This window comes from Frankia sp. ACN1ag, assembly GCF_001414035.1.
Taxonomy (GTDB): Bacteria; Actinomycetota; Actinomycetes; order Frankiales; family Frankiaceae; genus Frankia; species Frankia torreyi.
This window is the reverse complement of the sequence record NZ_LJPA01000001.1, coordinates 115,344-230,686: the sequence shown is the minus strand read 5'-3', so window position 1 is coordinate 230,686 and position 115,343 is coordinate 115,344. Positions and strand designations below refer to the sequence as shown.

Annotated in this window: 88 protein-coding genes, 2 tRNA genes and 27 pseudogenes (2 of these 117 cut by a window edge); 57 read left to right on the top strand and 60 right to left on the bottom strand. The window is 71.8% G+C overall.

What is annotated here, in order from left to right; translation table 11 throughout:
• On the top strand, window positions 1–1,081 hold the 3' portion of the coding sequence (locus UK82_RS00980) for a conjugal transfer protein TraC (protein WP_044885484.1). Its footprint begins 911 nt before the window's first position; the window shows 1,081 of its 1,992 coding nt (coding positions 912–1,992); the start codon falls outside the window, past its left edge; the stop codon is at window positions 1,079–1,081.
• Here UK82_RS00980 and UK82_RS00975 read toward each other — a convergent pair.
• Complete coding sequence (locus tag UK82_RS00975; RefSeq protein ID WP_128423307.1) at window positions 1,048–2,028, bottom strand: SCO6745 family protein; 981 nt, start codon at window positions 2,026–2,028, stop codon at window positions 1,048–1,050. The genes UK82_RS00980 and UK82_RS00975 overlap by 34 nt on opposite strands.
• Window positions 2,029–2,278: 250 nt before the next feature.
• Window positions 2,279–2,821 (bottom strand): YbhB/YbcL family Raf kinase inhibitor-like protein, encoded by a 543-nt coding sequence (locus tag UK82_RS00970; protein ID WP_044885410.1) that lies wholly within the window; start codon window positions 2,819–2,821, stop codon window positions 2,279–2,281.
• 133 nt (window positions 2,822–2,954) lie between these two features.
• On the opposite strand from UK82_RS00970, the gene UK82_RS00965 reads away from it, so the two are divergent.
• Window positions 2,955–3,293 (top strand): P-II family nitrogen regulator, encoded by a 339-nt coding sequence (locus UK82_RS00965; protein ID WP_044885409.1) that lies wholly within the window; start codon window positions 2,955–2,957, stop codon window positions 3,291–3,293.
• A gap of 566 nt (window positions 3,294–3,859) precedes the next feature.
• Here the strand turns inward: UK82_RS00965 and UK82_RS00960 are convergent.
• Both UK82_RS00960 and UK82_RS34820 read right to left on the bottom strand, forming a co-directional pair.
• Window positions 3,860–4,438: pseudogene (locus tag UK82_RS00960) on the bottom strand (DedA family protein); the annotation flags it as partial.
• Window position 4,439: 1 nt separating this feature from the next.
• Window positions 4,440–4,729: DedA family protein (locus UK82_RS34820; RefSeq protein ID WP_396230428.1), on the bottom strand; the 290-nt coding region annotated here is incomplete at its 3' end.
• Between the two features lie 554 nt (window positions 4,730–5,283).
• Here UK82_RS34820 and UK82_RS00955 point away from each other — a divergent pair.
• Entirely contained in the window at window positions 5,284–6,504 is a 1,221-nt protein-coding gene (locus UK82_RS00955; RefSeq protein ID WP_313949775.1) for a lipase family protein, read from the top strand.
• Window positions 6,505–9,234: 2,730 nt separating this feature from the next.
• Here UK82_RS00955 and UK82_RS00950 read toward each other — a convergent pair.
• Window positions 9,235–9,873 (bottom strand): TetR/AcrR family transcriptional regulator, encoded by a 639-nt coding sequence (locus tag UK82_RS00950; protein ID WP_044888657.1) that lies wholly within the window; start codon window positions 9,871–9,873, stop codon window positions 9,235–9,237.
• Between the two features lie 155 nt (window positions 9,874–10,028).
• Here UK82_RS00950 and UK82_RS34815 point away from each other — a divergent pair.
• The 7 genes and pseudogenes from UK82_RS34815 to UK82_RS00930 form a co-directional block, all read left to right on the top strand.
• Window positions 10,029–10,232, top strand: a pseudogene (locus UK82_RS34815) (osmotically inducible protein C); the annotation flags it as partial.
• A 1-nt stretch (window position 10,233) separates the two neighbouring features.
• Window positions 10,234–10,457: OsmC family protein (locus tag UK82_RS34810; RefSeq protein ID WP_236705322.1), on the top strand; the 224-nt coding region annotated here is incomplete at its 5' end.
• A gap of 256 nt (window positions 10,458–10,713) precedes the next feature.
• Window positions 10,714–11,391 (top strand): annotated as a pseudogene (locus UK82_RS34805) (glycosyltransferase family 4 protein); the annotation flags it as partial.
• A 1-nt stretch (window position 11,392) separates the two neighbouring features.
• On the top strand, window positions 11,393–12,141 hold a 749-nt coding region (locus UK82_RS34800), incomplete at its 5' end, for a glycosyltransferase family 4 protein (RefSeq protein WP_236705321.1).
• A gap of 11 nt (window positions 12,142–12,152) precedes the next feature.
• A pseudogene (locus UK82_RS34795) lies at window positions 12,153–12,618 on the top strand (class I SAM-dependent methyltransferase); the annotation flags it as partial.
• A gap of 1 nt (window position 12,619) precedes the next feature.
• Window positions 12,620–12,884 (top strand): annotated as a pseudogene (locus tag UK82_RS34790) (SAM-dependent methyltransferase); the annotation flags it as partial.
• Window positions 12,871–14,046 carry a hypothetical protein gene (locus UK82_RS00930; protein WP_044888660.1) on the top strand — a complete coding sequence of 392 codons (1,176 nt, stop codon included), beginning with the start codon at window positions 12,871–12,873 and terminating at the stop codon, window positions 14,044–14,046. The pseudogene UK82_RS34790 and the gene UK82_RS00930, both read left to right, overlap by 14 nt.
• Here the strand turns inward: UK82_RS00930 and UK82_RS00925 are convergent.
• From UK82_RS00925 to UK82_RS00910, 6 genes and pseudogenes are all read right to left on the bottom strand, one after another.
• The gene (locus UK82_RS00925; RefSeq protein ID WP_055406019.1) at window positions 14,029–14,646 is read right to left on the bottom strand and encodes a class I SAM-dependent methyltransferase; all 618 of its coding nucleotides are present in this window, start codon (window positions 14,644–14,646) and stop codon (window positions 14,029–14,031) included. The genes UK82_RS00930 and UK82_RS00925 overlap by 18 nt on opposite strands.
• Before the next feature lie 138 nt (window positions 14,647–14,784).
• The gene (def, locus tag UK82_RS00920) at window positions 14,785–15,459 is read right to left on the bottom strand and encodes a peptide deformylase (protein ID WP_044888669.1); all 675 of its coding nucleotides are present in this window, start codon (window positions 15,457–15,459) and stop codon (window positions 14,785–14,787) included.
• A gap of 262 nt (window positions 15,460–15,721) precedes the next feature.
• Entirely contained in the window at window positions 15,722–15,958 is a 237-nt protein-coding gene (locus UK82_RS32345; protein ID WP_152989776.1) for a hypothetical protein, read from the bottom strand.
• Between the two features lie 223 nt (window positions 15,959–16,181).
• A pseudogene (locus UK82_RS00915) lies at window positions 16,182–16,429 on the bottom strand (roadblock/LC7 domain-containing protein); the annotation flags it as partial.
• Between the two features lies 1 nt (window position 16,430).
• Window positions 16,431–16,559, bottom strand: a pseudogene (locus tag UK82_RS34785) (dynein regulation protein LC7); the annotation flags it as partial.
• A 74-nt stretch (window positions 16,560–16,633) separates the two neighbouring features.
• Window positions 16,634–16,999, bottom strand: coding sequence for a hypothetical protein (locus tag UK82_RS00910; protein WP_044888664.1), 366 nt, complete (start codon window positions 16,997–16,999; stop codon window positions 16,634–16,636).
• A 1,534-nt stretch (window positions 17,000–18,533) separates the two neighbouring features.
• Here UK82_RS00910 and UK82_RS00900 point away from each other — a divergent pair.
• On the top strand, window positions 18,534–19,103 hold the full coding sequence (locus UK82_RS00900; RefSeq protein WP_044888666.1) for an RDD family protein: 570 nt from the start codon (window positions 18,534–18,536) through the stop codon (window positions 19,101–19,103).
• 434 nt (window positions 19,104–19,537) lie between these two features.
• Here UK82_RS00900 and UK82_RS00895 read toward each other — a convergent pair whose 3' ends face one another.
• From UK82_RS00895 to UK82_RS00885, 3 genes are all read right to left on the bottom strand, one after another.
• A complete protein-coding gene (locus tag UK82_RS00895) occupies window positions 19,538–19,906 on the bottom strand; it encodes a hypothetical protein (RefSeq protein WP_055406016.1) in 369 nt (122 codons plus the stop codon).
• The gene (locus UK82_RS00890; protein WP_055406015.1) at window positions 19,906–20,103 is read right to left on the bottom strand and encodes a hypothetical protein; all 198 of its coding nucleotides are present in this window, start codon (window positions 20,101–20,103) and stop codon (window positions 19,906–19,908) included. Before UK82_RS00890 ends, UK82_RS00895 begins: the two co-directional genes overlap by 1 nt.
• 223 nt (window positions 20,104–20,326) lie before the next feature.
• Window positions 20,327–21,571: a helix-turn-helix domain-containing protein gene (locus UK82_RS00885; RefSeq protein WP_055406075.1), complete on the bottom strand. Its 1,245-nt coding sequence runs from the start codon at window positions 21,569–21,571 to the stop codon at window positions 20,327–20,329.
• Between the two features lie 1,232 nt (window positions 21,572–22,803).
• Here UK82_RS00885 and UK82_RS00880 point away from each other — a divergent pair.
• Complete coding sequence (locus UK82_RS00880) at window positions 22,804–24,360, top strand: recombinase family protein (RefSeq protein ID WP_161849081.1); 1,557 nt, start codon at window positions 22,804–22,806, stop codon at window positions 24,358–24,360.
• A 239-nt stretch (window positions 24,361–24,599) separates the two neighbouring features.
• Here UK82_RS00880 and UK82_RS00875 read toward each other — a convergent pair.
• Both UK82_RS00875 and UK82_RS00870 read right to left on the bottom strand, forming a co-directional pair.
• Window positions 24,600–24,673: transfer RNA gene (locus UK82_RS00875), tRNA-Ile, on the bottom strand.
• Between the two features lie 64 nt (window positions 24,674–24,737).
• Entirely contained in the window at window positions 24,738–25,412 is a 675-nt protein-coding gene (locus UK82_RS00870) for a DUF3566 domain-containing protein (protein WP_055406074.1), read from the bottom strand.
• A gap of 157 nt (window positions 25,413–25,569) precedes the next feature.
• Between UK82_RS00870 and UK82_RS00865 the strand changes: the two genes are divergently transcribed.
• Window positions 25,570–26,403, top strand: coding sequence for a hypothetical protein (locus UK82_RS00865; RefSeq protein WP_152989775.1), 834 nt, complete (start codon window positions 25,570–25,572; stop codon window positions 26,401–26,403).
• Between the two features lie 155 nt (window positions 26,404–26,558).
• Here the strand turns inward: UK82_RS00865 and gyrA are convergent, their stop codons facing one another.
• From gyrA to dnaA, 7 genes and pseudogenes are all read right to left on the bottom strand, one after another.
• Entirely contained in the window at window positions 26,559–29,063 is a 2,505-nt protein-coding gene (gyrA, locus tag UK82_RS00860; protein WP_044885665.1) for a DNA gyrase subunit A, read from the bottom strand.
• A gap of 169 nt (window positions 29,064–29,232) precedes the next feature.
• A pseudogene (locus tag UK82_RS34780) lies at window positions 29,233–29,433 on the bottom strand (DNA topoisomerase IV subunit B); the annotation flags it as partial.
• A 1-nt stretch (window position 29,434) separates the two neighbouring features.
• The coding region (locus tag UK82_RS00855; protein WP_304438026.1) for a DNA gyrase subunit B at window positions 29,435–31,167 on the bottom strand (1,733 nt) is incomplete at its 3' end.
• Between the two features lie 415 nt (window positions 31,168–31,582).
• Entirely contained in the window at window positions 31,583–32,182 is a 600-nt protein-coding gene (locus UK82_RS00850) for a DUF721 domain-containing protein (RefSeq protein WP_055406073.1), read from the bottom strand.
• Window positions 32,183–32,252: 70 nt separating this feature from the next.
• Window positions 32,253–33,389 carry a DNA replication/repair protein RecF gene (gene recF, locus UK82_RS00845; RefSeq protein WP_044885662.1) on the bottom strand — a complete coding sequence of 379 codons (1,137 nt, stop codon included), beginning with the start codon at window positions 33,387–33,389 and terminating at the stop codon, window positions 32,253–32,255.
• A 1-nt stretch (window position 33,390) separates the two neighbouring features.
• A complete protein-coding gene (gene dnaN / locus UK82_RS00840; RefSeq protein ID WP_044885661.1) occupies window positions 33,391–34,569 on the bottom strand; it encodes a DNA polymerase III subunit beta in 1,179 nt (392 codons plus the stop codon).
• A 952-nt stretch (window positions 34,570–35,521) separates the two neighbouring features.
• Window positions 35,522–37,129: a chromosomal replication initiator protein DnaA gene (gene dnaA / locus UK82_RS00835; protein WP_044885660.1), complete on the bottom strand. Its 1,608-nt coding sequence runs from the start codon at window positions 37,127–37,129 to the stop codon at window positions 35,522–35,524.
• A gap of 791 nt (window positions 37,130–37,920) precedes the next feature.
• On the opposite strand from dnaA, the gene rpmH reads away from it, so the two are divergent.
• The 10 genes and pseudogenes from rpmH (at window position 37,921) to UK82_RS00795 (ending at window position 46,816) form a co-directional block, all read left to right on the top strand.
• The gene (rpmH, locus tag UK82_RS30850) at window positions 37,921–38,058 is read left to right on the top strand and encodes a 50S ribosomal protein L34 (RefSeq protein WP_009741462.1); all 138 of its coding nucleotides are present in this window, start codon (window positions 37,921–37,923) and stop codon (window positions 38,056–38,058) included.
• Between the two features lie 50 nt (window positions 38,059–38,108).
• Window positions 38,109–38,507 (top strand): ribonuclease P protein component, encoded by a 399-nt coding sequence (rnpA, locus tag UK82_RS00830; protein WP_236705319.1) that lies wholly within the window; start codon window positions 38,109–38,111, stop codon window positions 38,505–38,507.
• Window positions 38,504–39,127 (top strand): membrane protein insertion efficiency factor YidD, encoded by a 624-nt coding sequence (yidD, locus tag UK82_RS00825; RefSeq protein WP_082121921.1) that lies wholly within the window; start codon window positions 38,504–38,506, stop codon window positions 39,125–39,127. Before rnpA ends, yidD begins: the two co-directional genes overlap by 4 nt.
• On the top strand, window positions 39,121–40,557 hold the full coding sequence (gene yidC / locus UK82_RS00820; protein ID WP_044885658.1) for a membrane protein insertase YidC: 1,437 nt from the start codon (window positions 39,121–39,123) through the stop codon (window positions 40,555–40,557). Before yidD ends, yidC begins: the two co-directional genes overlap by 7 nt.
• Before the next feature lie 118 nt (window positions 40,558–40,675).
• Window positions 40,676–40,850 (top strand): annotated as a pseudogene (locus UK82_RS34775) (single-stranded DNA-binding protein); the annotation flags it as partial.
• Window position 40,851: 1 nt separating this feature from the next.
• Window positions 40,852–41,233 (top strand): R3H domain-containing nucleic acid-binding protein (locus UK82_RS00815; RefSeq protein WP_236705318.1); only part of this gene is annotated, 382 nt, incomplete at its 5' end.
• 195 nt (window positions 41,234–41,428) lie between these two features.
• Window positions 41,429–43,636, top strand: a complete 2,208-nt coding sequence (locus tag UK82_RS00810; protein ID WP_055406012.1) for a hypothetical protein — start codon at window positions 41,429–41,431, stop codon at window positions 43,634–43,636.
• A gap of 399 nt (window positions 43,637–44,035) precedes the next feature.
• A complete protein-coding gene (gene rsmG / locus UK82_RS00805) occupies window positions 44,036–44,860 on the top strand; it encodes a 16S rRNA (guanine(527)-N(7))-methyltransferase RsmG (protein ID WP_055406011.1) in 825 nt (274 codons plus the stop codon).
• Entirely contained in the window at window positions 44,823–45,818 is a 996-nt protein-coding gene (locus UK82_RS00800) for an AAA family ATPase (protein ID WP_110431451.1), read from the top strand. Before rsmG ends, UK82_RS00800 begins: the two co-directional genes overlap by 38 nt.
• Window positions 45,815–46,816: a ParB/RepB/Spo0J family partition protein gene (locus UK82_RS00795; protein WP_055406010.1), complete on the top strand. Its 1,002-nt coding sequence runs from the start codon at window positions 45,815–45,817 to the stop codon at window positions 46,814–46,816. Before UK82_RS00800 ends, UK82_RS00795 begins: the two co-directional genes overlap by 4 nt.
• 279 nt (window positions 46,817–47,095) lie before the next feature.
• On the opposite strand, the gene UK82_RS00790 is transcribed toward UK82_RS00795, so the two are convergent.
• From UK82_RS00790 to UK82_RS00750, 11 genes and pseudogenes are all read right to left on the bottom strand, one after another.
• Window positions 47,096–47,734 (bottom strand): GNAT family N-acetyltransferase, encoded by a 639-nt coding sequence (locus tag UK82_RS00790; RefSeq protein WP_055406072.1) that lies wholly within the window; start codon window positions 47,732–47,734, stop codon window positions 47,096–47,098.
• Between the two features lie 221 nt (window positions 47,735–47,955).
• Window positions 47,956–49,236: an N-acetylmuramoyl-L-alanine amidase gene (locus tag UK82_RS00785; RefSeq protein WP_044885653.1), complete on the bottom strand. Its 1,281-nt coding sequence runs from the start codon at window positions 49,234–49,236 to the stop codon at window positions 47,956–47,958.
• Between the two features lie 375 nt (window positions 49,237–49,611).
• Window positions 49,612–49,935 (bottom strand): thioredoxin, encoded by a 324-nt coding sequence (gene trxA, locus UK82_RS00780; protein ID WP_044885652.1) that lies wholly within the window; start codon window positions 49,933–49,935, stop codon window positions 49,612–49,614.
• Window positions 49,936–50,010: 75 nt separating this feature from the next.
• Window positions 50,011–51,051 carry a thioredoxin-disulfide reductase gene (gene trxB / locus UK82_RS00775; protein WP_055406009.1) on the bottom strand — a complete coding sequence of 347 codons (1,041 nt, stop codon included), beginning with the start codon at window positions 51,049–51,051 and terminating at the stop codon, window positions 50,011–50,013.
• A 209-nt stretch (window positions 51,052–51,260) separates the two neighbouring features.
• A complete protein-coding gene (locus tag UK82_RS00770) occupies window positions 51,261–52,244 on the bottom strand; it encodes a hypothetical protein (RefSeq protein ID WP_236705358.1) in 984 nt (327 codons plus the stop codon).
• Window positions 52,232–52,819, bottom strand: coding sequence for a sigma factor-like helix-turn-helix DNA-binding protein (locus UK82_RS30845; RefSeq protein WP_082121919.1), 588 nt, complete (start codon window positions 52,817–52,819; stop codon window positions 52,232–52,234). Before UK82_RS30845 ends, UK82_RS00770 begins: the two co-directional genes overlap by 13 nt.
• A 152-nt stretch (window positions 52,820–52,971) precedes the next feature.
• Entirely contained in the window at window positions 52,972–54,975 is a 2,004-nt protein-coding gene (locus tag UK82_RS00765; protein ID WP_044885649.1) for a serine/threonine protein kinase, read from the bottom strand.
• A 685-nt stretch (window positions 54,976–55,660) separates the two neighbouring features.
• Complete coding sequence (gene murJ, locus UK82_RS00760; RefSeq protein ID WP_236705317.1) at window positions 55,661–57,448, bottom strand: murein biosynthesis integral membrane protein MurJ; 1,788 nt, start codon at window positions 57,446–57,448, stop codon at window positions 55,661–55,663.
• A gap of 93 nt (window positions 57,449–57,541) precedes the next feature.
• A pseudogene (locus UK82_RS34770) lies at window positions 57,542–58,051 on the bottom strand (murein biosynthesis integral membrane protein MurJ); the annotation flags it as partial.
• Between the two features lie 1,073 nt (window positions 58,052–59,124).
• Window positions 59,125–61,941, bottom strand: coding sequence for a DUF6049 family protein (locus UK82_RS00755; protein WP_055406008.1), 2,817 nt, complete (start codon window positions 61,939–61,941; stop codon window positions 59,125–59,127).
• Window positions 61,938–62,408, bottom strand: coding sequence for an NUDIX hydrolase (locus UK82_RS00750; protein WP_044885647.1), 471 nt, complete (start codon window positions 62,406–62,408; stop codon window positions 61,938–61,940). Before UK82_RS00750 ends, UK82_RS00755 begins: the two co-directional genes overlap by 4 nt.
• A 174-nt stretch (window positions 62,409–62,582) precedes the next feature.
• On the opposite strand from UK82_RS00750, the gene UK82_RS00745 reads away from it, so the two are divergent.
• Window positions 62,583–64,052, top strand: a complete 1,470-nt coding sequence (locus UK82_RS00745) for a CCA tRNA nucleotidyltransferase (protein ID WP_044885646.1) — start codon at window positions 62,583–62,585, stop codon at window positions 64,050–64,052.
• A gap of 45 nt (window positions 64,053–64,097) precedes the next feature.
• On the opposite strand, the pseudogene UK82_RS00740 reads toward UK82_RS00745, so the two are convergent.
• From UK82_RS00740 to UK82_RS00730, 4 genes and pseudogenes are all read right to left on the bottom strand, one after another.
• A pseudogene (locus UK82_RS00740) lies at window positions 64,098–65,300 on the bottom strand (MFS transporter); the annotation flags it as partial.
• A 1-nt stretch (window position 65,301) separates the two neighbouring features.
• Window positions 65,302–65,516, bottom strand: a pseudogene (locus UK82_RS34765) (MFS transporter); the annotation flags it as partial.
• Between the two features lie 206 nt (window positions 65,517–65,722).
• Window positions 65,723–66,796 (bottom strand): inositol-3-phosphate synthase, encoded by a 1,074-nt coding sequence (locus tag UK82_RS00735; RefSeq protein WP_044885644.1) that lies wholly within the window; start codon window positions 66,794–66,796, stop codon window positions 65,723–65,725.
• 380 nt (window positions 66,797–67,176) lie between these two features.
• Window positions 67,177–67,691, bottom strand: a 515-nt coding sequence (locus UK82_RS00730) for a PadR family transcriptional regulator (protein WP_236705316.1), incomplete at its 3' end; no start/stop codon positions are given.
• 584 nt (window positions 67,692–68,275) lie between these two features.
• On the opposite strand from UK82_RS00730, the gene UK82_RS00725 reads away from it, so the two are divergent.
• The 16 genes and pseudogenes from UK82_RS00725 to ilvD form a co-directional block, all read left to right on the top strand.
• Window positions 68,276–68,680: a DUF5318 family protein gene (locus tag UK82_RS00725; protein ID WP_011607893.1), complete on the top strand. Its 405-nt coding sequence runs from the start codon at window positions 68,276–68,278 to the stop codon at window positions 68,678–68,680.
• 380 nt (window positions 68,681–69,060) lie between these two features.
• Window positions 69,061–71,352, top strand: a pseudogene (locus tag UK82_RS34755) (transglycosylase domain-containing protein); the annotation flags it as partial.
• A 126-nt stretch (window positions 71,353–71,478) separates the two neighbouring features.
• Window positions 71,479–72,109: pseudogene (locus UK82_RS34750) on the top strand (penicillin-binding transpeptidase domain-containing protein); the annotation flags it as partial.
• Between the two features lies 1 nt (window position 72,110).
• A partial coding sequence (locus tag UK82_RS34745; RefSeq protein WP_255354223.1) for a penicillin-binding transpeptidase domain-containing protein occupies window positions 72,111–72,768 on the top strand: 658 nt, incomplete at its 5' end.
• 171 nt (window positions 72,769–72,939) lie between these two features.
• On the top strand, window positions 72,940–74,949 hold the full coding sequence (locus tag UK82_RS00715; protein ID WP_044885641.1) for a glycosyltransferase 87 family protein: 2,010 nt from the start codon (window positions 72,940–72,942) through the stop codon (window positions 74,947–74,949).
• A 151-nt stretch (window positions 74,950–75,100) separates the two neighbouring features.
• A complete protein-coding gene (locus UK82_RS00710) occupies window positions 75,101–76,270 on the top strand; it encodes a hypothetical protein (RefSeq protein ID WP_044885640.1) in 1,170 nt (389 codons plus the stop codon).
• 173 nt (window positions 76,271–76,443) lie between these two features.
• Entirely contained in the window at window positions 76,444–76,749 is a 306-nt protein-coding gene (locus UK82_RS00705; RefSeq protein WP_236705315.1) for a hypothetical protein, read from the top strand.
• A gap of 243 nt (window positions 76,750–76,992) precedes the next feature.
• Complete coding sequence (gene rpsF, locus UK82_RS00700) at window positions 76,993–77,319, top strand: 30S ribosomal protein S6 (RefSeq protein ID WP_255354222.1); 327 nt, start codon at window positions 76,993–76,995, stop codon at window positions 77,317–77,319.
• 63 nt (window positions 77,320–77,382) lie between these two features.
• Complete coding sequence (locus UK82_RS00695; protein WP_055406006.1) at window positions 77,383–77,916, top strand: single-stranded DNA-binding protein; 534 nt, start codon at window positions 77,383–77,385, stop codon at window positions 77,914–77,916.
• Between the two features lie 50 nt (window positions 77,917–77,966).
• On the top strand, window positions 77,967–78,203 hold the full coding sequence (rpsR, locus tag UK82_RS00690) for a 30S ribosomal protein S18 (protein WP_009741495.1): 237 nt from the start codon (window positions 77,967–77,969) through the stop codon (window positions 78,201–78,203).
• A gap of 11 nt (window positions 78,204–78,214) precedes the next feature.
• A complete protein-coding gene (rplI, locus tag UK82_RS00685; protein WP_044885636.1) occupies window positions 78,215–78,661 on the top strand; it encodes a 50S ribosomal protein L9 in 447 nt (148 codons plus the stop codon).
• Window positions 78,662–79,372: 711 nt separating this feature from the next.
• Window positions 79,373–81,967, top strand: a complete 2,595-nt coding sequence (gene dnaB / locus UK82_RS00680) for a replicative DNA helicase (protein WP_173667221.1) — start codon at window positions 79,373–79,375, stop codon at window positions 81,965–81,967.
• Window positions 81,968–82,110: 143 nt separating this feature from the next.
• Window positions 82,111–82,455: an antibiotic biosynthesis monooxygenase gene (locus UK82_RS00675; RefSeq protein WP_044885635.1), complete on the top strand. Its 345-nt coding sequence runs from the start codon at window positions 82,111–82,113 to the stop codon at window positions 82,453–82,455.
• A 30-nt stretch (window positions 82,456–82,485) separates the two neighbouring features.
• Window positions 82,486–83,661, top strand: coding sequence for a collagen-like protein (locus tag UK82_RS00670; protein WP_044885634.1), 1,176 nt, complete (start codon window positions 82,486–82,488; stop codon window positions 83,659–83,661).
• Between the two features lie 111 nt (window positions 83,662–83,772).
• Window positions 83,773–84,201 (top strand): annotated as a pseudogene (locus UK82_RS34740) (dihydroxy-acid dehydratase); the annotation flags it as partial.
• A 1-nt stretch (window position 84,202) separates the two neighbouring features.
• Window positions 84,203–85,626, top strand: a 1,424-nt coding sequence (ilvD, locus tag UK82_RS00665; RefSeq protein ID WP_236705314.1) for a dihydroxy-acid dehydratase, incomplete at its 5' end; no start/stop codon positions are given.
• Window positions 85,627–85,686: 60 nt separating this feature from the next.
• On the opposite strand, the pseudogene egtD reads toward ilvD, so the two are convergent.
• From egtD to egtA, 4 genes and pseudogenes are all read right to left on the bottom strand, one after another.
• A pseudogene (egtD, locus tag UK82_RS00660) lies at window positions 85,687–86,739 on the bottom strand (L-histidine N(alpha)-methyltransferase); the annotation flags it as partial.
• A 129-nt stretch (window positions 86,740–86,868) separates the two neighbouring features.
• Window positions 86,869–87,661: ergothioneine biosynthesis protein EgtC (gene egtC / locus UK82_RS00655; RefSeq protein WP_236705313.1), on the bottom strand; the 793-nt coding region annotated here is incomplete at its 3' end.
• Window positions 87,662–87,665: 4 nt separating this feature from the next.
• A complete protein-coding gene (locus tag UK82_RS00650) occupies window positions 87,666–89,102 on the bottom strand; it encodes an ergothioneine biosynthesis protein EgtB (RefSeq protein WP_044885631.1) in 1,437 nt (478 codons plus the stop codon).
• Entirely contained in the window at window positions 89,084–90,628 is a 1,545-nt protein-coding gene (gene egtA, locus UK82_RS00645; RefSeq protein ID WP_055406004.1) for an ergothioneine biosynthesis glutamate--cysteine ligase EgtA, read from the bottom strand. Before egtA ends, UK82_RS00650 begins: the two co-directional genes overlap by 19 nt.
• A 379-nt stretch (window positions 90,629–91,007) precedes the next feature.
• On the opposite strand from egtA, the gene UK82_RS00640 reads away from it, so the two are divergent.
• From UK82_RS00640 to arfB, 3 genes are all read left to right on the top strand, one after another.
• Window positions 91,008–91,799, top strand: coding sequence for a nuclease-related domain-containing protein (locus tag UK82_RS00640; protein ID WP_044885629.1), 792 nt, complete (start codon window positions 91,008–91,010; stop codon window positions 91,797–91,799).
• A gap of 85 nt (window positions 91,800–91,884) precedes the next feature.
• Window positions 91,885–92,031 (top strand): DLW-39 family protein, encoded by a 147-nt coding sequence (locus UK82_RS00635; RefSeq protein ID WP_009741505.1) that lies wholly within the window; start codon window positions 91,885–91,887, stop codon window positions 92,029–92,031.
• Between the two features lie 88 nt (window positions 92,032–92,119).
• Window positions 92,120–92,554, top strand: a complete 435-nt coding sequence (gene arfB / locus UK82_RS00630; RefSeq protein ID WP_055406003.1) for an alternative ribosome rescue aminoacyl-tRNA hydrolase ArfB — start codon at window positions 92,120–92,122, stop codon at window positions 92,552–92,554.
• Between the two features lie 19 nt (window positions 92,555–92,573).
• Here arfB and UK82_RS00625 read toward each other — a convergent pair whose 3' ends face one another.
• The 9 genes and pseudogenes from UK82_RS00625 to UK82_RS34710 all read right to left on the bottom strand — a co-directional run.
• Complete coding sequence (locus tag UK82_RS00625; protein WP_044885628.1) at window positions 92,574–92,921, bottom strand: hypothetical protein; 348 nt, start codon at window positions 92,919–92,921, stop codon at window positions 92,574–92,576.
• Window positions 92,922–93,046: 125 nt separating this feature from the next.
• Window positions 93,047–93,415: pseudogene (locus tag UK82_RS34735) on the bottom strand (ABC transporter permease); the annotation flags it as partial.
• Between the two features lies 1 nt (window position 93,416).
• A partial coding sequence (locus tag UK82_RS42180; protein WP_396230427.1) for an ABC transporter permease occupies window positions 93,417–93,901 on the bottom strand: 485 nt, incomplete at its 3' end.
• Window positions 93,898–94,657, bottom strand: a pseudogene (locus UK82_RS00615) (ABC transporter permease); the annotation flags it as partial. The pseudogene UK82_RS00615 and the gene UK82_RS42180, both read right to left, overlap by 4 nt.
• 1 nt (window position 94,658) lies before the next feature.
• A pseudogene (locus tag UK82_RS42175) lies at window positions 94,659–94,758 on the bottom strand (ABC transporter permease); the annotation flags it as partial.
• A gap of 28 nt (window positions 94,759–94,786) precedes the next feature.
• Window positions 94,787–95,265: pseudogene (locus UK82_RS34725) on the bottom strand (extracellular solute-binding protein); the annotation flags it as partial.
• A gap of 1 nt (window position 95,266) precedes the next feature.
• On the bottom strand, window positions 95,267–96,058 hold a 792-nt coding region (locus UK82_RS34720), incomplete at its 3' end, for a PotD/PotF family extracellular solute-binding protein (RefSeq protein WP_236705312.1).
• 71 nt (window positions 96,059–96,129) lie between these two features.
• Window positions 96,130–96,584, bottom strand: a pseudogene (locus UK82_RS34715) (TOBE domain-containing protein); the annotation flags it as partial.
• 1 nt (window position 96,585) lies between these two features.
• Window positions 96,586–97,314, bottom strand: a pseudogene (locus UK82_RS34710) (ABC transporter ATP-binding protein); the annotation flags it as partial.
• Window positions 97,315–97,753: 439 nt separating this feature from the next.
• Between UK82_RS34710 and UK82_RS00600 the strand changes: the two are divergent.
• The 4 genes and pseudogenes from UK82_RS00600 (at window position 97,754) to UK82_RS00590 (ending at window position 100,396) form a co-directional block, all read left to right on the top strand.
• The gene (locus UK82_RS00600; RefSeq protein WP_052681129.1) at window positions 97,754–98,656 is read left to right on the top strand and encodes a maleylpyruvate isomerase family mycothiol-dependent enzyme; all 903 of its coding nucleotides are present in this window, start codon (window positions 97,754–97,756) and stop codon (window positions 98,654–98,656) included.
• Between the two features lie 167 nt (window positions 98,657–98,823).
• Window positions 98,824–99,756, top strand: a pseudogene (locus UK82_RS00595) (ParA family protein); the annotation flags it as partial.
• Window position 99,757: 1 nt separating this feature from the next.
• A pseudogene (locus tag UK82_RS42170) lies at window positions 99,758–99,867 on the top strand (ParA family protein); the annotation flags it as partial.
• Window positions 99,868–100,323: 456 nt separating this feature from the next.
• A tRNA-Ala gene (locus UK82_RS00590) sits at window positions 100,324–100,396 on the top strand.
• 339 nt (window positions 100,397–100,735) lie between these two features.
• Here UK82_RS00590 and acpP read toward each other — a convergent pair.
• From acpP to UK82_RS00575, 3 genes are all read right to left on the bottom strand, one after another.
• Window positions 100,736–100,972 carry an acyl carrier protein gene (gene acpP, locus UK82_RS00585; RefSeq protein ID WP_009738523.1) on the bottom strand — a complete coding sequence of 79 codons (237 nt, stop codon included), beginning with the start codon at window positions 100,970–100,972 and terminating at the stop codon, window positions 100,736–100,738.
• 685 nt (window positions 100,973–101,657) lie between these two features.
• The gene (locus UK82_RS30840) at window positions 101,658–102,068 is read right to left on the bottom strand and encodes a DUF5615 family PIN-like protein (protein WP_082121917.1); all 411 of its coding nucleotides are present in this window, start codon (window positions 102,066–102,068) and stop codon (window positions 101,658–101,660) included.
• Window positions 102,065–102,304: a DUF433 domain-containing protein gene (locus UK82_RS00575; RefSeq protein WP_044885621.1), complete on the bottom strand. Its 240-nt coding sequence runs from the start codon at window positions 102,302–102,304 to the stop codon at window positions 102,065–102,067. Before UK82_RS00575 ends, UK82_RS30840 begins: the two co-directional genes overlap by 4 nt.
• A 44-nt stretch (window positions 102,305–102,348) precedes the next feature.
• Between UK82_RS00575 and UK82_RS42165 the strand changes: the two genes are divergently transcribed.
• Entirely contained in the window at window positions 102,349–102,831 is a 483-nt protein-coding gene (locus tag UK82_RS42165) for an HIT family protein (RefSeq protein ID WP_396230426.1), read from the top strand.
• Window positions 102,832–102,888: 57 nt separating this feature from the next.
• On the opposite strand, the gene UK82_RS00565 is transcribed toward UK82_RS42165, so the two are convergent.
• The gene (locus UK82_RS00565) at window positions 102,889–104,232 is read right to left on the bottom strand and encodes a Dyp-type peroxidase (protein ID WP_055406067.1); all 1,344 of its coding nucleotides are present in this window, start codon (window positions 104,230–104,232) and stop codon (window positions 102,889–102,891) included.
• Window positions 104,233–105,069: 837 nt separating this feature from the next.
• On the opposite strand from UK82_RS00565, the gene UK82_RS00560 reads away from it, so the two are divergent.
• From UK82_RS00560 to UK82_RS00550, 4 genes and pseudogenes are all read left to right on the top strand, one after another.
• Window positions 105,070–105,303, top strand: a complete 234-nt coding sequence (locus tag UK82_RS00560) for a hypothetical protein (protein ID WP_044885620.1) — start codon at window positions 105,070–105,072, stop codon at window positions 105,301–105,303.
• Window positions 105,300–105,389 (top strand): annotated as a pseudogene (locus UK82_RS42160) (DNA-binding protein); the annotation flags it as partial. The gene UK82_RS00560 and the pseudogene UK82_RS42160, both read left to right, overlap by 4 nt.
• Window position 105,390: 1 nt before the next feature.
• The coding region (locus UK82_RS42155) for a DNA-binding protein (RefSeq protein ID WP_396230425.1) at window positions 105,391–105,713 on the top strand (323 nt) is incomplete at its 5' end.
• 449 nt (window positions 105,714–106,162) lie between these two features.
• Window positions 106,163–106,567, top strand: a complete 405-nt coding sequence (locus tag UK82_RS00550; protein ID WP_044885618.1) for a MerR family transcriptional regulator — start codon at window positions 106,163–106,165, stop codon at window positions 106,565–106,567.
• Here the strand turns inward: UK82_RS00550 and UK82_RS00545 are convergent.
• Complete coding sequence (locus UK82_RS00545; RefSeq protein WP_236705311.1) at window positions 106,529–107,497, bottom strand: MFS transporter; 969 nt, start codon at window positions 107,495–107,497, stop codon at window positions 106,529–106,531. The genes UK82_RS00550 and UK82_RS00545 overlap by 39 nt on opposite strands.
• Window positions 107,498–107,927: 430 nt before the next feature.
• On the opposite strand from UK82_RS00545, the gene UK82_RS00540 reads away from it, so the two are divergent.
• Window positions 107,928–108,641, top strand: coding sequence for a uridine kinase (locus UK82_RS00540; protein ID WP_083506992.1), 714 nt, complete (start codon window positions 107,928–107,930; stop codon window positions 108,639–108,641).
• Window positions 108,642–108,737: 96 nt separating this feature from the next.
• On the opposite strand, the gene UK82_RS00535 is transcribed toward UK82_RS00540, so the two are convergent.
• From UK82_RS00535 to UK82_RS00520, 4 genes are all read right to left on the bottom strand, one after another.
• Entirely contained in the window at window positions 108,738–109,325 is a 588-nt protein-coding gene (locus UK82_RS00535; protein ID WP_055405997.1) for a trans-aconitate 2-methyltransferase, read from the bottom strand.
• Window positions 109,326–109,463: 138 nt separating this feature from the next.
• The gene (locus UK82_RS00530) at window positions 109,464–110,015 is read right to left on the bottom strand and encodes a TetR/AcrR family transcriptional regulator (protein ID WP_236705310.1); all 552 of its coding nucleotides are present in this window, start codon (window positions 110,013–110,015) and stop codon (window positions 109,464–109,466) included.
• A gap of 59 nt (window positions 110,016–110,074) precedes the next feature.
• Entirely contained in the window at window positions 110,075–110,869 is a 795-nt protein-coding gene (locus UK82_RS00525) for an alpha/beta fold hydrolase (protein WP_044885668.1), read from the bottom strand.
• Window positions 110,870–111,356: 487 nt separating this feature from the next.
• On the bottom strand, window positions 111,357–111,794 hold the full coding sequence (locus tag UK82_RS00520; RefSeq protein WP_044885615.1) for a hypothetical protein: 438 nt from the start codon (window positions 111,792–111,794) through the stop codon (window positions 111,357–111,359).
• Window positions 111,795–112,549: 755 nt separating this feature from the next.
• On the opposite strand from UK82_RS00520, the gene nifV reads away from it, so the two are divergent.
• From nifV to UK82_RS34700, 4 genes and pseudogenes are all read left to right on the top strand, one after another.
• Complete coding sequence (gene nifV, locus UK82_RS00515) at window positions 112,550–113,767, top strand: homocitrate synthase (protein WP_044885614.1); 1,218 nt, start codon at window positions 112,550–112,552, stop codon at window positions 113,765–113,767.
• A 179-nt stretch (window positions 113,768–113,946) separates the two neighbouring features.
• Window positions 113,947–114,195: pseudogene (locus UK82_RS34705) on the top strand (AAA family ATPase); the annotation flags it as partial.
• 1 nt (window position 114,196) lies between these two features.
• The coding region (nifH, locus tag UK82_RS00510; RefSeq protein WP_236705309.1) for a nitrogenase reductase at window positions 114,197–114,810 on the top strand (614 nt) is incomplete at its 5' end.
• Window positions 114,811–114,859: 49 nt separating this feature from the next.
• Window positions 114,860–115,343, top strand: a pseudogene (locus UK82_RS34700) (nitrogenase component 1); its annotated part runs 66 nt beyond the window's last position; the annotation flags it as partial.

Here is a 115,343-nt window from a genome sequence, read left to right as displayed (position 1 = left end):
CATCGCCGACGCGGACTGGGCCCGGGAGGTCAAGCGGGCCAGGTCGTCGCTGCTGTCGTCGCTGATCGAGACGGCGAAGGGCGTGCCGCTCACCCCGGCCGAGCACACCGCCGTGGACCTCGCTCTCGACGTCGTCACCCGGCAGATCAGCGGGGCGTCGCCGGAACGCTGGGCGACCCCGCTGCTCCCGCACGTCCTGGAGGCGATGACCGATCCCGCCGAGGAGGACTGCGTCAACCTTCCGATGACGGCCACCGAGCTGCGCGACGCCTCCCGGGACGCCACCCTGACGCTGCGCCGGCTCACCCACGGCGCGCTCGGCGGACTGTTCGACGGGCCGACGACCTCCCCGCTGGACTTCGACCGGCCGATCGCGGTACTCAACCTGGAGCGGGTCCAGGGCAGCGACGAGATGATCGCGCTGATCATGACCTGTGCGCAGGCGTGGATGGAAGCGGCCCTGATGCGCCAGGACGGCGTCCAGCGCTATGTCGTCTACGACGAGTGCTGGCGGCTGATGCGCTTCGCCGGGCTCGTCCGCCGGCTCTCGGCGCAGCAGAAGCTCGCCCGCCAGTGGGGCTGTGCCAACGCGATCGTCGCCCATCGCATCTCCGACCTGCTGTCCGCCTCCCCGGACTCGGTGGAGATCGCCAAGGGGCTGCTCGCGGAGACGGCGATCCGCATCCTGTACAAGCAGGCGTCCGACCAGATCGCCGACACCCAGGAGGCGCTCGGGCTCACCGACGTCGCCGCCGACCTGCTGCCGCGGCTCGATCCGGGCTTCGCGCTGTGGCTCATCGGCGCCCGCGCCTTCTACGTCGAGCACGTGGTCGGCGACCTGGAGATCCCGGTGGTCCTGAACGGGTCGAAGATGCACGGCGAGGTCGACGACACCAACCTGACCCCGGACGACCTCGATCCGGCGGAGCTGGACCCGCCGGATCTCGGTCCGGCTCGGCCGCGCCGCAGCGGCGCCGAAGGCGTCGCCGACGACGCAGGGTTCGACGGCGACGCGTTCGGCGAGGAGCCGTTCACCGGAGGCTACGGCTACCCCTCGGTCGAGCCCAGCTCCACCGGCTGACGCAGCTCCACCGGCGGACGCAGGTCCGCCATCGCCCGCTCGGAGGACGGCGGCCAGTCCAACCCGATGGGGTTGGGCCAGGTGAACCCGCCACCCAGCGCCACCCGCTCGGCGAGCCCGTACAGCGTTGCGTACAGGTCACCGAGCTCCGCCGCGCTCAGGGCCAGGTAGGGAGTTGAGGCCAACTGGTCGGTGGCGTCCTCGATCCCGGCCCGGGCCTGGGCGCCGAGCTCGGTCAGCGCGCCGTCGGCGGTGAGCCAGCCCCGCGCGGCAAGGTTGTGGACCGCGTCCGCCCACTCCCGCTCGCTCCAGCCGCGCGAGATCCGTAGCTGCTCACCGGGGCTGCGCCCGGTGGCCGCGGCGAGGACCAGCGCCTCGCAGGGGCCGACCTCGGCGTGCACGAGGGCGGCGATGTGCCCGTCGCCGCGATGCTCCCGCAGCGTCGTCAGCGCCTGCCAGAGCGCCAGGTGCGGCTCGGCGGGCAGGGGCAGGGCGGCGTTGGCGGCGGCGAGCGGCCGCCCCGCGGTGACCGCGGCCGCCGCCGCCCGGGCGGCGAGCGCCGCGGCGCGCCGCACCGCCACGCCCGTCGTGTCCAACCCCCACAGCTCGCGCAGGACGGCGTCGATCGCCGCGAGGCGGGCGTCGAGCAGCCGGGCCGGCGAGGAGTAGGCCCAGACGTCGGGCACCGAGCGCGCGATCCGGCGCGGCGCGAAGTTGTAGAAGGCCGAAGTAATCATCGCCGCGGACGCGGCCCCGAGCGGGGCGGCCCGCATGCCGATGTACCCCATCCAGAAGCCGTGGGAGCCGGCCTCCTCCCCGAAGCGGCGGACCGCGGGGTGGAAGTAGATGATCGCGTGGATCGGCTCCCCCACCTCCCAGATCCGGCGGGCGTCATAGGCGCCGGCCGCGCCGACACCGCTCACATCCGTCTGTCTACCGTCGCCCATGCAGTTCCTCCCGAGCGTGAGTCGGTTCCAGACTCCCCCCGTGCGGGGGCGGTATGCCAGGAAAAGACGTCATGACCGACCGTCGGCCGGGGCCGACACCCCGGCCAACGGTCCGCTTCCAGCGGGAACGCGGTGGAAACGCGACGGAAATGACGGTGCTTCGGTTCCCACCGTGGTGCCGGGGGGGTCGCCCGCCACCGCCTGCCGCCGCCCGCCGCAACGGCGGGGGGNGCGGCCGGCCGGCTGATACTCAGTGCTGGTAGGTCACCCGCAGCACGGCCCGGGCGAGGGTGTGGAAGGCGAGGTTGAAGCCGACGACCGCCGGCGAGACCTCGTCGTTGATCTCCAGCTTGGGCACGTCGACCGCGTGCACGGTGAACACGTAGCGGTGCGGCACGTCGCCCTGCGGGGGCGCGGCGCCGCCGTACTCCTTGGTACCCCAGTCGTTGCGGACGTGATACGCCCCGGGCGGCAGGCCGGCGGACGCACCCCCGCCGGCGCCGCGCGGCAGCTCCGTCGCCGAGCCGGGAAGGTCGACCAGCACCCAGTGCCAGAAACCGCTGCCGGTCGGCGCGTCCGGGTCATAGGCGGTGACGACGAAGCTCTCCGTCCCGGCGGGATGACCGGACCACGACAACTGCGGGGAGAGGTTCGCGCCGCCGGCGTCCTTGTACACCTGGTCAAGCGGCATGACTCCGCCGTCGACGAGATCCGTGCTGGTCACGTCGAATGACGGGCGCACGGGGAGCACGTCATACGGGTCGGGGGGAGTTCCGCGGTCGAGCAGGGACATCTACTATTCCTTTCGTTGCACCATCCGATGACGTTCCCGATCCGATGACGTTCCCGAGACGAAACCGTCACCTGTCGGCTCTACGCTTCCCCGCGATGAAACCTCACCCTGGAAGCGAGGACGAGAAAACGCCGTGAAACTGGTCACCGCGATCCTGCGCCCCCATCGCGTCGACGACGTCCGGGCCGCCCTCGGCACCTACAGCATCCATGGTATGACCCTCAGTCAGGTGACCGGATTCGGCACCGAGCTGTGGCGCACCGAGACATACCGTGGACGGACGTTCCATGACGAGTCGGTGAGCGCCGCGCGGATCGAGTGTGTCGTCGCCGATTCCGACGTCGAGGACGTGGTGAGCGTGATCCTGCGCTCGGCCGGGTCGACGGCGAGCGGGGCCGGGAAGATCTGGGTGCTGCCCGTCGAGACGTTGACGCGGGTGCGCACGGGCGAGCGCGGGCTCGACGCGTTGTGATCAGGACCGCGGCCTGCTTCGGGGCCCGGTCTGAACGGCGCGGCGGGGCGCCACGGGACGCACCGGGACAGGCCTGGTGCCGTGCGCCGCAGACCGATCGGCCACCCGCTTCGAGTGAGATGATCGTCACATTTTTCTGACATTGCTCACGCTACCTGCATTTCCGTACTTCGGCGAGCGATCAGCGGGGCGACAATGCCCCGTTGACCCGATACGGTTGAGAGGTCCCGGCGGGCGTCCCGTCGACTCCCCCCGTATCGGCGCGGAGCCCGTCGGGACCCATCTGGCCAGGCCGTTTCCCCTTGAACTGGCGGCTTCCTCGCAGCCTGGCGGCCTCCTCGCGGACGGACCGGCGTCGCCGCGGCGTCGCACTCCGCGGGGTGCGGCGCCGGCCGCCAGAAACCGCCCGGCGCGACCTTCCCGCCAAGCCGACGGCATCGCCGCCCACGCCGAGTCGCCACACCGGCCACTCCGGAAGCGCCGGTCCGGCGCACTGTGACCCGCGCCGGATCCCTCAGAAGCACCGCGATCTTCCGGTGAAGGCGCCGCGTCGGCCGCTGCCGGGCTCAGTCCCGGGCGGTCTCGCGGCGATGGGCCGCCGAGTGACGACCACCGCCACCACCACCGCCGCCGCCACGGCGCAGGCGCATGGTGACGGACGGGTCTGCGCCCTGGTCCTCGCCCTGGCGCCAGCCGTCCTCGTCGCCGCCGTCGGCCGGCAGACCGTCGTAGCGGTCCTGACCCCCCGCCGGAGCCTCGGTCGTCGGACCGGCCGCGGCGGTCGCCCGCGCACGCTTCCGCCGGTTCCGGAGGTATTCGACCATGATCGGTACCACCGAGACCAGGACGACCAGGACGAGCATGGCCTCGATGTTGTTGCGGATGAAATCTATCTTTCCGAGATAGAAGCCGAGCAGGGTCACTCCACAGCCCCAGAGCAACCCGCCGATGATGTTATAGATGGTGAACATCCGGTAGTTCATCCGACTCGCCCCGGCGATGACCGGGGTGAAGGTCCGCACGATCGGAACGAACCGGGCGAGCACGATGGAGCGCGGACCGTTCTTCGCGAAGAACGCCTCCGCCTGCTCGACGTACTCCTGTTTGAACAACCGGGAATCAGGGCGCCGGAACAGCGCGGGGCCNGCCTTTCGGCCGATCAGATACCCCACCTGGTCACCCGCGACCGCCGCCAACCCGATCAGGATCATCGCGACCGGCAACGGCGTGGAGACCTCGTCCCTGGCGATCAGCATCCCCATGGTGAACAGCAGGGAGTCACCGGGCAGGAAGAACCCGATCAACAGCCCCGATTCCGCGAAGACGATCAGCAGGACGACGGCCAGCCCCGCCTTGATGAGGCTGTCAGCGCTGATCGCGCTGGGGCCTAGGGCGAGCGTGCTCGACGCGAACGTGCTCGACGCGAACGTGGTCACAATCGCGGGCCTCCGACGGCTTCGGGCGACGGGTCGGACGCGTCCGTTGAGATGACGGTGACGTCCNCCCCACCGCACCGGCCCCGCCTGCGGACACCGTAAGGGTATCGAGCGCCCGGGCAGCCACGACCGGCACCTGCGGGTATCTGCCCCGATCCACAGAAGGTCCACAGTTCCGGTCCACATCGGGCGCACGGATCGGCCTCGCGCGGGAACCCGTCGGAAGGAGCCGTCGGAAGGAGTCGTATGGCGCCGGCCGGACCGTCCACGGCTGATCCAGCCGTGCGGCTCCTCCGATCCGGCAGGGCAGGGAACGAGCCCGCATCGACCGTCAAGCCGAGGACGACACGGACCGTTACTTGTACGACGGAACAGAACCATAGTCTTCATTCGTGCTTTTCTCGTGGCTCGGTCCGGACGATGATTCACCGACTTCCACCGGTCCGCGCCCGATCCCATCGGACGTCCGGGAGCATTGCTGCCGTTCCCCGGCCGCANCCGGCGCCGCCGGCCGGCCCGCACGGCGGGGGTCCGAGCGCCGGCCCGGTCCCAGAGTGGTCCGCGTGCCGCTCCTCGTGCTGCTTGTCGTGCTGGGGCTGATCCCGCTGGCCGGCTGCGGCCGGCGGGGCGACATCGACGGCGGGCAGGGCATCGCGAGCAGCGACGACGCACCCGCGGCCGCTCAACCGACCCGGCCGCAGGGTGCCGCCGGGGAGCTGCTCTCCCGGGAGGTCGTCACGCCGGCCCCGGCCGGCATCCGCGCCTGGCGGGTCATCTACTCGTCCCGGCCGACCGGCAAGGGCGCAGGCGCGGTCTCCGGCATCGTTCTTGCTCCGGGCACAGATGTTCCAGTGCCCGCCGGCGGCCGCAAGGTCGTGTCGTTCGGACACGGCACGACCGGCATCCAGGATTCCTGTGCGCCCTCGCGCGCCCGGCCGCCGCTGGCCGCGGCCGCCTGGACGTTCCCGCTGGTCCGGGCCGGATACGTCGTCACGTTGACCGACTACGCCGGGTTGGGTGTCCCCGGCGAGCATGCGATCTACGTCGCCGCCCCCGAGGGGCGGGCGGTGCTCGATGCCGCCCGCGCCGCCCGCTCTCTCACCGAGACGGGGGCCGGCCGCGATGTCGTCCTCTGGGGTTATTCACAGGGCGGGCAGGCGGTCCTGGCCGCCGGCGCGCTGGCCGCCGGCTATGCCCCGGAGCTACGCATCCGCGGCGTGGTCGCGACCGCGCCGCTGGCGGACCTGCCCGCCTCGCTCGCCACGCTGCAGCGCGGCGCCGACGGCGTCGGATACCTGCTGCTGGCGATGATCGGGTTGTCCGTCGACGATCCGCGGATCGACCTGGACCGCTACCTGACCCCGACCGGCCGGCGGCTGCTGGCGGTCGCGCGCACACGGTGCGCCGACGAGGTCACCAGGGCGAGCGTCGGCTCGACGATCCGTACGGCCTTCACCGCGGATCCGCTCACGCACCCGCCGTTCGCCGCCGGATTCGCGCGGCAGCGGGACGAAATCATGCGACGAATGGCTCCCACGCTCATCCTTCAGGGTGACCGCGACAAGATCATTCGCCAGCCGGTCACCGACGACGTGGTCAGCCGGCTGTGCGGCGAGGGCACGACGGTGGACTACCGGCGCTACCCGCTGGCCGACCATGGCTCGATCCTCGGCGCGTCGATGAACGACCTGATGAGCTGGGTCGCGCAACGCTTCGCCGCACGTCCGCCGGTGGTCGCCGACAGCTGCCCACTCGGCGCGGCCGCCCGCAGGTAGGCCCTGTGGAAAACCTCGGGGTGCCCCACTGACGGTCACGGTTGAATCGGTGCACGGTCCCCACGCGGGATCGGCGTCCGCCCGGTGGCCACGGTGCCCACCCTCGCTGACCACGGCCACGCCGAACCCGACGAGTGCCCCGCCGCACGGTGACCACCCCGGCTGCAGGGCAGGACAGACGATGCCCACCACGGAGCTGGGGACAAGCCAGCAGGGGGCTCGGGGGTGCCGAGCCCGGCAGCGCCTGTGGGCACCGTCCAGGCAAGGCGGCGGCGACCCGGCAGGCGGCCGTCGCCGCCGCACCGTTCCAGTCCACGGTGCCCACGGATGGCCTGTGGATTTCCGAGCCGCCGGGTTTCGGGCTCCAACCCGGGTAACCGTTCGACACAACAACCATGACCGGTCGGGGCGACGGCAGGTTCCGTGACCGCACTGCTGTGGACAGGTACCCGACGGATCGCGAACGCGACGTCCGCCCGGGCACGCGACCCCGTCGGGGTCAGCGTCCGGCCCCAGCACGATGCCCGGCGCCGAGCCCCGTAGGAGCAGGACGGGAGCCCGGGAAGGCGACCGTGGCGCGCCCTTCGCCACGAGTTTGCTCGACCCTGTGGATAACGTCCGACCGTTACCCACGCTGCTCATCCGTGGGCATGGTGCCCAGCACAGTGCCCCTCCTCGAGGCTGGTCGGTAGGGGGCGGGAAGTTATCCACAGGACGCGTGGCGTGCGGCGCCGAAGGTGGATCCCGGGGCCCCGGCTGGCGACCGGCGACGGCCGCCGACCTCCCTGTGCATAACCGAGATAGCCCCTGGTCAGCCGGGCTGTGCGTGACTTGATGCGCGGTTCCGGCCGTGGGCATGGCCGGTCCGCACGGGTGCCCTCCCCGCGCACCGATGAGCCGGGCCGCTGCCCATCGCCGGTCATGCGGACGCCCGCGGACCCGCCGCCGCTTGTGCACCGAACGCGCGGGGCTCCCGCCGGGCGCCGGGCCGCCGGTGGAGCGCGGGCCCCGGAGGCAGGCGACGCCGACGGTCACCGTCACCCCTGTGGACAGCTCGGTCCCCCGCGCCGGTTCGGCGTGCTCACGCGATCATCCGTCGCTGCCGGCGGTGAAAACACGATGCCCGCGGACGGGGGCCGGTCGGCAGCAACGCTCTCCTTGCGGGGGGAGCCTGTGGAAGGCGCGATGCCCATGGACGGTGTGCTGGCGCCGGTGCGGGTCGTCCGCGGGCAGGCACCGAGGGCCCGCTGTGGATGGTGTACGTCCGGCCGCGCCCTCCTCGACGTCGTCCCCAGGCGCCGGGGACGACGATGCCCACCGGAGAGCTGGGGACAACCGCCACGCGGCCCACCCCGGGTTCCCGGACGACAGCCGCGCCCCCGCGCACTCGCCAGAGGTTGGGACACTGCGCCCGCGCCCGCGGATTTCCGGCAGGCGCACCCGGGGTGGTCATGGGCGGGCCTCGGTCTGACCCGGCATTGCGCCGCACGGTGCCCGCGGGAGATCCGCGGTCGCCGCGCCCCGGCCGCACCCGTGGACACCGTCGCCGGCCCGGCGGTGACGACGGAGTCGGATCCGCGCGACGGCGCTGATCCGCGCACGGTGCCCACGGATGACATGTGGACTTCCCGGCTGGCGGATATCGGGCATCAACGCGGGTAACCGTCCGAGGAAACGACCATGACCGCCCGGGGTGCCGGCCGGATCGGCGCTCGCCTGCTGTGGACGGGTGCCCTGCGGATGGCGCCCGCGACGCCCGGTCGGCACAACGCAGGTCATGGATGGTCAGCGGCCGCATCTGGCACGGTGCCCGCGCCATGGCCCCGTCGAGCTGGACCGGAACCTCGGGGGACGACCGTCGAGCACCGTTCGCCGCGCGGACCCGTGCCCCTGTGGACAGCGACGAACCGTCGGCCACGGTGACCATAGATGGTCACCGTGTGCGGCACGGTGCTCCTCATCGAGGAGGGTGGCGGACGCGCCGAGCGTTATCCACAGGCGACGCGGAAGGCGGGCGGCGGTGACCGCAGAGGAACGTCCCCAGCGGCCGTGAAGGCCGGCACCTCTCCTGTGGAGAACCCGGAAAACTCCTGGTCAGGGAGCTGATCGTGGCTGCGCTCGCGGACCTGGCCGTGGGCACCGAGCAGTCCGGACGGGCGCCCTCCCCGCGCACCGGTGGTCGAGGACGCTGCTCATGGGCGACCATCCCGGCTCCGGGCATCCACCGCCTCACGGGTGGAATGCACGGGGCCCCTCGTGGACTCCGGCAGCGCCTGTGGACAGCGCATGCTCTGGGCGGCGATCAGCGCCGATGGTCACCGTTCCCTCTGTGGATGGCCCACCGAGCGGCATTGACGTCGGCGTGCTTGCGCGACGCCTGGGCGTGTCGAGCTGTGGACAGCACGATGCCCGCCCGTGGGTGCCAGTCGGTGGCGACGCTGTCCCCCAAGGGAGACGGCTGTGGACAACGCGGCACGGGCCGGCACGGTGACCACCGTCCCCCGCGATCCACCGTGCCTCGGCCGTGGGGGGAGCACCCGACAGACCGACGGGCCTCGCGGACGGACGACGCTCAGTCGACGCCGCGCTCGCGAACGGGGCGCGAACCGTGCCCAGCGGACAGGGGTTCGGCGAACGGTGCTCAGCGGAGAGGGCCTCGGCGAGCGGGGGTTCGGCGGACGGGGGTTCGGCGGACGGGGGTTCGGCGGACGGGGGTTCGGCGGACGGGGCTCAGTCGGAAGGGCCGGAGCGCGTCACGGTGACCGGCTGGACGGCCGCGACGCAGAAGTCGACGAGACGGCCGTGGAAGGCGGGATCGTCGATGGGCTGGCGGGCGCCGCCGAAGGCGTGCCGGGCCAGCAGGGCGCCCAGGAAGGCCCCCGCGGCGAGGTCGGTGTCGAGGTCGGCACGGGCCTCGCCCCGGGAGATGGCGTCGTGCAGGGCGTCCTCGATGGCGGCCGCGCAGCGGTCGACCGACTCGCGCCGGAACGCCGCGTACATCGCGGGGAAGCGGCGCAGTTCGGCCATGCACCGGGCGAGGATCGACAGCCGGGGCTCGGTGAACACCGCGTCGACGTAGGGCGCGAGGTGCAGCAGGTCCGTGCGCAGCGACCCGGTGCGCGGGGGCACGAGCCCGGCCGCCAAGGTCCCGAGCGCGTGCAGGACGAGATCGTCGCGGGCCGGCCAGCGCACGTAGATGCCACGCTTGGCGACGCCGGCGCGGGCCGCGACCCGGTTCACGCTGAACCCGCCGACGCCGTGCTCGGCCAGTTCGTCCACGGCGGCGGAGAGCACGCGGGTGTCGATCGTCGCGTCACGGGGGCGTCCCCGCCGCGGCCGGTCGAGCTGCTCCGTCTCCTCCTGCACCATCCGCTCAGGCTAAGCGGGAAACGTAGGTGTGGACCGCGAATATTTAGGGCACCAGCGTGGTTGCGTAAATCTGACAGGCTCCACGGAGCTCCGACAGCCCGCGTCGCGATCGGAAGGTATCCGTCCGGCGACGCACAGCATCACACGGAGGCGACATGGCGACCACGATCTACTCGGCGACCTCGACCGCATGGGGCGGCCGCGAGGGGCGGGTGGCATCCAGCGACAACCGGGTGGACCTCCAGCTCTCCATCCCGAAGGGAGTGGGCGGGGACGACGGCCCGGGCACGAACCCGGAGCAGCTCTTCGCCACCGGCTACGCGGCGTGCTTCCACAGCGCGCTCAAGGCCGTCGCTCGGNGCAAGAAGGCCGACGTCACCGACTCGGCGGTGTCGGTGACCATCGAGCTGCTCCGGGACGACGATGGCGCCGTCGGCCTGGGCGCGAGGATCGAGGCGCAGATCCCGGGGCTCGAGCGGGCCACCGCCCAGGAACTGCTTGAGGCGGCGCACGCGATGTGCCCGTACTCCCGCGCCACGAAGGGCAACATCCCCTCCGAGGTCGTCCTTGTGGACAACGACTGACCGAACCGTCCGGTAGTCCACAGCCGGCCCGCGGTCCCGCGGTCCGTCGGGTCCGCGCGTCCCTGTGACGTGTGGCCCGGCGGATCCGCAGGTCGACGCGCACGTGTGGCCGGCCGGTCCGCGACCCGGCCGGCCGCTGGCGTCGCACGCGAACACAGTGAAGATCGGACCTCAATGTCCTAATGTGCGAATGAAGCGGCGCCACCCTCGACGTCGAGGGACCAGGACTGGCCCGAAACGGACGGAGGGCGCACAGTTGCGGATTGCGTTGTTGTCGTACCGGAGCCTGCCCACCTGCGGTGGCCAGGGCGTGTACGTCCGACATCTGTCCCGCGAACTGGTCGCCCTGGGGCACCACGTGCAGGTGCTGAGCGGGCCGCCGTATCCCGACCTCGACGACGGGGTCGATCTCACCGAGCTGCCCAGCCTGGACCTCTACCGCGACTCGGACCCGTTCCGCTGGCCGGGCCTGGCGGAGCTGCGCGCGCTGCCCGACGTCGTCGAGTTCGGGATGATGCGGACCGGGCAGTTCTCCGAACCGCTGTCGTTCAGCCTGCGCGCCTACCAGGCGCTGCGGCCCCGGGCGGCCGGTGGGCGGCCGCCGTTCGACATCGTCCATGACAACCAGGGGCTCGGCTACGGGCTGCTGGCGCTGCGGGCGGCGCTGCGTCCCTACCGGATCCCGGTGGTGAGCACCGTGCACCACCCGATCACCGTCGACCGCCGGCTGAGTCTGGCCGCGGCGTCGAGCTTCACCGCCCGGGTGGGGCTGCGGCGGTGGTACTCCTTCCTGCCGATGCAGGCCCGGGTGGCGCAGCGGCTGGACGGCATCGTCATCCCCTCCGAGAGTTCGCGGCGCGAGATCATCGCCGACATGGACCTGCCGTCGGAGGTCATGCACACGGTGCCCCTCGGGGTCGACGCCGACGTCTTCNCCCCCGCGCCCGCCGGCACGATCCCCGTCCCCGGCCGCATCGTGGTCGTGACCAGCGCGGACGTGCCGCTCAAGGGCCTGGGAGTGCTGCTGGAGGCGCTGGCCAAGCTGCGCTCCGAGCGCGCCGCGCACCTGGTCTGCATCGGCAAGGTCCGCGAGGGCGGGCAGGCCCAGCGCCGGGTGACCGAACTGGGCCTGGGCGATGCGGTGACGTTCCGTTCCAACGTGCCGGAGCAGGAGCTGATCGGGCTGCTGCGCTCCGCCGAGGTCGCGGTCGTCCCCTCCCTCTACGAGGGGTTCAGCCTGCCCGCGGTGGAGGAGATGGCCTGCGGCATTCCGCTGATCGCGACGACCGCCGGGGCGCTGCCCGAGGTCGCCGGCGCCGACGGCGAGGCGGCCCTGTTGGTCCCCCCGGGAGATCCGGACGCGCTGGCCGGGGCCATCCGCACGCTGCTCGACGACCCGGCGCGTCGCGCCCGGATGGGGGCGGCCGGGCGGCGCCGGGTGGAGGAGCGGTTCTCCTGGCGGGCGGCGAGCGCCGCGACCGCGGCCTGGTACGCCGAGCGGATCGCGGCGGTGGGCGGGACGCCGACCTCGCCCTACCCGGGCTCGTCCTGGTCATGGGCGCCGCCGACACCCGCCTCCTGGCCGGCCCCGGCCGGCCTGGCCTCCACCGTCCCGCCCGCCCCGGCGTCGGCGTCGGCGCCGGGCGCTGCGAGCGCGTCGGCGTCGCCGACGCTCGCCGGCTGAGCCCGCGCCGCATGCTCACCGTCGACTTCGATCGTTTTCCTGTACCCGCCGGCTGCCGGCTGCTCGACCTGGGCTGCGGAGCCGGGCGCCATTCCTTCGAGGCGTTCCGGCGCGGCGCCGACGTCGTCGCGCTGGACTATTCCCTCGGCGAGGTCAGCGGCGTGAACGCGATGCTCGCCGCGATGGCCCTGGAGGGGCAGGCGCCGGCCACGGCGCGGGCGGCCGGGGTGCGCGGCGACGCGCTCGCCCTGCCGTTCGCGGACGCCACCTTCGACCGGGTCATCATCGCCGAGGTCCTCGAGCACCTGCCCGCCGACACGGCGGCGATGGCGGAGATCGCCCGCGTGCTGCGGCCCGGCGGCTGGGTGGCGGTCACCGTCCCGAACCGCCTGCCCGAGCAGGTGTGCTGGAGCCTGTCGACGGCCTACCACACCGTCGAGGGCGGTCACATCCGCATCTACCGGCAGTCCGAGCTGCNCGAGCGGCTGACCGCCGTCGGGTTGGAGCCGATCGGCACCCACTTCGCCCACGCCCTGCACGCACCGTACTGGTGGCTGCGGTGTCTTGTCGGTGTCCATGACGACGACCATCCGGCGACGCGGCTTTACCACCGGCTGCTGGTGTGGGACATGATGCGCCGTCCCCAGGTGACGCGGCTCGCCGAACGGATCCTCAATCCGGTCATCGGCAAGAGCATCGTCCTGTACCTACGAAAACCGGAGGTAGCGCGTGCGGTCGGTTGAGTCTGCACCGGTGTTGACCCCCGAGGCGCTCACCGCGACCGCGACCGCGATCGCCGCCGCCCAGGAACCGGACGGCGCCATCCCCTGGTATCCCGGCGGCCACACCGACCCCTGGGACCATCTCGAATGCGCCATGGCGCTCGACCTCGGCGGCCTCGTCGACGCGGCCGACGCCGCCTGGGCCTGGCTGCGCCGCAACCAGCGGGCCGACGGCTCCTGGGCAACCAGCCACGTGGCCGGGGCGGTCAGGGAGGACTTCGCCGACAGCAACCAGTGCGCCTACGTGGCGACGGCCGCCTGGCACCGCTGGCTGCTCACCGGGGACCGCGCCTTCGCCGCCGGGATCTGGCCGGTCGTCCGCCGGGCGCTCGACTTCGTCGTGGACATGCAGGCCCCCAGCGGCCAGATCTGGTGGGCGCGGGGGTCGGACGGCGTCGACTATCCCGAGTCGCTGCTCACCGGCTGCTCCAGCACCCTGCACAGCCTGCGGTGCGGGATGGCGCTCGCCGCGCTCGTCGGCGAGGTGCCGCCGGCCTGGGAGCGGGCGACCGGCGCGCTGCATCACGCGCTGGTCGCGCATCCCGAGTACTTCGCGCCGCGGGACCGCTGGTCGATGGACTGGTACTACCCGGTGATCGGCGGGGCGCTGCGCCGCTCCGCCGGCCGGGCCCGGCTCGCCGCTCGCTGGGACGACTTCGTCGTCGACGGCCTGGGGATCCGCTGCGTGGCCGACGAGCCCTGGGTGACCGGCGCGGAGACCTGCGAACTCGCGATCGCCCTGCACCTGGTCGGCGAGACGGACGCCGCGGCCAAGCTGGTCGCGGACATGCAGCATCTGCGGCACGACGACGGCGGCTACTGGACGGGCTGGCAGTTCGCCAACCGCACGTTCTGGCCGGTCGAACAGTCGACGTGGACCGCCGCGGCGGTGATCCTCGCGGCGGACACGCTGGCCGGCGGGGTCACCGAGACGCTGTTCCGCGGGGACGACCTGCCGGTCGGGCTGCACCCACCGCTCGACGGCCGGGCCGACACCGACGCGGGCCGCTCCCGCAGGGAGCCGCGCCCGCCCGACCAGCGTCCGGCGCCCGACGGCGACCCGCTGGCAGCACCGGACTCCGCACCACCGGCGTGCGGCTGCCGGTCATTCGACGCGGCGTAGCACCCGCAGCGACCCGGTCTGCGACTGCTCGCGGAAGCCCTCGTCGAGCGCGCGCAGCAGGACGTGGTACGGCGCCTGGCCGCCATCGGCGGGGTCGGGGAACACGTCATGGATGGCCAACAGGCCGCCGGGGGCCACGTGGCGCCCCCACGCGGAGTAGTCGGCCTGGGCCTGCTCCTCGGTGTGCCCGCCGTCGAGGAAGAGCAGCGCGACCGGGGTCGACCACCACCGCCCCACCTGTTCGGACCGCCCGACGATCGCCGTCACCACGTCCTCGACCTGGGCCTGTTCCAGCGTCCGACGCAGGAACGGCAGCGTGTCGAGGCGGCCCGTGCGCGGATCGACCAGGGTCGTGTCGTGGTACTCCCAGCCGGCCTGGTTCTCCTCCGAACCGCGGTGATGGTCCACGGTGACCACCGTGGCGCCCGCTGCCCGGGCCGCCGCGGCCAGGTAGAGGGTGGACTTGCCGCAGTACGTGCCGACCTCGCAGATCAGTCCACCGGCCGGGATCGTCGTGGCCGCCGTGTACAGCGCCAGCCCCTCCTGCGGGGGCATGAAGCCCGTCGCCCCCTCGGCCACCTGCCGCAATGCCGCGTCCACCGCCGGCTCCCTTCCCTGGGTCGTCGTGCCGCCGTCCCGTTTCCCGCCGGCTGGCGGGTACCGCCCGATCCGGCCGGTACCGAACTTAGTGCCCCGGGTTCGCCGACCGGCCGTCGTCCGGCGCCGGTTCGCCGGCGGCTACCTGCCGAGGGTCTCGGCCACCTCGGTGCGGCGGGCGAAGACCTCCTCGGCCCGCTCCGCCATCTCCTTCAGCGCCTTCTTGCGTCCCCGGCTGGACAGCCGGTCGAGGTAGAGACCGCCGTACAGATGATCGGTCTCGTGCTGCAGGCACCGGGCGAAGTAGCCGGTGCCCTCCAGCCGCACGGGAGCACCGGTGGAGTCCTGGCCGTGGACGGCGGCGCGTTCGAGCCGGGCGACCTCCATGTAGGCGCCCGGCACGGACAGGCAGCCCTCCTCGCCCTTGACCAGCCGGCGCTCGGCGGGATCGGACTCCTCCAGCTCCGGATTGACGAGGTGCCCCACGTGCCGGACACCGTCCTCGTCCGTGCAGTCGTAGACGAACAGGGCGGCGTCGACGTCCATCTGGTTCGCGGCGAGCCCGACCCCCTCTGCGCCGTACATCGTGGCGAACATGTCGTCGATGAGGGCGGCGAGTTCCGGGGTGCCGAACTCGGTGATCTTCCGGCAGGGTCGGTGGAGGATGGGCTCCCCGACGACCGTGATGCGCCGGATGGTGCCCCGCGCCACCTCGGGCGGGACCTCGGGATAGGCGTCGACCGGCTCTCCCAGGACCCGGACCCGCAGATCCCGTTTCTCGTTCGTCTCATCCGATCGCGCGGTACGCGAGGCCATGGCGGGCTTCTCCTTCCATCCGACCGTCGGCGCGCCCGCACGGACGGCGGCGCAGTGCCGGCCGGGCCCCACCCGCCACCCGCCGTCCGCCATGCCGAACCGGGCCGCCGCCGATCCTCGACATGCTGTGCCTACGAGCTTGGCAGAACGCTCCCGCCGTCCGTGCGACGGATCGACGCTCCCCAGCCGAATATTTCACCGTCGGGCCGGTGGAGCGGTTCACGCGACGACGCCCGGCATGTCGGTCGCTGGCCGCGGACCGTCAGCGGGAGGGACGGCGGCCGGCCCGACGGCTGCGGCCGAGTTGCTCCCACCAGGCGGCGAACTCCTCCTCCGCGCGGCGCTGCCGCTCCTCCCGGCACGGACGGCACTGGGTGTCCTCGGCGGGACGCTGCCCACAGGTGACGCACGTTGGCCCGGAGGCGCCGCCCATCTCGTGGTGGGCCTCCTCGACGGTTCGCCGGCAGAAGCAGCTCACCGAGCCGGACGTACAGGTCACCCATGGGGATAAATGTCCAGAGCCGTGGTGATACGACCACTCGTGGCCACATAATGAACACGGCTGCACGGGGGCATTCGAACACACGGACCGCCCCGAGCGCATTGGCCCGTGCGTGCCAATCCCCGGTTATCCACAGGCTGGCGCGGTGACCGGAAGCAGGAAGAAGGCGAGCCTGTCGCGGGGTACCGGCCCACCGCGGGAGCCGGTACCCCGGACGGACTCAGGCGGCGAGAAGCCCGGCGAGGCGGGTCACGGCGGGCCGCGACTGCAGGTGCAGGCGTTCGAGGTCGAGACCCTCGTCGCCCAGGACGACGAGCAGCCTGGTCTCCCCGATCGCGTAGACGATGATGTGCCCGCCCTGACAACGGGTGATCACCTCGCGCAGCGGCCCCATCCCGGCCTCCTGGCTGGTGGAGCGGCCGAGGCCGAGGGCGGCGGCGGCCATGGCCGCGAGCACCTCGGGTCGGANACCGTCGGCGTCGGCGGCGACCAGCAGGCCGTCGGCGGAGGCGACGGCGCTGCTGGTGACGCCCGGAACCTGCTCCCGCAGGGTGTGGAGCTCGGCGAGTACCCCACCGGTGATCGTGCTTGTGCTCATCGATGCCTCATTTCTCTCGCCACGGAAGTCCGCGCGGACCGACAGGGCTCACCACTCGGCGTCTGCCGGGGCCGTCAGAGGTCGAGGTTGCGGGCGATGGCGCGCAGGCTGTGCCGGGCGAGCGCGAGGTTCGCCCGGGGCCGGTCCAGGGCCAGGTAGAAGAACAGCGGGCTGCCACCGCGATGGAGCAGCCGGATCAGGTGGTACTGCTGATCGAGGGTGATGAGGATGTCCTCGATCCCCTCCTTGATCCCCAAGGCGTCGAGGGTGCGGGCCTTGGCGCGCACGACGTCGGTGTTGCCGGCCGAGGCCGCCTCGAGATCGAGTGTCCGGCCGCCACCGGCGGAACCGAGCATCATTCCGCTCTCGTAATCGACGAGCGAAACACCGATCGCACCGTCGATTGTCATTGCTTCCTTGAGCGCGGTCTCGATGTCCATGAGGTACCCTTCAACCCGTTGACAGCATGACGAAGTTACGTCGGCAGGCCTTTTGGTATTCGTGTGCACGTCGGCGGGCATATCGTGTAGACGAGGCGAACGTACCCGTGCGCGAACGGATTGTCACATCGAGGACCCCACGATGCCGGATGAGATAAAGAACACGCGGAGTCCCGTTTCTTCTACCGACGGCCCACCCCACAAGGAGGAGACGGGTACACAGCCGGCGGAAGAAATGCCGGCCGGCGTCGACATCCTGCTGGCTGCACTCCGGCGGCAGGCCCGGGAGGAATTCTCGGGTGCGGTTGTGGTGCTGGGCGAGGCGAGCGGGAAGGTTGTCCTTCGGGAGGGTCTGCTCACGACCGCCACCACCTCGGCGGCGCCCGGGCTCGAATCGCTGCTGCTGCGGTCCGGGCGCATCTCCGACGAGGAGTGGACCGAGGTGTTCGCCGCGGCCGCGCCGAGCGGCCGGCTGCCGACGGCGCTGGTCGAACGCCGGCTGCTGGGCAGCGCGGGCGTGCAGGTGGTGACCCGGATGGCCACGATGGACGCCCTGTTCGCCCTGGCCCTGACCCAGATCGCGAGTGTGGCCACGGAGCCCGCCGGCCCCGGTTTCCTACCCCCGGTGCTGCCCGTGGAGCCGGGAATCGAGGTCGAGCGGGCCATCCGGGAGACGAGCCGACGGCTGACGAGCGCCTCCCGCTGGCGTGCCGACCTGGGTCTGGAGCCCCAGGGCCGCCCTCGGTTGGCGACGGCATCGGCACGACACCGGACGACGGGCGGGACGCAGGCCGACCTGCTGGCCCGGATCGACNGCCGCCGGACCTGCCGGGACATCGCGTTCACCGTGGGCCGCGGCCTGTTCCCGGTGATGACGGACCTGGCGTCGCTCGCGGGGGATGGCCGGATCGTTTTTCCACCCCCGCAGGGGCGATCCCCGGTCAGGTCCGACGCTGAGCGCGGCGGCGCGTCCGGCCTGCCTGACTATGGCGACCGGGTGCACCGGGCGCGCGAGAAAATCCCGCACCTCGCGGGTAAAGACGATTCTGGAGAAGGCCGGGAAATGGTGGAGAACACCCCCCTTCCCCGACGTTCTCCTCCCCACCGCGACGGCGTCCGCCCGCCCGACCACAGTCTTCCTGTCCGCCGCCGGACACGCTGACTGACTACCGCGTCGGCTTCGATCGACGCCGGTCGCACCGGCCCATCAATACATTCCCGAGCATGGTCCCACGGGACGGTCTGGCTGGTGCCGCTGCCCCTGTTTGTACACGCTGCCGAGTTGTCAGCTGGTAAACGTCTGGCCAGAAACGCAGGGTGGAAGCATCGCCTTCGCCGTTCGCCTGCGGAACCGCGGGCTCCCACGGCGCCCGACACGCTCGTAGCCGGTACCGAATCATCGGAAGCGTATCGGCGCCACTCATCCCACTTCAAGCAGGGTGTCAAACATACGACTATAGCCTGTTGTCCGCGCGGGGAGTTCGGCACATCTATACCGTTCACACCGGCAGCCTCGACGAGAGCAGGAGCACTCATGACGACCAACGGTCCCTACGGCGACGAGTACAACCAGGGCGCGGGACCGGCCTACGGCCAGGGGCCGGCCGCCTACGGGCAGGGACCGGCCTATGGCCAGGCGCCCGGCTATCCCCCGTATCCCCAGGCACCCGGCTATGGGGCAGGACAACCCCAGGGTGCGGCACTTCCCGGACTGGGCGTCCGGTTCGGCGCCCGTATTCTGGACAACCTGATCCTCACCGTCGTCAACATCACGACTTTCTTCATCCTCGGTTACGGGCTCGGATGGACAGCCCTCACCGCCGTCGTGACCTATGCCTACTTCGTCGGCTTCGACGTCGCTCTCGGCACGACGCCGGGCAAGAAGGCGCTCGGTCTGCGGGTCGTCGGGCCGAGCGGCGGGCGGCCCGGGCCCAACAACGCCGCGGTCCGTGAGCTGTTTCTACTGTTCAACATCATTCCGATCCTCGGGCCATTCCTGCTCCTGGCGGCCAACGTCGTCATCGCCGTCACGATCAACGCGGACCCGCGGGATCAGGGCATCCACGACCGCCTCGCCGGCGGCACCCAGGTACTGCGCGGATAAGCGAGCATGCCGGTCGGGCAGCGGCGAATCGACTGACGCCTCGCCGAGCCGACCCGGCATCTGCGGCCGAAACGGGTGGGAAGCGCCGCTGTGGTCCCACCCGTTCCAGGCGACGACGCTCCGCGGACCTGCTCGCGCCCGCCCCGCGACCGACGGAGTGGCGGGAAAGGGGGTAATGCCTGCTGGCCAAGGGTGGAGCTCCGAGGGTGGACCTTGAACCCCGATCTTGACCGCTACCTGCGGGAACGCCGCAAGCCCTCCAGCCGGACGGGGATGATGTAGCCGAACGATCGCCGAGCGTATAGAGGGGCTCCCCGGGGAAACCGGGGAGCCCCTCTTCGTGCTCGCGATCTCGAAGCGACCCGAGCCGATGCCGAAAGGGAAGGGCGCTAACTTTTGCAAGCAGTCTGCTAGCACTCGTCTCAGGTGATGAGTTACGATCCTTCGTCGGGTTCGTCGGTGATCTCGGGTCGGCCGGGTCGGCCGATGTGCCGTCGGTGTTCCCGCGCGGCGAGTCGTCGGGGCGCCCATGCCTCGCCGATCGCGATATGCATCCGGTCGATCATGGCCGCGCCACCGAGCCGGTATGCCTCGGCTTCCCCGTCACTGACCGGGCCGGTTCTCGTGCGTTCAAGCTGCGGTGCGAGAGCGAGGACAGCGTAGAGGGCACGCCGGTAGTCCGAGGCGAGTAGCGGCGGGTCGCCTGAGGGGTCGCCGTCGAATTCACTGTCGCGGTCAAGCAGGATCTCGGCGTATTCCCGGAACTCTTCCGCGACGCTCTTGCCGTTGTTTCCGGCGCTCATCACGTGGTCGTTCTCTGTGGTTCGCTGGCGCGCGGCCTACCGGCGTCGAACTCCATGGGGGCGATCGAGAAATGTACGATTTCGTTGTCTCGCGCGTACTGCCGTGCCGCCGCGCGGGACTCGAACCAGACGATCACCTTTCTCGGGCCGACCGGCCCTAGCCTGATCAGCGCGTAAATAGTGACGTCCTCGTCCATCCCGCCTCCGCTCCGCCCTGTGGGCCGATCGACACATGGTCTTTTTCGCGGGCGGCGACCCGAGTCCGGGAGTCAGAAGGGAGCGTAAGGGCCTTCTGCTGCGACCGGACCCGGGTGCCTGCGGAAGAATCTAGGGTTCAGCGAGATCGATCACGAGCGGTGATCCATGGTAGTTTGCGTCCCGCTCTAGCACGACTACCACGTAACGTGTTAGCCGTGCTTTCTACGTGGAAGTGTCCAAGAAGTCGGCTAGGCTGCGAAGCTCCTGACTCAGCGATCGCTTGCGGGTCCGCAGAATAGTGAGCAGGACGTCCCTCCCCTTACGCTGATGCCGCAGCCATTCAGGAGAGTTCTTCCGCAGGTGAACAAGAATGTCGGCGGCGTCGCCGTAGTCGCGTAGCGCGGTGTGGGCTGACGCTACGTCGAGAAGGTGACGACTCAGGTTGTCTGACCGATATCGGCTAGTACGTGGCTGTGGGATTGTCTCCGCGAGCCTCAGCACGCCCCGCGCGTCACCCGCGATCATGACTGCTTCGGCGCGTTTCATCGTCACGACCGGCGGACCGAAGGTTGTCAGGTACTGGTGATAGCGACCGGGCGAGCGGATGACGGACACACGCGACGCGGCAACCTCGGCGAGCGACAGAAATTCGTCGGAGGAGTCACGCCGATTGTTGCGTATCGCGGCGGCCGACCCGCGAAGCAGGAGCCACCCCCATGCCGAGAGTTCCGCATCGCTGGCCGTGGACATCCGCGGTTCGATCGTCGAGGCGGTGTCTCGGGCGAGCGATTCCGCATCGGTGAACCGACCCTGCCTGATGAACAACCACGCCTGCGATATGGCGCCAGATGCTGCGGTAAGAGGGTCGCCCGCGCCTGTCGCGTCCTGTATCGCGTCCCGAATAGCGGCATAGGCGAGATCATATTGTCGCACTTGCGTGAGGAACCATCCGGCAAGTTGATAGATCTCGGCGCGTAGCCGCAACAGTGGGGGCCGTTCCTCGGACGCGGCGTGATCGATCAGCCAATGGCTTTCGCGGACCATGCGAGGGAGCATTGCGGCGACAGCCTCGAAGTCGTCAGCGTGGTAAAGGCGGACGGCTTCCGACAGTGCCGCGCGTAGATCTGCCTCCCGCACCTCGCCGGACGGCTGTTCAGTGAAGGATGCGGCGCCCCCGATGCCGACAACGGGAGTGAGTACCCGACGCAAAGGAAGAAGATTCAGCTTATTGTCTTCCTCGCGGTCGGGGGTGGGTGCGGGGGAAGCCGACCCGAAGAGAGTCGATGTCTCGACGTCGAGTGCACGGGCGAGGATGTGAAGTGTTTCGATTCGGGCGCTTCCGCCCTGTTCGATCTTACGGATCGTGGAAACGCTTAGTCCAGCCGCGTCCGCAAGTGCTTCCTGAGTCAGGCCACGTCGGTGGCGCAGGTTCTGGAGATGGGTTCCCGGTGCCGACTCGTCTACCATCACGCCCTCTTCTCGCCCGCGTGCGCAAGTCATCCTCAGGATACGGCGCCGTGGCTGCCGTGCCGACCACCCGCGATCGTTCGGTCGGACACTTCCGAGGCGAATATTCGTGTGCCTGGCGATCGCTTGTGTCGGGGCGATGGTTCGGCGCGTCCTGGGCGTCGGTGATCGTCGGGTCGGTCGCCGTGCACGCCGGGGGCGGCCGGACGCCCAACGCGCGCAGACGCGCGCACGCGCGTTGGGGCCGTGCATGCACACCCTCGTGCACACCGGTGCACGGCGCGTTGCACGATCCGTGCACACCCTCGTGCACACCGGTCCGGCCGGCCGATCGAGAGCCGTCACGCGCCCGGTCGGAGCACTGCCGCACATCTTGATCGTGGACTCGGCTTTCCGTGTTCAAACCATGCCTTTCGTCCCGGCTCTCGGCTCTGTTATCCGATTCTCCGTAGTGGGATAATTAGGTTCGTATCGGTGTGCCCTGCCGTGCGCCGCTTCGAATGATCGTCAGTCCGGCTCCTGTGAAGTGGGTGGGTATGACATCGTTGTGGATCTTCGTTGGCCGTTCGGTGCGTCGGGCGGGCGCGGCAGGTCGTGGCACGCGCCTCTCCTCGGCGACCGGCGTGCGTCGTCTTCTCGTGGTCGTGTCCGTCCCTGGAGAATCCACGAGGGTCGGGCGGAAACCCGGGTACACATGGCGCGGTGGATCACCTTAGCCGGCGGGCTATTCACTCTGTGTGACGGTAGCGGGATGTCCGCTACGGGGTAGCGGCGTCGCTGACGGGTGCGACGGCCTGTCCGCCGGTCTGAGCTGGGCGGACGGGTCGGGGTAGCCGTAGCGGCCGTGGGGTCGCTGTCGGGCGCGTGCCCGCGTGGAGCGGGGGCGACGTGCCGTGGCGCGGCTACCGCTGCCCGTGCGGACATCGGCATTCCTCGGATGATCCGGATCACGCGAGAGAAACGGGTATCGGCTCGTTGGAAGCGGCACGCCGTGACAAGGTTCAGATCCTCGCCGAATATCAGCCGGAAATCAACTGCGATGACTTTGCCGCCGCGATAGTCGCCTGGGCGGACATCCTTGTCCGCGAAGGGTCGGAGAACGGTGCCGGGGGAATTCCATCGGCCCGTACAGGAGAATCCGAGAGGCTTGGTAACGACTCGGAGAGCCGGTTTTCGTAGGGTCACGTCGTGCTATCATGCCCGCGACGATCACCACGAGAAAGGGTGTGCCCATGCCCCCGAAACTCATCCCGGAATCCAATGTGCCGCTGTCCGCATCGTCTTCCCGACGACTGCGGGCGATCTTTTATCTTCGGGTGTCGACGAAGTCGCAGGTTCGCACCGACTACGATCCGGAAGGCATCTCGATTCCGGCGCAACGCGTCGCCTGCGGGGCGAAAGCCGAGACGTTGAATGCCGACATGGTGGGCGAATATGTCGAGCCGGGCGCCTCGGCGCACAAGAATCTCGAACGACGCGAAGCGTTCCGCGACATGATCGCCCGGATCGAGCGGGACCGAGACGTCGATATCGTGATCGTCTACCAGCTCAGCCGGTTTGCGCGGGACCGGTACGAGGATGCCGCTTTCACGCTGCGGCTGCGGAATCTCGGGGTTGTTCTCGTGTCCGCGACGGAGAACATCGACGAGACACCGGCCGGTGAACTCCTCCACGGCATGCTCGCCGTGATCAACCAGTATCAGTCTGCCGCCAGCGGAAAAGACATCAGCTACAAGATGCGGCAGAAAGCCGCGAACGGGGGCACCCCCGGACTCGCCCCGATCGGCTACCTCAACGTGCGGATCCGCAGCGAGGGACGGAACATCGCCGATGTCATCCTGGACGACGACCGGTGGCGACTCGTGCAATGGGCCTTCGAGCAGTTCGCCACGGGCGCATGGACGGTGGACAGCCTGACCGAGGAACTCAACCATCGTGGTCTGACCAACCGCGCCGCAGGGAAACGCCCGGAACGGCCGCTACATTCCTCCCACGTTCACAAGATCCTGACGAACCGGTACTACGTCGGCGTTGTCACCTTCGACGGGGTCGAATATCCGAACGGCCGGCATCCCACCTTCGTCGCCGAAAGAACGTTCATCAGAGTGCAGGGGCTCCTGAAATCCCGTGCGACTGCTGGCGACAAGCCACAGAAGCACTTTCATCCATTGAAGGGAAGCCTGTTCTGTGGCTACTGCGGGTCGAAGTTCGGGATCACGAACGCGACCGGCCGGCACGGCGGAACCTACCCGTACTTCTACTGCCTCGGCCGGAAACCCGGAAAGTGCCGACAGCCCTACGTGATGATCGATGTGGTGGAACAGCTCGTGGCGGACTGGTGGCGCCGCGTCGAGATCACGTCACGGCAGAAGGCGCGGATTCGTGACATCGTGCTCGACGGTGCGCAATCCCTCGTGACGAACGGCAGCGAACAGGCCGATCGGCAGAAACGCCGCATCGGCGAACTCGAAGACGAACGGCGCTCATGCATGCGCGCCTACTACAACGGCGCCATCGGCGAGGAACTCCTGAAGGAGGAGCAGCAGCGGATCGACCGCGACCTTGGTAAGGCGCGCCATGCTCCGCGCCTGCGAAAGCGAATGGCAGTCGATCGGCGCGGTTCTCGACCGACTGTTGAGTCTGTGCGAGGACAGCCACGCCCTTTACACCACTGCCCCGGCACTCGTGAAACGCCAACTCAACCAAGCGGTTTTCAAACGCTTCTGGATCATCGACAAGGGAATCCACGGGGCGGACCTGTTCCCGCCGCTGGCCCAACTCCTCGGTGATGATCTTGCCGCACTGCTGAGTCAGGAGATCCAAGATCTGATCAAGGCTCAGAACGCCACAGACCAGCCGGAAAGCCCAGACCTACATATCCCCACCAAGGGCGCACCTACGGTTGTCCACGATGACACCAGACCCCGTAGCGGGCATGCGAAAGCGCCGCTCGGCATCTATCCGAACGGCGCAACGCCCTATCAGCTCAAGAGAGGGGAAGATCATGTTTCGAACTTCACCACTCTTGTGGACCTAGGTGGACTTGAACCACCGGCCTCTTCCTTATCAGGGAAGCGCTCTAACCGACTGAGCTATAGGTCCCGGCAACGACTGCAACCNTACAGGACGGCGGGGCCGGGGTGGCGGCCGCCGCCGTCCGTTGGCGCTACTGGTCGCTGAGGGTGAGTTCGATGCCGCCGATCATCTCGGCGCAGAGGTTGTAGAGCAGGGCGCCGAGAGTGGTCAGCGCGGTCATCAGGATGACGTTGATCGCGCCGATGAGCAGGCTGATCTCCATCGCGCGGCCGAACGACAGCCAGCCCTTGACGTTGCTGGCGCTGCTGTCGGTCAGGGTGTCCGCAGCGTCCGTGACGCTGTTGAACACCCCGATCGAGTTGAGCACGAACCACAGCACGGCGACCGCGACGAGCAACACGACGAAGACGCACAGGGAGAACGCGAAGCTGAGCCGGGTCACGGTCAGCGGGTTGACCTTGGACAGCCGCAGCTTGGCGCGCCGGCCGGCGCCGGGCGGGCGGATGGGACCCACGCCCGGACCGGAGCGACCGGGGCCGCGAGGGGCACTGGCCCGGTCGGCCGGTACGGCCTCGAGCTGGTCGTCGAGGGCGCCAGGAGAGGTCGTGGTCGCCGCGTGCGGGGACGCGGCGGCGGCGGTGGCGGTGCCCGCGGACGCCGACGCGGCGATCGGCCGCTCGTAGGCCGCGGTCGCGTTGGCACCGCGGCCCGCGGCGGGCGCGGCCGGCCGCACCGCGTCGGGAGCGGGCACCCGCTCCGGCGCGGCACGGTTGCTGTCGGGCTTCGTGGTACCGCTCCTCGTCATGCTGGGCGGACGGACCAGGGAGATCGTGTCGGTCTCACCGGGCCGCTCGACCGGGTGTTCGGGGCGGGCACTGGGCAGGCCCGTCGTGCTTCGGCGGGCGCCGGGCGGCGTCGTACCGAGGGACTTCGCGGGCGACGATACGGCGGGGGAGCCGAGTTTGCGGGTAGCCGAGCCCGCATCGCCGCCGTGGGTCCCGGCGTTCCCGGGACGAGCCGACCCGGATGGGGGCACCGCCGACCCCGTGATACCGGCCGGGGCCCCGCCCGCTCCGTTGCGGGTCGGCGCCACCCGCGACCGGCCGGACCGTTCGTCCGCCGATGCCGCGGGCCGGGACGCCGCCGCAGAGCCGGCGGGAAGCGAGGACGACGGCGGCACCGAGGACGACGCTGACGGGGCCGATCCCGACTTGGACGGTGGCACGGACTTCGGTGACGCGGACTTCGGTGGCGCGGACCTGGCCGGCGCCGCGGACGACCGCGCCGGCTCCGCGGCCGCCGCCCGGTCGCCGCCCGCGCTGCCGGACGCCTTACCCCCCAGGACGGTCGAGGACGACGAGGCCGACGATCCCGGCTTCGACGAGATGGGCGGGGAGGCGGACGACGAGGCGGACGGGGAGGACCCGGCCGCGCCGGCCCCCGGGGTGCCCTCACGGCCGTCGTCGGCGTGTGGGGACTGCCCCCGGCCGGAACGCTGGAAGAAGGGGTTGCCTGCCGACGGGTCCAGCGAGCCGGCGCCGCCGGAACGGGCCCCGCCCGAGGCCGCCGGGCGGTCGCCGGCGGCCGGGGTGCCAGCGCCGCCGGCGGCCGCCCCGGCGGGGGAAGCTCCGCCGCCGGAAACGCCGGCGGCGGGCATCTTCAGCGTTTCGCCGCCCGGCTCCCCGTCGCCGCCGTCGCCGGGGGGGCGGGAACGGTCGCCGTCACGCGCTCCCCCCGGCCCGGCGGCCGGGGAGGAGCCGCGGTGGACCGCCGACCGGGCGGGCCGGTCTTCCTGACTGTCGCTCACGGTCTACTCCCGGTTCGCTCCTGGCGGCGTACGCGGGCCATGCGCACGCCGGATCCCCGCTTCGGCGTCACCGCGGCACCGGGGGACGGCGCCGACGTCGAGGACCGCCATCGCCCCGGACCTGGACCGTTGCCGGCCCTGGGCTCAGCTCTCCTCGGCCCCGGGGTCGGTGCGGGCGTCGGCGTCCTCCACATCAGCATTGCGCGCCACCCCGACCACCTGCACACCGGTCTCCAGATCGATGAGGCGGACCCCCATCGTCTGCCGCTGGGCCCGGCGGACGTCCTTGGCGATCGTGCGCAGCACGCCCCCGTTGGAGGCGATCGCGTAGAGCTGGTCGTCCGGGTCGACGACGAGCGCGCCGACCAGGCCACCCCGGGTGGAAACGATCTTAGCCGTCAGCACGCCCTTGCCGCCGCGGCCCTGCACCGGGTACTCGGCCAGCGGGGTCCGCTTGGCGTAGCCGCCGGAGGTGGCCACCAGCAGGTCGGCGGTGGTGCCCGGCACGACGACGTCCATGGACAGCAGCTCGTCCTCGGCGTCGAAGCGCATGCCGATCACGCCGGAGGTGGCCCGGCCCATCGGCCGCAGCTGCTCGTCGTCGGCGTGGAAACGGATCGACTGGGCGTTGCGGCTGACCAGCAGCAGGTCGTCGCCGGGCGCGACGAGGCGGGCGGCGATCAGCTCGTCGTCGTCGCGCAGGTTGATCGCGACGAGGCCGCCGGCGCGGTTGGAGTCGAAGTCGCTCAGGGCGGTCTTCTTGCACAACCCACGCTTGGTGGCGAGGACGAGGTACGGCGCGACCTCGTAGTCCTTGAGCGCGATGACCTCGGCGATCCGCTCGTCCTGGGAAAACGCGAGGATGTTCGCGACGTGCTGGCCCTTCGCCGACCGAGCCTGCTCGGGCAGCTCGTGCGCCTTCGCCCGGTACACCCGGCCCTTGTTGGTGAAGAACAGCAGCCAGTGGTGCGTCGTCGTGACGAAGAAGTGCTCGACGATGTCGTCCTCGCGCAGGGCCGCGCCCTGCACACCCTTGCCGCCCCGCCGCTGCGAGCGGTAGAGGTCGGTCTTGGTCCGCTTGGCGTAGCCGCCACGCGTGACGGTGACGACCACGTCCTCCTGGGCGATGAGGTCCTCGATGGACATGTCGCCTTCGAAGGGAACGAGGCGGGTCCGCCGCTCGTCGCCGAACTTCTCGACGACCTCGGCGAGCTCCTCGCCGATGATCTGCCGCTGGCGGACCGGCGAGGCGAGGATGGCCTCCAGCTCGGAGATCCGCGCCCGCAGCTCGGCGGCCTCGTCGATGATCCGCTGACGTTCCAGGGCGGCGAGGCGACGCAGCTGCATGTCGAGGATGGCGGTCGCCTGGATCTCCGACAGCGTGAAGCGTTCCATGAGCTGGCCGCGGGCGGCGTCGGCGGACTCCGCGTTGCGGATGAGGGTGATGACCTCGTCGAGGTGGTCGAGCGCGATGAGCAGACCGTCGAGGACGTGCAGCCGCTCGCGGGCCTTGCGCAACTGGTAGCGGGTGCGCCGGACGATGACGTCGACCTGGTGCTCGACGTAGTAGCGGACCATCTGGTCCAGGCGCAGCGTGCGCGGCACCCCGTCGACGATCGCCAGCATGTTGACGCCGAAGGTGTCCTGGAGCTGGGTGTGCTTGTACAGGTTGTTGAGCACGACCTTGGCGACGGCGTCGCGCTTGAGGTCGATGACGAGCCGCTGGCCGATGCGGGCCGAGGTCTCGTCGCGGACGTCCGCGATCCCGGTGACCTTGTTGTCGCGGACGAGCTCGGCGATCTTCTCGGCGAGGTTGTCCGGGTTGACCTGGTAGGGCAGCTCGGTGACGACGAGCTGGGTGCGCCCCTTGTTCTCCTCGACGTTGACCACGGCGCGCATCCGGATGCTGCCCCGGCCGGTCCGGTAGGCGTCCTCGATGCCGCTGCGCCCGACGATCAGACCCGAGGTCGGGAAGTCCGGCCCCTTGATGATGCCGATCAGCGCCTCGAGCATCTCCTCGTCGGTCGCCTCGGCGTGGTCGAGCGCCCACTGGACGCCGGTGGCGACCTCGCGCAGGTTGTGCGGCGGGATGTTCGTCGCCATGCCGACCGCGATGCCACCGGCGCCGTTGACGAGCAGGTTCGGGAACCGGCTCGGCAGGACCAGCGGCTCCTGCGAACGGCCGTCGTAGTTCGGCGCGAAGTCGACGGTCTCCTGGTCGATGTCGCGCAGCATCTCCATCGCCAGCGACGCCATCCGCGCCTCGGTGTACCGCATGGCGGCGGGCGGGTCGTTGCCGGGCGAACCGAAGTTGCCGTTGCCGTCGACCAGCGGGTAACGCAGGGACCAGGGCTGCGCGAGCCGGACGAGGGTGTCGTAGATGGCCGAGTCGCCGTGGGGGTGGTAGTTACCCATGACATCGCCGACCACGCGCGAGCACTTGAAGTACCCGCGGTCGGGACGGTAACCACCGTCGTACATGGCGTAGAGGACCCGTCGGTGGACGGGCTTGAGCCCGTCCCGGACCTCCGGCAGCGCGCGGCCGACGATGACCGACATGGCGTAGTCGAGATATGACCGCTGCATCTCGACTTCGATGCCGATGGGTTCTATGCGGTCGCCGGGGGGCGGCGGTAGGACGTCGACCACGGGGTCCTTCCAGGGCAGTGGGATCAGTCGTCAGGTGGGACGGGCGTCCCGGCGGGTGGCCGGGCGGTCCGGCGGGGCGCCAGCCACGATTCGCCCCGGGGTCGTCCCGGCCGGGCGGCGCGAGGCGGCGCCGCGCGGGCCGGACCGCCGCGGCACCGCTCACACCGCGTCAGATGTCCAGGAAGCGCACGTCCTTGGCGTTGCGCTGGATGAAGCTGCGGCGCGCGTCGACGTCCTCGCCCATAAGCACGGAGAACAGCTCGTCGGCGACGGCCGCGTCATCGAGGGTGACCTGGAGCAGGATGCGCTTGTCCGGGTCCATGGTGGTGTCCCACAGCTCGGTGGCGTTCATCTCGCCGAGGCCCTTGAANCGCTGGATGGCGTCCTTGGGCAGCTTGCGGCCGGCCTCCACCCCGCGCTGGACGAGCCCGTCGCGCTCGCGGTCGGAATAGGCGTACTCCCAGTCCTCCCGACCCCACTTGATCTTGTACAGCGGCGGCTGGGCGAGGAACACGTGGCCGGCCTCGACCAGGGGCCGCATGAACCGGAACAGCAGGGTCAGCAGCAGGGTCCGGATGTGCTGGCCGTCGACGTCGGCGTCCGCCATCAGCACGATCTTGTGATAGCGCAGCTTGGCGATGTCGAAGTCGTCGTGGATGCCGGTGCCCAGCGCCTGGATGAGCGCCTGGACCTCGGTGTTCTTCAGGACGCGGTCGATCCGGGCCTTCTCGACGTTGAGGATCTTCCCGCGCAGCGGCAGGATCGCCTGGAACTTCGAGTCCCGCCCGCCCTTGGCCGACCCGCCGGCGGAGTCGCCCTCGACGATGTACAGCTCGCAGCGCTCGGGGTCGGTGTACTGGCAGTCGGCGAGCTTGCCGGGCAGGCCGGTGCCGCCGAGCAGGCCCTTGCGCCGGGTCAGGTCCCGGGCCTGGCGGGCCGCGATCCGGGCGCGCTGGGCGTCGAGCGACTTGCTGACGATGGCGCGCGCCTCGGTCCGGTTGACCTCGAACCAGTCCTTCAGCGCCGAGTAGCACATCTCCTGGACGAACTTCTTCGCCTCGGTGTTGCCGAGCTTCGTCTTCGTCTGGCCCTCGAACTGGGGCTGCGCGAGCTTCACCGAGATGATCGCGGTCAGGCCCTCGCGGATGTCGTCGCCCGACAGCCGCTCGTCGCCGCTCTTGGCGCCCGCCTTCACCGGCTTGAGCAGGTTCTGGTCCTTGGCGTAGGCGTTGACGGCGCTGGTCAGCGCGGCGCGGAAGCCCTCCTCGTGGGTGCCGCCCTCGTGCGTGTTGATCGTGTTCGCGAAGGTGTAGACCGACTCGCTGTAGCCGGCGTTCCACTGCATCGCGAGCTCGGCCTCGATGCCGACGCCCTTGGACTCCAGCGAGATCACGCTGCGGTGGATCGCGTCCTTGGTGGCGTTGAGGTGGGCGACGAAGTCGACCAGGCCGTTGCTGTACTTGTAGGTGACCTCGAGGCGTTCCTCGGGGCGCTCGTCGATCAGCGTGATCGACAGGCCCTTGTTGAGGAAGGCCATCTCCTGCAGGCGCCGGGAGAGGGTCTCGAACTTGTACTCGGTCGTCTCGAAGATCGTCGGGTCCGCCCAGAAGGTGACCGACGTGCCGGTCTTCTTCGTTGTGCCGGTCTTCACCAGCGGCGCCGCCGGACGGGTCGCCACGTACGGCTGGAACCAGACGTGCCCATCGACCTGGATCTCCACGTCCAGCTTGGTGGACAGCGCGTTCACGACGCTGACGCCGACGCCGTGCAGACCGCCCGAGACCGCGTAGGATTTGCCGTCGAACTTCCCGCCCGCATGCAGCGTCGTCAGCACGACCTCGACCGCGGGCCGCTTCTCGGTGGGATGCATGCCCACGGGGATGCCGCGACCGTTGTCGACGACGCGGACGGCGCCGTCGGCGAGCAGGCTCACGACGATCGTGTCGCAGTAGCCGGCCAGCGCCTCGTCCACCGCGTTGTCGACCACCTCGTAGACGAGATGGTGCAGGCCGCGCTCCCCGGTGGAGCCGATGTACATGCCCGGACGCTTGCGGACCGCGTCAAGACCTTCGAGAACCTTGATCGAACTTGCATCGTAGGCCACGCGGCGGGTCCCCTCGTTCTGGGCGGAAGTATCCACCAGTCTACCCGCCGACCCGTTATAGCGGACGCAGGGTGACCCCTGACGTCTGCGCAGCGCCCCGTACGGCGGGACGGTGAACCCCCCTACGGGACCGCCGCCTCCCGGGGCCTTGACGCGCCTTCACGACGGTCACCCGACGCGACGATCAACCTTCGCCCACATGATCGCCTCGCGTTGCACGCCCCGGCGACGTCCGGACCACCCCGACCGCCCGAGCGGACCGTCGCGAACAGTGAGCACCGGATCGCTCCTCCGGTCTGTCTGTCTCTTCCGGCGGGACAGCCGGCGCGCCCGCGGCGGCCGAGCAGGGCCGTCCCGAGCGCGCCCCCGTGACCGGCCTGTGTCGTGACCGGCCTGGCGTGACCGGCCGCCGAGCTCAGCCGTAGGTGTCACGCGGGCCGCGGCCGGCGGTGCGGATCGGCCCGTGCCGCCACGACGGGGCCGTCGGGCCGCGCACCGTGATCCGCCGGACGACCTGCGGGCCGAGCTCCCGGTGCAGGATGGCGAGGATCTGGCGGGACAGCATCCGAAGCTGGGTCGCCCAGGCCGTCGACTCGGCGACGAGCTCGAGGTCGCCGTCGCGCAGCGAGACCGGCGTGCAGTGGTCGGCGATGTCCGGGCCGACGATGGCGTCCCACCGGGCGAGCACGCCGGCGTCGTCGGCCTGCGCCTTCCAGCCGCGCGTGGCGAGCAGCCGACTGATCGCGGTGCCGAAGGGGACCGGGTCGCGCCATTCCCGGCCCGGGGCGGCAATGCCCGGCAACCGCGGGCGCTGGGGCACCTGGCCGTCGTCCTCGCCGGACCGGGGCCGCCGACCGGCGCGGTCCGCGGCCGCGGGGTCGCCGCCTCCGCCGGCGGCCCCGTCCGGACCGGGGCCGCCGGCGGAGGAGCCGGGCCAGGAACCGTCGGCACGGGGTGACCCGCCGCGACGTCCCCTGGCCCGCTCGCGGGCGTCCCGCTTTGCCTGGGCGAGGATCTCCCGGGCCAGGTCGGCGCCGCGCCCACCACCCGGCGCCGAGGCCGGGGCGGGCTGATGGTCGTCGGGTTCAGCAGGCACGGAGCACCTCTCCCGCGGCGACGACGTAGCGGGTGCCGGTCAGCTCGGCCGGCACATCGGCCTCGACGGCGGCTGTGACCAGCACCTGCTCCGCGGGGGCGACGAGTTCGGCGAGTCGGGACCGCCGCTGAACGTCCAGCTCGGCGAAGACGTCGTCGAGGAGCAGGACGGGCTCGCGGTCGTCGGCCCGCAACAGCTCGAACGAGGCGAGCCGCAGGGCCAGGGCGAGCGACCAGGACTCGCCGTGGCTGGCGTAGCCGCGCGCCGGCAGCCCGTCGACGGTCAGCAGCAGGTCGTCGCGGTGCGGTCCGACCAGGGTCTGCCCGCGTTCGATCTCCCGCGGGCGGGCGGCCACCAGCTCGGCCCGGATCGCTTCCTCCCACTGCTCGCGGTCGGGGCGGACCGGATCCGGCGCCGGCTGCGGCACGCTGGCCCGGTACTCGAACCCGACCGCGGCCTGCGCGCCGGCCACCGCGGCGTAGGCCCCGGCCACCCCCGGACGCAGCGCCTCGACAAGGGCGAGGCGGGCGGTGAGCAGCTCGGCGCCGTAGCTGGCCAGGTAGCCGTCCCAGACGTCCAGGGTGCGCAGGTCACCCTTGCCGCCGGCCCGTCGGGCCGCCCCGGCCGTGCGCAGCAGGGTCGAGCGCTGCTTGAGCACCCGGTCGTAGTCGGCGAGCACCGCGGCCATCCGCGGGGTGCGGGCGACGAGCAGCTCGTCGAGGAACTGCCGGCGCCCCGCCGGGTCCCCCTTCACCAGGGCGAGGTCCTCCGGAGCGAACAGGACCGTGCACAGCAGCCCGAGGACGTCGCGGGGCCGGGGGACTGGTGCCCGGTTCAGCCGGGCCCGGTTCGCCCGCCCCGGCACGATCTCAAGCTCCACCAGGGCCGCGCGGTCGCCGCGCACGATCCTTGCCCGCACCACGGCGTGCGACGCGCCCTGGCGGACCAGGGGGGCGTCCGCGGAGACCCGGTGGCTGGCCAGCGTCGCGACGTACCCGATCGCCTCGATCAGGTTCGTCTTCCCCTGACCGTTGCGGCCGACCAGCGTGACCACTCCCGGACCAAGAGTGAGATCCAGGGACCGGTAGGACCGAAAGTCGACGAGGGACAGGTGGGTGAGGTGCACGTCACCCGTGCAGCCGGATCGGCATCAGCAGGTACCGATAGTCGGGCACCTCGCCGTCGTCGTCGGCCTTGCCGGTGAGGATCGCCGGCTTGTTCGCGGCGACGGCCGGGTCCTCGGCACTGGCGAAGCCGATCCGCACGATGTCGGACTCCAACGCACCGAGCGCGTCGAGCAGGTAGGACGGGTTGAACGCCACCGAGAGCTCCGGGCCGTCGTAGGTCACCGGCAGCGTCTCCGTCGCCTGCGCCTCGCCGCCGGTACCGGCCTCCAGGACGAGATGGTCCGGAGAGAACGACAACTGCACCGGGGCGGTCTTCGCCGCCACCAGGGCCACGCGCTTGACCGCTTCCTGCAACGGCGCGATCTCGAGCTGGGCGATCAGCGGGGAACTGTCCGGAAGCAGCTTGCGGAAGGGCGGGAACTGGCCCTCGAGCAGCCGGGTGGTCGTCTGCCGGGTGGAACCCGCGAAGCCGGCGAGCGTCTCGCCGGACGGGCCCGTCCCCAACGCGATCGAGACCTCCACTCCCGACCCGGACAGCGACTTGGCCGTGTCCAACAGCGTCCGGGCGGGGACGAGGGCCACGGTGGCGGGGCCCGCCGCGTCCGCCTCGCCGGCGGAGTCGTCCGGACGCCACTTCAACGAGCGCACGGCGAGCCGGTAGCGGTCGGTCGCGGCGAGGGTGAGGGTGTCGCCTTCGATCTCGATACGGACGCCGGTGAGTACCGGGAGGGTGTCGTCGCGCCCGGCTGCGATCGCCACCTGCGCGACCGCAGCCGCGAAGGCCGATCCCTCGATGTGACCGGTGACGGGGGGCATGGCCGGTAGCGCCGGGTAGTCGTCCACCGGCAGCATCGGCAGCGCGAACCGGGCGTTTCCACAGGTGATCACGAGCCGGGTGCCGTCGATGCCGAGGTCGACCGGTGCGGCCGGCAGCGCCCGGGTGATCTCCGCGAGCAACTTGCCGTTGACGAGGGCGCGGCCCTCCTCCGACACCGTCGCGTGCACCGTGCCCTGCGCGGCCACCTCGTAGTCGTAGGCGGCGACCTTGAGCATCGGCCCGGTGGCGTCGAGAAGGAGGCCCGACAGCACCTGCAACTGCGTGGTCGGCCGGCTCGGCAGCGTACGGGCGGTCCAGGCGACCGCTTCGGTGAATTCGTCCCGTTCCACCCGGAACTTCATGGTTAGCCCTCCTTCGTCCCCTCCGGTGTTCGGAGTCAGCCCGTCGGGAACACCGATCAGCATCCCAGAGTGCCAGGCGGCCGCAGCGGGCGGTCGGCCCCACCACGAACGCTCACCCGGAGCCCACGAAGTGACACGGATCGCGCTCTTTCAAGATCGCGAAAAGTTGTCCACACCCCCTAGTACTTCAAGCTTTTGATCTTTCTAGAAAAAATTGAAGTTCGTGGTGGTAGTAGGGGCTGTGGATGCTGGGGATAACCTGCGTTTTCGCAGGTCAGAGGCCTGAAGAGCCGGTGCAAAACCTGTGGGTGGAGCTGTGGGTTTACGCAGTGGATATCCACATGCCGAGCGGTCGTCCCCAGGGACCACTCTGTCCCTCCACAGGCCGTCCCCGAGTTATCCACAGGCTGTCCACGCCTTCTTCCACCGATCCGCCCCCACGATGTCCACAAGGTTTTCCACAAGCTGTGGGCGGAACCACCCAGTGGGCTCGAGGCCGCCGGCCGGGTGTGCTACGGGACGCTTCGCGGTGTCCACCCCCGCGACGGTCACCCACACGCTGCGACAGCCGTCCCCGGGGATCCCCTGACCGGGCAACGCGCATCCCGCCCACCTCGACGCGTGAGTGCCGAGAGCCAATCGGCTCGGCCGCCGCCCAGACCGATGCCCGTTGCGGGTGCGTTCCGGACGGTTCGAGCCCGCAGACCGGGCAGAGCGCCCCGCGGTCCGTCCGGTCTGCGGGGCGCGTCCGGTCTGCGGGCCGTCCGGCGCACCGCAGACCGGACGCGTGGGCCGGCACAGCCCTGCCGGTGGCAGACGGCGGGCGGTCAGAGCGGGCGAGGCCCCTGTCGCCCCGCCCCCAGGGCCCCGGGGGCGGGGCACTCCTGCGCGGTCCCCGGGATCAGGGACCGGTGTCCGCCTGCCTGCTGCAATCGGAGCCGCCCTGCCCGAGTCAGGGTTGGCGGGCCTGGACCCGGATGCGGTTGGTCAGTTCGGTGACCTGGTTGTAGATCGCGCGCCGTTCGGCCATCAGACCGCGGATCTTGCGGTCGGCGTGCATGACCGTCGTGTGGTCGCGGCCGCCGAAGTGCTGGCCGATCTTGGGCAGCGACAGGTCGGTCAGTTCGCGGCACAGGTACATGGCGATCTGCCGGGCCGTCACCAGCACCCGGCTGCGGGAGGTGCCGCACAGGTCGTCCATGGAGACGCCGAAGTACGCCGCAGTCGCGTTCATGATGGCGGCGGCGGTGATGTCCGGGTTGCCGGCGTCCGGGATCAGGTCCCGCAGCACGATCTCGGCGAGCGTGCGGTCGACGTGTGACTTGTTCAGGCTCGCGAACGCCGCGACCCGGATCAGCGCCCCCTCCAGCTCGCGGATGTTGCGCTCGATGTGCGTGGCGATGTACTCGAGCACGTCGGGCGGCACCGGCAGGCGCTCGGTGGCGGCCTTCTTCGACAGGATCGCGATGCGGGTCTCGAGGTCCGGCGGGGTGATGTCGGTCATCAGGCCCCACTCGAACCGGCTGCGTAGCCGGTCCTCCAGCGCCGAGAGCTGCTTGGGCGACCGGTCGGAGCTGATGACGATCTGCTTCTCGCCGTCGTGCAGGACGTTGAACGTGTGGAAGAACTCCTCCTGCGTCCGCTCCTTGTTCTCCAGGAACTGGATGTCGTCCACGAGCAGGACGTCGATGTCCCGGTAGCGGCGCTGGAAGGCCTGCTGGCGGTCGTCCCGGATCGAGTTGATGAAGTCGTTGGTGAACTCCTCCGAGCTCACGTACTTGACCCGGGTGTTCGGGTACAGCTTCAGTGCGTAGTGGCCGATCGCGTGCAGCAGGTGGGTCTTGCCGAGCCCGGAGTCCCCGTAGATGAACAACGGGTTGTACGCCTTCGCCGGCGCCTCGGCGACCGCTACCGCGGCCGCGTGGGGAAACCGGTTGCTGTCCCCGATGACGAAGGTCTCGAAGACGTAGCGCGGGTTCAGGCGGGCCTGCGCCGGCTCGGTCTCCAGCGGCGCGGCGTCGCGGCCGAGCCCCGCGCCCACCCGCACCGGCGGAGTGCCCTCGGCGGAGTCGGGGAAGGGCAGCTCGCCGTTCACCGGCGCGCCGGCATCCCCCGCCCGCCGGGCGGTATCCGAGGCTGCCGTGCCGCCCGGCCCGCGCCCCCGGGAGCCGCCCGCGTCCCGCTGCGCGCCGCCGTCGCCCTCCCCCGGCCGGACGATCCTGATCGGACCGCTCATCGGCTCCGGGTCGGGCAGGTGCTCGACGGTGACCGCGACCCGGATCTCCCGTCCATAAGCTGTGGACAACGCTGTGGACAGGAACGGCCGTAGCCGGGAGTCGAGAAGCTCCTTGGTGAACTCGTTGGGGGCGGCGAGCAGGGCCGTGTCCTGCACAAGGCCGAGCGGGCGGGTCAGCCGCAGCCATGCACGCTGCTGCGCGGACAGCGTGCCGTCGGCGACCCCGGCGACGGCCTGGCTCCAGACCGCGGCCAGGTCCGGGTCGCCCGCGGGTTCCTCCCCGAAAGGTAGACCGGCGACGGAGTCGGCGCGGGGGTTGGACACGGGGGCTCCTCGGGCAGTTCGGTACGGTTTGCGGGCGGTGCTGGCCCCATGAGTGGGGTACGTCGCGGATGCTGATGTGGTCCCGGTCCGGCCGCGACCGGGACTTCTCGTCCCGATGGTTCTCCACATCGTCGTCCACAACCTGTGCATGGACACGGCAGGGCCTCCGGCGTGGCGGAACCGGCTCACTCCCGGTACGACGCCCTACTCCGGGCCGTCATCCGGATCTGCCCCGCCCCCGCCGATCGCCCTCTCCACAGGCGTTTTCCACAGGCCAGAGTGCACCCGGCCGGCGGTGCCCCCCGAACGCGGGTCTGCCCGGCACCGTCCGGCACCCGCATGCGCGGGATGTCGTCCAAGGATCGTAAGGCGCCGCCCGCACGGCCGTGCCGGGGCCGGACGGGAATGTCCGGCTCCGGCACGGCGGGCAGGTCACCGGAGTCGGCGGACCCGGTCGTGTGGCATTTGCTTACAAGCAGTCACGTCGACGGTCGGCCCCGGCCCGCGGTGGGCCGTGGTCGGGCCTGCGATGACTTCGGAGCGACCGGGGTGGGCCACGGTCGCGCCCCGGGTCACGGCTGCGGGGTCCGGGTCGGGCGGGCCGGACTTGAGATGACGGCGGACGGGTGCGGTCGCCGGGTCGTCCGCGGCACCGGCATGTGTACGCTAGGTCGAACCGCGGTGTTAGACCGCTTCGTTTGTCGTGGGATGCGCTTGCGCGGGCCGTGTGGGGCCCACCCCTCGGCGGCGGAGATCACCGCCCGCGTCCATCTTGCAGACGGAGTCTTCACGTGAGTAAGCGCACCTTCCAGCCGAACAACCGCCGGCGGGCCCGCACGCACGGGTTCCGGCTGCGTATGCGGACCCGCGCTGGTCGTTCCATCGTCTCTGCCCGCCGTCGCAAGGGCCGCAGCGAGCTCTCCGCCTGACGGCGGGTTCCTGCTGTACCCCGGCTGACATGCTTCCCGAGGTTTCCCGCGTGCGGACTCGGGGCGAGCATGCCCGCGTGGGGACCGCGGGCCGGCGGACCCGGTCCGGCCCACTGGTTGTCCACAGCTTGTGGACAACCAGTGGGGAGTCGCCGCGCGCGGGTTTCGTCGTCGGCCGCCGGGTCGGCAAGGCCGTGGTGCGTAACCGGGTGCGCCGCCGCCTGCGAGAGCAGGTGCGGGCCCGGTTGGACCGGCTGCCCCCGGGGACGATGCTCGTGGTCCGAGCCCTGCCGGAGGCGGCCTCGGCCAGCTCCGAGGGGCTCGGACAGGCCCTTGACGACGCGCTCGCGCGGGCGCTGCGTGCCCGCGCAGCCTCGGACGGGCGGGGCGATGACGCGCGTGCGCAGCCGGCCCGATCCCCGCGGCTCGTGGCGGGAAGCGGCCGATGACCGTCGGGATGTTCCTGCTCGTGGCGCTGGCGGTGGCCGTCGTCATCGATCTCACCCTGGCCTCCGAACTGGCCCGCAGGCGCCTGCCGACCGTGGCCCGCACGGCCGACGGCGCGGTCCGTGGCCCGCTGTCCTGGGCACTCGCCGGGCTCGTGCGGCTCTACCGGGCCGGCTGGTCAGGCCGTAACGCAGGCATGTGTCGGTTCGAGCCGTCGTGCAGCGCCTACGCGCTGACGGCGGTTCGCCGCCATGGCGGCATGCGCGGTGGGGCGCTGGCCGTCGGCCGGCTGCTGCGCTGCCAGCCGCTGTCGGCCGGCGGGTACGACCCGGTCCCCGGGGAGCCCACCGACCGGCCCCCGCCGTCCGGCGGGCCGCCGGAAACCGGGGCGCGGCCGCGAACGAGCGCGGATCCGGGAACCAGCACGGGGCCGAGAGTCGTTCGCAAGCCCAGAGGGATGTCGACCGCCTCCGGGCGTGGTAGCCGCACGGTCGCGCCCGGACCACCGGTGCCGTCGCGCCGGCCCACAGGCATGGCTTTCCGTCTCCGGTCGAGGGGACGCGGGCCGAGATCGTCGGTTCCGGTCGCGGACCGTGGGCGTGAGGAGTCTGAACGTTGTTGAATCCCCTTTACCATCTCGCGGCGAACGCGATCGTCTTCTTCCATAAGGGGTTCGCGCCGATCTTCGGCGCCGACAGCTTCTTCGCCTGGGCCTTCTCGGTCGTCCTGCTCGTCATCGCCGTGCGTGTTCTGATCTTCCCGCTGTTCGTCAAGCAGGTGAAGTCGCAGCGGACGATGCAGATGATGCAGCCCCGGATCAAGGAGATCCGGGAGAAGTACGGGCACGACAAGCCCCGCATGCAGCAAGAGATCATGGCGCTGCAGAAGGAGCACGGCAACCCGCTTTTCGGCTGCCTGCCGATTCTGCTCCAGATCCCGTTGTTCATCTCGCTGTTCCACGTGTTCACCCACCTGGCCCCGATGAACGAGGGCCCGAACGGCGCTCTCGTCTGGCGGCCCCGGGTGGGGCTGTCCGCGGATCAGGTCGAGCAGATCGCCTCGGCGAAGGTCTTCGGAATCTCGCTCGCCAGCGAGTTCGGTTCCGACAGCGACTTCGTGCACTTCCTCGGGGTGAACAGCACCCACGTCAAGATCCTCGCGGTCGTGCTGATCGTGCTGATGGGTCTGACCACCTTCATGACCCAGCGGCAGATCATGGCCCGCACCGGGCCGGTGGATCCGCAGCAGGCGATCGTCCAGAAGGTTCTGCTCTATGGCTCCCCGCTGATGCTCGCGATCTTCGGTTTCCGGTTCCCGATCGCCGTGCTGCTCTACTGGCTGACGACCAACCTGTGGAGCATGGGCCAGCAGTTCTTCGTGATCAAGCGGATGCCGCCGGTCCGCCCGCTCGCCGCCGGTGGCCGGCTCCCCGGTGCCCGCGCCGGTGCCGGCGTCGACGCAGCGCCCACCCCGGCCCGCCCGGCGCCCGGCGTGCGGGCCGGTGCCAAGTCCAAGAACCGCGCGCGGCCGGCGGCTGCGGGCGGGCCGAGCCTGACCAGGAGCGGCGACTCCGGCGCGGGGACGGTGGCTACGGCGGGCGGCGGTGTGACCGCGGCGAAGGGTGCCGGGGCCAAGGGTGGGGCGGCGAAGGCCGGGCGAGGCTCGTCATCGGCCCCGCCCGGGACCCGGTCCCGCAGCGGCGCGTCGGCGGCCCGCACCGCCGGGACGGCGAAGACCTCGCAGCCGCCGCCGGCTCTGCCGGTCGCGGGTGCGGCCGGGGGAGCCGAAGAAGCCCCCGCAGCGGCGCGTTCCACGGCCGCGGGAGGGAAGACTGCGGGAGGGAAGGCCCCGTCCGGCGGCCGGAAGAGTTCGCCGGGCAAGGGTGCCGCCGAGGCCGCCGGTGGCGGCGCCGAGCCGGCGGCTGTGCCCGCGACGGGCGACGCTGCGGCGACCCGCCCCGCCCCGGTTCCCGCCGGTGTCCGTCGCCAGGTCGGTGGTTCCCGTCCCGCCAAGCGACGAGGCAAGGGCAAGCGGCCCGGCGGGCGGCGTTGACCCGGGGAACCCCTCCCCGACCGGCGGGCGAACTCGCCGGTCCCCCTGATTTCGTCACCATGCGGGGGCATCCCGTAATCTCTGCTCCGCCGCCCCCTGTTCCCCTGGAGAAGCGCTGATGACCGGTTCGGCACCTGACCTGGCTGTGGATGGAGCTGGAGTCTCCGACGAGCAAGGCTCCCCGGAGGAGACCGGGCTCAGCCCGCAGGAGCGGCGACTCGTCGACCTCGAACAGGAGGGGGAGATCGCCGCCGACTACATCGAGGGCCTGCTGGACATCGTCGACATGGACGNCGACCTCGATCTCGATGTCGAGGGCGGCCGGGCCGTCGTCGCGGTGGTCGGCGAGAAGCTCGACAAGCTGATCGGGACCGGTGGCGAGACCCTCGAGGCGTTGCAGGAGCTGACCAGGCTCGCCGTCCTGCAGAAGACCGGGACTCGTAGCCGCCTCATGCTCGACGTCGGCGGTCACCGGGCGCGGCGTCGGGTCGAGCTCCGCAAGATCGCGACGGCGGCGGCGGAGCGCGCGATCGAACGCGGCAAGCCCGAGACGCTCGCCCCGATGACCCCCTTCGAGCGCAAGGTCGTCCACGACGCCATCGCCGAGATCGACGGCGTCCACAGCGAGTCCGAGGGCGAGGAGCCGAGCCGGCGAGTCGTCATCCTGCTCGGCTGACCCGGCCCCCGGCTGACCCGGCCCCCGGCTGACCCGGGCCCCGCGCGACTGACACTCGGGCGTTCTGATTCGGCGCGTTGCGCGCGGACCTCGCCGGGCGGGCACAACGACCTCCCCCGCGCTGGGGGCCGGTGCCGAGCGCTAGATTCAGGCTGGAGGTGCGGCGGTAAGCGTCGCTGGTGATCGGGGGATGCCGTGCCGCCTGCGGGCCGTCGCCGGCCTGGGCGGTCCACGGTGGTGGCAGCCGGCGCGGTCGCGCTCGGCCTGTCCGGCGTTCTGTGCCTGCTGCATGCCTACCTGACCAGACCCTTCTGGTACGACGAAATCTGGCGGGCGCACTTCGTCAGCGAGCCGCTGACGTCGTTCTGGTCGGAGCTGACGGTCGCCAACACCCCGTCCGCGCTCGGCTGGCTCGGGATCACCCGGCTCGCGGGCGAGGCGTTCGGCTGGCACTCATGGTCGCTGCGTCTGCCCGGCTTCGTCGCGGTGCCCCTGCTCGGGGCCGCGATTGTCGTGCTCACCCGCCGGTTCGCCGGGACGGCGTCGGCGGTGTTCGCCGCCTGCTGGCTGTGCCTCAACACGACATTTCTGGATCTGGCCACCCAGCTCAAGCCGTACACGGTCGAGGCGCTCGTCACGGTGTGCATCGTCGTCATCTGGACCGCGGACCCGCTCGGGCCGCCCGACGAGGTCCCGGCCGCGGGGGCCCCGCGAGGGCCTGACCGTGGCCGCCTGGTCCGGCGGACGGTGGCGGGTGTGCTGGCGCTCGTCGCCGTGCCCGGGATCTTCGTGGTGCTCCCGCTGGCGGCGGTCGACGTGTGGCGGGGTCCGGCGCGGCGGTGGCGGCTGGTCGAGTGCCTGCCCGCGCTCGCCTTCAGCGCCGTGCACACCGTCGGTTTCGTCGCCCACCAGTCCAGCCAGCGCAACGGCGACTACTGGGATCGCCAGTTCCTCGCGGGCCGCGGGCCGTGGGCGGCACTGCGGTTCGTCGCCGATCAGGTCCGCGCCACCGTCACCGGCTCGCCGCCGGGGATCGACCGCTTCGACCCGAGCCTCATCCACGGCACGGTGCCCACGGGGCCGTTGGGCTCCGCACCGGCCGCCCTGATCGCGATCGCGGTCGCCGCGGCCGGGGCGACCGGCGTCGCGGCGCTTGCCCGCCACCGGCAGGGCCGGGCTCTGCTTGCCGCGCTCGGCGGCGCGGAGCTGATGATGCTCGGCGCGAGCGCCGCCCGGTACTGGCCGTTCGGACCGACCCGGACCAACCTGTACGTGGTGCCGCTGCTCGTTGTTGTGGTGGTGGTGGGTGTCGAGCGGGCGATTCGCTCCCTCCTGTCGGCGGTGCGCGGCCGCCTGCCCCGCGGTGGGCCCCAGCAGGCTGCTGGGCGCTCCAAGGATGCACTCCCTACCCTCGCCCTGCCGGGATCCGTGATTGCTCGATCACTATCGGATTCTTCGTCGGAATTGGTGACGGAAAGCGACGGTTCCTGCGCCCTTCCCGGGGCGCTGGACTCGGCCGTCGCGGACTCCCCGCCGCCGCCGCCGGCCGGCCCGGCACGGGTGCCCGGGCTCGCAGGCTCGCGGGTCGGCCTGGCCCGCGCCGCGGTGGTGCTTCCCCTCGCGGCGGTCGTCGCGATCACCGGCTGCGGCGTGCTGCTCCTGCAGACGTCCCTGTCGGGCAGTCGGCCGCTGTGGGAGCACCGGGATCGCCTGCGCGGCCTGGACCTGATGGTCGACGCGGCCATCGTCACCCGACGGGTGGCCCGGCCGGGTGACGTCGTCGCGGTCGGCGGCCGCCTCGCCCGGCCGGGCTGGCTCTATGCGATGGAGGCCAGCGACGACGGGCCGCGCGAGCCCACCGATCTCCAGCCCGGCCCCGCCGGGGACGGTCGCCCGCGGCGGGGCGCCGTCGGTGGCACGGTCGCCTCCGCCGCCGCCGAGAGATCCGTCGGCGAGACGTCCGCGAGTGAGGCGTCCACCGTCGGCTCGGTGGGGGCGGTGCCCGCGCCGAGCCGCGTCGCCGCCGGCGGTTCTGCGGTTGACGGGGGGAGCGCCGTCGGCGATCACCGGCCCGCGGGACCGGCGGCGGACGCCCAGGCGCCCGCGACCGGCGGGGTCGGTGCGCCCGCCCGGATCGCCCGACGGGACACCGTCTTCTTCGGTGGCGCCAAGCCCGCTCTGCTGCGCCAGCTTGCGCGCCGCCCCGTCCCGCCCGGGCATCTGCTCGTCTTCGTCTTCGACGTCGAGCGAACGAGCCTGGCCGGTCAGCTCGCGCCGCTGCACCGGGCCGGCTGGTGCGCGACCCAGGACTGGAACTTCCGGCTGACCGGCGTGCTGACCCGCTATGACCGCTGCGCCCCGAGCTCCCCGCCGCCCCGGCGGGTCATCGTCGCCTACCACTGACCCGCCCCTCAGCGGCCTCGACCTCCGGTGGCCTCGACCTCCGGTGGCCCTCGACCTCCGGTGGCCCTCGACCTCCGGTGGCCCTCGACCTCCGGTGGCCTCGGCTCCCAGCGGGCCCCGCCCCGGAGCGGTGGCTGATCCGGGCAGAGGGGACCTGACGGCACGCGGCGCATGCCCCGCCGGGCGCAGCGGGGATGCTTGTCGGGTGCGCGATCCTCTATCCCTCTCGTCCTGTCTCCCCCGGCTCGCGGTGCCCGGCGGCGGCCCACCCGACCCGCTGTTCCGGAGGGGAGCCGGCCGGCCCCGCCCACCCGTCGCCGCCGGCGCTGCCGTCGGAGACGGCAGGGATGGCCGGGCCGCACGGGATGGCACTACTGGACTGGCCCGGGCGGGTGTGCGATGACCGACTCCGATCCCTCGCGTCCGGCGCGTCCGGCGGGTCCCCCGCCGCCGACGCCGGCGGCCGCCGCCGAGCTGTTCGGCTCGCAGCTCGCGGCGGCGGAGCGCTTCACCGCGCTGCTGGCAACCGCGGGAGTGGAACGCGGGCTGATCGGTCCGCGGGAGACCGGCCGGCTGTGGGAGCGGCACGTGCTCAACTGCGGGGTCCTCGCCGAGGTCGTTCCCGAGGGTGCCGACGCCGTTGACGTGGGCAGCGGCGCCGGCCTGCCGGGAATCCCCCTCGCCCTGGCCCGCCCGGACGTGCGGGTCGTGTTGCTCGAACCGATGGAACGACGCTGCCGCTTTCTCCAGGAGGTCGTGGCTGCCGTGGGGCTGGAGGAGCAGGTCTCCGTCCTGCGTGGCCGCGCGCCGGATGCCGGAATCGGCCCGGAGGGTCGTAGATTCGGGGTAGCCGTCGCACGCGCGGTCGCCCCGCTCGAGCGGCTGGGTGCAATCCTCCTTCCGATGCTGCAACCGGGTGGTGTCATGCTGGCGATGCGCGGTTCGCGGATCCTGGAGGAGTTGCAGGACGCGCGCGGCAGTCTCGGAAACCAGGGGTGGCATCCCGTGGATGTCGTGGTGTGCGGAGAGGGACGGGTGGACGAACCCACCCGGGTCCTCCGAGCCGTGCGGTCATCCCAGCTCTCCCGGGCCGAAGGCAGGAAAGGGCGCGGCGACGGTGAGCGGCACGATGGCAGACAGGTCAGACGAACGGCGCGGGACTCACGACGATCACGGGAGGTCGATCGTGACCAGCCGACGCGTGGGCAGTCTCGTTCCACGTGAAACAGCGTCGACGGGCCGAGGTGGATCCGTGGGTGGGGGATACCGGGGTTACGACTCCGTCATTCCCCCGCTGGACCCGCTCGACCGGTCGACCCCGATCGGAGCGGCGGCGGCAGCAGCAGTGGAAGCCTTGGCGACAGAACGACGACAACCATTCCCCCGTCCCACTCGGCGGCGCATCATCTCGGTGGCCAACCAGAAAGGTGGCGTGGGCAAGACGACGACGACGGTCAACCTGGCCGCGGCGCTGGCGTCGCACGGCATCCGCGTCCTGGTGATCGATCTCGATCCGCAGGGAAACGCGTCGACGGCGCTCGGTATCGACCACCACTCCGGTGTCCCCTCCATCTACGAAGTGCTGCTCGGTGACCGCCCGCTCGACGAGGTCATCGTCGCCTCGGCCGAGGCGCCCGCACTGTTCTGCGCCCCGGCGACAATCGACCTGGCCGGCGCCGAGATCGAGCTCGTCTCGCTCGTGGCTCGGGAGAACCGCTTGCATCGGGCCATCCAGAGCATGCAGCGGGAGGTCGACTACGTCCTCATCGACTGCCCCCCGTCGCTTGGCCTGCTGACCGTCAACGCGCTGGTGGCGGCGCGGGAGCTGCTCATCCCGATCCAGTGCGAGTACTACGCGCTGGAGGGACTCGGCATGCTGTTGCGCAACGTCGAGCTCGTCCAGGCCCACCTCAACCAGGACCTGCGCCTGTCGACGATTCTGCTCACCATGTACGACTCGCGCACCAGGCTGGCCGATCAGGTCGTGCACGAGGTCAAGGAGCACTTCGGGGACCGTGTGCTGGGCACGACGATCCCCCGTAACGTCCGGCTCGCGGAGGCCCCGAGCTACGGGCAGTCGGCGTTGACCTACGACCCGACCTCCCGCGGCTCCCTGTCCTACCTGGCCGCGGCCCGTGAGCTCGCCGAGCGGGGCTTCGAGCCGAACGGTGCGGTCAGGTGAGCGCGCGCCGCAGCGGTCTGGGACGCGGGCTCGGGGCGCTCATCCCCGTCGCCCCCCCGCCCGCGGAGGCGTACGGCGCCGATCGCCCCGCAGCCGACGCCGGCGGCCGCCCCGACGGCGGCGGGCATCTCGGCGCCTTCGGCCTACGCAGCGGCGAGAACATCGGTCCGTTGCCCGTCCAGGGCGCCACCTTCCGCGAGCTGGAGATCGGGTCGATCGTCCCGAATCCGCGCCAGCCTCGGACGCACTTCGACGAGGACGCGCTGGAGGAACTGGCGGCGAGCCTGCGTGAGGTCGGCCTGCTCCAGCCGGTCGTGGTCCGATCGGTGGGGCCGGAGCAGTACGAACTCGTGATGGGCGAGCGGCGCTGGCGGGCGTCCCAGCTCGCGGAGCTGACCCGCATCCCCGCGATCGTGCGGGAGACCGCCGACGATGCCATGCTGCGCGACGCCCTGCTGGAGAACCTGCACCGCCAGCAGCTCAACCCGCTGGAGGAGGCGGCGGCGTACGAGCAGCTCCTCAAGGACTTCGGGGCAACCCACGAGGAGCTCGCCGGCCGGCTCGGCCGGTCCCGCTCGCACGTCACCAACACCATTCGCCTGCTCGGGCTGTCGCCGGCGGTGCAGCGGCGGGTGGCGGCCGGCGTGCTCTCGGCGGGGCATGCGCGGGCGCTGCTCTCGCTGCGGGATCCCGAGGCCCAGGACCGGCTCGCCACCCGCATCGTCGCGGAGGGGCTGTCCGTTCGGGCTGTCGAGGAGATCGTGGCCCTGGACGAGGACACGCCGCGCAAGCGCGCCCCGCGTGGCCCTCGCTCGACCCCGCCCACCCTGTCGCGACTCGCCGACCAGCTTTCGGACCGTTTCGAGACGCGGGTGAAGGTCGATATGGGCCGCACCAAGGGAAAGATCACGGTTGAGTTCGGCTCGATGGAGGACCTGGAGCGGATCGTCGCGGTGATGTCCCCCGCGACCGCGCCGGACGCCGCTTTGCCGCGTTAGCCTTCCCGGCCGCATCGCCGTCGTCGCGTCTTCGGCGCGACGACTGGCCAGCGGTGTCCGCGCCGGCTCGCGAGCCGGTCGGTGCCGCCGGGTCCGAGGGGATCGGGCTGTCCGTCGTGGGTGAGGTCAGCCATGGCTGGGCCGGTATGGCTGGGCCGGCGGCGTTGCAGGGTCGGCAGCGGCGGTGGAGCCGCCAGATCGAGAGATGGTTCCCGACGGGAGGAGTGGCTGCCGTAAGGGACGCGGGGGCGCGGCGTCCCGGCGGCGGTCAGGCGGCGGTCAGGCGGGGTTGCCGGCCTGACCGACCTTGCGGAGCACGCCTTCCGGCGTCATCGAGCCGAGCAGTCGTTCCAGCGCGACCTCGACGTCCTCGCGCCAGCTCACCGTGTTCTTCACCTCGAGGCGCAACCGGGGCCACCGGTGATGGGGTCGCACCGTCTTGAAACCGACGGCCAGCAGGTAGTCGGCGGGTACCACGCACCGGGCGCCCGAGTTCTGCAGGTCACCGAACGCCTCCACCGCCTTGAACCCCCGCCGCAGGATCTCCTTGGTGACGGACTGGATGAGGATCCGGCCGAGGCCCTGGCCCGCGAACTCCTCCACGATGAGCGCCGTCATCAGCAGGATCGCGTCCGGCGACACCGGGCTGGTGGGGAAGGCGACCGAGCGGGGCACGTACGCGGGCGGCGCGAACATGACGAAACCGGCCGGGATGTCGTCGACGTAGACGATCTTCCCGCAGCTTCCCCATTCGAGTAGCGCCGCGGAGACCCAGGCCTCCTTCTCCAGATCGGTGGCTCCGGTCTCCTCCGCGCGGCTGCGCGCGACCGGATCGAGCTCCCAGAACACGCAGCGGCGGCAGGGCAGCGGCATGTCGTCGATGTTGTCCAGGGTGATGTTCGCGATGCGACGGCTCATCGAAAGGGCACTCCCGCGGTCGGCCACCGGGCCGCCGTCCACAGCGGTTGCGTGGACGGCGGCGGTTTTGGCATCAGCCTAGGCCGACCGGCGCGGATCGACCCTCGACGCACCGCGCCTGTTTCACGTGAAACCTCTCTCGTGCTCCGAGCTGGACGGCTGCAGGTCGGCGGGCCAGCAGGCCAGCTCCTCCGTCCAGTCGACGGGGACCGGCGGACCTGTCAGGCGCGACCGGCGAGCCGCGGGACGTGAAGCTGTCCCGTCGGGGCGTCCATCTCCGGCGGGAGGAACAGCCGTTGTGTTGCCGCGAGGACCGCCTCGGCGACCGCGGCGCGGAAGTCGGTCGAGCCGAGCGCACGCGCGTCGTGATCATTGGTCAGGTAGCCGAGGTCGAGCCGGACCGTCGGCATCCGGGTGCGGCGGAGCAGGTCCCAGACCTTCGGATGGGTGCGGCAGTCCAGCATGTCGGTGCGGGAGACGATCTCGCGCTGGACAAGCTGGGCGAAACGTTCGCCGACGGCCGAGGAGCCGCGGGCGTTGCCGTAGTAGTAGGCCGATACTCCCTGCGCGTGGCGGGAGGTGCTGCCTTCCGCGTGCAGCGAGATCAGGAGGTCGGCCTCCAGCTCGTTCGCGCGGGCGGCGCGATCCTCCTCGCTCGGTGACTCGTCCGGGCCATGGATGAGGTGGGATTCCAGGCCCGAGTCGAGCAGGCGGGTGGTGAGCCGGGCGGCGAGATCGGCCATGAGGTCCCGCTCGCACAGGCCGCCGCTGACGATGCCGAGGTCGTCGCCGCCGTGCCCGGGATCGAGGGCGACAACCACCCCGAGCAGGGAGGTACCGCGGGCGAGGAGACGGACGGATTCGCGCAGCACGTCGGGACGACCACCGGTCACGGTGCGGCGCAGTCGCTTGAGCTCGCGCAGCGTCCGCGGGCCGCAGCGACCGTCGGGATCCAGGCCGCGGTTGCGCTGGAAGTCGCGCACCGCGCTCTCGGTCCGCGGACCGAAGATGCCATCGGTCCTGCCGATGTCGAAGCCCATGTTGAACAGGCGCTCCTGCAACGCGGCCACGTCATCTCCGACGAAGGGGTGCGCGGCGCTGAAATAGAGCAACCTGTCGCCGAGATTGTGTCGGGCCTCCTCGAGCGCCCGCGCCGTATCCGGACCGAGTATCCCGTCGACGGACAGACCACGACTCTGCTGGAAGGCCCGCAGCGCATTGTCGAGGTCGCGATCGAACCGGTCGGGGGGAGCGGCCGCAGCACCGCCCGCGCCGCCGGCCGGCCCCACAGCCGGGCTGCGGGCGCCCTCCGCGGCGGCCGGCTCGGCGGCCGGCGGAGGCGGCTCGGCGCCTTTCGACTCCCCGGGCGGTGCCGCGGGCGGTGCCGCTTCGCCCCGTTCTCCGCTCTGCCGGGGGGTCGCGGGAAGAAAACCGAGATAGGTCAGGGCCGCCCGAACCTCGGCGACGGCGGAACCTTGGTCTCCCAGCCGCAACAGCTTCACGAACGTGTACCTTTCAGCTTGCCTGCCCCCAACGTGTTCCCCGGCGGAACCCGGTGGTCGGGGCCGCCGCGTCGACGAACTGTTTCCCGACTGCCGATTGCTGAATCTCAAGCCTAGGGCATGCCCACGTGGTCCCGACCGGCCGCGAACGGGATCCTCCGTCATTGACCCAGCGTGACCAACCTGTCCACGCTGTGCTGTGGCATCCGATTCCCGCCGCTGGCCCGGGGGTGCGGGCAGGTCGGTCCCCCGGATACGCCGACGGCCCGCCGGCAGGAACGCGCGGCGGGCCGTCGGCGGCGGCCCGCCGCGCACCCACCCGTCAGGGATAGGCGCGCCGCGTGGCCGTCGAGGAGGTCAGTTGGCAGGAAACGATCAGATGTACGGCGAGAGGTCGCGCAGCAGAGCGGCCTTCGGCTTCGCGCCGACGATGCTCTTGTCCACCTCGCCCTTGACGAAGACCGCCATGGTCGGGATCGACATGATCTGGTAGTTCCGCGCCGTCTCCGGGTTCTCGTCGATGTTCAGCTTGACGATCCGCAGCTTCTCGCCGTGCTCCTTGGCGATCTCCTCGAGGACCGGTCCGACCATCTTGCACGGGCCGCACCACTCGGCCCAGAAGTCCACGAGGACCGGTACGTCGCTCTGGAGGACCTCGGCGGTGAAGGTGCTGTCGGTCACGGGGGTGGTGCCTGCCATAGCTGTTCTCCCTGCTGGATGTGGTGGTGGCTGGAAGGCGGTGGTGGGATGGGTGGTCGATGCGCGGGGGCGGCGTCAGGCCGGCTGCGGCGCCGGGGTGGAGACCCGCGGGGCCTCGGTGGTCGTCTCGCCGGGACCCTCTCCGGCGGCGATGAAGCGCTCCGCGTCGAGGGCGGCGGCGCACCCGGTGCCGGCGGCGGTGATGGCCTGCCGATAGGTGTGGTCGACCACGTCGCCGCAGGCGAACACGCCGTCGAGGTTCGTCTTGGTGGTGGGATGCGCGACCTTGACGTAACCGGCGTCGTCCAGCTCGAGCTGGCCGCGGACCAGCTCGGTCCGCGGATCGTGGCCGATCGCGACGAACAGGCCGGTGACGTCGAGATCCTCCGTCTCACCGGTGATCGTGTCGCGCAACCGGATGCCGCTGAGCTTGTCCTCGCCGAGGAGCTCGGCGACGTCGGCGTTCCACCGGAACCGGATCTTCTCGTTGGAGAAGGCCCGCTCCTGCATGATCGCGCTGGCTCGCAGCTTGTCCCGCCGGTGGATCACCGTGACCGACCGGGCGAACCGGGTCAGGAACGTCGCCTCCTCCATCGCCGAGTCGCCGCCGCCGACGACGGCGATGTCGTGGTCGCGGAAGAAGAAGCCGTCACAGGTCGCGCACGCCGACACCCCGCGCCCGAGCAGTCGATCCTCGTGCTCGACGCCGAGCTTGCGGTAGGCCGAGCCGGTGGCGACGATGACCGTGCGGGCGCGGAACGTCTGGTCCTCGACCCTGACGATCTTCGGGTCGGCGGTGAGGTCAAGCTCGGTCACGTCGTCGGCGACCAGCTCGGCGCCGAACCGCTCCGCCTGCTGGCGCAGCTTCTCCATCAGCTCCGGGCCCTGCACGCCCTCGGGGAAGCCGGGGAAGTTCTCGACCTCGGTGGTGTTCATGAGCGCGCCGCCGGCGGCGACCGCGCCCTCGAAGACGAGGGGCCGCAGGTTGGCCCGGGCGGTGTAGATGGCGGCCGTGTAGCCCGCCGGCCCCGAGCCGACGATGATGACATCGCGCACGTCGTCTGCCGGTCGATCACCGTGGCCGGTGACGTCCTGGACCTGCTGCTGGGCTGTCACACCCGCTCCTTTCACGCTGCGCGATTCCCCGTCAGCCGGGGTGGACCCCGCCGGTGCCCATCGGCCTCGGTGGTGCGTCGGGATCCCTGGTCGTAGGTCTGATCCGTGAAGACGGTGTCCGAGAGCGACAACGGTCCTCGAGGGCGTCTGATTCCATCCTGTACCCGCCGGTGCCGAGCAACCGGTGATCACCAGTGTCGATGCTCACGCTACCTGCGCAGCGTGGTCGCGCTATACCACAATGCCGCGGAGACGCTGACGACGCCGCAGTGCGTGTCAACGACGAGCACCCGCGCCGCCGCGGGTTGCATGGGGATGGACAGCACGATCAGCAGCGCCGACTGGCCGTCGTACCGGATGCGGTCGACCGCGAGGATCTCGCCGCCCGACTGGGCGATGAGGCTCTGGTAGCAGGAGCGCAGATCCGGGGTGTCCAGCAGGGCGCGCAGCCGGGTGCCGGCCGCGGCCGGCGGGGCCGCCACGACGGAGGCGGGATGGCGCGCGGCGGCCGGGGCGACCGCCTGGAACGGCACGGCGCCCGTTGACCGTGCCGTCGCCACGGCTCCCGCATCGGTGGCGTCCCCCGTCGGTCCGGTCAGCGGCAGCGACAGCGCCACCGAACCCGCGATCCGGCCCGTGAGCAGCTCCCTGCCGTGCTGGCCGACCTCGGCCGGGGCGACGGTTGTCCGCGAGTCCGCCATCATGGTCAGCCGGCCCGGTCCGGCTCCGGCGGCCGCGGCGCCGGCCGACTCCCGGCCCTGCGCGACGCTCGACGCCGCGACCGGGTGGTGGGCGTCCACCACCCGAAGACTGTAGAAGGCGAGGACGGCAGCACCGAAGGTGACGAACGCCGCGCAGACCGCCGCGAGCGACACCCAGTCCCGCCGCGGGGCCGCCGCCGCACCCGGCGCCGGTCGCCGCTCGGGGCGGGCCGTCGGCCGCCGGCCGGGGCCGGTCCCGGGGGTGCCGGTCTGGGGAGCGCCGGTCGGTGCCGAGGCCATCGGACCGGCGGGGGAGCGGCCCGCGTCAGGGGCTGGGCGTGGCGCGGGCGCGTCGGTGGTGGTCACGTCGGTGGTGGTCACGTCGGCACCGGGCCGGGCCGGGGGATCGTGCAGCGGGCGGGGGGGCAACTGTGCGGCCAGCGCCGCCTGGATGCGCTCGGCGACGTCGCCCGGCATCGTCATCGCGGCCAGCCGGGACAGGTCGGCGCGGACCTTGCGCAGCGCGGCGATCGACTCCCGGCACTCCAGGCAGACCTCGACGTGGTCCCGGGTCGAGCGGGTGACCGTCTCGCCCCCGGCGACGGCGTCGAGCTGCTCCACGTCGGGATGCTGGTCGTGCCCGCGGGACCGGCGGCCGAGGGGAAATGCGGGGCGCGTCTCCGCTGATCGGTGACGGTCGTCCATCGGGTCATTCGCCATTGCTGATCACCTCCTCCGGCAGGTCCGGGCACCCATGGGGCCGCATGGTGAGGACTGCGGCCGGCGGACCGACTGCGGGCGTCGGGCGGCCGCTGCGCGCAGGCCGCCGCATCATGGTGTCCTTCTTCTGAGACGGTGGGCGGGGCTCCTGGGTTCCCGGGCGGGAGGTATCCGAGGAGCAGGGCGAGGTGCGCCCGCCCCCGCGAACAGTGACTTTTCACCGTGCCGGCAGAGATGTCGAGCAGCCGCGCAGCGTCCGCGAGGGGCAGTCTCTGGACGTCGACCAGCACCACGGCCGTGCGCAGCGCCGGGGGCCGGCCGGGGACGCCGCCGACACCGAGACGCATGTCACGCTCGGTGATGGTGCCCCGCGGATCGGTCGGAGGCGGATCGGTCGGAGGCCGTGGGCGACCGACCGGAGCCGATCCGCGTGTCGGCGGAACAGCTCGCCGAAGACGGCGGGATTCCCACCTCCTCCCCCTTCGGGACCGGCTCTCGGTCAGGACCGGAAGGTGATCTCCGCGATCGAACCGCGATACTGCCCGTCACTGTCCTTCGGCAGGGAGGTCAGCCACAGGACCCAGTACTGCGCCGGGGTGAGGTCGGAGGGCATGGGAAGGTTCACCGGGCCGCTGGGGGCGTCGGTCTTCGGGACGACGACCCGGTAGCTGTCGATCGTGTCCCCGGGGGTGGCGGCGCTACGAAGCTCGAACGACACCGGGCCGCTGCCGACCTGGACTGTGACCGAGGTGGGGCTGATCGCCTGGCCGAAGGTCAGCCGCAGGCCGACGCCGGGCTTGAGGCCGCCGAGATTCGCGGTGACATAGCCCTCGGTGTGCCAGACGGTCGACGGGTTGCCGTCGACCGCGTTGGCGGCCTCCTTCGGCCGCTCGGTGCCGTCGCCGCCCGAGGCGGGAGGATCTATGGTGTCGATGCTCTGCGGCTTCAGCACAGTCCCGAGCGGGGTGGCCTGGCTGGTGGGCGAGGCAGTCGGACTGGCGCCGCCACCATCGCCGCCGCTGCGCAGCGCGAACACGGCCACGACCGCGACGATGATGACGACCACGACGAGGGCGATCCACGGCAGCATCCGGCCGAGCCGGGGGCCGGACCCGCCGCGCCCGCGTCCCGGGGCGTCCCGATAGCGGTCCGCCGGCGGATAACCGCCGGCCCCGGCGGCGTAGCCCCGGTCGTCCCTGGCCCGGTCATCCCTGCCCCGGTCGGGCCGCCCGCGATGGTCGTGGCCGCGGGTGTCGTACCCGCCGCGGGTGTCGTACCCGCCACGGCCGTACCCCGTGTCGCCGCCACGCGGCCCGCTCGGGCCGTCGACACGGGTCTCGTAGCGGCCGTCACGGGCCTGGTCAGGGCCCGGGTAGCCAGCGGTGTCGGTGTAGCGGCCCTGCGCGGGGTAGTCGGACGCGGCGAGGTAGTCGGAGGAGGCGAAACCGTCCACGTCCATCGCCTCGGTGCTGGGGGGTTCCTCGCCGAGGCTCATCAGGCCGGTGTCGAGCACCGCGTCGACCGGGTTGATCGACTCCAGCTCTTCGACGAGCTCGGCGACGGTGGTGATGGGCGCGCCCGCCCGCTCGTCGCCGAGGGTCGCCATGGTGATGGCGTCCAGGTCGCGAGGCACCGACGAGGTGACCTGCCGGGGGCTGCGCAGCCGCCCGCCCGAGGTCGGCGCGGTGGGCAGGCCGCGGTCCCCGCCGAGGGGCCAGTGGCCGGTGAGCCCCGCGTACAGCAGGCCGCCGAGCGCTCGCAGATCGGCGGCGGCGGCGTCGCCCGCGCCCACCACCCTGGTGGCCTCGGCGTCATCGCCGTTCCCGGCGGCGTCGGGGCCGTCAAGCTCCCCGGGCGTCCCCGAGCGCTCCAGCTCCGCGAGCACGCCACCGATCTCCAGATCGATGATCTTCACGGTGCCGTGGCTGGAGACGATGACGTCGCCGGGGCTGAGATCGCCGTGATGGATGCCCCGCTCGTGGGCTGCGGCGATGACCCGGGCCGCGGCGAGCACCACGGCGCCGGCCTGCTCGGGGCGCAGCGCCCCCTGGGCGGTGAGCTGGCGCAGGGTCTTGCCGTCGACCCATTCGGAGACGACGTAGGAGATGCGCCGCGATCCGGTGGTCGTCGTCGTGGCGTCGTAGGTGGAGGCGGCACCCGGATGCACGAGCCGGCCGGAGTTGATGGCCGCGGCGAGCAGACGCCGGGCGGCCTGCTCCCGGTTCGGGTCCGCGGCGGCGGCGCCGTTGTCGCCCGGGTTCACCGGGCCGTGCTCGACGATGCGCACCGCGACCGGCCGGGCGAGCACGTTGTCGTCGCCGCGCCAGAGGGTGACCGGCCCGCGGCTGGTGAGCGCGGAAAGCAGGCGGTAACGGCGGTCGAGGACGGTTTCGGCGAGCACCGCGGTGCCGGCGGGGGTCGACGAGCTCCGGGGGTCGGGGGCGGTCAGTGTTACGTCGTTGTCGACGTCCTCAGCCTGCGGTCGGTTGCTTCCGTCGACCACAGCGCCTCCGTCGTCCACGGCCTGACGGGGACGATCCGCCGTCGGGCTTCCCTACCTCACCCGGGCAGGGGTCCGCCCAGTGTGCCGTGACCGTGGGCGGAGACCCCGGAATCCTTCGTCGCCCGGAACTTGTCGCCACGGTGAACGACGTGACGAGCGGAGGCTGCGCCTGGTTCACCGGCGACGTTGGGCGGGGCCCGCGCACAGCGTGTCCAGTGTACGAGGATGGCCGGAGGATCTCGCGAATGTCTTGGGACAACCCGCCCTTGTGTACCGGCTGTGACGATAGCCGCCTGATCGCCTCCCGTCGGCCTCCGTGGCCGCCGGCCCGGCCGCGCCCGGGTGCGCCGCCGCAGGGCCCGGAAGGACGTTTCCCCCAGCCAAGACGGAGCTGTCCGCCGGGGTCGTTAAGCTCCCGTCCAGCCAACCGGGCTATGGCGAATATCCGCCGTATTCCTACGCATTAGTAGAGTAATCCTCGCGGCGTTTCCCAACTACACCGCGTTATGGTGATGGAAGGATCGGCGGCCGCTGTCGGCCCCGCGTACACCTCCATCACCAGACCATGGTCATGAGGATTTCGCCGGGTCGGGGTGACGTCCGAGCTGGCCCTTTGGTGCCCGCCGCGAGCGTCGCTCGGCAACCTCCGCCGGGCCCGGCCTGGGCCGTCGCGGGCGCCGACCGGTCAGCGCCGCCGCGGCGCTCGCCCCGCCCGACGCGTGCCGGTCGCGGATCCCGACCGGTCGTCCGGGCCTTCCCGCCGCGGTGGTGTCGGGGCGCGTGCCCCGGTCCGCGACGACGGCTCCCGGCGGGCCGTCCGCTCGGTCCTGCCCGTGCGCTCCGCCCGCCCGGTCCGGTCGGCCGCCGCCGGCGATGCGGTCGGCCCGCCGGGCCTGCCCCGCCCGCGCCCGCGGCGCAGACGGCCGTTGACAACCTCGGCCAGCGCGTTGACCTCGTGCACGTTCATCCGTCTGGCGACCGCGATGAACAGCGCGCCGCCCACCACGGCCGCGATCACTACCGCGACCCCGGAGCTGAGCCAGCCCGTCCCGATCACCGACCGGATTCCGCGGGCCAGCAGGGACGCGATGACGGCGCCGAGGCCCGCGGCGACCGCGACCTGAGTGATCACCCGAGCGGTGCGGTTGCCGTCGACGCCACCCAGCCGCCGGCGCAGCAGGATCGTCGTGGCCGCGAGCCCGACCAGGTAGGCGAAGGCGAAGGCGAGCGCCAGCGCCGGCGCGCGATGCTGCTCGGGCACCAGCACGGTGAGCACCACCGCGCCCAGCACGTTCACCGCGACGACGCCCATGTTGACCAGCGCCGGCGTCCGGCTGTCCTGGTAGGCGTAGAACGCCCGCAACTGCACCTGGAACAGCGAGAACGGCACCAGGGCCAGCGCGAAGGCGCTGAGCGTGTCGCCGATGTCCACCGCGGCGTGGTACCGGACCGCGCCGTGGTAGAACACCGCGACGGCGATCGGCCGCCCCAGGGCGAGGATGAACAGGGCCGCCGGCACGATGGCCGTGACCGCGACCCGGGTCGCGGTCGAGATGTCGGCCCGGACGAGATCCCGGCGGCCCTGGGCGGCGTGCCCGCTCATCCTCGGCAGCAGCGCCGTGATCACCGAGACACCGATGATCGCGTAGGGAAGCTGGAAGATCTGGTAGCCGTAGGTGTAGATCGTGTAGGCGGTCGTCGCCGTCGACAGGTTGACGATCACCAGGTAGCCGGCCTGGCTGACGATGACGAACAGCAGCGTCCAGCCGGCCAGCCGGGCCGCCGAGCGCAGTTCCGGATGGCGCAGGTCCAGCCGCGGGCGGTACCGGAAACCAACCTTGCGCAGAGATGGCAGCAGAGCGAGCGTCATGGCCACGACACCCAGCGTCGTCCCGCCGGCGAGCACCGTGATCTGCGCGTTGCTGATGGCCTTCGGCCCGTCCACCCCGGGGGGGTGCGGTCCCGACACGATGTAGACGAAGGCCACGCACGTCGCGATGACGATCAGGTTGTTCAGGATCGGCGCGAACATGGGCGCGGCGAAGGACTGCCTGACGTTGAGGATCGCGCCGATCGTCGCGCCCACCCCGTAGAAGACGATCTGCGGCAGGAACCAGCGCAGCATCTCGGTGCCCAGCGCCCGCTCCGCCGGCCCCGAGTGCAGGTAGGCGTCGGTGATCCAGGGCGCGACCAGCATGCCGACCGCCACCGCCGCGCCCAGCCCGAGGATCATGATGGTCAGCAGGGAGGAGGCGAAACTGTCCCCGCCGTCCGGGTCCTCCTTGGCCGCGCGCACCATCACCGGGACGATGACGCTGGTCAGGATCCCGCCGAGGAGCAGGTCGTAGAGGACGTTCGGCGTGGTGTTGGCAACGTTGTAGGCCTGGCTGACTCCGCTGGTGCCGAGCGCGGCGGCGATCGCGACCGTGCGCAGGAAGCCGGACGCCCGGGAGACGATCGTGCCGATCGCCATGATCCCGCTGGCCTGGCCGAGGCTCGGCCCGGACTTCCTTGCGCCGGACTTCCCCCGGCGGGCGGTCGTCGACTTCGCGGTCGTCGACTGTGNCCTCGTCGACGGCGTCCGCGCGGGTTGGGCGCTCGTGGATGGGGTGCTCGCGGGTTGCGCGGTTGCTGCCTTCGCGGTTGACGGCTTCGCGAGCGCGGTGGTGGCCGCGGCATCGGTGGGGCGCGGGGTCCGTCGACGTGACGGGTCACGCCGGGCGTTCCGCCCGGCCGTCTCGCGGGCGGCCGGGGTCCGGGGGCGGGCGGCGCGAACGTCCCTGAGGTCGCCCTCCCTGAAGCCGCCGCCGTTCCCCCCGTTCCCGCCGTCCCCGACCTCGCCGGCGTGGCGGTCTGCCCGCGGGTCGGCGGCCGGATCGTCGCGCCAACCGCCGGGGGCGCCGTCGCGGTCCGCGCCGTAGCGGGCGTCGCCGCGACGGTCACGGGTGCGGGCGTTTCGGCCGTCCCGGGCCTCGGGGGGCAGGGCGGTGTCCCGGCCGCGGCCATCGTCCCGGCCGCGGCCGTGCTGGTGTGACTCCGGGGGGATGCGCCGGACGTTGCTGCGCGGAAGCGCCACCGTCGGCCGGGACTCGCCAAGAGACGGCCGGCGCCGTTCGCCGGCGAAGCGTCGGGGGCGGTCGGCGGCATCCGGCTGCTGCTCCTGCGACCCGCGCCCGGCGGAACCCGGACCAGTGGGCCGACCGACCTGGCCGGGGGGCGAGCCGGATTCCGTCTGCGGCCGCCGTCCGGGTACCGGGTCCGCCGGCCGCGGCGGGCCGGGCGGGGTGGGCAGTCTGGTGGTCCGTGTCCCGTCGACCGGCGCAGCGGGCTGGACCCGTCCGCGTGCGGCGGAGCCGGGACCTCTCTCGGACGGGGGCGGCACGCCGGGGGGCGGCGGTGGTGTCCGCGGCGCGGCCGGCAGCTTCCGGGTCGCCTCCGGAACCGCGGCCCGCGGCGCGCCGGGGGGTGGGACCGGGCGCGGCGCGGCGCCGTCCCGTGGGTCGGCCCATCGGTCGTGGCCGCTGTGGGACGCGTCGTTCCGCCCGGCCGGGTCGTGATCATCGAACTGGTGTTCGGGGTAGGCCGCTCGCCGTGCCCGCCGTGGATAGTGCCCTTCGGCGTACGGCTCATCCGCGTACGCGCCGTCCCGGCGGCGGTAGCCGTCGTCGCGATCCCCGTACCCGTCGTCCGGGTTCCCGGGCCGGCCGTCGGGGCCGGGGTATTGATCGGCTGGATCGAGATACCGCTGGTCGAGGTCCGGATATCGCTCGTCGAGGTCCGGGCGCCGCCCACTCGGGTTGGAAAAGGATCGGCCGTCTCCCGGGTAGGACCGGTCGCCTCCCGGGTACGGCTGATCACCATTTGGGTAGGAGCGGTGAGGCTCCGGGTAAGGCCGGCCGGAATCCCGGTACTGCGGCGGGTCCTGGGCGGGGTAGGACCAGTCCGCCTGGGGCAGCGGGTCGGGGGCGTGGGGCGGATCGAGAGTCGCCCCCGGCCGGGCGGCGCCGTCGGCCCACTCCTCAGCCCGGTGGTCCGGGCCGCCGGGGGTGTCGCGCCACGGATCGCGACCACGATCGCCGCGGCCAGCGCGGGGGCCGGTGCCGCCCCGGCGGTGCCGGGGACCCGAGCCGCCCTCCCCCTCGACGGGGGTCACGGGCCGCTCCGTCGCCGACGGGCCGGAACCTCACCGGTGGCCACGTCCCACCCGGGGCCGGCGTGTTCCGCCGCGGCGCCGTGGCCGGAATCGGGCTGATGCTCCGGGCCCCGGTCCCAGCCCCGGTCGTGATCCAGGTCTTGGTCCCGGTCCTGGTCTCGGTCCTGGTCGGTCCCGGGCTCCAGGCCGCGGGCGGCGGGCGCGACGCTCGGCTCGCGACGCGTGGCGTAGGAGAGATCGGCGGTGGGGGCGCCCGTCGACCACCCGGAGGCGACCGCGGCGGGCGCCCGCCGGAAGGGTGGCCGGGCGGCATCGGACTCGCTCCCGGGGCGACCCGGCAGCGCCGCCACCCCCGCCGTGGCGGCACCCGGGTCCGTCAGTCCGCCCGGGATCGCCGTGCCGTCCGGGGCCGCCGGGCCGTCCGAGGCCGCCGGGCCGCCGGCGATCGGTTCGGGGGCGCCGCCGGCGGAGTCGGCGGTCCGGCGCGCGCCCGGCCGCAGCCGGCGGGCGAGGCGCACCACGACGGCCAGCAGCAGCACGCTGACCGCGCCGATGGTGATGGCCGTGGCGATCGCGCCGTAGACGGTGGAGCGCACGAGTACCCGGGTCGGGGGATCGGTCGAGAGGGCCTGGCCGTCGAGGTTGAGGCGGCGGATCTCCAGCGGGAACGTCCCCGCGCCCTCGGCGTCCACCTCTATCTCGATCTGGGCCTTCTGCCCCGAGGGGAGGTTGCGGGTCTCACGGGCCGGCGAGCGGAGCCGGGAGTGGGTCGAGGAGAAGGCGAGCACGACGGTGACCTCGAACTTCGTGTTGTTCTCGAGCGTGATCGGTACCAGCCCGTGCTTGCTCGTCAGGTTGACGCTGCGGGAGGCCACCACCTGGATGCCGTTGCGGATCGCGGACACGTTCCCGTCCACCTGCTGGCTCAACGACACACCGTCGACCATGCGCCCCCCGCGCCAGGCGACGGAGGTCGCTGTGACAAGTGCGTTGCTCATCGGGTCGACCCGGTCGATCCGGCAGGTGCGGGTGGCCTTCGGCGGCGGGCAGAGCACCGGGCCCAGCGCCAGCGCCTCGTCGCGGACGCTCGCCACCGCGTCGAGGTAGGTGACGGGCAGCTCCCGGGCCTGCGCGTCGGCCGGGTAGACCAGCACGCCGCGGCGGGCCGGCGACTGGTTCTGGCCGGCGCCGCCGTCGAGCGGGACCGGGACGGAGTAGTCGCTGTCGATCGCCCCCAGCACCTGCTTGGCCCAGTCGTCCGTGGGCGGGTTCCAGCCCCGCGGCAGGGCGAGGACCTGGAACCGGGGCTCGGACTGCTCCGCGGTGATCATGGCGAGGTCGGCTCGGAAGTGTGTCAGGACGACCCCGGCGCTGGGACCGTCGGCTCGGCCGTCGAAGGAGGTGGCGATCTCGGCGAGGCGGTGGTCGGTGGCGAGCGCCCGGATCGGGCCGGCCGACGTCGGGAGTTCGTAGGTGGCCGACGGCGTGTAGGGGACGGCGGACCCGGGACGCAGGATGCGGTCGTCGAGCAACACGGTCCCGACCTTCAACTGGCGCAGCACGTCCACGGTGGCGGTGTCGGCGAGCCCGTCGACGGGGTAGGCGACGGACGCCATCTGCGCGGGTTCTCGTTTCAGCAGAGCGGCGAGCACGACCTGGCCAGTGTTGACGGCGTAGCTCACCGTGTCCAGCTTCTGGGCGTGGACCAGGGCGGCCAGGTCGGCGTCGCCGTAGGGCAGGGCGAAGACACCGCCGCCGGCGTCGGCGAAGTTCTTGATGTCGTTGAGGAACTGGGCGGCGTCGGAGCTCTGCGGTTCCTTCACGCCGTCCGCGCCGCCGCCGGGGCTGGCGTAGTGGTAGCCGTCCGGGTTCGTCATGATCTGCAGCGCCTGCACCAGCGTCGGGTCGACGGCGAGGGTGACCGCGGGCCGGCCCTCGGCGGTGACGGTCGACCGGGCCGCGTCGAGCAGGCGGTACAGCCGCCCGGTCGGCTTCACCTCGTCGGCGAGCTCGTTGTCGGTCAGCAGGCCGTCCGAGCGCAGGCGGGGCTGGTCGGCGAGCGGCAGGACCACCGCCACCGGGGTCCGCTGCTGCTGGCCGGACGAACGCACCAGGAAGGTGTACGCCACGCCGAGCGGCGCCACCGGCTGCCCGCCGACGGAACCCGTGACCTTCACCCGCAGGGGGTAGACGCCGACCCGCACCGGCAGCGCGGATGCACCGAGATCACTTGTGATCATGAACCTGACCGGGTCGGCGCCCTGGACGGGCGGATCGGACAGCGGCTGCGTGCTCTGTCCGCCGGAGAGGGGTAGCTGGCGGTAGCTGGGCTGGGGGCGGGCCTCGCCGTTCTCGGCCAGGGTCTCGAGCCGCCCGCGGGAGGTCACCGCCGGGGAGCCGATCGACAGGCTCATCCGCAGGTCGGTCAGGGGCTGCGGCCCCGAGGTGGACAGCGTGCCCTGCACCGACACCACGGAGGACCCCGCGGCCGGCGCCTGCACCTCGTCGACGGTCACGGTCACCCGGTTCCCCGGACCGGTGGACGACGACGCCGATCCCGGTGAAGAAGGTAGCGAACCGCCCGATTCGTCTGTGGATGAAGCTGTGGAAGACCGTGGTGATCCTGTGGATGAATCGGGTCGGGCGATCCGTTCCACGAGCCCGCCGCGGATCGCCGCGCCCGCCGCGGAGCCGCCGGCCACCGGGATGACGAGGGCGAGCAGCACCACGGCGGCGAGCCGGGCCGGCCAGCGCCGGGCGCCGGACGCCCCGCGGGGCCGCGCCCGTCGCGCGGGCCGGCGCGGCGCCGTCATGCGGTCGCGGCCAGCACGACGGGCACCTCGTCGAGCAGGCGCCGCTCGTCGGCGTAGGCGAGGCGCTCGGCGACCTCGGCCAGTGGAACCCAGGCCACGGCGTCGACCTCGATGTCGGCGTCCGACAGCGAGCCGACGCTGCGCAGCAGCAGGAAGTGGTGCACCGTCTTGTGGATGCGTGCCCCCCCGGCGACGAACCAGAAGTCGATGGTGCCCAACCGGCCGAGGACGGACCCGGTCAGCCCGGTCTCCTCGCGGACCTCCCGGACGGCGGCCTGTTCGGTGGTCTCGCCGGCCTCGACGTGACCCTTGGGTAGCAGCCACAACAGCCGCCCATGGCGATCCCGGCGGGCGATGAGCGCGGCGGAGGCGTCCGTGGAGCACTGGTCGAGAATGAGGCCGCCCGCCGAGGTCTCCTCCACCCGGGGCAGCGGAGTGCGACCGGCGGAGGAGGTCGACGGCGGCATGGATTGATCGTACGAGGCGCGGGTCCCCCGGCCGGCCCGTGTGCCCGCAACGCCCCGGTTGTGCCCGTTGATCCCGGTGGTCGGAACCGCGTCGCCGTGGCCGCGGTGTGATCGTCCCCGGCTCGTCCGGGTGCCGGTTCACCGCGTCCAACCCCGTAACCTGAAGGTGTGTCAGTGATCAGTCTGGACAACCCGCGCGACTCGGCCGAACGGGTGGTGAGTGAGCTGCTCAGGGTGCCGCCGGCCGCGGACGAGCTCGGTCGTGTCTTCGCCGCCCACGGCCACCTGCTCCACCTCGTCGGCGGCTCGGTCCGCGACGCCCTGCTCGGCCGGCCCGCCACCGGCGCCACCGGCGCCCCGGCCGACCTCGACTTCGCCACGGACGCCCGGCCCGAGCGGGTGCTGGAGATCACCCGGGGCTGGGCGGAGGCCACCTGGGAGGCGGGGATCGCCTTCGGCACGGTCGGGCTGGCCCGGCGCGGGCTGCGCTTCGAGATCACCACCTACCGCAGCGAGGCGTACGACCGGCAGTCCCGCAACCCGGCGGTCACCTACGGCGACAGCCTGGAGGCGGACCTGTCCCGCCGGGACTTCACCGTGAACGCGATGGCGGTGTCGGTCCCGGGCCACGACTTCGTCGACCTGTTCGGCGGGATGGCCGACCTCGCTCGCGGCGTGCTGCGCACCCCGGCGAGCCCGGAGGCGTCGTTCGACGACGACCCGCTGCGCATCCTGCGCGCCGCCCGGTTCGAGGCGGCCCTCGGGCTGACCCCGGTGCCCGAGCTGGTCGAGGCGATGCGCGCGCGGACCGAGCGGCTCGCGATCGTCTCCCCCGAACGGATCCGGGACGAACTGCGCAAGCTCATCCTCGCCGCCGATCCGGTGGCGGGCCTGGAGCGGCTCGTCGAGATCGGCGTCGCCGACATCGTGCTGCCCGAGGTCGCGGCGATGCGCATGGAGATCGACGAGCACCACCAGCACAAGGATGTGTACGCGCACACCCTGACCGTGCTGCGCCAGGCGATCGCCCTGGAGGAGCCGGGCGAACCCGACGAGGTGCTGCGCTGGGCGGCGCTGCTGCATGACATCGGCAAGCCGCGCACCCGGCGGCACATCCCGGGCGGCCGGGTGTCGTTCCACCACCACGAGGTCGTCGGCCGGGACATGACGCGGCGCCGGCTGGCCGCGCTGCACTTCCCCAAGGACGTCACGGACGCCATCTGCCGGCTCGTCTACCTGCACCTGCGGTTCCACGGCTACGGCGAGGGCGAGTGGACGGACGCGGCGGTGCGTCGCTACGTCCACGACGCCGGTCCCCAGCTCACCCGGCTGCACAAGCTCGTCCGCTCCGACTGCACCACCCGCAACCGGCGCAAGGCGGCGGCGCTGTCGCGCACCTACGACTCGCTGGAGGAACGGATCGCCGACCTCGCCGCGCGGGAGGAGATCGCGGCGATCCGGCCGGAGCTGTCCGGTGACGACATCATGGCGCTGCTCGGGCTCGCCCCATCCCGCCTGGTGGGCCAGGCCCGCGCGCACATGCTGGAGTTCCGCTTCGAGTGCGGCCTCGTCGGGCGCGAGGCGGCCGAGGCCGAGCTGTTCCGGTGGGCCCGCGAGCACGAGGTGCCGATCCCGGACGCGTGACCGGGCGGCCGGAGCAGCCGGGGCGATCGGGGCGATCGGGGCGGGTCAGCCGCGACTCTCGGCCGGCCCCGCGGAGATGATCGGGTTGATCCGGCCGGCGGGATCGGTCGGATCAACCGGCTCGGCGGGACCGCTGGGCGGGGGAACGGCCGGGTGCGGTGGCGGCCCGTCGCCCACGCCGCGGATCACCCGGTCCTCGGGGTGGCGGCGGGCGGCCCGGTAGTACACCAGCCCGGCCAGCGCGTAGCCCAGCCCGGCGACGATGACCACCGCGCCCGAGCGGCCGTCGTCGGGCAGGACGACGGCCGCGATCGCCGCCGCGGCCACGAAGGCGACGTTGAACAACAGGTCGTAGAGCGAGAAGGCGCGGCCGCGGTAGGCGTCGTCGGTCTCCTCCTGGACGATGGTGTCCACACAGATCTTGCTGGCCTGGGCGGAGAACCCGAGCAGCGCGCCGGCGACGATGAACAGGGGAGCCTGGAAGGGCAGGCCGAGCACCACCTCGACGACGCCCCCGAACACCAGGACCAGCGTGATCCAGCTCGATTTCGGCATCCGCCGGGTGACCCGCGGGGTCACGACGGCGGCGGTGACGGTGCCGATCCCGCTGGCGGTCACGACGGCGGCGAGACCCGTCAGCCCGCCCTCGTTGCCGGTGAAGTAGTTGCGGTACAGCAGCACCGTCATCACGAGGACCAGCCCGTAGGCCGCCCGCGAGCTGGTCAGCGCGGCGAGCGCCCGGCGGGCCGGGCCGTGGCCGGCGAGGTAGCGGGCACCGTCGACCATGTCGGCGACGACCTCGGTGGCCTGCCGCCAGGCTCCCTGCCAGGGCACGGCGACCACGGGACCGAAGTCGCCCCGGCCGGAGCGCGACGCCGTCATCATCGCCAGCAGGTAGGCGAGCGCCGCCAGGCCCGCGACGAGGGCCACCGTCCGGTCGTCGCCGCCGACGAGGCCCCGTACCCCGCTGCCGAGACCGGCGCCGAGCAGGGTCGCGACGGTGCCGGAGGTGACCGACAGGGCGTTGGCGGTGACGAGGCGGTCGACGTCGACGACGACGGGCAGCCCGGCGGACAGCGCCGCGAGGACGAAGCGGTTCACGCTCACCGACGCGAGCGCCACCGCGTAGAAGTCGACGCCGGTGCGCCCGGCGGCGATGAGGACCACCAGGATGGCCATGAGCACCATCCGCACGAGCGAGCTGACCACGAGCACCCGCTGGCGGGACGTCCGGTCCAGCACGATGCCNGCGAACGGGCCGATCACGCTGAAGGGCAGCACGACGATCGCCAGCGACGAGGCCAGCGCCCCCGCGGACGTCGCCCGCTCGGGGGAGAACAGCACGTAGCTGACGAGGGTCGCCTGGAAGACGCCGTCGGCGGCCTGGGAGGTGAGCCGGGCCGCGTACAGCATCCGGAACCGGCGGCCGCCAAGCAGCTCGCGGAGGTTCGCCGACCATGCCACGCCTGTCAGCGTAGGGCCACCCGGCCCGCCTCAGGTCACCGGTGGGCCTGCGCAGGCCCACTCGGGCCGCTTGCGGCGTGGCCGGGGGGTGTCACCGGGTTCGGCCGCCCCCTCCGGACGACCGAACCCGGCGCCCGCCTCCCCGGCCGGGGAAGCGGGCGTGCAGGCCGGGTGGACGGGCCCGCCGGGGCCCCGACGGGCCTCGCTCAGCCCTCGTTGCGGATGAACGCCTCGACCTTGTCGCGGGCCTCGTTGTCGCGGTACTGCTCCGGCGGGGACTTCATGAAGTACGACGAGGCGGACAGGATCGGCCCGCCGACGCCCCGGTCCAGGGCGATCTTGGCGCAGCGCACCGCGTCGATGACCACGCCGGCGCTGTTGGGGGAGTCCCAGACCTCGAGCTTGTACTCCAGGTTCAGCGGGACGTCGCCGAACGCACGACCCTCCAGCCGGACGTAGGCCCACTTGCGGTCGTCGAGCCAGGCCACGTAGTCCGACGGCCCGATGTGCACGTTGTCCTTGCCGAGGTCGTGGGAGACCTGGGAGGTCACGGCCTGGGTCTTGGAGATCTTCTTCGACTCCAGCCGGTCACGCTCGAGCATGTTCTTGAAGTCCATGTTGCCGCCGACGTTGAGCTGCATCGTGCGGTCGAGGACGACGCCGCGGTCCTCGAAGAGCTTCGCCATCACCCGGTGGGTGATGGTGGCGCCCACCTGCGACTTGATGTCGTCGCCGACGATCGGCACGCCGGCGGCGCGGAACTTCTCCGCCCACTCGGGCACCCCGGCGATGAACACCGGCAGGCAGTTGATGAAGGCGACCCCGGCGTCGATCGCGCACTGGGCGTAGAACTTCGCGGCGTCCTCGGAACCCACGGGCAGGTAGCAGACGAGCACGTCGGCCCGGGCCTCCCGCAGGGCGGCCACGACGTCGACCGGCGCCTCGTCCGACTCCTCGATGGTCTCGCGGTAGTAGCGGCCGAGGCCGTCGAGGGTGTGACCCCGGGAGACGGTGATGCCGAGCGGCGGCACGTCAGCGATCTTGATGGTGTTGTTCTCGCTGGCGACGATGGCCTCGGAGAGATCGCGGCCGACCTTCTTGGCGTCCACGTCGAACGCGGCGACGAACGTCAGGTCGGAGACGTGGTAGTCGCCAAGCGTCACGTGCATCAGCCCGGGGACCTGCGCCGACGGGTCGGCGCCGCGGTAGTACTCGACCCCCTGGACCAGAGAGGCGGCGCAGTTGCCCACGCCGACAATGGCGACACGTACCGAACCCATGACGGTCTACTCCTTAGCTGCGATTTCTATGGAAGTGGAAATATCGGGCATCCAGCTCCGCCACGACGCCGCCCGCCAGCCGAAGGCAGGGTGCGGGCGCCGCTACGCGGTGCCACTCACCGGCCGGCCGGAACCTCACCGTCGGGGTCCGGGCCGGCCTCGGCCGGGGCGTGCCTGTTCCGGGTGCGCGCGTCGCCGTCGTTGCCGCCGTGCGTGCCGTCGAGATAGGTGCCGCGTCCGTCCCGCCGCCACGAGCGGGAGGGGGGAGCGTGCCCGGCTCCGGTCCGGTGGATGGCTCCGATCCTGTGGATGGAGCTGTGGACAACCCTGTGGACGCTGTGGACAACTGTGGTTCCGTGAAGCCGGTCGGGGCGCTGGCNCGCTCCGTCTCGATCAGCTCGTTGAGCCACCGGACCTCGCGTTCCACCGACTCGAGCCCATGACGCTGCAGCTCGAGGGTGTAGGTGTCGAACCGCTCGACGGTCCGGGTCAGGGCCGAACGTACCTTCTCCCGGCGCTCCTCGAGCCGGCCGCGGCGCCCCTCCAGGATGCGCAGGCGGACGGCGGCGTCCGTCTTCGCGAAGAAGGCGAACCGCACGCCGAACATCTCGTCCTCCCAGGAGGACGGGCCACCCTCACCGAGCAGCTCGGCGAGCTTCTCCTTGCCCTCGCCGGTCAACGTGTAGACGACCCGACTGCGCCCGCCGAGCCGGGTCGTCGCGCTGACGTCGTCCGCGGTGACGTACCCGGCGTCCGCGAGGCGGCGCAGGCAGGGGTAGAGCGAGCCGTAGCTGAACCGGTGGAACGCGCCGAGGACCGCGGCCAGCCGCTTGCGCAGCTCGTAGCCGTGCATCGGGCTCTCGGAGAGCAGGGCGAGAACCGCCAGTTCCAGCATGACCCGCCCTCCCTCGACCGTGCCCCGGCCGCGGGCCTGATCGCCGCCCGGCCTGCCGCCTCGTTGCGCGGCGCTTCCTGCTGTGCCTCGCTCGTGCTGTTCCCCCGATACTGTCGCTCCGACATATCGAAGCGATACATCGAGGATAGACGTCTCGGGACGAGCGCCGCAACCAGGAATGACCATCCGGCGACCAGGAGATGACAGAACGACACCTCCACCTCTGGGCGCGGTCGCGGCGCGGCCCCTGCCGGCTGCCACCAGGGGCCGGTGCCGCTCGGTCCCCCGGTGATCTCGCCGCAGCCGGTGGTTGACCCGAGAACTGCTTGTTCGCAGGGGTGATCGGCGTCCGATCCAGTCGTGGCCCGCTCACCCGCGTGACCGCGCCGGGGCTGGCGGAGCCCACCGAGCGACCTTGCTGTGGGTGGGGCCGGCGTCACAGTGTCATCCGGCTCACAGTGGCCGTGGGGCCCGCGCTGGGGCGTGCGGGCCTGGCCGTTGCACGGGCGGCGGACGGCAGTCCGTTCGGTGACCATCTGTCCGGACCATCTGCCTGGAACACGTCCGCGGCGTACCGTTGAGACATGCGGTCGCGGTCGGTCATCGACTACGCGCTCGCCCGCCGGGCGACGCTCGCGGATCTGTTCGCGGGTCGGGTGTCCTCGCTCGACGTCTGTGACGCGCACCCCTATCTGCTGCGCGCGGCCAAGTACCACGGCGAGCCGACCAGCAAGCGTTGTCCGGTCTGCCGCGGCGCCGATCCGCTCATCCACGTCACCTACACCTACGGCGACGAGCTCGGTGAGAGCTCCGGCCGCGTGCGGGCGACGAAGGACCTCCCGGCGCTCGCGGCGAGGTACAGCGAGCTGCGGGTCTACGTCGTCGAGGTATGCCGCCCGTGCGGGTGGAACCACCTGATCACGTCCTACGTGATCGGCACCGGCGAGCCGAAGGCGAAGCGTCAGCACCGCCGTGCCGCCGATACCTGACGGTGCACGCCTGCCGCCCTCTCTGCCTTCCCGGCCGCGCCGCACCGCTGCGCCGTCCGGCGCGACCGCGGTCCGGGCGCCCTGCGCGAGCGGGCGGAATCTGGCGTGAGATCCTGGTCTGCCATGTGGGTGTCGCGGCGGGTCCAGGCGTGGTGCCGACCACGAGTGGTCCCGTTCCGTGACCTTGCCGGTGTGAGCCCGGCGAGTGGCCCGGCCCTGCGTGGTCGGCCGAGTCCCGCCCAGGGCCTGTGGCCCCCGGCGTACACCACGGCCGGGTTCCAGCGGGATCGGACCGGTGGGGGCCGGACCTTCGGTAGCGGTCGGGGGTGCCGGCCCGTCCCCTGTGGCGGATCGGCGACCGGGGAGTCCCAGAGCGACGGATGGAGCGGTTGGTGAGCTCTCCCTACGACCGGGGCGCCTACCGGGGCGGCCCGGATTCGGACCCGACGCGGTCCGAACCCGGCCAGCCTCAGGACGCGTCCCCCGATCGGGCTAGGCGCGACCGGATCGCCCGAGCCGGCCAGCCTGGCCGGCCGGACTCGCCTGCCCGGGCCGGCCACGACGGCCCGCCGCCGGTCGACCGCCCCCGCGGCGAGCGCACCGCCCTGGTGCCGGCGGCCGGTCGGTCCGCCGCCGGACGCGCCGCCCTGGTGCCGCCCGCCGGACCCGTCGGGCCAGCGGGAGTTGCCGGACCCTCCGGGCCAGTGGGAGTTGCCGGGCCGCCGGGAGTTGCCGGGTCGGCCGGGTCGGCTGGGTCGGCTGGTCCCGGCGGGCGTGCCGGGGGACCGCCGCCTCGCGCGGTGGCTCCCGCCGAGGCCGCGCAGCCCGACCGGCGCCCGGGTGCCGGCGCCGCGGCGATCCCCACCGCCGGCTGGGTACCCGACCACGGCTCGGCCGCCCGGGCCGCGGGTCGTGGGGTGCCCTCCGGCCCCGATCCGGTCGCCGACGAGCGGGCCGGCCGCGCCGCCGCCGCCCGTAGTGTCTCCCCCGAGCGGGTCGCCTCCCCCGGGCGGGGACCGGAGCGTGCAACGCCCGACCGGGCGGCTGCCGAGCGGTCGCTGCCTGGCGGCGCATCCGAATGGCCCGTGACCCGCGCGGCGGGCCGGCAGACAACGTCCGACGCACCCGGCCGCGTTCCGGCAGCCCCCCGTGATCCGGCGACGTTCCGGGATGCCGGGAGGCCCCGAGATGCGGGTCCCACCCGAGATGCGGGTCCCACCCGCGCGGTCGCGGGCGGACCGTTCATCCCGGTGGTGGACCCGAGGGGTGGCACCGGCCCCGATCAGCCGCCCGTGGGCGGGAACGGAACCGATCCGCGTCGCCGCGCCGACCGGCTGGCCGGCGACGAGCCCGCCGTCCGCGGCGGGCGGGGGCGGGAGCGCACCGGCGGACGAGGCGTGCCGGACCGGCGCTCGGGCGGTATGGCCGGAGTGGGCGATCGGAGCGGGCCCGACCTGGACCGCCCGTCCGGCCCACCGCTGCCGACCGGACGCGATCGGGCCGCTGGCGCCCCGCGGACCTCGGCGGAGGTGAACACGATCTACGACACCGTCGACCAGGCGGCCCTGCGCCGGGTCGACGTCAGCGAACGCACCGCCGACGCGACCGTCTACCGCAAGGTGACGGCGGAGCAGGCCGGGCGAGACGCGGCGGCCGGTGCCGGCATGACGGAGGTGACGCCGGTGCGCCGGGTCGCCGGGCGGCGCCGTGACCGGCCCACCCAGGCGACCGAGCGAATGGCGCTTCGGGTCGGCGAGCTGGAGGCGGCCGAGGGCCGCACCGGCCCGCCCCGGCCCGGCGCCCGCCGTCCCACGCCCGCGCGCACCGGGCCGGGGCGGGGCGCTCCCGCGCGCTCGTCGCGGGCGGCGATGGGAGGCCCGGACGGACCGGGTGGACCCGAGGGGCCGGGCGGTGGGGGTCGTTCCCCCAGGCCGGGCGAGGGCCGTCGTGGCCCGAAGTGGTGGCGACGGCGGCCACGCTGGCTGCGTCGGCTCGTGCTCGCCGGGGTCTTCTCGTCGATCCTGCTGTTCGTCGCCGGCGTCGCCGTCGTCTACGCGGCGACCCGGGTGCCGCTGCCCGGCGAGGTGAAGACCGACCAGACCTCGATCATCTTCTACGGTCCGCCGGCCGGAACGAACCAGGGAACCGGCGACGAGCTTGCGCGCATCGGGACGGTGAACCGCACCGACGTGCCGTTGGCCCAGGTGTCCAAGGAGATGCAGCACGCGGTGCTCGCGGCCGAGGACAAGAACTTCTACAGCGAGCCCGGCATCTCGCCGAAGGGTATCGCGCGGGCGCTCTACGTCAATGTCACCGGCGGCGACCTGCAGGGTGGTTCGACCATCACCCAGCAGTACGCGAAGAACGCCTATCTGAGCCAGGAGCGCACGTTCAGCCGCAAGATGCGGGAGATCGTGCTCGCGGTGAAGCTGGACCGTAAGTACTCCAAGGACCAGATCCTGGAGTTCTACCTGAACACGATCTACTTCGGCCGCGGTGCCTACGGTATCGAGGCCGCGGCAAAGGCGTACTACAACACGAGCGCGGCCAATCTGACCGCGAGCCAGGGCGCGGTGATCGCCGGGTTGATCCGCTCGCCGAACTATCTCGATCCGGCGAAGAACCCGGTCCCCGCCGCCAACCGCTGGCACGACGTCGTGGCGACTATGGTCNCCAAGGGCTGGGCACCGGCAGGCCTCGCGCAGGAGACCCCGCCGCCGCCGCTGGCCAAGGCGGAGGACGCGGCCGCCTCCTCCGACCAGGTTGCCTACATTCGTGAGCAGGTCAAACGCGAGCTGATGGCCCACGGCATCACCGAGGACCAGATCAACCGCGGCGGTCTGCGGATCACCACGACCATCGACAAGGGCCGCCAGATCGCCGCTTTCCAGGCCGTCAGCGGGGTGCTCAGCCAGGCGTACGCCGCCGTGCCGGACCTGCGCACCGGCCTGTCCGCGGTGGAACCCGGCACCGGGCGGATCCTCGCCTGGTACGGCGGGTCGCTGTACGGCAAGGACGCCCAGGGACACGAGCAGTACCAGGACAACGTCTCCCAGGCGGAGGTGCAGTCCGCCTCCACCTTCAAGACGATCACCCTGGTCGCGGCGCTACAGAAGAACATCAACCTGAAGTCGACCTTCGCCGCGCCCGCGAAGATCACTCTTCCGGGCGACTACGTGGTCGGCAACGACGAGGGCGAGGCGGGCGACCTCGGCTACAAGGACCTCATCGAGGCCACCGCCGCCTCGATCAACACGGTCTACGTGCCGCTCGGCCAGAACATCGGCGTGCAGAACGTCGTCAGCACGGCGCACCTGCTCGGCATCCCGGACAACACCGCGCTGCCGATCGAGGCCGGCATCACGCTGGGCAAGGACCCCGTCCACGCCATCGACATGACCTCGGTGTACGCCACCCTCGCCGCGGGCGNCGTCCGGGCCAAGCCGCACATGGTCGACAAGGTGGTGGACGGCACCGGGCAGGTCATCTACTCGGGTAACCCGGAGGCGAAGCAGGTCATCCCGACCACCGTGGCGCGCGACGCCACCTACGCCCTGCAGAGCGTCATCACCGATCCCACCGGCACCGGCACCAAGGCGAGACTGGCCGGCGGGCGCGAGGCGGCCGGCAAGACCGGCACATCGACGGACTTCCGCTCCGCGTGGTTCTGCGGCTACACCAAGGAGGTGTCGTCCTGCGTCGACATGTTCCGCGGCGGCGGCACCGACAAGGAACTACTCAAGGGCATTCCCGGGGCGGAGAAGGGTGTCTACGGCGGCACCTATCCGGCCCGGATCTGGAAGGCCTTCATGGACGCGGCCCTGCAGGGCGTGCCCAAGTCGAAGTTCGACCCGCCGGCGTTCGGTGGACTGGTCCAGGACAACGAGCCGGCACCCACGCCCACGCCGACGGACACCCCGAGCACCGCGCCGACGTCGGGCCTCACTGATCTGCTGGGCGGCCTGTTCAGCGGAAACGGCGGCGGTCAGCAGCAGCCGCAGCAACAGGAGCAACAGCAGCAGCCCGGAGCGAACCGCCCGAACCGTTCGTCCAAACCGCCGGGGCTCTTCACAGACCCTTTGGGGTGACCGGTGGGCCGACCGCGCCGGCGGGTTCGGGACATCGGGGCATCGTCGAGATGCGAACCCGCAATCCCGAGTCCGCCGCGGCGGGCGGCGGTCCGTCCACCGGCCCCACCCCCGGGTGACTGCTCCCCTGCCGGAACTGCGGTCCCCGGCCCGAGCGGGCCGTGTACCACAATGGCCCGCATGGCCACGACACCGGCGTCTCCCGCCCGCGTCAGCCCGGCCCGGGAGGACCCGGTCGTGGCGGGCGCGAGCCAGCTCATCGGCGGGCCGCCGGGCGAACACGCGGTCCTTGCGGACCGGCGGACCTGGCTGACCCCGCTGCGCGTGCTGATGGCCCTGGCCATCGTGGCCAGCGTGCTCGGCTACACGCAGAAGATCGGCTGTCGGGACACCCGAACCTGGACGCACGAGCACCAGTACAGCGCGCTGTGCTACTCCGACGTCGTCGCCCTCTACAGCCAGGAGGGCCTGGTCGACGGGAAGATCCCCTATCTGGACTACCCGACGGAGTACCCGCCGCTGATCGGCGCGGCGATGGCCCTCATCTCCTGGCCCGCGGGCCACGCCTCCGGCCCTAAGGCGGTCTACCGGGACGAGGGCGGCCGTCGGGTGTTCGACCACTACACGATGGACCGGCGCTCGGCTGTCTTCTACGACCTCACGGCGCTGCTGTTCATGGTCGCCGTGTGCGTGGCGGTGGCCTGCACCGCGTTGACGGCCGGATCCCGGCGGGTCTGGGACGCGGCGCTGTTCGCGCTGGCGCCCGCGCTCGTCCTGCATCTGCTGACGAACTGGGACATCCTCGCGGTGGCGTTCGCGGCCGGTGGCCTGCTCGCCTGGTCCAGACGGGCACCGCGGCTGGCCGGCCTGCTCCTCGGCCTGGGCATCCTCACCAAGCTGTACCCGGTGCTGTTTCTGATCGGGCTGGGCTTCCTCTGCCTGCGTGCCGGGAAGCTGCGGGAGCTGGCGAAGACCGTCACCACGGCGATCGTGACGGTGATCGTCGTCATCGTGCCGCTGTGGCTGTCCGCCGGCTACTTCGACGAGCAGAGCAACAAGGTCGGCGACAGCATCTGGACGACCTTCTGGCGCGGCGGGGACTGGCTGCGCCTGCTCGGCGGGGGCCCGGACGGGGCACGCAACGGTCTCGCCCGGTTCATCGACCTGAACTCCGACCGGGGCGCCGACTGGGACTCGGTGGCCTTCGGCGCGACCTGGCTCGCAGACCGTCACGACCCCGCCTGGTTCGGCCCGCTGCACCTGGTGGTCTGCGTGGTGATGGCGGTCGTCGTCCTCGCGGTGGCGGCGGCGCTCATCGTGCACCGCCCGGATACCCGCCGCCTCGTCGCCGCCTCGTCGGTAGCGGCGTGGGGGACCGTCGCGATCGGCGTTCCGCTGGTCCTGCAGGGCATCCGTGAGCACGGCCTGCCCATCGGGACACTGAACATCATCACTGCCGCGACCCTGGTGGTCGCGGTCGTCGCGATCGGGCTGCTCACCTGGTTCGCGCCGCGCCGGCCGCGGCTGCCCCAGGTGCTGTTCCTGCTGGTCGTCGCGTTCCTGTTGAGCAACAAGGTCTTCTCTCCTCAGTACACGATCTGGCTGCTCCCCCTGGTCGCGCTGGCCCGGCCGCGGTGGCGGCTGTTCCTGCTCTGGCAGGCATGCGAGGCGTGGGTCCTGTTCACCCGCTTCATGCATTTCATCTACAACGACACCCAGGGCCGGCACGGGATCGACCGGGGCTGGTTCGTGGGCGCGGTGGCGCTGCGCGACCTGGTGCTGGTCGTCATGGCGGCGTTCGTGGTGCGGGAGATCCTGCATCCGCGGACGGATGTGGTGCGGACCGGGGGGTCGCTGGACCCGGCCGACCGAATCGCCGTGGATCGGCCGGCGGCGGGGCTGGACCCGGACGCGGTGGACGACCCGGCCGGAGGGGTCCTGGATCACGCGCCCGACGTACGCGGTGGCTGGCGCGGCCGGCCGACGAGGCCGGCACGTGGCGCCCCGGAGCCGGAGCCGGCAGCCATCGCCGCGTCACCAGCAGCGGAGCCGCCAGCCGGGTCCGCCCCGCGGCCGGAGCTCGCGCCGATGGAGCCGGGGGCGCTGTTCCGGCCGCGGCAGAACCGGTCGGACACCGTCGGCGGAGCGGAACCCGACGGCAGCGGATCCGCTGGTGGCTGAGGCCGCTCAGGGGAACCCGATCGGTCAGGGGAACCCGATCGGTCAGGGGAACCCGATCGGTCAGGGGGACCCGATCGGTCAGGGGGAGCGGCCCGGTCAGGGGACGCGGGACCATGAGAGGGAGCGGGACGGATCGGGAAGCCGGGGCGGCGTGGACGAACTCGCCGGCCCTCGCGGCCTCATCGGCACCGCCCGTTCGGGCTGGTCCCGTCTGCCGGAGTCCGTTCGGGCCACGCTGCCGCTCTGGCTCGGCAGCCGGATCGCCGTAGCGCTCCTCTCCCTCGCCGCGGCGAGGACGCTGACCTCGCGTCCGGCTCGCGACGCTCCCGGGCTGCGCACCCTCTGGGACCACTGGGACGTCGGCCTGTTCACCAAGGTCGCCCGGTATGGCTATCTCTCCCCCGCCTACTCGGACCGCACCGAGGTCGACTTTCCCGGCCTGCCGCTGGCTATCCGCCTCGTCCATCTCGTCGTGCCGGACTGGATCGCCGCCGGTCTCGTCGTCTCCCTGCTCGCCGGCGCCGTCACCGCGGCCGCGCTCTGGCGACTGGCCGCGGACGAGGTGGGTGCCCCGGCCGCGAGGTTCGCCGTCGTCAGCCTGATCTCCTTCCCGTACGCGGTGTTCCTGTTCGCCGCCTATTCGGAGGGGCTGTTCCTGGCGTTCGCGACGGCGTCCTGGCTGGCCGCCCGCCGACAGCGCTGGTGGCTGGCCGGCCTGCTCGGCGCGGGGGCGGCGGGCACGCGGATCAGCGGCATCGCCTTCGGCGTGGCACTCGCCGTGCAGTACGTCGTCGGCCGGCGTGCCGCGGGACGGCCGGTGTTCGCCTGGCCGGCGCTGTCGTTGGCCCTTCCGCCGATCCCGGTCCTCGCCTACCTGGGCTACCTGCGCGCGCACACCGGCGGCTGGAGTGCCTATACCGACGCCATGCGCGACGGCTGGCATCGCGGCACCGACTGGCCCTGGTCCGGATGGGCGGCCACCTGGGCGTCGGCGACCGACGGCAACGGGGCGTCGACCTTCGTGTGGTTCTGGCGGGGGGAGCTGCTCGCGGTGGTCGTCGGCGTGCTGCTGACGGTCGTCCTGCTGGTCGGCCGGAGGTGGGGGGAGGCAACCTTCGTCGGCGTGATGACCACGATCATGGCCTGCACGAACTACTACGCCTCGGGGATCCGCGGAATTCTGGTCGCCTTCCCGCTCTACCTACTGCTCGCGCGGGCCGCCGCGCGCAGCCCCCGGGTCGCGCCGGTGTATCTGTTTCTGTGCGTCCCCGTGATGGCGGCGCTGGTCATCGCCTTCACCCAGGGTCAGTGGGTCGACTGACCCCGCCCGACGCGTTGGATGTCGGTGTGGCGGTACGACCCTCCGGACGGGGGATGCGCGACGATGTCGTTGACGCGTGTGTCGCCGCGTCGGGGCCAAGCGACGAAAGGGGCGATGCGGTGGATACCGGGGATCCCCGGCCGGGTCGGCCTGACGTCGGATTCGGGGCCGGCGTGGACGCTTCTTCCGGTGAGGGCCGCCCGGACGGCGGCAGCTCGGATGACGGCAGCTCGGATGACGGTCGCTCGGACGGCGCCGCGGGCATGGGTCCGCGCTCCTACGCCCGACTGGCGGCCGGGCTCGCGGGCCTGGCCGCGCTCGCGGTGCTCGGGCTGGCGATCGCGGATCCCGCTCCGTCGCGGCACCTGCGCGGGTTGCTCGTCTCGGTTGATCTCGTCTGCCTGGCCGGGGTGGCGGCCGCCTGGCTGCGTGTAGTCCTGGTCGTCGGGGCGCCCGGGATGCCGAAAAGGATCGAGTAAGCTCGTCGGGACACGCCGTGCGTCGGCGCACGCGTCTGTTCGCTGGTCAGCCGGTGATCTCGTCGGGATCATCAGCCTGCCGTGAGCGGCCGTAGTGCACTGCTGGTCGTCCGGATGTGCCGGTGGGCGATCCTTCCTGGATTCGCGCCGCCGCGCGCGTCCGCGGCGACGCAGATCCGTTCCACGGCTCCTCCTGCCACGGAGAATCCGTGGCCGCTGAGTCCACAGGAGGTGGGTTCAACCTTGGCACGTCACTACGAACTCATGGTGATCCTCGTATCGGATCTCGAGGAACGCACCGTTGCGCCGTCTCTCGACCAGTACCTCGGCGTCGTCCGGCAGGGCGGCGGTGTGGTCGAGAAGGTCGACATCTGGGGTCGGCGCCGGCTCTCCTACGAGATCGCGAAGAGCAACGAAGGTATCTACGCGGTGATCGACCTGCACGCGGAGCCGGACGTGGTCGCCGAGCTCAACCGTCAGCTCGTCCTGAACGAGTCGGTCATCCGCACGAAGGTCATCCGGCTTCCCGAGCCGAAGAAGCCTCGCCAGAGCCGCCGGGTGGCGGCATGACCCGGTCCGCGGCGACGGCGATCTCCTCGCCTTCGCGGACCGCCGACATCCGGGAGGGCGCCCGTGGCCGGTGAGACGATCATCACCGTCGTTGGCAACCTGACCAGCGACCCCGAGCTGCGGTTCACGTCGAACGGCGCCGCGGTGGCGAGCTTCACCATCGCCTCCACGCCGCGCACGCTGGACCGCCAGACCAACGAGTGGAAAGACGGCGAGGCGCTGTTCCTGCGCTGTTCCATCTGGCGTCAGGCCGCCGAGCACGTCGCCGAGTCGCTGCAGAAGGGCGCCCGGGTCATTGTCACGGGCCGGCTCAAGCAGCGCTCGTTCGAGACTCGCGAGGGTGAGAAGCGCACTGTGATTGAACTCGAGGTCGACGAAGTCGGCCCCAGTCTGCGTTACGCGACCGCCAAGGTCGTCCGCGCCGCCCGCGGTGGCGGCAGTGGCGGTGGCGGTGGCGGTGGCTACAGCGGCGGTGGCGGTGGCGGCTACGGCGCGCCCGCCAGCGTCCCCTCCGGCGCGCCGGCCGGCGGAGTCCCCAATGATGATCCCTGGTCGCAGCAGCCGGCCGGTGGCTACTCAGACGAGCCTCCGTTTTGAGCGGGCGCTCGTCGTCCTCGCGGTCGACACAACGAGGTAGGAGCACTTCCGTGGCCAAGGCGGCCGTGCGCAAGCCCAAGAAGAAGGTTTGCGTCTTCTGTAAGGACAAGGTCGAGTACATCGACTTCAAGGACACCTCGCTGCTGCGCAAGTACATCTCGGACCGGGGCAAGATTCGCGCCCGGAGGGTGAGCGGCAACTGCAGCCAGCACCAGCGCGACGTGGCGACGGCGGTGAAGAACAGCCGCGAGATGGCGCTGCTGCCCTACACCGCCTCGGCCCGCTAGGGGGTGGCGGGATGAAGCTCATCCTGACCCAGGAGGTCCCCGGCCTCGGCAGCCCGGGTGACATCGTCGAGGTCGCCAACGGCTACGGGCGCAACTACCTGGTGCCGCGCAAGTACGCGATCCTCGCGACGAAGGGCGCGGAGCGCCAGGTCGAGCAGATCAAGCGGGCCCGCTCGGCTCGGGCGGTCCGTGACCTCGGCCATGCCCAGGAGATCGCCGGCCAGCTCGGCGGACTCAAGGTCGAGCTGATCGGCCGGGCCGGCAAGGAAGGCCGGCTGTTCGGCTCGGTGACGGCGGCCGACGTGGTCGACGCTGTCACCGCGGCGGGCGGTCCCGAGCTGGACCGTCGGCGCGTCGAACTGACCACGCCGATCAAGTCCCTCGGGGCGTACACGGTCGCCGTGCACCTCCACCCCGAGGTGACCGCGTCGGTGAAGCTTCAGGTCAAGAAGGCATAGGACCGGCGGCACCGCCCTCGGGAGGCGGCATTGCCGCCTCGCCGGCGAGGCGCGGATGCCCCGGACTGACGAACTCCCCCGGCCGAACCACCCCAGCGGTGGTCCTCGGTCCGGGGGAGTTCGTCGTTGCGGGACCGGTCCGCGACGAACTTTCTTCCGCCCCGGTTTATCCACAGGATGCGGGTCGGCTGTGCTTGCTGCACCTGCGGACCCTCGGCCTCGTGGTCCTTGTTTTCCACAGGGTGTGAGCCGCTGTCCCGAGCTCCTCCCCAGGTTCCGGCAGGTTACCCACAGCTTTTCCACATGGGCCTGTGGATAACTTTTTGGTGGGGGTGCTCGTCGATCCGTATGGTCGGACCCTCCAGACTGGGTCCGCCGGACTCGCCTGGCCAGCTCGGCGGCCGCTCACCAGGTACACGGGTCGCGTAGCGGTGCGACCGGTCGCCGCGTGGCGCCTCGGTCGGAACGGACTGCCGAACCGGATCGCCGAGGCAGGGACGCCGAGGCAGAAACGCCGGTGGGGCGAGCAGTCGAGGGTGGGTCGGTCNAGGGTCCGGCGGTCGGACGGCCGCCGGACCGGACGCGGCGTGACGGGGGTCGACGGATGGCCGAGATCTGCTGGACGTGGCGGCGTGGCCCGTTGACCGCAGCTCTGATGTGTACGAACATGTGTTCGAATCTGGATCTGCGGGAGAGCGGGGAGGGTGCGTCGTGAGCGTCACCGAGATCTCGCGCGGAGGCGCAGGCGGCGGCGCGGAGTTCGAGCGGACCCCGCCCCACGACCTTCCGGCCGAGCAGAGCGTGCTCGGCGGCATGCTGCTGTCGAAGGACGCCATCGCCGACGTCGTCGAGGTCCTGCGGATGGCGGACTTCTACCGCCCGGCCCACGGACTCGTCTACGAGGTCATCGGCGACCTGTACGGCCGGGGCGAGCCCGCCGACGTCATCAGTGTCGCGGCCGAGCTCAGCCGCCGCGACCTGCTGGAGCGGGTCGGCGGCCCGGGGTACATGCACACCCTGATCTCGAGCGTGCCCACCGCGGCGAACGCCGGCTACTACGCGCGCATCGTCGCCGAGAAGGCGATCCTGCGCCGCCTCGCCGAGGCCGGCACCCGCATCGTCCAGCTCGCCTACGGCGCCGCCCCCGACGTCAGCGACGTCGTGGACCGTGCTCAGGCCGCCGTGTACGAGGTCACCGAGCGGCGGTCGAACGACGACTACCTGCCGCTGGGAGAGCTGCTCAACCCGGCCCTGGAGGAGATCGAGTCGATCCAGGGCCGCGGGGAGGGCGCGCTGACCGGCGTGCCGACCGGCTTCGTCGACCTCGACGAGCTCACCAACGGCCTGCACGGCGGCCAGCTCTGGATCGTCGCGGCCCGCCCGGCCGTCGGTAAGGCGCTGGCCCTCGGCACTGCGCTCCCTACCCCGACCGGCTGGACCACGATGGGCCGCGTCGCCGTCGGCGACATGCTGATCGGTGCCGACGGGCGGCCGACGCGTGTGGTCGCCGCCACCGACGTGATGCACGGCCGGCCGTGCTACGAGGTCGAGTTCTCCGACGGGTCCGTGATCGTGGCGGACGGACAGCATCAGTGGATCACGCAGACCTGGGCGGAGCGTCGCCGTGACGGCACGGTTCGTTCGGGCTCCCGCGCCGCGACGCTCACCAGACCGGTCACCACGGAGGAGATCGCTCGCACTCTGCGTTGTCGGACTGCCGATCGCCGGTGCAACCATGCGGTGCGTATCGCCGGCCCATTCCAGTTGCCGGCGGTCGACCTGCCGGTCGACCCCTATGTGCTGGGAGCCTGGCTCGGTGACGGAACGTCGGCCTGCGCGAGCCTGACCTCGGCTGATCCGGAGATTCCCGAGGAGATCCGGCGCCGGGGATACGAGGTCGTGGGCAGCACCAGTGCGAGGTATCGCTATCGACTGGGGCTGCGGCGGTCCGCGGTGACCGAGAGGGCCTGCATGGTGTGCGGGCGGCCGTTCACCAACGCGATGCCCGGCGTCCGCACCTGTGGCCAGTCCTGCGGGGGCAAGCTGCGTTTCCTCGCGGAGCCGCTCCCGGCTCGATGCTGCGTGGACTGCGGGGGCCGGATAACCAGTTTCGGGCCGCGCTGCCGTTCCTGCCACGCCCGGGCCGGGACGTTGCAGGCCCGGCTGCGCACCCTCGGTGTGCTGGGCGACAAGCACATCCCGGCCGGCTATCTGCGGGCGAGCGAGCAGCAACGCCGTGACCTGCTGGCAGGCCTGCTGGACACCGACGGCACCGTGGCGAGCAACGGGTCGACCGTCCAGTTCGCCTCCACCAACCCGAGGCTGGCCCGAGAGGTGCGTGAGCTCGTTCTCTCGCTGGGCTATCGGGCGACCGTCACGACGAAGCGGGTGCGGGGCAGGTCGGAGGAGACGTCCACCTGTTTCACGGTGAACTTCGCTCCCCAGGATCAGGTCTTCCGGCTTGCGCGCAAGGCCGCCCGACTGCGGCCGACCGGACACCCGACGGTGGCGGTGCGGTACATCACGGACGTCCGACCGATCGCATCTGTGCCGGTCCGCTGCGTCGAGGTCGACAGTCCCGATCACCTCTACCTCGCGGGCGAGACCTGTATCCCGACCCATAATTCGACCCTCGGTTTGGATTTTGCCCGGGCGGCGTCGATCAAGAACGGGCTGACCTCGGTCATCTTCTCGCTGGAGATGAGCCGGATGGAGATCACCATGCGGCTGCTGTCGGCCGAGGCGCGGGTGTCGCTGCAGAACATCCGCACCGGCCGGCTCACCGACGACGACTGGGCGAGGCTGGCCCGCCGGATGGGCGAGGTGGCCGAGGCGCCGCTGTTCATCGACGACAGCCCGCACCTGACGATGATGGAGATCCGGGCCAAGGCCCGCCGGCTCAAGCAGCGCAACGAGCTGCGTCTGGTCATCCTCGACTACCTGCAGCTCATGTCGTCGCCGAAGAAGGTCGAGAGCCGCCAGCAGGAGGTCAGCGAGATCTCCCGGTCGCTGAAGCTGCTGGCCAAGGAGCTCGACGTGCCGGTCGTCGCGATCTCCCAGCTCAACCGCGCCTCCGAGCAGCGGGCCGACAAGCGCCCCCAGGTCTCCGACCTGCGCGAGTCCGGCAGCCTCGAGCAGGACGCCGACGCGGTCATCCTGCTCTACCGGGAGGACACGGTCGAGAAGGAGTCGGCGCGCGCCGGGGAGGCGGACCTCATCATCGCCAAGCACCGCAACGGGCCGACCGGCACCGTCACCGTCGCCTTCCAGGGGCACTACTCGCGCTTCGTCGACATGGCGAACTGACTGCTGCCCGGCCCCGTGCCCAGCCCGGCGCCCACCTGCGCCGGTCGGCGGACCACGATCCCCGGACGGTGACACACTGGGCGCTATGACGACCGGGAACGTGGGGACGACCGGGAACATGCAGCACATTGAGGAGACGTCCGGTGAGTGACGGCGGGAACAGCGGGCCCGAGGCGTCGGGCGTCCTGGAGATCGCCCACTTCGACGTGCAGCCCGGCACCGAGGAGAAGTTCGTGGCCGCCTATCAGGAGGTGCGCACGGAGGTGGTCGGCACGCCCGGCTGCCGGTCCGCGCGGCTGACGCGGGGCATCGAGTCGCCGTCGAGCTTCGTGCTGCTGGTCGAGTGGGACGGACTGGACAGCCACCTGAAGAACTTCCGGGAGTCCGACCGTTTCGTCCGCTGGCGCGCGGCGCTCGGACCGTACTTCGCCGGTCCGCCGTCCGTGGCGCACGGCGTGGACGTCCCGGCCGGTCCCGACCCGGCCTGACCTGCCCCGCGACCGCCTGGACCCCTGACCATGGCAGCGTTCTTCGGGTATCTGTTCGTCGCGCCGTTGACGGCCGGTTTCTTCGGCTTCCTCATCTGGCTGATCCCGGCGATCCTGCTCCGCGAGCAGATCACCAGGTTCCAGATCCGCCCGTTCGCGTTCTTCGTGACCGGCTACGCCTTCACCGGCGTCCTGACCCTCTACCTGCTCATCGCTCGATCCTGGGTAGGGCCGATCGCCGGCACCGCTGCCTCGCTGGGACTCGTCTGGGTGATCCGGGATCAGTGGCGGCGGCGCCGGCCCCTGGCCAGCCGACAGGGGACTCGCCGGGGCGGCCCGCCGCAGCCCGGCCAGCCGGGACCCGGCGGTCAGCAGCCGGTCGGGTACCCCGGCCAGCCGATCGGCCACCCGGGTCAGCCCGGTTTTCCGGCTCAGCCTGGCTATCCGGGTCAGCCCGGCCACCCGGGTCAGGCCGGCTTTCCCGGTCAGTCCGGCTATCCGGGCCAGGTCGGGCAACCAGGCTATCCGGGCCAGGTGGGTCAACCGGGCTATCCGGGTCAGCTCGGGCATCCAGGTTGGCCGGGCCCGCCGGGTCGGCCCGGCGGGCCAGGTCAGCCCGGTTATCAGGGTCCGGCGCCGGCCGCCTACCCGACCGGTCAACCGGGTGGCGGGGTGCCCGCCCCACCGCCAGGCTGGCCTGGCGCGCCGACGGGCGGCCCGGCGGCCGGCGGTCGCGGCGGGACACCTCCGGGGAAGCCGGACGCCCGCCCACCCGGGACCGAGGACGGTCCACCCGGCACGGACTTCCCGGCGATCCCGGACTACCCGCCGATGGCCGAGCAACCATCGGACCTCGACCTCCCCCCCATCCCCGGCTTTCCGCCGATCCCCGACTACCCGCCGATCCCGCCGATCCCGCCGATCCCCGACTACCCGCCGACCTTCGACGCGCTCACGGACCCCAAGGCCGGCCGCGGCGGCGGGGATGATTCCGACCGCCCGGCCGATCCGGCCGATCCGGCCGGTGGGCCGGATGGTGGGCCGGCAACCGGCGCTGGCTCGCCGCCCGGTCCGGCGGGGGGTCGCAATGCCGGTCGCCGGATTGCCGGCTACCCCTGGGCCGCCCCGCCGCCCGGGCAGCGTCCGGGTGGCGCGTCCCCGCGACAGCCGCGGTCGGCACCCGACGAACCCGACTCCGACGGCTGACCGGGCAGTTGCGCAGGGTGGCGTCCGGGATGTGGCGTACCGTCGTGACATCGCCAGTCCGCTGCCGGCGGCCCTCGTCGGGGCGTAGCCGTCGTGACGTCCGAGGTCGAGATGCCCGCTCTCCGCTCCCGTACCACCACGCATGGCCGGAACATGGCCGGGGCCCGCGCCCTGTGGCGCGCGACCGGCATGACCGATGACGACTTCGGCAAGCCGATCATCGCCATTGCGAACAGCTTCACCCAGTTCGTGCCGGGTCACGTGCATCTGCGTGACCTCGGCGCCCTGGTCGCGGAGGCGGTTGCGGAGTCCGGCGGGGTGGGCCGGGAGTTCAACACGATCGCGGTCGACGACGGCATCGCGATGGGGCACGGCGGGATGCTGTACTCGCTGCCGTCGCGGGAGATCATCGCCGACAGCGTCGAGTACATGGTCAACGCGCACTGCGCCGACGCGCTGGTCTGCATCTCCAACTGCGACAAGATCACCCCCGGCATGCTGCTCGCGGCACTGCGGCTCAACATCCCGACCGTGTTCGTCNCCGGCGGGGCGATGGAGTCCGGCAACGCGGTGATCTCCGGGGGCACTGCCCAATCCAAGCTCGACCTCATCACGGCGATGTCCGCGGCGGTGAACCCGGAGGTCTCCGACGGCGACCTGTCGACGATCGAGCGGTCGGCGTGCCCCACCTGTGGCTCCTGCTCCGGCATGTTCACCGCGAACTCGATGAACTGCCTGACCGAGGCGATGGGGCTTTCCCTGCCCGGCAACGGCTCGACGCTGGCCACCGCCGCCGCCCGCCGTGAGCTGTTCGTCGAGGCCGGCCGGCTCGTCGTCGACCTGGCCCGGCGTTACTACGAGAAGGACGACGAGGCCGTCCTGCCCCGCTCGATCGCGACGGCGGCGGCGTTCCGCAACGCGTTCGCCGTGGACGTGGCGATGGGCGGCTCGACGAACACCGTGCTGCACCTGCTCGCTGCCGCCGTCGAGGCCGGCGTCGACGTGACGCTCGCCGACATCGATCAGATCTCCCGCACCGTGCCCTGTCTGTGCAAGGTCGCGCCGAGTTCCACCCGGTACTACATGGAGGACGTGCACCGGGCCGGCGGGATCCCGGCGATCCTCGGCGAGCTGGACCGGGCCGGCCTGCTCGACCAGGACACCCACTCGGTGCACGCGGCCAGCCTGCGGGAGTTCCTCGACCGTTGGGACATCCGCGGCGCGGACCCGGCGCCGGACGCCGTCGAGCTGTTCCACGCGGCGCCGGGCGGGGTGCGCACCATCGAGCCGTTCAGCTCGACCAACCGCTGGGATTCCCTCGACACCGACGCGGCGAACGGCTGCATCCGCTCCGTCGAGCACGCCTACTCCGCCGAGGGCGGCCTCGCCGTTCTGTTCGGCAACCTCGCCACCGACGGCGCGGTCGTCAAGACCGCCGGGGTGGACGAGAGTCAGTGGTCCTTCCGTGGCCCGGCGCTCGTCGTCGAAAGCCAGGAGGATGCGGTCGACGCCATCCTGAACAAGCGGGTCCAGGCCGGCGATGTGATCATCGTCCGGTATGAGGGCCCCCGCGGCGGTCCCGGCATGCAGGAGATGCTCTACCCGACCGCCTTTCTCAAGGGGCGGGGGCTCGGGCCCAAGTGTGCGCTGATCACCGACGGCCGGTTCTCCGGCGGGAGCTCGGGCCTGTCGATCGGCCACGTCTCGCCGGAGGCGGCGCACGGCGGCACGATCGCCCTCGTCCGTGACGGCGACATCATCGACATCGACATTCCGACGCGCAGGCTGGAGCTGCTCGTCTCGGACGAGGAGCTGACGCGGCGCCGTGCCGAGCTGGAAGCGGCCGGCGGCTATCGGCCGGCGGACCGGGAGCGCACCGTCTCGGCGGCCCTGCGCGCCTACGCCGCGATGGCGACCTCGGCGTCGACCGGTGCCGCCCGCGACGTCAGCCTCCTCGGCGGCTGACGGCGGGGCGGCTGACGGCGGGGGCGGCTGGCGGCCTGCCCTCGGGCGGGCTGCCGGGGCTCAGACCGGGGCTGCCGAGGGCGCGGTCGAAGGCGTCGCGAGGGTCACGGCGAAGTCGCCCTCGGGGTCGGTCCACTGTTGGGCCACCGCCCAGCCGGCATCCGCCAGCTCCGCGGTGATGCCGTCCCGGGTGAACTTCGCGCTGATCTCGGTCAGCAGGTCCTCCCCGCGCTGGAAGTCGATGGCCAGCGCGAGGGAGTCGATGGTCACCCGCTGGTCGCGGACCGCGCGCAGCCGCATCTCGATCCAGGAGTCCGCCGCGTTCCAGCGGGCGACGTGCGCGAAGCCGCGGATGTCGAAGTCCGCACCCAGCTCCCGGTTGATCACGGTGAGCACGTTGCGGTTGAACGCGGCGGTCACCCCGGCCCCGTCGTCGTAGGCGGCGACGAGCCGGTCCGGATCCTTGACCAGGTCCGTGCCGAGCAGCAGGGCGTCGGTGGAGCCGCACTGCTCGCGCAACGCGCGCAGGAAGGCACCGCGCTGGACGGGCCGCATGTTGCCGATCGTGCCGCCGAGGAAGGCGATGAGGCGCCGACCACCGCCGGGCAGGTGCGACAGATGCCGCTCGAAGTCGCCGACGACGGCGTGCACGGCAAGGTCCGGGTAGGCGGCGATGAGGCTGCGACCGGCCTGCGTCAACGTGGACTCGTCGACGTCGAACGCGACGAACCGGCGCAGGTCGCCGCCAGCCCGCAGGGCGTCGAGCAGCAGCCGCGTCTTCTCGGACGTACCCGAGCCCAGTTCGACGAGCGTGTCCGCGGCGCAGGCGGCCGCGATGGCGCCCGCGTGGCCGTCGAGGACCGCCCGCTCACGCCGGGTGGGGTAGTACTCCGGCAGCCTGGTGATCTCGTCGAACAGCATGCCGCCGGCGGCGTCGTAGAACCACTTGGGTGGCAGTTCCCGCGGGTTCGCGGTGAGCCCGGTGAGCACGTCGCGGGCCAGGTTGACGGCGCGATCCGCCGCATTCACGTGCCTGTCCAGGGTCAGCCCCGCAGGCGGTGCCGTCCCGGCGACCGTGCCGTCCCTGCCGGCGGCGCCGTCCATGCCGGTAGTNCCGGCGCCACCCGCGGGGGTGGTCGTCGGAGTCCTCGCTGTCATCGTGGCGCCCTCCATCGACGTGGTGCAACCCACAGTAACCGATCTAAGGGATCAAACTACGAAGAGTGACTTTGCGTGTGTCGNCCATGAGGAGATGATGGTCCGGAACGTCGACCCAGCCGGGTTCGTCGTCATCCGGCTCGCTTGTGATCAGGACGCCGTCGGGTTCCACCCGGTAGGACAGGCTGTCCAGCCAGGCGGTCGCCACGAGCTGGGTGCCGTCCGTCACCAGCAGGTTCAGCCGGGCCACGTCGTCGCCGGCCACCGCCGCCGGCTGCGGTGCGGGTTCCGGTCCCGTCCCGGACGCCCAGTCGCCGGCCCACGGCACGATGCCACCCGCCCGCCGGTCCGCGAGCCCGGCGCCGCTCAGGGACAGCACGACGTCGGCCACGGCGTCGGCCAGGGGGCGCTTCGCGGCCCGCTCCCAGACCAGCGCGGCCAGCAGCGCCGAGTCGCACGCGGAGTCGGGCGTCGGCGCATCGGGCCGCTCGCGCAGCAGCGCCCGCACGGCCGCGGGGTCGACGCGCCCGTTGTGGCTGAGCAGCCGGGTCCCATCGGTGAACGGAGCCGTCGAGGACTCCTCCACCGGCATGCCCACGCTGGCGCTGCGCACCGCGGCCAGCACACAGCCGGACGCGATCGCACCCGCCATCGACGCGTAGGAGGCGTCGGTCCACATCGGCACCGCGCGGCGCACCCGGGCCGGCTGCGCGCGCAGCCCCGGGGCGTACCAGCCGACCCCGAAGCCGTCGGCGTTGATCGTGCCGTGCCGCATCCGGCGCGGCGCCCAGGACTGGCGCAGCAGGCTGTGGGGTGCGTCCATGGTCAGCCGCGCCAGGGTGCGCGGCGCTCCGAGCCAGGCGAGGTGACGGCACATCGGTTCAGCCGGCGTCGCGGGCCAGGCGGAAGCCCGCGAAGATCTGGCGACGAATCGGGTAGTCCCAGTTGCGGAAGGTGGTGCGCACGGCCGCGGGATCCGTCGCCCAGCTTCCCCCGCGCAGGACCCGGAACGCCGAATCCGCCCCCGGCTTCGGGAAGAAGACCTCGCTGTACTCGCGGTAAGGATGGGACCGGAAACCCGGGTACGGGGTGAAACCGCTCGCGGTCCATTCCCACACGTCCCCGATCATCTGCTCGGCTCCGCAGGGACTCGCGCCCGCGGGAAAGGCCCCCAGCGGGGCCGGGCCACTCGTGCGATGCCCCAGGTTGGCATGCTCTGGCGTCGGATCGGTGTCCCCCCACGGATAGCGCCGTGAACGTCCGGTGGCCGGGTCGTGGGCGGCGGCCTTCTCCCACTCCGCCTCCGTGGGCAGCCGGCGGCCGGCCCAGCGGGCGTGCGCCTCGGCCTCGTACCAGCAGACGTGCTGGACCGGCTCGTCGAGCGGCACCGGCTCGACCCGGCCGAAGCGCCGGCGCAGCCACACCTCACCGTCGCGCCACCAGAACGCCGGCGCCGTCAGGTTCTCCTGCCGGCGCCACTGCCAGCCCGCGGGCGACCACAGCCGCTCGTCGTCGTAGCCGCCGGCGTCGATGAAGGCGATGTGCGCCCGGTTGGACACCGGCAGGGTGTCGATCCAGAACGCCGGCAGGTCCACCCGGTGCGCGGGCCGCTCGTTGTCGTAGGCCCAGGGCTCGGTGCTCGTGCCGAGCGTGCACGGCCCGGCCGGCACCAGCACCTCGGCGCGCGGGACGGTTCGTCCGGGCGGCGGCGCCTGTCCGGGGGCGAGCAGGGGCGGTCCGGCGCGGAGCTGATGGGTGGCGAGCATCGTCTCGTCGTGCTGGTGCTCGTGCTGGATGACCATGCCGTAGACGAAGCCACCGGCGAGCAGCCGGCGCCGGTCCGCGGCCGGGTCGCCGGGTCTGGCCGGCTCGCCGGGTCCGCCGGTGCCGGGAAGCGGCGGCGCGTCGGCCTCCCCGGGGCCGGTGGGCAGCGGCGCGAGCCGGTCGAGGGCGTCGAGGGTTCGGCCGCGGACCTCGTGCAGATAGGCGCGGGCCTCGGCCGGGTCGAGCAGGGCGAGGCGGATCCGGCTGGCCCGGCTGTGCCGGAAGGCATCGTAGACGTCGTCCAGGCCCGGCCGGGTCGCGGCGGCGTCGCCGAGCGCGCGCACCAGCCACAGGTCCTCGTAGTTGCCGATGTGGGCGAGGTCCCAGACCAGCGGCGACATCAGCGGCGAGTGCTGGCGGACGAGCTCCTCGGCGTCGATGTCGGTGTAGGTCAGCGAGCGCGCCCGCGCGAGGTCGAGCGCGCCGGCCACGGACTGGGCGGTGACCGGCGCCGCCGAGGGTGCCGGGTCCTGAGTCAGGCGACCGATACGCACAGTTGTGCCTCCTCGCGCAGCAGACCGGTCGGGCCGATCAGAATGAACCGCTCGGACAGCTCGTCGGCCGGACATCGGCCCCGCTGTGGATAACGCTCGGCGAACATCTCGACCGCGTCCGCGAGATCGGCGCAGCCGGCGCGGCGCAGCGCGGCGGCGGCCAGCTCCAGGCAGCGCACCGCCGCCAGCCTCAGGGGCTCGTCGGCCATGCCGAGCATCGCCGCCGCCGGCCAGCGCCGCGCCACCGGCGCGCAGGCCTGTGCCGCCCCCTCGGCGGCGACCGGATCGTCGAGCAGGGCGGTGGCCACCGCCACCGCCACCCGCCAGCCCTCCCCCGGCTGAGCGTCGAGGTAGCGCAGCTCCCACCAGCCCCGCGGGCGGACGGGCGGGAACAGCGTCGTCGCGTGGTATGCCAGATCGTCGAGTGTGGGCGCCCGCTCGACCGGGCCCCGCCCGGCGATCCAGTCCCCCAACGTGTGCCCGCCGGTGGCCGCGACGAAGCGGCGGTCCTCGCCGGGCCCGCTGTCGCCCGTGGGGTCGCCGATCATCATCAGTTTCGCCTCCAGCAGGTACCGCGCCCAGCGGCCGGCGAGATCGCCGGGGCGTGCCGCCGCCGCGCCGGGCCCCGCGTCGCCGCCCGCCGCCGGCAGCGCGGGCAGGTCCAGCACGGAGCCGGTGCGGCTCGCGTCGATACCCGACCAGACCGCCTGGCGGGTCGAGCGCCAGCCGGTACGCCGGCCGGTCAACGCCGGCGAGGCGGCGAACATCGCGGTCAGCACCGGCCCGACCGCATGAGCCAGCCGAAACCGGTCGGCCGCCTGCGCGGGCGTGGCACCGAGATCCAGATTCACCTGGACGGACGCGGTCGAGAACATCATCACCTTGCCGGAGGTCCCCCCACCGGTACGGAAGTGCTCCTCCATGGCGGCGTACCGGGACGCGGTGGTCTGGCGTACCCCGGCGCGCAGCGGGTCGACCCCCATCCCGACGATCGCGAGGCCGTCCTCGGCCAGCGCCGCCCGCACCAGGTGCAGATCCGCGGCGGTGGACTGGACGGCGGCGGCGAGCCCGGCCGGCGGACCCGACAGCTCCAACTGGCCGCCGGGCTCGAAGGTGAGCCGGCTGCCCCCCGGCAGGACCGGCCCGGCGGCGCCGGTGGTCAGGCCGGCGATCCGGTCGAGCGCCCGGCGGGTTCGCACGGGCGGGACCGGCCGGTGGACCGCCCGGCTGTCCACGACGAACCACTCCGTCTCGATCCCCACCGACGTTCCGAGGCGCGCGACATCGCCGGCGGGTACCGAGAGCGACCCACCCGCGGGGATCTCGGTCGGGGTGACGCAGCCGGCGGCGAAGGCCCATACCGCGTCGAGGTCGACCGGCCGCTCCGGGTGAGCCGACTCCGGGCGAGCCGGGGCGGATGGCTGTCCGGTAGGCGACTGTCGGCTTGGCGACGGCGCTGCGGGCGACCGGTGGGACGACAGAGGCTCATCGTCCCCGGATCCCCGGAGTGTCACGTGACGTGGCATTCTGCGGCTCCTTCTCGGTGCTACCACCGGCCGGCACGGCGCCCGGTGGCGGCCTTCCCGGGGGATTCTCCCCTGCACGGCCCGCCCCCTACCCGGCGGTCGCGTGTGGTGTCGCCTCGGCCGGTTCGCCGACGGGTGGTATAGATGTGGGTTCAACGTGGTTCTCGCTCGCATATTCCACGCCCCTGACCCTGTCGCTGTTGTGTATTCGATGGAATGGTGACCGGGATGGACCAGAAAGCCGGTAGCGCGCCGTGACGAACTGGCGCCCGACCCGGTCCCGGACCCGGAGACAACGCCGAGCGCGACGGCGTCATGACGGCGCCGGGAGGTGGTGACCGCGGCCGTGTCCGATCGACAGTCAGCGGGACGTTCGGCCATGGCCGAGTACCTGCGGCGCAAGCAGTTGTATTCCGCCGAACGCGGAGATCACAAAGGTCGGGCGCTGGCCACCGGCGGGGCCCTCGCGGTGGGTGCGGCCCTGGTCATCGCCGTGCTGTGCGCCCTCGCCGGGTTGCCCGGCGTCGGAACCGCCCAGCTTGCGGTGCTTGCCGCGCTCGCGGTCGGTGTCGTCGGCGCCGTGCGCTTCCTGCGTACCCCGCCGGAGATCGAGGCCTGGCGCGAGGACGCGGAGGCCGAACGCAGCACCGCCCGCGCGCTCGACCGACTGGTCCGCGCCGGCTACACCGTCCTGCACGATCGTTGCCTGGCGGACTCGGCCGGCAACATCGACCACCTCGTCATCGGGCCGTCCGGGGCCTGGGTGATCGAGACCGACGCCCACCAGGGGCCCGTCCGGCAGAACGCGGCCGGTGTCTGGGCCGGCAAGGTGCCGCTGCGGGCGATGCTCGGCCTGGTGGCGTGGATGGGCGAGGAGGCCACCGCCCAACTGCTCGGCGAGCTGCCGGACGGCTGGCAGCTCGAGGTCCAACCGGTCGTCGCCTTCGCCCGCGCCGAAGTTCCGGCCGGCCTCGCCCTCGTCGAGGGCGTGCTCCTGCTGCCCGCCACCGGGGTGGCCGAGTACGTCCTGTCCGCCGGGGTGGTGCTGCGGCCCATCGACGTGGCGATGCTGGTCGACGTGGCCGAGCGGGCGTTCCCCGCCTACGAGGTGTCGGGGCCGCCGCCGTCCTGGCCCGCCCGCTCTCGGCTGCGCGGACTGCTGCGTCGCTGACCCGTCGCGGACAGGCCGGCGATGGTCGGGATACCGTGGAACGACTGAGCCACCCCCGGCCGAGGACGCCGACGAAGGAGTCGACATGGCGCGCAAGATGACCGTGCTGGCGCTGCTGGCTGGTGCGGGGGCCGCCTTCTCCGCCGCCCGGCGGCGATCCCGGGGCAAGGAGGAGATCGACCTCTGGCGGGAGGCGACGTCCACCACCGGGTCTCCGGCCGGCGGCCGCTGACCGGCAGCGCGGCGGCGGCGCGCCCGCAGCGGCTCGGCGGCGCGGAACTCGCCTGACGTCGCGTCCGTCGTCGGGCACCATGGGAGCCATGCTGCCCCGTGAGATCCCGGTTCGCCCGGGTCTCGTACTGCCCTCGGCCGAGCTGCGCTGGCGGTATTCGCGCTCGTCGGGGCCGGGTGGCCAGTCGGTGAACACCTCCGACTCGCGGGTGGAGCTCTCCTTCGACGTCGCCGGCTCGCCGGCGCTGTCACCGACGCTGCGGCAGCGCGCACTCGCGCGCCTGGGCGACCGGCTCACCGACGGCGTGTTCACCGTCGTCGCCAGCGAGCAGCGCTCGCAACTGCGCAACCGGGAGGCCGCGCTCGACCGGCTGGTCGACGCCCTGCGGATGGCGACCGCTCCACCACCGCGGCCGCGGCGGCCGACGCGGCCCTCGCGCGGGGCCGTCGAGCGGCGCCTGCAGGCGAAGAAGCAGCGGTCCGCGACGAAACGGGACCGCCGCAGCCGGCCCCCCGACGACTGAGCCCGACGCTGCCGCGTGGTCAGAGTTCGACGATGCCGACGTCGGCGACGAGCATGCCGAGCAGGCCCGTAGGCGCGGCGAGGTGCAGCTCGATGCGGGTCGCGGGGGCCAGATCCTCGACCACGCGCAGCGGGACGTGGACCGAGCCGCGGGCGCCGATCGGGAAGAAGCGCATCGGCGCACCGTCACGCTGCAGGATCAGACAGATCAGCTCGTCGGTCGAGTTGCCGCCGCGAAAGTACAGCGGCTGGGCGGTGACGCCGGCCGGGACCACGTAGCTGAACGCCGGCCCAAGCGGGAACGGCGCGTCCAGCCCCCTGCCCTCGAACGGGACGATCCCCTGCAGGAAGCGGGGCGTGGTGAACATCCCCACCTCCTCCCCTCGAGGCCTGCGCGCTTCCCTCGGGGCCTGCGCACGCAGGCCGTCGGTACGCCGCTGTCCCGGGGATTTTCGCGCGAGCGTGTTTCCGTCATGTTACGGCTGGCTCAGGGTCAGATCCGACGGCGGCGCAGCAGGAGCGCATTGCCGAGCGCGAGCAGCACGCCGACCACGAAGATGATCGTGGCCATCACGTTGACCTGGGGCGGCACACCGACCCGGGTGGCGCCGAAGACCCACAGCGGGAACGTCAGGGTGCTGCCGGCGTTGAACGTCGTGATGACGTACTCGTCGATCGACATCGCGAAGGCGAGCAACGCCCCCGAGGCCACTCCCGGCAGGATGAGCGGCAGCGTGACCAGGCGGAACGTGGTGAACGGGCCGGCGCCGAGGTCGCGTGCGGCCTCCTCGACGGAGCTGTCGAAACCGGCGAGCCGGGCCCGCACGACCACCGCCACGTAGGAGATGTTGAACATGATGTGNGCGATGAGGATGGTCAGGTAGCCCCGCGGCACGCCCATCGTGATGAACAGCGACAGCAGCGACGCGCCGAGCACCACCTCGGGCGCGGCGATGTTGGCGAACATCAGCAGCTCCACGCCGCCACGACCGCGGAAGCCGTGCCGGCCGAGCGCGAGGCCCATCAGGGTGCCGAGCACGGTGGCCACGGCGGTGGACAGCAACGCGATCGTCAGCGAGTTGACCAGCGCGGTGGTGAGGTCGGGGATGGCGAACAGCTCGCCCCACCAGCGCAGGGTGAAGCCGTTCCAGGTGTTGTTGCGCTTGCCCACCCGGTCGTTGAAACCGAACACGATCATCACGATGATCGGTAGCACCAGCCAGAGCAGGATCAGCCAGGTGTAGGCGTGCAGGAGCCGCTCACCCAGCCGCCCGCCGCGCCGGCCGGACCGAGAGCGGCCGTCGCCCGCCGGGTCGAGGCGGGCCGGTGTGGCCTCCAGGATGGTCACCGTGCGCTCAGCTCCAGGACGTCCCTGGTGCCGAGCAGGCGGGCGTAGACGAAGATCCCGACAAGCAGCACGGCCATCAGGATGAACGACACCGCCGAGGCGAGGGGGTAGTCCGCGTTCGTCAGGTAGGTCGTCTGGATGATATTCCCGATCATGGTGGTGTTCGTGCCGCCGAGGACGTAGGCGTTGACGAAGTCCGACGTCGCCGGGACGAACGTGAGCAGGAATCCGGCGAACACCCCGGGCATCGACAGCGGCAGGACGACCCGGCCGAACACCCCCCGGCGGTTCGCGTACAGATCGTCGGCGGCCTCCAGCAGCCGCGGGTCGACCCGCTCCAGCGCCACGTAGATCGGCAGCAGCATGAACGGGAAGAAGTTGTACGTCAGGCCCGCGACGACCGCGAACGAGGTGGCCAGGACGTGGAAGTCGGCCGGCAGCAGCCCGGCATCCTTCAGGTTGCCGAGCACGATGCCGTCGTCGGCGAGCAGGAACTTCCAGGAGACCGTGCGGATGACGAAGGAGACGAAGAACGGCAGGAGCACGAGAAACAAGTAGTTCGACTTGTTCCGGCCCGCGTGGAAGGCGATCCAGTAGGCCATCGGATAGGCCAGAAGAATCGTCGCCACCGTGGCGATCAGGCCAAAGATCAGTGAGCGGATGAACTGGGTGTCGTAGGTGGTGATCGCGTCGGCGTAGACGCCGACGTCGAAGGTCTGGGTGAAGCCGTCGACGACGTTTCCGGTCTGCAGGGAGNCCGACAGCATGACCGCCATCGGCACGACGAAGAAGATGGCCAGCCACAGCCCACCGGGCAGGACGAGGAAGTAGGGGGCGAGGGCCCCGGCCCGCCGCCTCACCGCGCGCCCGTGCCGACGGTGGCCGTCACGACTGGTAGACCGGCTGGAAGATGCGGTTCCACACGGTCTCCTCGGCGGTGGTCAGCACCCGGAACCGGCTGACCCGGGAGAGCTCGTCCGCGGTCGGGAACAGCAGGGTGGATTTCGCCAGATCCGCCGGGACGTGCTCGGCGGCCTTCGGCACCGGCGTGATGTAGTTGATGTACTCGGTGAGCATTCCGGCGATCTCGGGCCGGTAGACGAAGTCCATGTAGGAGATGGCATCCACCGGGTGCGGCGCGGTCTTCGGGATGCACATGTTGTCCGTCCACAGCAGACCACCCTCGGCCGGCACCACGAACTTCAGGTTCGTGCCGGTGGCGATCTGCTGGTAGACGTCGCCGGACCAGGCCATCGAGATCCACAGGTCCCCGCCGGCCAGGGCGTCGATGTAGGACTGGTCGTAGTACTTGCGGACAATTCCGTCCCGGCGCTGCGCGGTGAGCTTCGCGGCGGCCTTCTTCCNGTCGTCCGGGGTGGATTTCGCCGGATCGACGCCGATGCCGAGCAGAGCGAGGTTCGGCAGATCCTGGTTGTCACCGAACATGCCGACCTTGCCGGCGAACTTCGGGTCGAACAGGTCGTTGTAGCTGGTGATCTCGCGGCCGGTCTTCGCCGGGTTGTAGGCGATTCCGGTGAGCCCGGACTGCCAGGGGATCGTGAAGGCGTTGCCCGGGTCGTACGTCGGGTTCTTCACGCTCGGCGAGGCGTTCGCGGCGAACGTCGGCAGCCTGGCGTGATCGAGCGGCGCGAGGTAGCCGAGCTGCATCACCCGGCTCAGCGTGATGCCGTTGGTGAGCACCATCAGGTCGTAGCCGATCGACCTGCCGGCGGCCAGCGTCGGTCGGATCTGCGCGAAGAACGACTCGTTGTCCTGGATCACCTCCCGGTAGGTGACCTTGATGCCGGTCTCCTTCGTGAAGATGTCCAGCGACGGATGGTCGGCGTCGGTGGAGCCGACGTCCATGTACAGCGGCCAGTTCGCGAAGTCGAGGGTGCCGGCCTTCGTCCGGTCCTTCCAGAACGACGCGGCATCCGCGCCTGCGGAGTCCTTCTTCTCGCCGCTGACGCCGCAGGCGGCGAGAAACGCCGCCCCACCGGCCAGCCCTGCGAACCGCAGCAGACCGCGGCGGCCGAACCGGGCCTGCGTCAGGCCGCGCAGCATCGCGGGGTCCGCAAGCGCCGCGGCGTGCAGATCACCGCCGCTTCGGTGGTTGCCGGAGCGGCCGGTGTCGCCGGGGGTGTCGGGCTGCGTCACGGTGCGCGTTCCTCCGCATCGGGGCAGGCCCGGCCGGTATGCCTGCCGGGCCCGCGTGCTGGTCTGCGCTGTCAGTGGGAGACCCGGTAGGCCACCGGGTCCGTCGAGGTCCCTGCCGCCGGGTCGACCGCCTCGGCCGGGTCGACCGAGGCGGGCAGGGCAACCGCCTCGGGCAGGGCAACCGCCGCAGGCAGGGCAATCGCCTCGGGCTGGTCATCGGCCTCGGGCAGGTCAACCGACTCAGGCAGGACGTAGGAGTGTTCCGGCAGCCAGGACAGCCAGATCTCGTCCCCGCGTTCGGCGATGTTGCTGGCGCCGGTCGAGTTCTGCCAGAACACGGTGATCTCGTTGCCGCCGTGGGTGGCGACCGTGTACGTCGTGTAGGTGCCGAGGTAGACGACCTCGACGATCCGGCCGCGCAGCGCGCAGCCTGGCCCGTCCGGACGGGTCGCCGACATCTCGATCTTCTCCGGGCGGACGGTCAGCTCGACCTGGTCCCCGGCGCGCAGCGGGCCCGTCTGCGGGTNCAGCGGGGCGCTGAGCCGCTCCTCGACGCCGGCGTCGAGGACGACCGTGGGGCGCCCGTCCGGGCCAGCCGCGTCGACCGCGCGCACGGTGCGGCGCAGCAGGTTCGACGTGCCGATGAACCCGGCGACGAAGCGGGTCCGGGGCCGCTCGTAGATGTCGCGCGGCGAGGCGAGCTGCTCGACCCGGCCGCCGTTCATCACCGCGATCCGGTCGGACATCGTCAACGCCTCGCCCTGGTCGTGCGTGACGTAGACGAAGGTGATGCCCACCTCGCGCTGGATGGCCTTGAGCTGGATCTGCATGGTCTGGCGCAGTTTGAGGTCGAGGGCGCCCAGCGGCTCGTCGAGCAGCAGCGCCGCCGGCCGGTTGACCAGCGCGCGGGCCAGTGCCACCCGCTGCTGCTGGCCGCCGGAGAGCTCCCGCGGCCGCCGGTCGGCCAACTCCGACAGCTCGACGAGGTCGAGCATCGACCCGACCCGCTCGCGCAGCTCACGGCCCTTCACCCCGCGCCGGCGCAGGCCGAACGCCACATTGCCGGCCACGTCCAGGTGCGGGAACAGGGCGTAGCTCTGGAAGACGAGGTTGACGTCCCGGCGGTTCGGTGGCACCGCGGTGACGTCGCGGCCCTGCAGCAGGATGCGACCGCGGGTCGGTTCCTCGAAGCCGGCGATCATCCGCAGGGTCGTCGATTTGCCGCACCCCGACGGCCCGAGCAGCGAGAAGAACTCNCCCGACCTGATCTCAAGATCGACGCGGCTGACCGCCGGCACCGCCCGGCCGCGGGACTGGTAGTCCTTGGCCACCCCGACCAGCTCGATCGCCGCCGGCACCCCGGTCGCGGCGTCGCGGATGTCGGCGTCGCCGGTCACGGTGTCGCCGGTCGCCGTCACGTCGTCACCACGGGCATCGCTCAGCTCGCATCCGCCCTCGGCCTCCGTCTGTCGCCCATCCCGACACCGCAATGACCTGACGGCGCTGTCCAGTCGGGTTCGACCCTCCCAGCAGCCTCGCGGGACAGCAAGGGATCGGGCGGTAAAGAGTCTGTGTCGCGACTGATTCAATTGTGATCTTGATGTGAAGCCGGGCTTTCCTGCGATGTTCGGACCATCGTCACGGGAATGGCGTTTCGCCTGGCGTATCGCCGCCCGCAGGGGGCACGGTGGGAGCATGGCTGCCCCGTCATCTCCCCGACCATCCGTCCTCGGTGTGCCCGAGGCCGACGCCGACGCGGCTGCCGACCGTGAGTTCGGCCCGGTTCTCGGCGGCGTGGGCCCCGACCCGGGGCCGGCGCAGGAGTCCGGCATCGAGTCGTCGGCGTCGTCCGCGGCCTGGTCCGCCGGCCCCGACTACCTGCCCTCCGTGGTGCCGCACGACCGCCTGGCCGGCTGCGCCGCCGCCCACCGTCGGCTGCTGGACCTGGTGGAGCGGGTGGACGACGACGCGCTGCGCCGCCCGTCGGGGCTGCCCGGGTGGACTGTCGCCCACCTGCTCACCCACCTGGCTCGTAACGCCGAGGGCCACAGCGGGATGGTCGAGGCCGCGACCGGGGGCGACGTTCGCGACCAGTACCCGGGCGGTCAGGAGCAGCGCGACGGTGACATCGCCGCCGGCCGCGACCTGCCCGCCGCCACCGTGCGGGCCGAGGTCGCCGCCGCCGTCGTGCGGTTGGAGCGGGCCTGGGACGCCGTCCACGTCGACGTCTGGCGCACCGGCTTCGGCCGGGTCAGCACGTACGGCGTGACGACCCTCGCCGATCTGGTCTTCCTGCGGTGGCGGGAGACCGAGATCCACCTCGTCGATCTTGCTCTCACCGACCTCGGTGGCCCCCGCTGGGCGGATCTGAGCCCCGCCTATGTCGAGGTCGAATGGGCCTGGGCCGTGCGGGGCCTGCCGGCGCGGCTGCCGGCGGAGGTGACCGTCCTGCTCGCACCGGGCGACCGGCCGTCGACCGCGGTCGGGCGGGGGGATGAGCTGGTCGTCGTCGACGTCCCGACCATCCCCGCGCTGGCCTGGCTGACCGGCCGCGACCCGGGCCGTCCCGAGTGGCCCGCGCTCGGCCCCTGGTGGTGACCGGCGGGAGCCCGCCGCCGAGAGGCGACCGCCCGGGGTAGGAGTCTCCCGCTCACGCCCGTGAATCGGGCAGGCGAGAGAATGCCCGGCGTGTCGGACAACAGGGACAACCGGGGTGAGGCCACACAGGGCGGGCGGCGGGACCACGGGCGCGATCGGATCCGCGCATGATCACGATGGCGCTGTTCAACAACAAGGGTGGCGTCGGTAAGACGACCCTGGCCTACCACCTGGCGCACATGCTTCAGCGGATGGGCCACCGCGTGCTCGCCGTCGACCTCGACCCGCAGGCGAACCTGACCGCGCAGTTTCTCGACGAGGACGAGCTGACCCGGCTCTGGGCGGAACCGGAGGACACCGCGTCGTCGGCGCCGAAGCCCGTCGAGTTCGACGTGCGTCCCGCGCGGGTCTTCCCCGGCACGGGGACGATGGCCACCGCCATCGCGCCGATCATGGAGGGCATCGGGGACATCGAGCTGCCCGACCCGGTGATGATCGAGGACGGACTGTGGCTGCTGCCCGGGGACGTCGAGCTGAGTGTCTTCGAGGACCGGCTGTCCGCCGCCTGGCCGAACAGCTTCCTCGGCAAGGACATCGCCGCGCTGCGGACGACGACGGCGCTGCACCGGGTCATCGACAACGGCGCCCGGAGCGTCGGCGCGGAGATCGTGCTCATCGACGTCGGTCCGAACCTCGGCGCCATCAACCGCGCGTCGCTGCTGTCCGCCGATACGGTGCTCATGCCGCTGGCCGCCGACCTGTTCTCGCTGCGCGGACTGCGCAACCTCGGTCCCACGCTGCGGGAATGGCGTTCGACCTGGCAGGGCACCGTGCTGCCGAAGGTGCCGGAGCGGATCCCGGCGCCCCGCGGCCTGATGATGCCGATCGGGTACATCGTCATGCAGCCGCCCGCCCGCGCCGACCGCCCGGCCAAGGCCCATGACCGCTGGCTCGACCGCATCCCCGAGGTCTTCGCGACCTCGGTGCTCACCAGCGGCAACCCCGGCCCGCACGACCGTTCCTTCGAGATCGCGACCCTGCGCCACTACGCCAACCTGATCCCGCTGGCCCACGACGCCCGCAAGCCCATGTTCGAGCTGNGCGCCGGCGACGGCGCCCTCGGCGGCACCCAGACCGCCGTCCGCCGCTGCTACTCCGACTTCCGCGACCTCGCCGTCAAGGTCCGCGAACGCCTCGCCTTCATCGACCCCNCCCTCCGCCGCTCCTGACCCGCCGGCCACCGCGACCCGGCCCGCACTGCGGTGACCCGGCTGGGTTACCGCGACGTGGAGTCGCTCCGACCACAGCCCCCCGAGGGTCAGCGAGGAGTTATCCACAGGTCTCCTCGGTGACCTCCAGCGGTTAGCGCGGGAGTTGTCCGCAGGACAGGCGTCACAGCCCCGCGAAGGGCAGCGTGAAAGTTATCCACAGGACCCGTGCCGCGACTCTCGGAGGGCAGCGTCGGAGTTATCCACAGCGGCGGGAGCCGCGCCACCCTGCTCCCGGGCAGGCACCGAATCGGTCGGACAACGCCCCGGGAGCAGGTGCTGACGCGCCGGCCTCCCACCCTGGTGAAGGTCCGAGATGGTCTCGATGCCGTAAGCTAGGGGGCGCTTCACCGAGCGGCGCCCGCCTCCGGGCGGCGCGGCCCGGCCGAGGCAGGTCCAGGGGGCGTAGCTCAATTGGCAGAGCACTGCCTTTGCAAGGCAGGGGTTCGGGGTTCAAGTCCCCGCGTCTCCACGCGCTGATTCCTCGTGTTCGCTGCCCTTCGGGCAGCTTCCCACCAGCCGTGATGCTGGCCGGGGGGACGACCCCCCGAACCCCCCGGATGTGGCGTGGCAGCTACCTAAGATCGTTATGTAGCCAGTTCTGTAGCCAAACGGCGAAGGCCCCGTACGAGTACGGGGCCTCCATTGCTACCGCACGGCTGGGCGGGACAGGACGAACACCAGGATCACGATCCAGACGATGACCCGGATGATTCGTTCCTGCCGCAGGCGGCAGCAGGATCTCCTCCATCAGGTCCGAGTAGCCGTCGTCCCACGGCGCGCAGATCGCGTGGACAGCCCGGCAGCGTGCCTACCGCCGGCGCGCGTTGATCCAGTCGATGGCATCCTGCACGGTGTTGATCTCCTCGGCGTCCTCGTCGGAGATACCGATGGAGAACTCCTCTTCCAGGGCCACGCCCAACTCGACAAGGTCCAGGGAGTCCGCTCCCAGGTCCTCGACGAATGACGCGTTGTTCGTCACCTCTTCCGGTTTGACGTTCAGCTGCTCCACGACCACGTTCTTGACGCGCTCCTCGACGGTGGACACTCCGCGGCCTCCTGCTCCGACGTGCATGGGAACGGACACGACCCGCATGTTCTCTGATCGGTCCACGCAGCGAGCTCCGTCGCCCACCCCTGATGAGTGATGCTCGCCACGTGGGCTCTGTCCCGTCTGGCGCCATGCCCGCCCGGCCGCGGGTAGCAGCGCCTGTAACAACGGGCGCGTCGTCGGCGGACGACCATGTATGCCGACGTACACCGCGACCTGCGAACAAGCCGACGCAGCAAGGAGCGGAGCTCGCCTTCCAGGCACCGGGCCGAACCCGGGGCAGGACGCGGACTCGTGTAGCCAACTGTGTAGCCAAGCCGGCGGACGTCTACGGACGGCGGTGGTCGATGGCGGTGGAGACGGCCAAGGAGAAGCGGGTGCAGTGAACCGCCATGGACGCCAGCGAACGGAGCGGACCGACTTTGCAAGGCAGGGGTTCGGGGTTCAAGTCCCCGCGTCTCCACGCGCCGGATTCGGCTGTTCGCTGCCCTTCGGGCAGCTTCCGGTTGACCGTGCTGTCTGCCCGGGGGACGACCCCCTCAGACCCCCGATGTGGCGTGACGGCTTCTTAAGATCGTGATGTGGCCGAGTGCGTGGCCAGACAGGTCAGCTTGAGCTTCGATCTCGGTGCGAACCGCGTCTACTTCGTCCTTCGAGGCGAGGAAGGCCCCCTGAACCAATCTCACCGGACCCTTCTGCGACTCTGCCGGGTTCCGGCTGCAAAGGAGTGCCGGGCAGTCTGTCGGCGGATCCGGAGCAGGCCGTTATGCGCCACGGACACGGCTCCAATAAGATCGTTTAGGTCGTGATTTGTGACGAGATCTTCGGCGGCCGCGATCGCGGCACGTGCGGACTGATCGTCAAGCCGGAAGACCGCGATTCCGCTGTGCGACCCAGGCGGATAAGCACGGATGTTCCCGAAGCCACGGTCGAGGGTGAACACCATGCGGTTCTCGTCGACCGCAGCCGCGAGTACCTCAGGATCGGAGCGGCCTGCCAGGCCCTCGGCGCACACGGTGTCGGCGTCGATCCCGTGCTTGGCAAGCCTTTCAGCGAGTGAGACAGGTAGGCCCTTGTCGAGCTTGACACTCACGGGACAGTATGAAGCGGCACGAGATCCTCCCGGGCCAGGCGCGCGCCGTACGCAGCGGCGGCCCGGATCCCTGCCACGGTCAGTGACGGGTACTCCGTGACAATCTCCTCACCCGACATGCCGTCGGCGAGGCAGTCGAGCACGACGCTCACGGGCACCCGGGTCCCCCGGATGTAAGCCTGCCCATGGCCGACCGAGGGGTCGACCACGACGAGCGCCAGGAGTTCGTCCGCCATGCCTCCCAGTATGGGCCCTGATTCCAGCGCTGGCCGCCCGTCACGTGATCCAGAACGTGGCATGGTTGACGGCTCGAGGCGCACGCCAACCGCCAGCGGCCTTCACCAAGATCACTGCATGGCTGTCCCGGGCCGTCCCGAGCGCCGAGTCTGCCGAGACCCGTGACTGTGCCCGATCCGTCGGCCAAGGCGGCGATGGTGTGGGAAGTTCGGCGGGTGGACGCGAAGGCGGAGCCGTGCATTTTCTGCGCAATCGTGCGGGGGGCGGCGCCGGCGTGGATTGTCGACGAGGACCGCTGGACAATGTCGTTCCTCGACATCACGCCGGCGGGCAGGAGGTCTTTCACCTGCATGTCCACCTTGTACCCCGCTACACAGGTGACCAGCTTGTCCAACGGTGGCCTGCGGACCGGGCGAGCCCGGCGGACCTGGCCAGGACCTGGGAGTCACTGCGTCCGTCAGGCCACGGCCAGCACGACCAACACGGCCAGCACGACCAGGACGACCGGCAACCGGATCATGGCTGACCGCCACGCTCGCCACGACGATCTGCCAGCGGCGCACCCCCTCGGGACGGGACCGGTTCAGGCGTCCTCGAGCAGGGCTTGGGCGAGGTAGCCGCCCGGGCTGGGTATGGGTGGGACCGCGAACAGGGCGCTGGATGTGTGGCGGGTGAAGGCGTTCAGCGCGTCGGACGCGGCCATCGTCCGCTGGATCGGGACGAAGGCCGTCCGCGGATCGGCCTGGTAGGCCGCGAAGAACAGGCCCGCGTCCCGGGCGCCCGTCGGATCCAACCCGTCGTCGTAGGAGTAGCTGCGCCGGTACAGGACGGCACCTCCGTTCACCGGCGGGCTCGACACCCGGACGTGGGCGTCGGCGGCGATGGCGAATTGGCCGTCGGCACGGCGGACATTGATGTCCGGCACGGTGAACGCCGTGCCGCCGGGGCCGGCCGACAGCGGGACGCCGTCGGACTCCCGCCGGCCGATCACCTCGTCCCGGTCCGACTCGTCGAGTCGTTCCCAGGCGTCGAACAGCATCCGGATGCGCCGGCAGACCAGGTAGCTGCCGCCGCGCATCCACGCGGGCTCCCCCGAGGCCCAGACGGCCTGATCGAACTGGGGTGTGCCCGGCTGTGGGTTGCCCATCCCGTCGAGCTGCCCCATCAGGTTGCGGTGTGTGCCCGGGGGGTCCGCCGAGTCGGGATCGGTGGGCAGGAATCCCCACTGCTCCCAGCGGGCGGTCGCGAACGGCGCGGCGAGCGCACCCATCCGGGCTGCGGCCGCCACGGCCGCCGCCGGATCGGTGGCGCACACCTGCACCCCGAGGTCCCCGCCGCTGCGGGCCGGGTCGAGCTGATCGCCGGGCATCGCCGGAATGTCGGTGAGCTCCCCGGGAACCCGCCCGTCGAGGCCTGCGCGGCGCAGCGCCGACGCGCCGAGCCCGACGGTGACGGTCAGCCCCGCCCTGCCGTCGCCCCTCGCGTCCGGGTCGCCGCCGTCCGGCGCCGGCACGGTCGTCAACGCCGCCGCGCCGGATGTCCACGCGCGCAGCACCGCCGCGAGCGACGAGCGCGCCGTGTCGGGATCGGCAGCGGTCAGGTCGTAGGCGGTGAAGACCAGCCAATCCGGGGGAGGGTCGGCGATCCCGGGCTGGTGGCGGGCGTCGTCGGCGGCCAGGGCGGTGCCGACCCCGCGGCCGGGCAGTCCCCTCGGGGCGAGAGCGCCGCCGATGATGCCGGCGCCGCCGAGCAGTCCCGCGTTGCCGATCAGCCGCGCGGTGCTGAACAGCCGCGCAGCGCCGAGCAACCCGGCGGTGCCGAGCACGCCGCGCCGGTGCGGATCCCGCGACTCGGGGGACTGCCCGGCGACCCGCTCGGGGGGCCGATCCGCCGGCCGCCGGAAGGCGGCCGGAGCCCGGCCCTCCACCAGCACGTCATCGGATAGTCGAACTGCGTCATCGTGGCCTTGCGCCGCGTCCGCCGGATGCATGGGCATCATGTGACCAGTAACAGAAAGCGATGACACGTAACCGACGGTCTGCATCGCTCGTGTCGCCGGACATCCGGCTCAGGGACGGACCTCATGGACGCGCCGCGCCGCGCCACGGTCGAGGACGGGCATCGCGCGCCAGTGAGCACGAGTCAGCCTTCGCGCCGTGGAACGCGCGATCTTCTCCTACGCCGCCGGCACGCCCAAGGTCGGCGTACCAGTCCCACGGCAACCGCCCCCACCGGCCATTCTCGGGAGTAACAAGGGATCGGCGGCCCAGGCCACGTCGAAGGACCTCGGGCAGGCATTGCCCCGCCAGGTGCCGGCCGGCCCTCAGGAGGAGGCGGCTCCGACCGGAATCGGTTCGATGAAGAGATCCCGATGACGAGTCGTACTACGCCGACCCGGGCGCGATCCCGCGCGGAGGAGCGGACGAGCCGGGAATGCGTGACGGAAGAGGTGCCTGGTGGGTAGCTTTCTCCTCCCGCCGGGTGCCAGCCTCTTCGGACTGGCGTTTGTTCTGTTCGGTGACTCCCGCACCCTGGTGACGGCGGTCAGCAGTCGACCGAAGAAGGCTCGCCACTGGGCCGCGAAGAAAGCGGCGGACCGGGTCGCGGCGGTGGTCGATCACCTCGACGGGCCTGGTCACCCGCTTCCCGTCGCGGAACTGGTCTCGCGTGACGCTCGACGCCGGCAGGTCACCTTACGCGCGATAGTCCTGGTTGCTCCGCCCTACCTGATCGGAACTCTCGGCTTCCTTGGTACTCGATCACGATGCCTCGGGACGTCGCGGAGGCCGCCCGTGCCCGCAGCGGCCCCTCGGGGCTGTCCGCCTACGTCGCCGCGGCTGTCGCCCGCCAGATCGAACGGGACAACCTCAACGAGCTCATCTCGGTCGCCGAGGCCGACCATGGGCCGATCGGTGAGGAGGAGATCCAGGCCAGGCGGGACATCCTGCTGCAGGCCCGCCGCCAGCAGCAGCGTCCGTCCGATCCGCACGCGGCGTGACCCGTCCGGCCGCGGTGCCGGGCGGCACCCTGGTCCTGGACAGCGAGGGGCTCGCCAAGGCCGTCCAGCGGGACCGCGACGTCACCNGATGGCTGGCGCTCGCCCGCGCCGACGACATGCGGGTGGTCACCAGCGCGGCGACCCTCGTCGAGGTGGTCCATCCGCGGATCAGGCGTCCCGCGCTGGAGTGGACGCTGTCTCGGCTCGTCGTCGAGCCCGTCACCGAACCGTTGGCCCGGCACGCGTCCGCCCTGCTGGGCGAGGCCGGTCTGCACGGCCACCGGCACGCGATCGAGGCGATGGTCTGCGCGACCGCGCTGGCCGCCCCCGGCCCGGTCGCGGTGCTCACGTCGGATCCCGACGATCTCATGGTGTTGTGCGGCGGGCGGGTCACCGTCATCAAGATCTGATGGTCGACGACTACCTGTCTCCTCGGAGCTGAAAAATCTGTACCCGCGGCAGTAGACATCGGGCGCTGCCCCGGGTAGAGTTCTTCTCGTAGCCAAGAGAGTCCATGGTCGCGCCAGACAGGAACTGGCGCGAGCGGGACGGCAGCCAAGGTGGGCTGTCGAGCACGATCACGCACGATCAGAAACACCCGGCCATAGAACGAANGAGGAGAGAGAGGAGCAGACGCCATCAGGATCGCCGGAGCGGCGCTCTAGGTCGCTCGGCTACCGCAGGCCCCAGATTGGAAGGTGGTCCCCGGTCACGCATATGCGATCCCCGCGTCCCCGCCCGTCCCGGGCGGCCTCGCGGATACAGAGATCCGGCGTACCTCGCCGGTAGATGGTGTTGACCCTCGGGACCCTGGTGCCATGCGGCACCGGGGTCCCTCGATGTGTGCTCAAGAGGCGCGATGACCCCTGGAACCACCCGCAAACCGACTGACAGCCTCGACGACGACGACTACCCCGCCTACACCATGGGCCGCGCGGCCGACATGCTCGGCACCACCCCCGCGTTCCTGCGGGCCCTCGGCGAAGCCGGCCTGATCACTCCCCTGCGTTCGGACGGCGGCCACCGCCGCTACTCCCGCCACCAACTCCGCCTCGCCGGGCGCGTCCGCGAACTCGTCGACGGGGGCACCGCGATCGATGCCGCCTGTCGCATCGTCCTGCTCGAAGACCAACTCGCCGAAGCCCGGCAGCTCAACGAGCAGCTACGCCACCAGGCCACCGGACCGCCAGCCATCGAACCCTCGGCCTCATCACCTGCGGTCTCGTCACCCCCGGCCTCGTCGGTGTCGGGCGGTGGTGAGTAGGCCAGCGAGGGCGAGCAGCATCCAGTCCGTGAGATAGCCGAAGGCGGCGGTGGGGGAGACCACGGTCCACAGGACGCCGGCGACGGTGCTGGCGGCGAGGTTGCCCAGCGACTGGACGGTGGCGAGCAGGCCGAACGCCGAGCCACGCAGATCGGTGGGGGCGAGGGCGGCGACGGCGGCGTGCTGGGCGGTCTCGACGGCCCCGATCCCGAGGCCGGCGAGCAGGAACGGCGCCGCCAGCAGCGCGACCCCGGTGATGTCGGTGGCGAGCAGGCCGTAGGCGCCGGCGAACGCGGCGACGCCGACGGCGAACACGCGGACCGGGCCGCGCTCGCCGAGCCGGTCGGCGAGATGCCCGGCGGGAACCGAGGCCAGCGTCGCGGCGACGTTGTAGCCGACGTACAGCCCGAGGGCCAGGGTGGTCGCGGTGTCGTGGCCGTGGGCGGGGGTCAGCTCCTCGGTGGCCCGCAGGATCAGCAGGGTCGCGGCGACATTGCCGATCTCGAAGGCGGCCACGGCGCCCAGCAGCCGGCCGAGGTCACCGTGTACCAGCGGGCGCACGACGACACGCAGTGGCGCCCGGTCCCGCGCGGCCGGGCGGGCGGTGCGGCGGATGGCGTAGACGATCGCGGCCGCGGCCAGCAGGCCGGGGATCACCGACAGGCCGATCGCCCACGTGGTGCCGAGCCAGGCGACGAGACCGAGGGCGAGCAGCGGGCCGACGATCGCGCCGAGGTTGTCCATCATCCGTTCGAACCCGTAGGCCCGTCCGTAGGCCGTCGCCGGGACGAGGTCGGCGAGCAGGGCGTTGCGGGCCGGCACCCGCAGGCCGCGGGCGGTCCAGGCGGCGGCGCGCAGGATCCCCACCTGCCACACGGCCGTCGCTCCCGCGGTGGCCGCGCCGAGCAACGGCGGTGGTGGTGTAACCACCCACGGCCACCCGGCGCCGCCGGGCCGGATCGTCCGCGAGCGCGCCGCCGGTGAATCGTCCCGCCCCCGCCAGCGCATCGGCGACCCCTTCGATCGCCCCGAGTGCCGCCGCGGGTGCGCCGAGGGTCCCGGTGAGCAGCGAGGGCAGCAGCGCGGTCGGGATCTCGTGGCCGACATCGGCGAGGAAGCTGGCCGCGCCGATGCCCCGCACCCCGGGCGAGAGCCATCCCGCCCGAGCGACGTCGCCATCCTCGGCCGGCTCCACGGTCGGACTGGTCGGCGGTGTGATGGTCACCAGGGCCATGGTCCGGGTACGGATCGATCATTGTCTCGGAATTCCGACGAAGAGTGACGAGCGGCACCTCCCCGATAGCCGCCGTCAAAGTCCGTCGAAACGTTCCGGTCGGGGCGGCCTGAGTAGCCTGCGGGTATGGGCGGCAATGGTTTTTCCGTCGGCCGGGATGCCGAGATCGCGGCGGCCCGGGTCATGGTTGTACACACCCTTGCCGAGTGGATTGTCGCCCGGTGCCGGGAGTGGGTCGTGCGGGTCGCCGTCGACGGTCCGGACGCGGCCGGCAAGACGACTCTGGCCGACGAGCTGGCCGAGCGGATCGGCGGCCGAGGGCGGCCCGTCATCCGCGCCGGCGTGGATGCGTTTCACCGGCCGCGGGCGGAACGTCGTCGGCGCGGTGAACTTTCACCCCACGGGTATTTTCTGGATGCCTTCGACTACGGCGCGCTGCGGCGCCTGCTACTCGATCCGCTCGGCCCGGGCGGCGACCGGTGGTATCGGACCGCAGCGTTTGACCTGCGGGCGGAGTCGGCGGTCGACACGCCCGCCGACCTGGCACCGGCCGATGCGGTGCTGCTCGTCGACGGGGTCTTCCTGCTGCGCCGGGAGCTGCGCGAGCACTGGGACGTGAGCATCTTCCTCGGCATCAGCCCCGGCGAATCGCTGCGCCGGGCGCTGCTGCGCGACGTCGACCTCTTCGGCTCCCCGGCCGCGGTCCGGGAGCGTTACGAGGCCCGCTATCTGCCGGCTCAGGAGATGTACCGCCGGAATGCCGCCCCGCACGAGCGCGCGCACTTTCTGCTCGACAACACCGACCCCGCCAACCCGCGCATCCTGCGCTCGCCGGCCTGAATCCCGAACAGCTCACCGCGACCGGGCGCGACACCTGTCTACCGGACGCTCCTGCCATCAGGACGCGCCTCGCCCGCGACCGAAGGGGATTGCTGCTCAGCGAGCGGGGCGATCGGCGGTAATGACCACCAGGTCGCGGTGCTGCCAGGCGACCGCGGTGTCGAAACCGGCCTGGTGAAGCCAGTCGAGCTGGTCGGGCAACGGGCTCGGTTTGTCGTGGACGCCGTCGATGGGAGTGACGACGTCCCCGGGGTCGTCCGGTACGACCACATCCGCGAGCACGAAGCGGCCGCTCGGCGGCAGGATCGCGGCGATCCGGCGGAACAAGTCGGCCTTTCCGGGCCCGTCGAGATGATGGACGGCCAGCGCCGAGATCACCAGGTCGAACGGGCCGGCGGGGAGCGGCTCCTCGAGCCGGCCGACGCGTAGGTCCGCGGGTGGCAGACGGGGGCGGGCGGCGTCGAGCATCGCCGGGCTCTCGTCGAGCGCGACGAGAGCGGCGTCCGGATGGACGCCGAGCACGCGCCCGCTGGTCTCGCCCGTGCCCACCCCGAGATCGAGCAGGCGCGTCACCCGCCGGCCCGCCGTCGCCGCCGCCACCTCGTCCTGGAGCCGTTCGTAGTGCGGCACCTCGGCGACCACCATGGCTCGGTAGGTCCCGGGGTCGAAGTGATACTGCGACATCCCTCCCTTGTACGCCGTCGGGCGCGACGAGACAGCCGGATTGCCCACCCCGCGACGAGACGATGGCGACGGCGAGGCCGAGGCCGAGAACGAGGCCGAGAACCAGGCCGAAGCCGGCGGCGGACGGCCGCGGGCGCCTCAGCCCGCGGCGGGAGGCTGAAGGATGCGCAGGGCGGTGTGGAGGATCTCGGCGCGGTCCGCGGGATCGAGGACGCCGTCGTTGAGGGCGAGCGCGGCCATGGTGGCGTGCTTGACCGCGGCGAAGGCGGCGTGCGCGCGCAGGACGGCGCCGCGGTCGGCGTCGGGGCCGGCCAGCGCGGCGATCACCTGCTTGGTCATCCGCTCGATGGTGCGGGGCAGCCGCTTGTCGACGACCGCCAGCACGCTCGGATCCCGGTCGATGAGCGCGGCCAGCTCGCGGGAGTCCGCGGCGAGGTCGATGAACGCGCAGAGCAGCTCCGCCGGGGCGGGCGGCCCGGTGTCGAGGTACTCGATGATCCGCTGGTAGGCCGCCAGCGGTTCGGTGAGCAGGCCGTAGAGGATCGCCGCCTTGGACGGGAAGTGGTAGTACAGCGCGGCTGTCGTGGTGCCCAGCTCGCGGGCGATGTCGGCGTTGGTCGTGCCGGTGTAGCCATGACGGGCGAACAGCTCGCGGGCGATCGCGAGAATCCGGTCCCTGGTCTGGCTCACGGCCCCCAGGCTACTTGCCTATTGATCAGTAAGCGGGTGGAACGAAGGGAAACCGCTGATCAGTGGGGCCCGGACGGGCCAAGGACCGTGTCGGCGTAGGAAAGCAGCCGGGCGGTGACGTCGGCCGGGTTGGCCAGCGCGACGATGTGGCCGCCAGTGATCTCGTCGGCCTCGAGGCCCAGGCGTTCGCGGGCGACGCGGCGCTGGAAGGCCGCCGGGAAGAAGCGGTCGTCCCGGCCGACGAGAACCCGGGTCGGCACCGCGGGCCAGGCGTCGATCGGCAGGCGCGACCCGAAGACCGCCTCCGACTGGGCGGGCTCGCCCGCCATCGCCTCCGCGGCCAGCGGGGCCGGCAGGTCGTGGAAGAAGTACGTCCTGGCGTCGAAGTCCGCGTCCGGCGGCCGGCCGGCACGGGTGTCCGACGCGCGCCGGGCCGCCGGCTGGCCGGTCGCCTCCCACCATTCGCCTGGTGTCTCGCCGGGCAGCGGGATCATGCCGTTGACCAGGGCGATCAGCGACACCGGCAGCCGCTCGCACACCAGCGGCGCGACGAAGGCGCCCAGGGAGGCCGCGACCACCACCACCTCGCCGCTGCCGGACGGGGCGTGGCCGGCCCCGTCGACGCCCGGCCGGACCGCGGCCGCGGTCACCGCGGCGACCGTCGCGTCAGCGTACTCGGGCAGGCCGGCACTCTCGTCCGCGGCGGGGAGGTCGACGGCGACGACGGTCCCGCCCGTCTCGCACAGCCCGCGCGCCACGAGGTGCCAGTACCAGGACGCGCCCCCCGCACCGGGGATGAGCACCCAGGTCACACGCGCCGCGGCCACGGCGCCTGCTCGGCCGGTACCCGTCATCATTGCCTCCCGCCAGGAGCCTGAGGAAGGGTCTACTCCTACGACCGAGCGGATCGCAAGCCACGCACCGCCGGGCACGGCGGCGCAGGGCAGGGCGGGACGGGACAGCAGCGGGCAGGGCTGCACCGGGCAGGCCGGGGACCGGGTCGGGAGGGNGGCGCGCAGGAATGACGCCTGTGGCGGCGGCCGACGCAGGGCAGGGGTCAACCGACCGTCGGATCCGTGCCGGGCGAGGCGTCGGATCGACACGATCGGTGATCTATGGGCGGTGTTCGGCCCGGATCCCGCGGGCGGGTAGGGCTCGTGGTCGGACGGTGACCCAGGCTTTCTCTCGCAGCGGCGCACGAGGTCGCCACTCCGAGAGAAAGCCCGTGGTAGCCGCCGTCCCCAGGCCCGCGCCGGTGGCTGCGATCTCCGGGCCGAGTCGACGGGCAGGCGGTGCCTCGGCGATCGGCGAGAATCGCTGAGGGTGCCGCCTACCGGTCGTTTACGGCAGTGGACGCATGCAGTCCCGGCATCGGTCGTTCAGGATCGACAGGAGCTCGACCGCCTTCAGCGAGGCGTCACGCACCTTGGCGATGTCCTGCGACGAGTTCAGCCGGATCAGGGCGGTCTCGGCCCCGTCCGAGGCGCCTTCGCGGACGGCTTCCACGATCTCGGCCGCGGGGGTGCCGTACTGGAAGAGCAGGATCTCCTTGTCCTGGTATGCCGGCAGCTCCATGGGTAGGTGACCGAGGCCGATGCCCGCGAGGTTGCGGCTGAGGATCTGCCGCACGTTCGTCCCGAGCCGGCCGTAGCCACCGATCTCCCGCAGCATGCCCATGGTGGTCCTGAAGACTCCGTTGTTCCCCACCACGGCTGACCGCAGGTCCTCCCAGCTCCCGGGGGCGTCGGTCGGCACACCGATCATCTGCGCCTCCGACATCTCTACCATCCCGGCTGGCAACCGAAGTACCCCGCGTATACGTGTACCGACACGCCCAGCTCCTTCCGCTTCCCCGGGGGAAAGCACTGCGTGCTGCCGGGCCGGCCTCGCCCGGCTTCGCCCGGCGTCTTTTTGTTATCCATAAGATATCCGACCCGCTCGGCGAGGTCCAACCCGGGAAGAAGTTCAAGGGTTTCGATAACGTTAACCCTTGCTGCACAGGCCGATGGTGATGCCATCGGGACGTGCCGATTAGTGCGTACTCCGCACCGCCGCCGTGCCTCCCTCGCGACCCCCTCGCGACCGCCCTGGATTCCCGTCCGTGACATTTGCGCTACGGAAAGGAATCGACCGGGCGGTCCGGTCGGATAACCTGGCGTATGCACGGTCGGACGCATCGGCCGGTGCTCCTTTTCGTCCAGGACGGGCCCGCGCCCTCGGTGAGGTGCGTGACCAGGAGGGCCCCCGGCCGCCCTGGGCGGCCCACCCTCGCCGGGTGAGCTGGGCCACCTCCGGCCCGCACGAAGTCCCCCAAAGAAAAATCCAAGGATAAGTTTTTCCTGGCAGATATCCTTCGAGATATCCCGGCGGAAAAGCTTGCACTCATCCGCCGAGAATACCTGTTAACCCGGAAGTTACCGGCGCTTGCAGCCTCGAAATAATCGCCTCCTAGTCTGATTCATGTCGCCGCCGGACAAACACAGAACCACAGTTCGCGGCGCAGCCCATGGTCTTCAGTCCCGGAGCAACGGCTGGTGATGACAGTGCGAGACCCCCGTTTTCCCAGCTCATCTACCACGGCGATACAGTCGGACGCGGCGATCAAATTCTGCGACACCACGCTCCGCGACGGCGAGCAGGCGCCTGGCGTCGCATTCACCGCGGCCGAGAAACTCGCCATCGCCGCTGCCCTGGACGCCATCGGGGTACACCAGATCGAGGCCGGAATCCCGGCGATGGGTGTCACCGAGCGGGACGTGCTGCGGGAGATCCTCGCAACCGATCCGCACGCGGAGATCGTGGGCTGGTGCCGGGCCGACCACCGCGACGTCGAGGCCGCGGCAAGCTGCGGCCTCGTCACCGCGCACCTGACCATCCCGGTCTCCGACTTGCACCTGAAGAGCAAGTTGGGGCGGGATCGGGCCTGGGCGCGGCTGCGGGTCCGCGACTGTGTCGCGGATGCGACGGACCGCGGGATGCGGGTGAGCGTCGGTTTCGAGGACGCCTCCCGCGCCGACGACGCGTTCGTCACGGACCTGGCGGGCGAACTGCGGGAACTGGGCGTCACCAGGCTGCGCTGGGCCGACACCGTCGGCCTGCTCGACCCGGTGAGCGCGCACGATCGGCTGGGGCGACTGGTCAGGGCGGTCCCGGGGCCGTGGGAGATCCACGCCCACGACGACTTCGGCCTGGCGACGGCCAACACCATCGCCGCCGTCCAGGCGGGGTTCACCTGGGTCAGCACCACCGTGCTCGGCCTGGGCGAACGCGCCGGGAACGCCCCGATCGAAGAGGTCGCGATGGCGCTTCGGCACCTGCTGAAGCTGCCCGTCGACCTGGACACGACGTCGTTTCGCAGCCTCGCCCGGCTGGTGTCGCGGGCCGCACGCCGGCCCCTGCCGGCGGGCAAGGCGGTGGTCGGCGAGTCGGTGTTCGCGCATGAGTCGGGCATCCATGTGCACGGCATCCTGCGCCACCCGGCGACGTACGAGCCGTTCGACCCCGCCGAGGTCGGCGGGCGCCGGCGGCTGGCGATCGGCAAGCACAGCGGGCGGGCCTCGGTGCGCTACGCGCTCGAGCAGTACGGGCTGACCGCCGAGGACGACGAGATCGAACCCCTGCTGGAGCGGGTCCGTGCCGCCGCCACCCAGCACAAGCGCGGCCTTCACGGCCGCGACTTCCAAGAGCTTCTCGGGCGGGTAGAGATGCCGACCCCCCGAGCGGAGGCCCCCCGGCGCGAAGAGCAGGTCTGACCGACCTGCCCGCGCCAGCGGGCTCGTACGACCAGCACCACGGTAGTGCCGACGTCCCGGTCCAATCCGACCGGCGGCACGTCCGGCAGCTCGCGGGCCGACCGGCCCGGCCAGCCCGATCGGCATGGCCGAGCCCCGGTGACCGCGCGCCGGGCAACCGTCCCAAGGAGGAGCACCGCATGCGCCAGATCGCCTTCTACGGCAAGGGTGGTATTGGCAAGTCCACCACCCAGCAGAACACCATGGCGGCCATGGCCGAGATGGGCCAGCGGGTCATGATCGTCGGGTGTGACCCGAAGGCTGACTCGACCCGCCTGATCCTGCACTCGAAGGCGCAGACCTCCGTCATCCAGCTCGCGGCCGAGAAGGGTTCGGTCGAGGACCTGGAGCTCGACGAGGTGCTCGTCGAGGGCCAGTGGGGCATCAAGNGCGTCGAGTCCGGTGGCCCGGAGCCGGGCGTCGGCTGCGCCGGCCGTGGCGTCATCACCTCCATCACCTACCTGGAGGAGGCCGGCGCGTACGAGAACCTCGACTTCGTGACCTACGACGTCCTCGGTGACGTTGTGTGTGGTGGCTTCGCGATGCCGATCCGCCAGGGCAAGGCGCAGGAGATCTACATCGTCACCTCCGGCGAGATGATGGCGATGTACGCGGCGAACAACATCGCCCGAGGCATCCTGAAGTACGCGCACTCCGGCGGCGTCCGGCTCGGCGGGCTCATCTGCAACAGCCGCAAGACCGACCGCGAGGACGAGCTGATCATGGAGCTCGCCCGCCGCCTCAACACCCAGATGATCCACTTCATCCCGCGTAACAACGTCGTGCAGCACGCCGAGCTGCGCCGGATGACGGTCATCGAGTACGACCCGAAGAACAGCCAGGCCGACGAGTACCGCCAGCTCGCCAACAAGATCGTCAACAACGACATGAAGACGATCCCGACCCCGATCACGATGGACGAGCTCGAGGAGCTCCTCATCGACTTCGGGATCATGGCGCAGGAGGACGAGAGCGTGATCGGCAAGGCCGCCGCGGTCGCCTGACGATCCCACGCCCACCTGCACCGACACCGTCGAGGATGAGGTCCCGACCATGACGACGACACCGGCACCCGAGCGGGCCGAGACCGAGGCGATGATCGCCGAGGTTCTGTCTCAGTACCCCAAGAAGGCAGCCAAGTTCCGGGCCAAGCACCTCAAGGCCAACGACCCCGAGGGGTCGAAGGAGTGCGAGGTCAAGTCCAACATCAAGTCCCGGCCCGGGGTCATGACGATCCGCGGCTGCGCCTACGCCGGTTCCAAGGGCGTGGTGTGGGGCCCGGTGAAGGACATGGTCACCATCAGCCACGGCCCGGTCGGCTGCGGTCAGTACTCCTGGGCGACCCGGCGCAACTACGCCCACGGTCACCTTGGCGTCGACAACTTCACGGCAATGCAGATCACGACGGACTTCCAGGAGAAGGACATCGTCTTCGGCGGTGACCCCAAGCTGGAGCAGGTCTGCGACGAGATCGTCGAGCTGTTCCCGCTGGCCAAGGGCATCTCCGTGCAGTCCGAGTGCCCGATCGGTCTGATCG

Coding starts and splice junctions, on each gene's coding strand:
- UK82_RS00975 (WP_128423307.1), bottom strand. CDS start 2,028: ATGGGCGACGGTAGACAGACGGATGTGAGCGGTGTCGGCGCGGCCGGC.
- UK82_RS00970 (WP_044885410.1), bottom strand. CDS start 2,821: ATGTCCCTGCTCGACCGCGGAACTCCCCCCGACCCGTATGACGTGCTC.
- UK82_RS00950 (WP_044888657.1), bottom strand. CDS start 9,873: ATGGTGCAGGAGGAGACGGAGCAGCTCGACCGGCCGCGGCGGGGACGC.
- def (WP_044888669.1), bottom strand. CDS start 15,459: ATGGCCTCGCGTACCGCGCGATCGGATGAGACGAACGAGAAACGGGAT.
- UK82_RS00910 (WP_044888664.1), bottom strand. CDS start 16,999: ATGGACATCGAGACCGCGCTCAAGGAAGCAATGACAATCGACGGTGCG.
- UK82_RS00900 (WP_044888666.1), top strand. CDS start 18,534: ATGACGACCAACGGTCCCTACGGCGACGAGTACAACCAGGGCGCGGGA.
- UK82_RS00895 (WP_055406016.1), bottom strand. CDS start 19,906: ATGAGCGCCGGAAACAACGGCAAGAGCGTCGCGGAAGAGTTCCGGGAA.
- UK82_RS00890 (WP_055406015.1), bottom strand. CDS start 20,103: ATGGACGAGGACGTCACTATTTACGCGCTGATCAGGCTAGGGCCGGTC.
- UK82_RS00885 (WP_055406075.1), bottom strand. CDS start 21,571: ATGGTAGACGAGTCGGCACCGGGAACCCATCTCCAGAACCTGCGCCAC.
- UK82_RS00880 (WP_161849081.1), top strand. CDS start 22,804: ATGCCCCCGAAACTCATCCCGGAATCCAATGTGCCGCTGTCCGCATCG.
- UK82_RS00870 (WP_055406074.1), bottom strand. CDS start 25,412: ATGACGAGGAGCGGTACCACGAAGCCCGACAGCAACCGTGCCGCGCCG.
- dnaN (WP_044885661.1), bottom strand. CDS start 34,569: ATGAAGTTCCGGGTGGAACGGGACGAATTCACCGAAGCGGTCGCCTGG.
- yidD (WP_082121921.1), top strand. CDS start 38,504: ATGACCGTCGGGATGTTCCTGCTCGTGGCGCTGGCGGTGGCCGTCGTC.
- rsmG (WP_055406011.1), top strand. CDS start 44,036: ATGACCGACTCCGATCCCTCGCGTCCGGCGCGTCCGGCGGGTCCCCCG.
- UK82_RS00790 (WP_055406072.1), bottom strand. CDS start 47,734: ATGAGCCGTCGCATCGCGAACATCACCCTGGACAACATCGACGACATG.
- trxA (WP_044885652.1), bottom strand. CDS start 49,935: ATGGCAGGCACCACCCCCGTGACCGACAGCACCTTCACCGCCGAGGTC.
- UK82_RS30845 (WP_082121919.1), bottom strand. CDS start 52,819: ATGCGTCTCGGTGTCGGCGGCGTCCCCGGCCGGCCCCCGGCGCTGCGC.
- murJ (WP_236705317.1), bottom strand. CDS start 57,448: ATGGCGATCGGCACGATCGTCTCCCGGGCGTCCGGCTTCCTGCGCACG.
- UK82_RS00755 (WP_055406008.1), bottom strand. CDS start 61,941: ATGACGGCGCCGCGCCGGCCCGCGCGACGGGCGCGGCCCCGCGGGGCG.
- UK82_RS00750 (WP_044885647.1), bottom strand. CDS start 62,408: ATGCCGCCGTCGACCTCCTCCGCCGGTCGCACTCCGCTGCCCCGGGTG.
- UK82_RS00735 (WP_044885644.1), bottom strand. CDS start 66,796: ATGGGTTCGGTACGTGTCGCCATTGTCGGCGTGGGCAACTGCGCCGCC.
- UK82_RS00725 (WP_011607893.1), top strand. CDS start 68,276: ATGCGGTCGCGGTCGGTCATCGACTACGCGCTCGCCCGCCGGGCGACG.
- UK82_RS00715 (WP_044885641.1), top strand. CDS start 72,940: ATGGCCCGCATGGCCACGACACCGGCGTCTCCCGCCCGCGTCAGCCCG.
- rplI (WP_044885636.1), top strand. CDS start 78,215: ATGAAGCTCATCCTGACCCAGGAGGTCCCCGGCCTCGGCAGCCCGGGT.
- UK82_RS00670 (WP_044885634.1), top strand. CDS start 82,486: ATGGCAGCGTTCTTCGGGTATCTGTTCGTCGCGCCGTTGACGGCCGGT.
- egtA (WP_055406004.1), bottom strand. CDS start 90,628: ATGCCACGTCACGTGACACTCCGGGGATCCGGGGACGATGAGCCTCTG.
- UK82_RS00640 (WP_044885629.1), top strand. CDS start 91,008: ATGGCCGAGTACCTGCGGCGCAAGCAGTTGTATTCCGCCGAACGCGGA.
- UK82_RS00635 (WP_009741505.1), top strand. CDS start 91,885: ATGGCGCGCAAGATGACCGTGCTGGCGCTGCTGGCTGGTGCGGGGGCC.
- arfB (WP_055406003.1), top strand. CDS start 92,120: ATGCTGCCCCGTGAGATCCCGGTTCGCCCGGGTCTCGTACTGCCCTCG.
- UK82_RS00625 (WP_044885628.1), bottom strand. CDS start 92,921: ATGTTCACCACGCCCCGCTTCCTGCAGGGGATCGTCCCGTTCGAGGGC.
- UK82_RS00600 (WP_052681129.1), top strand. CDS start 97,754: ATGGCTGCCCCGTCATCTCCCCGACCATCCGTCCTCGGTGTGCCCGAG.
- UK82_RS00575 (WP_044885621.1), bottom strand. CDS start 102,304: ATGGCGGACGAACTCCTGGCGCTCGTCGTGGTCGACCCCTCGGTCGGC.
- UK82_RS00560 (WP_044885620.1), top strand. CDS start 105,070: ATGCCTCGGGACGTCGCGGAGGCCGCCCGTGCCCGCAGCGGCCCCTCG.
- UK82_RS00550 (WP_044885618.1), top strand. CDS start 106,163: ATGACCCCTGGAACCACCCGCAAACCGACTGACAGCCTCGACGACGAC.
- UK82_RS00540 (WP_083506992.1), top strand. CDS start 107,928: ATGGGCGGCAATGGTTTTTCCGTCGGCCGGGATGCCGAGATCGCGGCG.
- UK82_RS00535 (WP_055405997.1), bottom strand. CDS start 109,325: ATGTCGCAGTATCACTTCGACCCCGGGACCTACCGAGCCATGGTGGTC.
- UK82_RS00525 (WP_044885668.1), bottom strand. CDS start 110,869: ATGACGGGTACCGGCCGAGCAGGCGCCGTGGCCGCGGCGCGTGTGACC.
- UK82_RS00520 (WP_044885615.1), bottom strand. CDS start 111,794: ATGTCGGAGGCGCAGATGATCGGTGTGCCGACCGACGCCCCCGGGAGC.